This window comes from Halanaerobium saccharolyticum (genome assembly GCF_004362045.1).
GTDB lineage: Bacteria > Bacillota > Halanaerobiia > Halanaerobiales > Halanaerobiaceae > Halanaerobium > Halanaerobium saccharolyticum_C.
The window spans coordinates 115,343-210,562 of the sequence record NZ_SNWX01000003.1; the positions used below are offsets into that span (position 1 = coordinate 115,343).

The 95,220-nt window shown below is 35.2% G+C and carries 98 protein-coding genes and 1 riboswitch (1 of these 99 running past the window's edge); of the genes, 91 read left to right on the forward strand and 7 right to left on the reverse strand.

Features of this window, described 5'->3' with window-relative positions:
* The 3 genes in view from DFR79_RS03175 to DFR79_RS03185 are tightly spaced (each overlapping or abutting the next) and all read left to right on the forward strand, a layout consistent with a single transcriptional unit that may run on beyond the window.
* On the forward strand, positions 1-283 hold the 3' portion of the coding sequence (locus tag DFR79_RS03175; protein WP_133514058.1) for an ABC transporter substrate-binding protein. 926 nt of this gene lie to the left of the window's left edge; only the last 283 of its 1,209 coding nucleotides appear in the window; its start codon lies beyond the left edge, outside the window; it ends in the stop codon at positions 281-283.
* Positions 280-975, forward strand: coding sequence for a GTP-binding protein (locus DFR79_RS03180; protein WP_133514059.1), 696 nt, complete (start codon positions 280-282; stop codon positions 973-975). Before DFR79_RS03175 ends, DFR79_RS03180 begins: the two co-directional genes overlap by 4 nt.
* Positions 975-2,012 (forward strand): ATP-binding cassette domain-containing protein, encoded by a 1,038-nt coding sequence (locus tag DFR79_RS03185; protein ID WP_133514060.1) that lies wholly within the window; start codon positions 975-977, stop codon positions 2,010-2,012. The genes DFR79_RS03180 and DFR79_RS03185 overlap by 1 nt, the downstream gene beginning before the upstream one ends.
* Before the next feature lie 82 nt (positions 2,013-2,094).
* On the opposite strand, the gene DFR79_RS03190 is transcribed toward DFR79_RS03185, so the two are convergent.
* Both DFR79_RS03190 and DFR79_RS03195 read right to left on the reverse strand, forming a co-directional pair.
* Positions 2,095-2,655: a hypothetical protein gene (locus DFR79_RS03190; protein ID WP_133514061.1), complete on the reverse strand. Its 561-nt coding sequence runs from the start codon at positions 2,653-2,655 to the stop codon at positions 2,095-2,097.
* A 78-nt stretch (positions 2,656-2,733) separates the two neighbouring features.
* Positions 2,734-3,804, reverse strand: a complete 1,071-nt coding sequence (locus DFR79_RS03195) for an ArsR/SmtB family transcription factor (RefSeq protein ID WP_133514062.1) — start codon at positions 3,802-3,804, stop codon at positions 2,734-2,736.
* Between the two features lie 177 nt (positions 3,805-3,981).
* Here DFR79_RS03195 and DFR79_RS03200 point away from each other — a divergent pair, with 177 nt between their 5' ends.
* From DFR79_RS03200 to DFR79_RS03210, 3 genes are read left to right on the forward strand one after another with little or no spacing between them, the layout of a single operon-like run.
* Positions 3,982-5,784: a DAK2 domain-containing protein gene (locus DFR79_RS03200; RefSeq protein WP_133514063.1), complete on the forward strand. Its 1,803-nt coding sequence runs from the start codon at positions 3,982-3,984 to the stop codon at positions 5,782-5,784.
* Positions 5,785-5,796: 12 nt separating this feature from the next.
* Positions 5,797-6,573, forward strand: coding sequence for a DUF1295 domain-containing protein (locus DFR79_RS03205; RefSeq protein WP_133514064.1), 777 nt, complete (start codon positions 5,797-5,799; stop codon positions 6,571-6,573).
* Between the two features lie 24 nt (positions 6,574-6,597).
* The gene (locus tag DFR79_RS03210) at positions 6,598-7,572 is read left to right on the forward strand and encodes a YbgA family protein (RefSeq protein WP_133514065.1); all 975 of its coding nucleotides are present in this window, start codon (positions 6,598-6,600) and stop codon (positions 7,570-7,572) included.
* Between the two features lie 89 nt (positions 7,573-7,661).
* On the opposite strand, the gene gndA is transcribed toward DFR79_RS03210, so the two are convergent.
* The 4 genes from gndA to DFR79_RS03230 all read right to left on the reverse strand — a co-directional run bounded on the left by gndA (position 7,662) and on the right by DFR79_RS03230 (position 12,090).
* Entirely contained in the window at positions 7,662-9,059 is a 1,398-nt protein-coding gene (gndA, locus tag DFR79_RS03215) for an NADP-dependent phosphogluconate dehydrogenase (RefSeq protein ID WP_133514066.1), read from the reverse strand.
* Positions 9,060-9,130: 71 nt separating this feature from the next.
* Complete coding sequence (locus tag DFR79_RS03220; RefSeq protein ID WP_133514067.1) at positions 9,131-9,787, reverse strand: cyclase family protein; 657 nt, start codon at positions 9,785-9,787, stop codon at positions 9,131-9,133.
* A gap of 72 nt (positions 9,788-9,859) precedes the next feature.
* Positions 9,860-11,392, reverse strand: a complete 1,533-nt coding sequence (gene zwf, locus DFR79_RS03225; RefSeq protein WP_432207092.1) for a glucose-6-phosphate dehydrogenase — start codon at positions 11,390-11,392, stop codon at positions 9,860-9,862.
* Positions 11,393-11,454: 62 nt separating this feature from the next.
* Positions 11,455-12,090, reverse strand: coding sequence for a lactate utilization protein (locus DFR79_RS03230; protein ID WP_133514069.1), 636 nt, complete (start codon positions 12,088-12,090; stop codon positions 11,455-11,457).
* Between the two features lie 172 nt (positions 12,091-12,262).
* Between DFR79_RS03230 and DFR79_RS03235 the strand changes: the two genes are divergently transcribed.
* From DFR79_RS03235 to DFR79_RS03270, 8 genes are all read left to right on the forward strand, one after another.
* Entirely contained in the window at positions 12,263-12,466 is a 204-nt protein-coding gene (locus DFR79_RS03235; RefSeq protein ID WP_133514070.1) for a hypothetical protein, read from the forward strand.
* A 169-nt stretch (positions 12,467-12,635) separates the two neighbouring features.
* The gene (locus tag DFR79_RS03240) at positions 12,636-13,604 is read left to right on the forward strand and encodes a substrate-binding domain-containing protein (protein WP_133514071.1); all 969 of its coding nucleotides are present in this window, start codon (positions 12,636-12,638) and stop codon (positions 13,602-13,604) included.
* Positions 13,605-13,616: 12 nt separating this feature from the next.
* Complete coding sequence (locus DFR79_RS03245; RefSeq protein WP_133514072.1) at positions 13,617-15,371, forward strand: sensor histidine kinase; 1,755 nt, start codon at positions 13,617-13,619, stop codon at positions 15,369-15,371.
* 2 nt (positions 15,372-15,373) lie between these two features.
* Complete coding sequence (locus tag DFR79_RS03250) at positions 15,374-16,522, forward strand: response regulator (RefSeq protein WP_133514073.1); 1,149 nt, start codon at positions 15,374-15,376, stop codon at positions 16,520-16,522.
* A 324-nt stretch (positions 16,523-16,846) separates the two neighbouring features.
* Positions 16,847-17,944, forward strand: coding sequence for a sugar ABC transporter substrate-binding protein (locus tag DFR79_RS03255; protein ID WP_133514074.1), 1,098 nt, complete (start codon positions 16,847-16,849; stop codon positions 17,942-17,944).
* Positions 17,945-18,034: 90 nt separating this feature from the next.
* Positions 18,035-19,567 (forward strand): sugar ABC transporter ATP-binding protein, encoded by a 1,533-nt coding sequence (locus DFR79_RS03260; RefSeq protein ID WP_133514075.1) that lies wholly within the window; start codon positions 18,035-18,037, stop codon positions 19,565-19,567.
* A 2-nt stretch (positions 19,568-19,569) separates the two neighbouring features.
* Positions 19,570-20,682, forward strand: coding sequence for a sugar ABC transporter permease (locus DFR79_RS03265; protein WP_133514076.1), 1,113 nt, complete (start codon positions 19,570-19,572; stop codon positions 20,680-20,682).
* A gap of 134 nt (positions 20,683-20,816) precedes the next feature.
* Positions 20,817-22,169, forward strand: coding sequence for a tetratricopeptide repeat protein (locus tag DFR79_RS03270; protein WP_133514077.1), 1,353 nt, complete (start codon positions 20,817-20,819; stop codon positions 22,167-22,169).
* Between the two features lie 68 nt (positions 22,170-22,237).
* Here DFR79_RS03270 and DFR79_RS03275 read toward each other — a convergent pair whose 3' ends face one another.
* Positions 22,238-23,008, reverse strand: coding sequence for a glutaminyl-peptide cyclotransferase (locus DFR79_RS03275; protein WP_133514078.1), 771 nt, complete (start codon positions 23,006-23,008; stop codon positions 22,238-22,240).
* Positions 23,009-23,208: 200 nt separating this feature from the next.
* On the opposite strand from DFR79_RS03275, the gene DFR79_RS03280 reads away from it, so the two are divergent.
* The 77 genes from DFR79_RS03280 to smpB all read left to right on the forward strand — a co-directional run bounded on the left by DFR79_RS03280 (position 23,209) and on the right by smpB (position 94,901).
* Positions 23,209-23,478 carry a DUF6470 family protein gene (locus DFR79_RS03280; RefSeq protein ID WP_133514079.1) on the forward strand — a complete coding sequence of 90 codons (270 nt, stop codon included), beginning with the start codon at positions 23,209-23,211 and terminating at the stop codon, positions 23,476-23,478.
* Between the two features lie 36 nt (positions 23,479-23,514).
* The gene (gene fliW / locus DFR79_RS03285) at positions 23,515-23,958 is read left to right on the forward strand and encodes a flagellar assembly protein FliW (protein ID WP_133514080.1); all 444 of its coding nucleotides are present in this window, start codon (positions 23,515-23,517) and stop codon (positions 23,956-23,958) included.
* Entirely contained in the window at positions 23,958-24,185 is a 228-nt protein-coding gene (csrA, locus tag DFR79_RS03290; protein WP_133514081.1) for a carbon storage regulator CsrA, read from the forward strand. Before fliW ends, csrA begins: the two co-directional genes overlap by 1 nt.
* A 54-nt stretch (positions 24,186-24,239) precedes the next feature.
* On the forward strand, positions 24,240-24,647 hold the full coding sequence (gene fliS / locus DFR79_RS03295) for a flagellar export chaperone FliS (RefSeq protein WP_133514082.1): 408 nt from the start codon (positions 24,240-24,242) through the stop codon (positions 24,645-24,647).
* Positions 24,648-24,661: 14 nt separating this feature from the next.
* A complete protein-coding gene (locus DFR79_RS03300; protein ID WP_133514083.1) occupies positions 24,662-25,051 on the forward strand; it encodes a flagellar export chaperone FlgN in 390 nt (129 codons plus the stop codon).
* Between the two features lie 36 nt (positions 25,052-25,087).
* A complete protein-coding gene (locus DFR79_RS03305; RefSeq protein ID WP_133514084.1) occupies positions 25,088-27,073 on the forward strand; it encodes a chemotaxis protein CheA in 1,986 nt (661 codons plus the stop codon).
* 30 nt (positions 27,074-27,103) lie between these two features.
* Positions 27,104-29,095, forward strand: coding sequence for a methyl-accepting chemotaxis protein (locus DFR79_RS03310; protein ID WP_133514085.1), 1,992 nt, complete (start codon positions 27,104-27,106; stop codon positions 29,093-29,095).
* 13 nt (positions 29,096-29,108) lie between these two features.
* Positions 29,109-29,603, forward strand: a complete 495-nt coding sequence (locus DFR79_RS03315) for a chemotaxis protein CheW (protein ID WP_133514086.1) — start codon at positions 29,109-29,111, stop codon at positions 29,601-29,603.
* A 112-nt stretch (positions 29,604-29,715) separates the two neighbouring features.
* The gene (locus DFR79_RS03320; protein WP_166637957.1) at positions 29,716-30,210 is read left to right on the forward strand and encodes a chemotaxis protein CheW; all 495 of its coding nucleotides are present in this window, start codon (positions 29,716-29,718) and stop codon (positions 30,208-30,210) included.
* Between the two features lie 24 nt (positions 30,211-30,234).
* On the forward strand, positions 30,235-30,837 hold the full coding sequence (locus tag DFR79_RS03325; RefSeq protein ID WP_133514088.1) for a chemotaxis protein CheC: 603 nt from the start codon (positions 30,235-30,237) through the stop codon (positions 30,835-30,837).
* Entirely contained in the window at positions 30,821-31,324 is a 504-nt protein-coding gene (locus DFR79_RS03330; RefSeq protein ID WP_243727695.1) for a chemotaxis protein CheD, read from the forward strand. The genes DFR79_RS03325 and DFR79_RS03330 overlap by 17 nt, the downstream gene beginning before the upstream one ends.
* A 152-nt stretch (positions 31,325-31,476) precedes the next feature.
* Complete coding sequence (locus DFR79_RS03335; protein ID WP_133514090.1) at positions 31,477-31,830, forward strand: response regulator; 354 nt, start codon at positions 31,477-31,479, stop codon at positions 31,828-31,830.
* A gap of 89 nt (positions 31,831-31,919) precedes the next feature.
* Positions 31,920-32,004: riboswitch (cyclic di-GMP riboswitch) on the forward strand.
* A 57-nt stretch (positions 32,005-32,061) separates the two neighbouring features.
* Complete coding sequence (flgB, locus tag DFR79_RS03340) at positions 32,062-32,448, forward strand: flagellar basal body rod protein FlgB (protein ID WP_133514091.1); 387 nt, start codon at positions 32,062-32,064, stop codon at positions 32,446-32,448.
* A 2-nt stretch (positions 32,449-32,450) separates the two neighbouring features.
* The gene (flgC, locus tag DFR79_RS03345; RefSeq protein ID WP_133514092.1) at positions 32,451-32,879 is read left to right on the forward strand and encodes a flagellar basal body rod protein FlgC; all 429 of its coding nucleotides are present in this window, start codon (positions 32,451-32,453) and stop codon (positions 32,877-32,879) included.
* A gap of 16 nt (positions 32,880-32,895) precedes the next feature.
* Positions 32,896-33,192 (forward strand): flagellar hook-basal body complex protein FliE, encoded by a 297-nt coding sequence (gene fliE, locus DFR79_RS03350; protein WP_133514093.1) that lies wholly within the window; start codon positions 32,896-32,898, stop codon positions 33,190-33,192.
* A 60-nt stretch (positions 33,193-33,252) separates the two neighbouring features.
* The gene (gene fliF, locus DFR79_RS03355; RefSeq protein WP_133514094.1) at positions 33,253-34,791 is read left to right on the forward strand and encodes a flagellar basal-body MS-ring/collar protein FliF; all 1,539 of its coding nucleotides are present in this window, start codon (positions 33,253-33,255) and stop codon (positions 34,789-34,791) included.
* A 21-nt stretch (positions 34,792-34,812) separates the two neighbouring features.
* On the forward strand, positions 34,813-35,817 hold the full coding sequence (fliG, locus tag DFR79_RS03360; RefSeq protein WP_133514095.1) for a flagellar motor switch protein FliG: 1,005 nt from the start codon (positions 34,813-34,815) through the stop codon (positions 35,815-35,817).
* Entirely contained in the window at positions 35,810-36,559 is a 750-nt protein-coding gene (locus tag DFR79_RS03365; RefSeq protein ID WP_133514096.1) for a FliH/SctL family protein, read from the forward strand. The genes fliG and DFR79_RS03365 overlap by 8 nt, the downstream gene beginning before the upstream one ends.
* Positions 36,552-37,859 (forward strand): flagellar protein export ATPase FliI, encoded by a 1,308-nt coding sequence (fliI, locus tag DFR79_RS03370; RefSeq protein WP_133514097.1) that lies wholly within the window; start codon positions 36,552-36,554, stop codon positions 37,857-37,859. Before DFR79_RS03365 ends, fliI begins: the two co-directional genes overlap by 8 nt.
* A 25-nt stretch (positions 37,860-37,884) precedes the next feature.
* Positions 37,885-38,325 (forward strand): flagellar export protein FliJ, encoded by a 441-nt coding sequence (locus DFR79_RS03375; RefSeq protein ID WP_133514098.1) that lies wholly within the window; start codon positions 37,885-37,887, stop codon positions 38,323-38,325.
* A complete protein-coding gene (locus DFR79_RS03380; RefSeq protein WP_133514099.1) occupies positions 38,322-38,861 on the forward strand; it encodes a MotE family protein in 540 nt (179 codons plus the stop codon). Before DFR79_RS03375 ends, DFR79_RS03380 begins: the two co-directional genes overlap by 4 nt.
* 70 nt (positions 38,862-38,931) lie before the next feature.
* On the forward strand, positions 38,932-40,578 hold the full coding sequence (locus DFR79_RS03385; protein WP_133514100.1) for a flagellar hook-length control protein FliK: 1,647 nt from the start codon (positions 38,932-38,934) through the stop codon (positions 40,576-40,578).
* A gap of 13 nt (positions 40,579-40,591) precedes the next feature.
* Positions 40,592-41,023: a flagellar hook capping FlgD N-terminal domain-containing protein gene (locus DFR79_RS03390; RefSeq protein ID WP_133514101.1), complete on the forward strand. Its 432-nt coding sequence runs from the start codon at positions 40,592-40,594 to the stop codon at positions 41,021-41,023.
* A 20-nt stretch (positions 41,024-41,043) separates the two neighbouring features.
* The gene (locus DFR79_RS03395) at positions 41,044-41,439 is read left to right on the forward strand and encodes a TIGR02530 family flagellar biosynthesis protein (protein ID WP_133514102.1); all 396 of its coding nucleotides are present in this window, start codon (positions 41,044-41,046) and stop codon (positions 41,437-41,439) included.
* A 192-nt stretch (positions 41,440-41,631) separates the two neighbouring features.
* Positions 41,632-43,257 (forward strand): flagellar hook protein FlgE, encoded by a 1,626-nt coding sequence (locus tag DFR79_RS03400; RefSeq protein ID WP_133514103.1) that lies wholly within the window; start codon positions 41,632-41,634, stop codon positions 43,255-43,257.
* A 69-nt stretch (positions 43,258-43,326) separates the two neighbouring features.
* Positions 43,327-43,536: a flagellar FlbD family protein gene (locus tag DFR79_RS03405; RefSeq protein WP_111571952.1), complete on the forward strand. Its 210-nt coding sequence runs from the start codon at positions 43,327-43,329 to the stop codon at positions 43,534-43,536.
* A complete protein-coding gene (locus tag DFR79_RS03410; protein WP_133514104.1) occupies positions 43,537-44,346 on the forward strand; it encodes a motility protein A in 810 nt (269 codons plus the stop codon).
* A complete protein-coding gene (locus DFR79_RS03415; RefSeq protein WP_133514105.1) occupies positions 44,336-45,184 on the forward strand; it encodes a flagellar motor protein MotB in 849 nt (282 codons plus the stop codon). The genes DFR79_RS03410 and DFR79_RS03415 overlap by 11 nt, the downstream gene beginning before the upstream one ends.
* Entirely contained in the window at positions 45,177-45,632 is a 456-nt protein-coding gene (locus DFR79_RS03420) for a flagellar basal body-associated FliL family protein (RefSeq protein ID WP_133514106.1), read from the forward strand. The genes DFR79_RS03415 and DFR79_RS03420 overlap by 8 nt, the downstream gene beginning before the upstream one ends.
* 12 nt (positions 45,633-45,644) lie before the next feature.
* A complete protein-coding gene (fliM, locus tag DFR79_RS03425; RefSeq protein ID WP_133514107.1) occupies positions 45,645-46,652 on the forward strand; it encodes a flagellar motor switch protein FliM in 1,008 nt (335 codons plus the stop codon).
* Complete coding sequence (fliY, locus tag DFR79_RS03430; RefSeq protein ID WP_133514108.1) at positions 46,642-47,901, forward strand: flagellar motor switch phosphatase FliY; 1,260 nt, start codon at positions 46,642-46,644, stop codon at positions 47,899-47,901. Before fliM ends, fliY begins: the two co-directional genes overlap by 11 nt.
* 12 nt (positions 47,902-47,913) lie before the next feature.
* Positions 47,914-48,279, forward strand: coding sequence for a FliO/MopB family protein (locus tag DFR79_RS03435; RefSeq protein WP_133514109.1), 366 nt, complete (start codon positions 47,914-47,916; stop codon positions 48,277-48,279).
* Positions 48,272-49,036, forward strand: a complete 765-nt coding sequence (fliP, locus tag DFR79_RS03440; protein WP_133514110.1) for a flagellar type III secretion system pore protein FliP — start codon at positions 48,272-48,274, stop codon at positions 49,034-49,036. The genes DFR79_RS03435 and fliP overlap by 8 nt, the downstream gene beginning before the upstream one ends.
* A gap of 61 nt (positions 49,037-49,097) precedes the next feature.
* Complete coding sequence (gene fliQ, locus DFR79_RS03445) at positions 49,098-49,367, forward strand: flagellar biosynthesis protein FliQ (protein ID WP_133514111.1); 270 nt, start codon at positions 49,098-49,100, stop codon at positions 49,365-49,367.
* 29 nt (positions 49,368-49,396) lie between these two features.
* The gene (gene fliR, locus DFR79_RS03450; protein ID WP_243727696.1) at positions 49,397-50,167 is read left to right on the forward strand and encodes a flagellar biosynthetic protein FliR; all 771 of its coding nucleotides are present in this window, start codon (positions 49,397-49,399) and stop codon (positions 50,165-50,167) included.
* Between the two features lie 64 nt (positions 50,168-50,231).
* Entirely contained in the window at positions 50,232-51,290 is a 1,059-nt protein-coding gene (flhB, locus tag DFR79_RS03455; RefSeq protein ID WP_133514113.1) for a flagellar biosynthesis protein FlhB, read from the forward strand.
* Positions 51,291-51,403: 113 nt separating this feature from the next.
* Entirely contained in the window at positions 51,404-53,476 is a 2,073-nt protein-coding gene (gene flhA / locus DFR79_RS03460; RefSeq protein WP_133514114.1) for a flagellar biosynthesis protein FlhA, read from the forward strand.
* Positions 53,477-54,895 (forward strand): flagellar biosynthesis protein FlhF, encoded by a 1,419-nt coding sequence (gene flhF, locus DFR79_RS03465; RefSeq protein ID WP_133514115.1) that lies wholly within the window; start codon positions 53,477-53,479, stop codon positions 54,893-54,895.
* Positions 54,888-55,781 carry a MinD/ParA family protein gene (locus DFR79_RS03470; protein WP_133514153.1) on the forward strand — a complete coding sequence of 298 codons (894 nt, stop codon included), beginning with the start codon at positions 54,888-54,890 and terminating at the stop codon, positions 55,779-55,781. Before flhF ends, DFR79_RS03470 begins: the two co-directional genes overlap by 8 nt.
* A gap of 17 nt (positions 55,782-55,798) precedes the next feature.
* Positions 55,799-56,440: a flagellar brake protein gene (locus DFR79_RS03475; RefSeq protein ID WP_133514116.1), complete on the forward strand. Its 642-nt coding sequence runs from the start codon at positions 55,799-55,801 to the stop codon at positions 56,438-56,440.
* On the forward strand, positions 56,441-56,815 hold the full coding sequence (locus DFR79_RS03480) for a hypothetical protein (protein WP_133514117.1): 375 nt from the start codon (positions 56,441-56,443) through the stop codon (positions 56,813-56,815).
* A gap of 24 nt (positions 56,816-56,839) precedes the next feature.
* Positions 56,840-57,586 carry a sigma-70 family RNA polymerase sigma factor gene (locus DFR79_RS03485; protein WP_133514118.1) on the forward strand — a complete coding sequence of 249 codons (747 nt, stop codon included), beginning with the start codon at positions 56,840-56,842 and terminating at the stop codon, positions 57,584-57,586.
* Positions 57,587-57,608: 22 nt separating this feature from the next.
* Positions 57,609-59,204 carry a DUF342 domain-containing protein gene (locus DFR79_RS03490; protein ID WP_243727701.1) on the forward strand — a complete coding sequence of 532 codons (1,596 nt, stop codon included), beginning with the start codon at positions 57,609-57,611 and terminating at the stop codon, positions 59,202-59,204.
* Positions 59,205-59,234: 30 nt separating this feature from the next.
* On the forward strand, positions 59,235-59,987 hold the full coding sequence (gene flgF / locus DFR79_RS03495) for a flagellar basal-body rod protein FlgF (RefSeq protein WP_133514120.1): 753 nt from the start codon (positions 59,235-59,237) through the stop codon (positions 59,985-59,987).
* Positions 59,988-60,154: 167 nt separating this feature from the next.
* On the forward strand, positions 60,155-60,937 hold the full coding sequence (gene flgG, locus DFR79_RS03500; RefSeq protein ID WP_133514121.1) for a flagellar basal-body rod protein FlgG: 783 nt from the start codon (positions 60,155-60,157) through the stop codon (positions 60,935-60,937).
* 38 nt (positions 60,938-60,975) lie between these two features.
* On the forward strand, positions 60,976-61,947 hold the full coding sequence (gene flgA / locus DFR79_RS03505) for a flagellar basal body P-ring formation chaperone FlgA (protein ID WP_133514122.1): 972 nt from the start codon (positions 60,976-60,978) through the stop codon (positions 61,945-61,947).
* Positions 61,948-61,960: 13 nt separating this feature from the next.
* On the forward strand, positions 61,961-62,542 hold the full coding sequence (locus tag DFR79_RS03510; protein WP_133514123.1) for a flagellar basal body L-ring protein FlgH: 582 nt from the start codon (positions 61,961-61,963) through the stop codon (positions 62,540-62,542).
* Between the two features lie 21 nt (positions 62,543-62,563).
* Complete coding sequence (locus tag DFR79_RS03515; protein WP_243727697.1) at positions 62,564-63,697, forward strand: flagellar basal body P-ring protein FlgI; 1,134 nt, start codon at positions 62,564-62,566, stop codon at positions 63,695-63,697.
* A 51-nt stretch (positions 63,698-63,748) separates the two neighbouring features.
* Positions 63,749-64,075: a rod-binding protein gene (locus tag DFR79_RS03520; RefSeq protein WP_243727698.1), complete on the forward strand. Its 327-nt coding sequence runs from the start codon at positions 63,749-63,751 to the stop codon at positions 64,073-64,075.
* 153 nt (positions 64,076-64,228) lie between these two features.
* On the forward strand, positions 64,229-64,762 hold the full coding sequence (locus DFR79_RS03525) for a tryptophan transporter (RefSeq protein ID WP_243727699.1): 534 nt from the start codon (positions 64,229-64,231) through the stop codon (positions 64,760-64,762).
* A gap of 154 nt (positions 64,763-64,916) precedes the next feature.
* Entirely contained in the window at positions 64,917-65,351 is a 435-nt protein-coding gene (locus tag DFR79_RS03530) for a MarR family winged helix-turn-helix transcriptional regulator (protein WP_133514124.1), read from the forward strand.
* 43 nt (positions 65,352-65,394) lie between these two features.
* Complete coding sequence (locus tag DFR79_RS03535) at positions 65,395-68,079, forward strand: efflux RND transporter permease subunit (protein ID WP_133514125.1); 2,685 nt, start codon at positions 65,395-65,397, stop codon at positions 68,077-68,079.
* A 28-nt stretch (positions 68,080-68,107) separates the two neighbouring features.
* On the forward strand, positions 68,108-68,923 hold the full coding sequence (locus tag DFR79_RS03540; RefSeq protein WP_133514126.1) for an outer membrane lipoprotein-sorting protein: 816 nt from the start codon (positions 68,108-68,110) through the stop codon (positions 68,921-68,923).
* A 63-nt stretch (positions 68,924-68,986) separates the two neighbouring features.
* Positions 68,987-70,387 (forward strand): DUF1302 family protein, encoded by a 1,401-nt coding sequence (locus DFR79_RS03545; protein ID WP_133514127.1) that lies wholly within the window; start codon positions 68,987-68,989, stop codon positions 70,385-70,387.
* A 218-nt stretch (positions 70,388-70,605) separates the two neighbouring features.
* A complete protein-coding gene (locus DFR79_RS03550) occupies positions 70,606-70,776 on the forward strand; it encodes a DUF362 domain-containing protein (protein WP_111571979.1) in 171 nt (56 codons plus the stop codon).
* Between the two features lie 236 nt (positions 70,777-71,012).
* Complete coding sequence (gene glyA, locus DFR79_RS03555; protein ID WP_133514128.1) at positions 71,013-72,242, forward strand: serine hydroxymethyltransferase; 1,230 nt, start codon at positions 71,013-71,015, stop codon at positions 72,240-72,242.
* 76 nt (positions 72,243-72,318) lie between these two features.
* Positions 72,319-73,143 carry a Cof-type HAD-IIB family hydrolase gene (locus tag DFR79_RS03560; RefSeq protein ID WP_133514129.1) on the forward strand — a complete coding sequence of 275 codons (825 nt, stop codon included), beginning with the start codon at positions 72,319-72,321 and terminating at the stop codon, positions 73,141-73,143.
* Positions 73,144-73,241: 98 nt separating this feature from the next.
* Positions 73,242-73,904, forward strand: coding sequence for a hypothetical protein (locus DFR79_RS03565; protein WP_133514130.1), 663 nt, complete (start codon positions 73,242-73,244; stop codon positions 73,902-73,904).
* A 39-nt stretch (positions 73,905-73,943) separates the two neighbouring features.
* Positions 73,944-74,918, forward strand: coding sequence for an ROK family protein (locus tag DFR79_RS03570; protein ID WP_133514131.1), 975 nt, complete (start codon positions 73,944-73,946; stop codon positions 74,916-74,918).
* Positions 74,911-75,828 (forward strand): HPr(Ser) kinase/phosphatase, encoded by a 918-nt coding sequence (gene hprK, locus DFR79_RS03575; RefSeq protein ID WP_133514132.1) that lies wholly within the window; start codon positions 74,911-74,913, stop codon positions 75,826-75,828. The genes DFR79_RS03570 and hprK overlap by 8 nt, the downstream gene beginning before the upstream one ends.
* Positions 75,829-75,854: 26 nt before the next feature.
* Complete coding sequence (locus DFR79_RS03580; RefSeq protein WP_133514133.1) at positions 75,855-76,793, forward strand: glucodextranase DOMON-like domain-containing protein; 939 nt, start codon at positions 75,855-75,857, stop codon at positions 76,791-76,793.
* 40 nt (positions 76,794-76,833) lie between these two features.
* The gene (locus DFR79_RS03585) at positions 76,834-77,799 is read left to right on the forward strand and encodes a squalene/phytoene synthase family protein (RefSeq protein WP_133514134.1); all 966 of its coding nucleotides are present in this window, start codon (positions 76,834-76,836) and stop codon (positions 77,797-77,799) included.
* 45 nt (positions 77,800-77,844) lie between these two features.
* Positions 77,845-78,693: an RNase adapter RapZ gene (rapZ, locus tag DFR79_RS03590; protein ID WP_133514135.1), complete on the forward strand. Its 849-nt coding sequence runs from the start codon at positions 77,845-77,847 to the stop codon at positions 78,691-78,693.
* Positions 78,694-78,741: 48 nt separating this feature from the next.
* Positions 78,742-80,022, forward strand: a complete 1,281-nt coding sequence (locus DFR79_RS03595; protein WP_133514136.1) for a gluconeogenesis factor YvcK family protein — start codon at positions 78,742-78,744, stop codon at positions 80,020-80,022.
* Positions 80,023-80,090: 68 nt separating this feature from the next.
* A complete protein-coding gene (gene whiA, locus DFR79_RS03600; protein WP_133514137.1) occupies positions 80,091-81,014 on the forward strand; it encodes a DNA-binding protein WhiA in 924 nt (307 codons plus the stop codon).
* A 148-nt stretch (positions 81,015-81,162) separates the two neighbouring features.
* Positions 81,163-82,212 (forward strand): sugar-binding transcriptional regulator, encoded by a 1,050-nt coding sequence (locus tag DFR79_RS03605; RefSeq protein ID WP_133514138.1) that lies wholly within the window; start codon positions 81,163-81,165, stop codon positions 82,210-82,212.
* 91 nt (positions 82,213-82,303) lie between these two features.
* Entirely contained in the window at positions 82,304-83,296 is a 993-nt protein-coding gene (gene gap / locus DFR79_RS03610) for a type I glyceraldehyde-3-phosphate dehydrogenase (RefSeq protein ID WP_133514139.1), read from the forward strand.
* A 150-nt stretch (positions 83,297-83,446) separates the two neighbouring features.
* Complete coding sequence (locus DFR79_RS03615; protein WP_133514140.1) at positions 83,447-84,631, forward strand: phosphoglycerate kinase; 1,185 nt, start codon at positions 83,447-83,449, stop codon at positions 84,629-84,631.
* A gap of 87 nt (positions 84,632-84,718) precedes the next feature.
* A complete protein-coding gene (gene tpiA, locus DFR79_RS03620; RefSeq protein ID WP_133514141.1) occupies positions 84,719-85,483 on the forward strand; it encodes a triose-phosphate isomerase in 765 nt (254 codons plus the stop codon).
* 27 nt (positions 85,484-85,510) lie between these two features.
* The gene (gene gpmI, locus DFR79_RS03625) at positions 85,511-87,076 is read left to right on the forward strand and encodes a 2,3-bisphosphoglycerate-independent phosphoglycerate mutase (protein ID WP_133514142.1); all 1,566 of its coding nucleotides are present in this window, start codon (positions 85,511-85,513) and stop codon (positions 87,074-87,076) included.
* Between the two features lie 95 nt (positions 87,077-87,171).
* Positions 87,172-88,458: a phosphopyruvate hydratase gene (gene eno, locus DFR79_RS03630; RefSeq protein WP_133514157.1), complete on the forward strand. Its 1,287-nt coding sequence runs from the start codon at positions 87,172-87,174 to the stop codon at positions 88,456-88,458.
* 219 nt (positions 88,459-88,677) lie between these two features.
* Positions 88,678-88,899, forward strand: coding sequence for a preprotein translocase subunit SecG (gene secG / locus DFR79_RS03635; RefSeq protein ID WP_133514143.1), 222 nt, complete (start codon positions 88,678-88,680; stop codon positions 88,897-88,899).
* 192 nt (positions 88,900-89,091) lie between these two features.
* The gene (locus tag DFR79_RS03640) at positions 89,092-91,044 is read left to right on the forward strand and encodes a sodium-translocating pyrophosphatase (RefSeq protein ID WP_133514144.1); all 1,953 of its coding nucleotides are present in this window, start codon (positions 89,092-89,094) and stop codon (positions 91,042-91,044) included.
* 84 nt (positions 91,045-91,128) lie between these two features.
* Positions 91,129-91,539, forward strand: a complete 411-nt coding sequence (locus tag DFR79_RS03645; RefSeq protein WP_133514145.1) for a PaaI family thioesterase — start codon at positions 91,129-91,131, stop codon at positions 91,537-91,539.
* 68 nt (positions 91,540-91,607) lie between these two features.
* Positions 91,608-92,159, forward strand: a complete 552-nt coding sequence (locus DFR79_RS03650) for an HDIG domain-containing metalloprotein (RefSeq protein ID WP_133514146.1) — start codon at positions 91,608-91,610, stop codon at positions 92,157-92,159.
* An 87-nt stretch (positions 92,160-92,246) separates the two neighbouring features.
* Positions 92,247-94,394: a ribonuclease R gene (gene rnr, locus DFR79_RS03655; protein ID WP_133514147.1), complete on the forward strand. Its 2,148-nt coding sequence runs from the start codon at positions 92,247-92,249 to the stop codon at positions 94,392-94,394.
* A 30-nt stretch (positions 94,395-94,424) separates the two neighbouring features.
* Entirely contained in the window at positions 94,425-94,901 is a 477-nt protein-coding gene (gene smpB / locus DFR79_RS03660) for an SsrA-binding protein SmpB (RefSeq protein ID WP_133514148.1), read from the forward strand.
* Positions 94,902-95,220: the final 319 nt, after the last annotated feature.

The window sequence follows — 95,220 nt, forward strand, 5'->3', positions numbered from 1 at the left end:
TGAAGATGGAGCAATTGTTTCTCCAATCTTTATGTTAACTAAAAAAGAGAAGATAGAACAGATGCAGCCTTTAATTGACTTAATGGCTTCTAAAAAAATGGGTAAGATTCTGGCTGAACAGGGATTATTCCCGAGTGTGCTGCCAAAAGTTGATAATGGACTGCCCGAAAATGCAGATTTTATGTGGCCTGGCTGGGATTTCCTGAGAGGGGAAAATCCGGGCGAACTTTTAAGAGACTTAGATGCAGAATTTAACAAAGCTGTGGAGGTGGCTGCAGTATGAATCTAGTAACTTTTTCCGGACCACCGTCTTCCGGTAAAACTGCTGTGATTTTGAAAACTATAGAAGCGATCCAGCAGCGAGGTTTAAAAGTTGGAGTAGTTAAATTTGACTGTTTATATACAGATGATGATGAACTTTACCGTAAAGCGGGTGTGCCGGTTAAAAAAGGTTTGTCAGGTTCTCTCTGTCCGGATCACTATTTTGTCAGCAATATAGAAGAAGTTGTACAGTGGGGTAAAGAAAGAGATTTAGATCTTTTAATTACAGAAAGTGCGGGATTATGTAACCGCTGTTCTCCTTATATCAAAGATATCAAGGCAATCTGTGTGATTGATAATTTAAGTGGAATTAATACTCCTAAAAAAATTGGTCCGATGTTAAAAACAGCAGATATTGTAGTAATTACCAAAGGGGATATTGTTTCTCAGGCAGAAAGAGAAGTTTTTGCCTCCCGGGTCAGTACAGTTAATCCGGATGCTATGGTAATGAATGTTAATGGACTTACCGGTCAGGGTGCTTTTGAGTTTTCAACTCTGCTCTATGATGAAGAAGATCATATAGAGACTGTTACAGGTAAAAAGTTGAGATTTTCTATGCCTTCTGCTATGTGTTCCTACTGTCTTGGTGAAACCAGAATCGGAAAAGAACACCAATTAGGAAATGTTAGAAAAATAGAACTGGGTGATGAGTAATGATAAGTAAAGACAAATTAAAAAATTTAAGTATCAACGAAATTATAGAGAAATATCCTTATACAGAAGGTTTTTTTGAAGATCAAAAATTGGCTGTTGATGATAAAGATAAAAGCTTAAAGGAAATATTTTCAGAATTAACTATAGAAGAGATGGAAGATGTAGTATTTGATCTGGACCAGTTTGCAGGTAGTCTTACTTCTCACATTAGAAATATGCAGGAGTTTCTGGGGGAAAATGATTCGATTGTAGGAACCCTTTCCATAGTTGCCGGAAAAGACAAAGATGGTGAGTGGGAAAATTACGAAAAACTGGATATTAAGAGTGGAGAAATTATTTCTATAGTTGGACCAACTGGTTCAGGTAAAAGCCGACTGCTGGCAGATATAGAGTGGACTGCCCAGGGTGATACTCCCACTGAAAGACAGATTTTGATTAATGATGAGGTTCCTGATAAAAAATGGCGCTTTACTGGCGGTAAAAAGCTGGTTGCCCAGTTATCACAGAATATGAATTTTGTGATGGATCTTTCGGTGATGGAGTTTTTAAATCTGCATGCAGAAAGTCGTTTAATCGATAATCAGGAAGATGTTGTGGAAAGAATTTTTAAAGAAGCAAATCAGCTGGCGGGAGAACAGTTTGGCCGCGAGACTCAAATTACAAGTTTAAGTGGTGGTCAGTCTCGAGCACTGATGATAGCAGATACTGCAATTTTGAGTTCTTCCCCCATTATTTTGATTGATGAGATCGAGAATGCGGGTATTAACCGCGAAAAAGCACTAGAACTGCTGGTAGGAGAAGAAAAAATAGTCTTAATGGCTACCCATGATCCAATACTGGCTTTAATGGGAGATAAGCGGATTATAATTAATAATGGTGGAATTAAAGATATAATTGAAACTACTGGGGAAGAAAAAGAATTAATGAAGGAATTAAAAGTGTTAGACAAGGTGATGACTGATTTAAGAGATGATCTTCGTTATGGTAATAATTTATCTCGAATCAGTGATGAACTGGCTGAAATAAAAACTGCATAATTATAAATTATTTAGTACCAGGTACAAAACAGCTGTTTTGTACCTGGTATAAGATATTAATTTCACAATAATTACAGATATGTTAGATTTTTTGAAAGGTATTTATATAACCTGAAAGCAAATAATAGGCGGCTGTAACCGTAAGTGTTATAGGAATCATGGTAATTTTAATGAGATTAACTGTGCCAATTGTCAGGATAATTATAATTAATTTTTCTAAGTTATGTTGAATTATTATCTCTTTTAGTTTCTCATTTTTGTTTTTTTGATAGTAGCTGCTGTAAGCTGAGTTTAAAATTCCGTAGATTAGTGCTACACTAAAAATTAGCAGATAGAAAGCTGCTGATTCAAAACTATAATCATTGTAGATTAAAAGAGCTGCGATAAATGTAATTACTGCCAGAATAAATTTTGCAGTGATAATGGTATTTTTAAGATTTAAAATTCTAATTATTAACTCAGATTTAAGAATACTAAAAAAGAAAGTTGAGATAAAAAGGATCAGGATGAATAATAAGTTAACAAGATTAGTATTAAAGCTCAAAAAATAATTAATTACAGTACTCATAAATAGATAGATACATAGATTAATAACAAAAAGACCAGGATAGTAAAACTCAAGATTTTTTTGATTAAGAACCACTTTGGACCCTCCTTACTTGTTAAGATAAATATCTAATGACTTTGAATTCGATGGATATCTAAATTCATTCTAAAAAAATTAGATTAAATTATCAATAGACTTTAAAATTATTTTTTTAAAACTTTTTTTATTTAATTGAAAATATAGTTTATTATCTTCTTTATGAGCATTAATAATATTGTTCATTAATAATTTGCTTACATGATGAGAAATAGTGGCATTAGTAAGATTTAATTTTTCAGCTATTTCATTACCGTACATTGTTTTTTCTGCCAGAAGAGATATGATATTTAATCTTGTTTCATCTGCCAGGGCTTTAAATATTTCCAGGCTGCCTAAAATTCCTTCTTTATCTGCGGCAAAGATTTCAGGGAATCGAAATCCTATCATATAAAAATTGTCTCCGCTGTCAGAAATGCTGTTTAAAAGAGAAGTTTCATAAAAATAAGAAAAGGCAATATAGTTTTCTTCGGCATTTAGTGGTTCATCTATTAACTTTTCTAAAATATTTTCTAAGTAATTTTCACCATAGCGGTTTAAATTTTCTTCATAAGTATCATTGATTTTCTTTAATTTATTATTTATCCAGTCCAAATCTTCTTTAAATACTTCCTCATAATACCATTCGAGCAGGTCAATAAATTCACTTTTCATTTCTTCCGGATTAAAATAAAAATGAAGTAAATTCCATTTTTGATCAGAAGCTAAATTGATTTTATCATTAACAAATTTTGCAGCCCTTTTTTCATTATTTATTAGATTCTTAACTTTATCTAGATCAACCTTCTCTGAAGAAGCAGGGCCATATCCTGATTGAGTAAATCTTTTAATAAAATCTGCTGCTTCTTTTGTTTTTAAATAATTCAGATATTCTTCAATATTTGTCAGCTCAAGATATGGTATCTCGGAAACAAGGCAGAGGCCAAAATAGCTTTCCTCATTGAAATATTTAGCTATTAAATTTCTTTTTGTTTTCGGAATTTTTTTCTGTTTCTCCTCTACCCAGTTAACAATTTCTTTCTCCAGTTTTATTTCTTTTTCCAACTCTAATTTTTTTAGTTTCATTCCTTCACTATTTTCCAGACGGAAAAGGCTTAATAAAAATTCATAGATTATCGATCTATCAAGCTGATATTTCTTCATACTCATCTAAAACAACTCCTTTTTGATTAATTTCTAACTATAGTATAATTAGATAAACATCTAATGTCAAGTTAAATCTATTAATTTCTGAGAATTTATTTTCAAATAACTTTCAATTTTTTGCAATAGAGGATATAATAAAATTAACAGTAAAGATTATTGATTTAGTCAGGGGGTAACAGGATGAAAATAACTTATCTTGACGGTAAAAGACTTTATTATGCTTTCTTATCAGGAGCAAAAGAAGTTATAGCCAATAAAAGAGAATTGAATAGGATTAATCTTTTTCCAGTAGCTGATGGTGATACCGGCAGCAATCTTTCACGCACTTTAAATGTAGTTAGAAATGAAGCTGTTAAGGACAGTTCTCTGTGTGTTACTCTTGATTCTATGGGAGAGGCTGCTTTAAAAGGGGCAATAGGTAATTCGGGAATTATTTTTGCTCAATTTATAAATGGTTTAAAAAACAGTGTGGAGAGTGAAGAGTCCATAAATGTTTATAAATTTGCTCAGGCAGTGGAAAATGCTGTTAATTATACTTATCAGGGAATTAATAATCCGGTAGAAGGTACAATTTTGACTGTGATGAAAGACTGGTCTGAGGCATTAAAAAAATTAAAAAATAGGAGCAGTGACTTTGCAGAAGTAATGGAGGAGTCACTGGTGACAGCCTGTGATTCTTTAACCAACACAAAAACTCAGCTGGAAGTTCTAAAAGAAGCTGATGTTGTTGATTCTGGAGCCAGGGCTTTTGTGCTTTTTTTAGAAGGTGTTGTTGATTTTATAAAAAGTGGGGATCTTAAGGAATTAAAGGTAGAGAAAACTTTTCCAGTTGAAAGTTTATCAGAAAAAGAAATTGGACAGGAAGAGAAAATTAACTTTCGTTACTGTACTGAGGCCTATCTAGCTAATTTAAAAATAGAATTGGCTGAATTAAAAGAACAAATTTCTGATCTTGGAGATTCCTTGATTACTGCTGGTGATAAAAATAAATTAAGGGTTCATATTCATACCAATCAGCCACCAGAATTATTTCGCAGGTTAAATCAATATGCTGATATTCTGGAGCAAAAAGCTGATGACATGCAGCTGCAGCAGGCAGTTAAATACAGACGAAATCATAGTACTGCTATTTTAACTGATTCTATTGCTGATTTTCCGGCAGAGTACAGAGATCGGCATCAGATCCATATTTTGCCCTTAAATATTTTAGTTGAGGGGACTAATTATCTAGACAAGTTAACTATAGATACAGAAAACTTTTTTGATATTATTGATCAGGCAGAAGAATATCCTTCTTCAGCTCAACCCCCGGTTAAAAGAATTGAAGATAAGCTAAATTATTTAGCAGAGCATTATGATTCGATTATCGCCATTACTGTTTCCTCAAAAATGAGCGGCACCTATGATAATCTGACGAAAGCTGCAGAAAATGTTATGGCAGAAAATAGGGATAAGGAGCTTGAAATTGAAGTTATTGATTCGAAGACTAACTCCGGAGCTGAAGGATTATTTGTAATGGAAGCAGCTGAGCAGCTTGAGGCCGGCAGAAGTTTTGCTGAGACTGTTGAATATTTGAAATCTATTCGAGAAAATTTATATATTTATGTTAGTGTCAGTGATTTTAAATATATGGTTCGTGGAGGTAGAGTCAGCCCCCTTAAAGGAAAGCTGGCTGGAATTTTAAATTTAAAGCCAATAATTTCAATTGACCGGGAGGGTAAGGGTAATGCTTTTGCAACTGCCTTCAGCAAAAAAGGTAATTTCAAAAAGATAAAATCAATTTTAAAAAATCATCAAAACAAAAATGGCATTAAGCGTTTTGCTGTTGTTCACGGTGATGATTTAAAAAGAGCAGAAAGGTATAAAGAATCTTTCAGCGAATTATTATCTATAGAAGCTTATTTTTTAGAAGCGATATCTCCAATAGTGGCTATGAATGCAGGGAGAGGTAGTACAGCAGTTGCATTAATAGAAAAAAACTAAGGGGTTGTTAAAATGCTGACTTCTATTTATTTCCAGGTATTTCTTTTAGTTCTACTTTATTTTACCATATTTTTTGTAATCGCAGTTTTAAAAAAGGATAATTCTATTGTTGATATTGGCTGGGGTTTAGGGTATGTTTATACAGCTAATATGGCGCTCTACCTGACCAATAATTATAATTTGCGTTCTTTTCTGATTACTTTTATTGTAACCATCTGGGGTTTAAGATTAAGTTATCATATTTTTAAAAGAAATTTGGGTCAGGGTGAAGATTTTCGCTATGCAAAATGGAGAGAAAACTGGGACCATTTTTATCTAAAGTCTTTTTTAAGAGTATTTATGCTGCAGGGAGTACTTTTATTTATAATTTCTACACCAATTATTAAAATTATTTCTGCTCCTTACCATAGTTTAAAGATAATTGATTTTATTGGGCTTTTTATCTGGGGTCTTGGTTTTGCTTTTGAGGCAGCAGCTGATAAACAGCTTAAAGAGTTTAAAGCACTTCCTGAATCAGAAAAAGACGGTCATGTCTTAAAATCTGGAGTCTGGAAATATACCCGTCATCCTAATTATTTTGGTGATGCTTTAGTCTGGTGGGGTTATTTTGTTATTGCACTTGCAGTCAGTGGAGGCTGGAAATTTATTTTTAGTCCAATAATTATGACTTTATTGCTCCGGTTTGTTTCCGGGGTACCTTTATTAGAAAAGCGATATGCTGATGATGAAGAATACCAGAGATATGCGGAAAAAACTAATAAATTTTTTCCCTGGTTTCCTAAAAAATAAAAATAGAGGCAGGAGGAATTTATTTTGAGAGATTTTGAAAAACCTAATTTGATTTTAAGTAAATGTTTAGAGTACTGTAAGTGCCGCTATAATGGTGATAAAATCCCTGATAAATTTGTGCGGAATTTAGAGGAACATGTTAATTATATTAAGATCTGTCCAGAAGTTGAGATTGGTCTGGGGGTTCCCCGTAACTCTATTCGTCTGATTAAAAAAGATGATCAGTATAAACTGGTGGATTCAATGACTGGAGAAGACCATACAGAAAAAATGGATATTTATATTGAAAAACTAACTTCCGAATTAGAGGAAGAAAAGGTGGAAGGTTTTATTGCTAAAACCAGATCTCCTTCCTGTGGAAGCAGTGATTCTAAGGTTTATCCTGAGGCAGGAAAGGTGCCTGCACTGGGTGAAAAAAGAGCAGGTTATTTTACAGATGAGCTGGCAGAAATTTTTCCTTCTCTGGTTATAGAAAATGAGGGAAGACTCAAGAATTTTAAATTAAGGGAGAATTTCTTGATCAAAATTTTTATGCTGGCAGATCTCCGAACTGTATTAGAAAGTGGAGAGATAAAAGAACTGATTAATTTTCACAGTAATAATAAATATTTGATTATGTCCTATAACCAGAGTGGCTTAAATAAACTGGGAAGAATAGCTGCTGCTCACGAAAAAGGAAAAACTAAAGCAACAATGGATAAATATAGAGATAAATTAGTTGAAACTATCAATGTACTGCCTGATACAGGCAAAAGAGTTAATATGCTGCAGCATATTTTTGGATATGTATCATCAGATATCAGCCGGGAGGAAAGAGAGTATTTTTTAGATACTCTTAAAGATTTTCGTAATGATAAAGTTCCATTTTCACTGCCTCTTGCTTTACTTAGATCCTGGGTTATTAGATTTAAAGTGGAATATCTGATACCGCAGACAGTATTCAGTCCTTATCCAGAGGGCCTGATTGATTTGAGTGATTCAGGAAATGGTAGAATATAAAAATAGTAAAAAGATAGAAAGGTAGGTACCAGGTACAAATCGAACGATTTGTACCTGGTACCTATAATATTATTGATAACTATAAAATTTTACTCCCACTCAGTGTGGAATGTACCTTCATCATCTCGTCTCTGATAGGTGTGAGCTCCAAAGAAGTCGCGCTGGGCCTGAATTAAATTGGCAGGTAGTTCTTCCGATTTAAGGCTGTTAAAATAATCTAGAGCAGAATGAACAGCAGTCAGGGGTAGTCCTGATTGAGCTGCAGTTGTTATTAATTCAGTAATTTCTTCAGCGGCTGCATTAAGCTGAGATTTAAATTGCTGAGCTGTAATTAAAGTATTTAAATCCCTGTTATCTGAAAAAGCTTCCTGGATAGGTTCTAAAAGCCCGGAACGAATAATACAGCCATCTTCCCAGATGCGGGCAATTTCTTTGTAATTCAAGTTATAATCATATTCCTCAGAGGCAGCATTTAGAAGTTTAAAACCTTCTGCATAAGCAATTACCGAAGAAAAATAAAGTGCTGATTTGAGCAGAGGCAGCATTTCTTTTTTATTAACTACGGCTCGATTACTGCTTTTAAGTTGAGCGGCATTTTCCACTCTTTCTTCTTTAATTGCTGACATCAAACGAGCATTAACTCCGGCGTTGATGGTAGGAATTGCCGTTCCCAGGTCTAAAGCACTCTGAACACTCCATTTACCGGTACCTTTGTGTTTGGCTTTATCAAGAATTAAATCTATTAATTTTCGGCCGGTTTTAGGGTCATCTTTTTTCATGATTTTAGCAGTTATTTCGACTAAATATGACTCAAAATCCTGATTCCATTCAGCGAAAATATCTCCCATTTCTGCCGGTTTTAGCTGCAGCACTTTCCGCAGATAGTCATAGACTTCAGCCAGGACTTCCATAATACCATATTCAATCCCATTATGAACCATTTTTACATAGTGGCCTGCAGAACGGGGGCCTAAGTAACTGACACAGGCACCTTTTTCAGTTTTGGCAGCAGCATCTTCCATAATATCGGATACTTCTGAATAGGCTTTTTCGTTACCACCGGGCATAATGGAAGGTCCATGCAGGGCACCATATTCACCACCACTGATTCCGACTCCCAGATAACGAATTCCTTTCTCCTTAAGATTATTTAATCGTCTATTGGTATCTTCAAAATAAGAATTTCCCCCATCAATAATAATGTCATCTTTTTCTAAATAAGGTAGCAGGCTGTCAATAACCAGGTCAACAGGTTTACCAGCCTGAATCATCAGCATAATTTTGCGGGGCTTTTCAAGAGAAGAGACAAAGTCCTCCAGCTCATAAGCTGCTTTAACTTCCTGATTATCCACTTTGTTATTAATAAAATTTTCGGTTTTACTTGTTGTCCGATTGTAAACGGCAATGGAATGGCTGCGGGCAATATTAAGAGCCAGATTCTGACCCATTACTGAAAGTCCGAACAATCCAATCTCGTATTTTTTCATTTATAATTACCTCCTTATAGGCATTTCAAAATAAAGATAATTTCAAATCCAGTGACAGTTCCAGTGACAGTTTATTTAAATAGCTTCAGTATGGTTTCAATTTCACCCTGTTCAAATAAATAAGCTCTTCCAGGAAGGCCGTCACTGTCTGCAATTTTTAAAAGTGAAAGCAATAAAACATAATTTCCTGCGGGAACTTCATTTAGTCTCAAACCTTCCAGAATCATGATCGGTTGAGTCAGCAGTTTTTTATGAGTTGGATGCTCAGATTGAGCTCTTTCTATACCATTAGTGTCAATTCCGACTCCTTTAACACTTTTCGCAATTAGATATTCTGCACCGCTTTCAGCCAGATAAATAAATTTTTCTGGAGTTTCTTCCAGAAAACCGGGAATAGAATTTTTGGTCTTTAGAATTAAAAAAGAATTTTCTTCTATTTCATATTCTTTTAAGTCAGCAGCTGTAATTTTTTCATCCAGCTCGGTTAAATCAATTAACTGAGCCTGATAAAATGGATTTTCTGCAAAGAATAAGTTTGCACTGTCTCCGTCTTTCAGCATATGGAGTGGTGCATCAACATGGGTTCCAGTGTGGACATTCATCTGCAGTTCAGACTCGTGGGCATCCCCCTGACTGAAGTCTCTGACTGTAGAGAGACGTGGTCTAATTTCATTTTTTCCTTTATAAACTAACATATCTTTTTTGATAGTCATTGAAATATCATACATCTATATTTCCTCCTTTAAAGCTTAAATAGCTTCAGTATAAGATGGTTGTAGTATAATTTGTTTTTCCCTGGATCACTCCTTATCAAGCCAGCTGCGTCCATCGGCTTCCAGCAGTTTATCCGCTGCTTGAGGACCTTCACTTTGAGCGGGATATTGATGAAGCTTAATATTTTCTTCTGCACATTTATGCTGAATCTTATCTATAAACTTCCAGGAATAAGAAACTTCTTCCCAGCTGGTAAAGAGCGTTTTATCCCCGTGGATCATATCATAAATAAGGCCTTCATAATTCTCGGGTGAGTTAAAATACTGCTGACAGCTCTGACAGAATTCCATTTCGACCGGTATAATCTGATTATTACTTGCTGGTTTACGGGTGTTAAACCGCAGAGAAACTCCTTCTTCTGGTTGAATATTAATTAATAAGAGATTAGTATCCAAATCTTGCTTTTCCAGATAGGCAGAATGAAAATCATCTTTAAATTCAATCGCAATTGCAGCTTCTTTTTTACTTAATCTTTTACCTGATTTTAGATAAATTGGTACATCACGCCAGCGCTGATTATTTAAAAATAATTTAAGAGCCATAAAGGTTGCAGTTTCTGATTCGGGATCAATTTCTTTTTCTTCTCGATAGGCTTTCAACTTTTCTCCGTCAACGGTATTGGAATCATACTGCCCCCGGACAATATGTTTATCAATATTACTTAGATCATTATCAGCTAATTCTTTAAAAACTTCCACTTTTTTATCAGAAATTTCTTCAGCACTTAAATTTTCCGGTTCTTCCATGGCAATTAAGGATAAAACCTGGAGTATGTGATTCTGGAACATATCTTTAATTACGCCGGTATCATCATAATACTTACCGCGGTCTTTTACTCCCTCTGATTCATTTAAGTAGATCTGGATATTATCAATATGCTCTTTGTTCCAGAGAGCTCTAAAGATAGGGTTGCTTAATCTGATAACCATTATATTCTGGATCATTTCTTTTCCCAGATAATGATCTATTCTAAAGATATTTTTTTCTGAAAAAATATTACTGAGGGTGTTGTTCAATTTCTGTGCTGAATCAAAATCATGACCAAATGGTTTTTCAATTACCAGTCTGGAATCATGATTTTCAAAACCAACATTTAATAAATTGAATTCCTCCAGTTTTTCAGCAATTTCTGCAAAAAATTTAGGTGCAGTTGCCAGATAAAATATCCGGTTACTGATTTCTTCAGTTTCAGATTTTTGAGCCAGTCTTTCCCTCAGTCTTTCAAAATCATTTTCATCTTTAAAGGACAGCTGAAAATATTCAATGTGTTCTGCCAGGGACTGCCAGATTTGTTTATCTACCTCTTCCTTTTTATTCTGCAGTGTATTATAAAAAGCATCTAAATATTCCTGCTCACTATCATAGCGGCGGCCGGTAGCAAAAATTGTATATTGATCCGGCAGTATATTTTTAGCTGCTAGATTATAAAAAGCAGGTATAATTTTATTATGTGCCAGATCACCGGTTCCCCCAAATAAGATGAATTGAAAGTTTTCTTCGATATTTTTATCAACGGGACTATTGTAAAGTTTATCTAATGTTTTATTCAATTGAAACACCTCCCATAACTACTATAAAGGTAACACAATTACTCTGAGATTACTGTAAATAGATTAACATTCTAAAATCCGAGCTCTTCTGCAACTAAAATAACTTTAATTCTCCCCGTAGAGCGGGAATAACGGGTGATCACAGTCTGGCAGCAGATAGTATCTTCTACTTTGCAGCTGTGGCAGTAACCGGTCTTAACACAGGGAGTTTTTTGATCAAGTCGGATAGCATTGGCCGGAGCTGCCTGATTACGAACTCTTTTAACAGCACTTTCCTCGTCAACTGTAACTTTATTCATTCCGGCAACAATGATCACATTTTTTGGCCCATAGATCAATGCGGCCAGGCGGTTACCATTACCGTCTACATTAACCAATTTGCCCGACTGAGTAACAGCATTGGAGCTCATCAGATAATAGTCAGTACTTAAGGCCTGATGATATATTTCTTTTTTTTCTTCTGAATCTTTTGCAGCAGCTCTATCCAGAAGCCTGTAACTGCCTGATTTTAATTTATCAAAGATTTCAATCTGCTGCAGAGTTTTTGATCCACCCCAGGAAACTGTAGTATTAGCTTCAATTAATTCAAGAACTTTTTCACCTGCTGCTTCTGAATTTTCGACAAAATATCCATCAATATTTCTGCCGGCAAAGTTTTTGATTAAATTTTCAGCTTTAATTTTGTAATAATCTTTTTTTGCATTCATTAAAATTCTCCTTTCAAATTTAGTCTCTCACTAATACTAATTATACAAAAGGACTATAATTACCTGCTTTATTTAATTAATTACTCAAAATAGTGGAAAAATAAGCTAAAGTCTGCTATTATTAGAGTATATATTGAGTTTAATTAAGTGAAAATCTCAAGGGAGTGATAGAATGAGTAGTGTAAATGTCGCGATGCAGAATCAGATTGCAAGTGTGCAGCAGGCTTTGAGTATTTCCAGTATGAGGCAGGCAATGGGTCAGACTGCCGGTCAGGTTTCTAAACTTGTGGAAGGAATGGAAGAGACTTCGCAGGCAGTGCAGCAGGCTCGTGTTGCTGGCTCAGGCAGGGGACAAAATGTCAATTTAATGGCTTAGTTAGTAATATTTATATTTAATGATTAAGGGCCTTTAATTGGGTCCTTTTTTTATACATTGTTCGTAATTTTTCTAATTTTGAGATAGAAAGGTAAAATAATTGAGGTGATAAAATTTGTTCTTTTCCAAAAATAGAATTTTATTTTTTTTAATACTGAGTGTAATTTTTGTGCTGAGCTTAACTATGACTGCTGCTGCAGAAAACGATCAACAAAAAGCTAAAAGCAGCGAGGAAATAACTATAGCTTATGTGCCCAGATCGCTGGACAATCCGATTTTTCTTGATGCTTTTGAACATGCTCAGGAAAAGGCTATTGATCTGGGTATTAATATCGAGTGGGTGGCTCCTTTTGCCTATAATGCTGAGGCACAAATAAATATAATTGAAAGTTTAATTGCCAGAAATGTGGATGGGATGGTAGTTAGTGTTAATAATACTCCAGAATATATAGAGGTAATAAATAAGGCGGTAGAAAAAGGGATAGCTGTTGCAACTTTTGATGCTGATGCTCCGGACAGTAAGCGACTTTTTCATATAGGAATTGATAATTATGAGGCCGGAAAGGTCACAGCTGAAGGTTTACTTGAGGTTTTAGAATCCAAAAATATTGATTATAATTCAAAAAATAAGCAGCTTAAGACCATGATCATGACAGGTGTTAGAGGAGCATTAAATTTAGATCGCAGAATTAATGGCTTTTTAGATAAGGTTGAAAACACAAATATTGGAGTCCAGGATATTGTTGAAAATCAGGATAGTGTTAATCTCTCAGTAGAATTGCTGGAACAGTATCTACAGAAAAATCCTGACATTGACATTATATTTTTTGTAGGTGGCTGGCCTTTTTATGTTCCCGCAGAGGCTTTACCAAATTTTCAGCGCTGGGCAAAAAATGGTGGTGTGGCAGTAGGAATTGATATTTTTTATGATGCTCTGTTATTACAGGAAAGAGGTTTGCTGCATTATCTGGTCGGTCAGGATATGGCTACTATGGGATCTAAAGGACTATCAACATTATATAATTATATAAAATATGGAATTAAGCCAGATGAATATATTGAGACAGGCTTACAGATTGCTAATGAAAAAAATTTACAGCGTCTTTTGCAGACTCATCGACCCTGGAGAGTTAAATAAGGTGGGAAGTTAATGTTTAATAATCTTATAAAAAAATTATTTAATAGAATAGAGATTCATACGATTAGAACTAAACTTATTATTTCTTTTCTGGTAATTGGTCTGCTGCCAATTTTATTATTTGGTCTGCTTTCTTTTAATATTTATCGGGGTGCAATTAATGATCGGATCAGTGATTATTCTCAGGAAATGGTAAACAGGATGGAAAGAGATCTGGAAGATTATATTAGTGAGATAGAAAGATTTTTAAGTAGAGAACAGGATTTTTATATCAATCAGTTTATTAAGCTAACCCAGGCTAATGATTTTCGCAATAATAGAAAGTATGCTTTTAGAATTTGGGAGGACTTCAATAATCTAAAGCAGATGAAACCGGGTCTGGAAGATATAGCTATCACTTTTCAGGATGGACGCAGAATCAGCAGCTACGGGACTTTTAACATTGATCTAGAAGCTTTCAAAGCTAAAATGTATCCCAATTTAAGTGGAGATATATATATTACACCACCATATAAAAGCTACTTTCAGCAGGAAGTTATAACCATTGTAAGCTCCTATTATCCGGAGATAGCAGAGGAAAATGTTTTGATTTCTGCAGATATTGATCTGGATGTACTGGCAAACCTGACAGATTTCAATCTTGGGAAAAAGAGCTATTTTTTAATTGCTGATCAAAATGGGGATATTATTTATCACCCGGAAAAGGAGAAGATTGGAGAAAGAAGTCTTTTATATAATGATGGTTTTCCCGATCGAAAAATTAGCTTGAATGGAGAACAGTATTTATTGACTTCCACTTTTTCTAAATCAACAGGCTGGTATATAATTAGTATGGCTTCTGCTGATGAGGTAGAAGCAGAACTTAATTATATTACAGAACTTACAATCTATATGACAGGAACTATTCTCTTATTAATTATTTTACTTGCTCTTTATTTGTCCTCTTCTTTGTCCAGGCCAATCCAGAAGCTGCAGGAATTAACTCATCGTGCTTCCGAAAATGACCTGTCAGTTAAAATTGATATCAGTGGTGATGATGAAATTGCAGAATTAGGTCAGAGTTTTAATAAAATGATCAGGCGAATAAATAAATTGATGGAGCAGAATGTTAAAGAACAAAAACTTTTAAGACAGCTGGAAATGCAGAGCCTTGATAATCAGATTAAACCTCACTTTATTTATAACACTCTTGACTTAATTATTGGTCTTTTAGAAAATAAGGATTTTGACCGGGCAACTCATATGGTTGAAGCATTAGGTAAGTTTTTTCGACTCAGCTTAAGCCACGGTAAGGAAATGGTATTAATTAGAAATGAGATTAAACATGTAAAAAATTATCTCTTTATTCAGCAGTTCAGGCACGGAGAAGAATATGAATATATTATTGATATAGAAGATTTGGAAATAATGGATAAACACATTCCCAAGTTAATACTGCAGCCGATTGTTGAAAATTCAATTTATCATGGTCTGCTGCCGACTGAAAAAAAGGGTTTGATCATTGTTAAAGGTTACAGAGAAGATAAGAATATATATTTTAAAATTGTAGATAATGGAGCTGGAATCTCAGCTGCAAAAGTTAAAGAAATTAATAAAATTTTGACTGGTGAGCTGGAAACCAATGATCAGCAGAAATACTTTGGCCTGCGCAATGTGGATCAGCGTTTAAAATTGATGTATGGTGGAAGTTCTGGACTAACAGTTGAAAGTATTAAAGGAGAAAAAACAGTTGTTACTATCAGAATTGATCAGAGAGGGGGAAGGTAACTTTGAGTTTTAATTTACTGCTTGTTGATGATGAAAAGCCAATTCGAGAAAAATTGATTAATAATACAGACTGGGAAAAAGAGGGCTATCAAATCTTTGCTGCTGCCAATGGAGAACAGGCTTTAAAAATTATAAAAGAAAAGGGAATAGATATTCTGGTGACTGATATCCAGATGCCCAAATTGAGTGGGATGAATTTAATAGAAAAAGCCAGAAAAAGTGGTGACCATCTCAAGGTGATTGTAATTTCTGGTTTTGCAGAATTTGAATATGCACAAAAATCAATTCGCTTTGGGGTCAATGATTATCTATTAAAACCCTTTCGTTCAAAAAAACTGCTGCAGGTTGTTAATAAAGCCAGAGATGAACTGATTAAAGAGAAAAACAATGAACAGCGGCTTGCTGTTTTAAGAGGTGAAATATCCAGTTATATTAATCAAAATAAGCTTAATACAATATATAACTGGTTAATAGATGACCAGTTTTTTCAGCATCAATCTTTAATTATGGATAGGATTGACTTAAATGCAGTTTTAAAAAGAGGTAGTAAAGAAGACATTTTAAACACAGTAAATAAAATTATTGTAGAATTACAAGGTGTAGATTTAAATAAAGAAAAGTTATATGTTGTTTTAAATAATTTGATTTTAGAAAGTTTTAAAATCATCAAGGATTTAGATTATGAAGCTGAAGATTTAATGAAAATTATTGATAAAGATAGGATAGAGAAGATCAATCATGATGACTTAAAAGAAATAGGAATCATCCTGAAGGAGTTTTTGCTCAGACTACATGATTTAATTTCTTTTAATCCTGGTGATAAAAACGCAGAAATTATTAGTGAGATGAAAGAATATGTAGCTGCAAATTATCAGGATGGAATTACTTTAAGTGAGATGGCCCGCAAATTTAATTTAAGTGCCGGTCATTTAAGCAATCTCTTCCATGAAGAAAGTGGTGAAAGCTTCAGTGAGTATCTTAATATGATTAGATTAAACAAAGCTAAAGAACTTTTGAAAACAACAGATGATAAAATTTATCAGATTGCAGACCAGCTTGGATTTAATGATGCCTATTATTTTAGCTCCTGGTTTAAAAAACTGGTCGGAGCCTCTCCCACGACTTATAGAGATAATATAAACCTTCTTTAATTGTTGTTATGGCCTTACTGAAAAATATAATATAAAGATATCCAGAATCCTCAGCTGAAATTTAAGGCTGGGGATTTTTTTATGATAATCAGTGGAGCAGGACGCGGAGTGAACAACAAGGTAAAAAAGATAACAGCTTTGAAAAACTTATATAATGGTCTAAATTCATTAATACCAAAAATATTCAAGGGTTTAAAAAAATATTCTATGGTTAATCCGCTAATTATTGTATACAATCTTAATAGATCAAATAACTCTTTGAGGATTATAAGTAATTATAAGTTAATAATGGTTCACATTGAGAAAACTATTAGGGGGTTAATTATGAAAAAATTAAGTATTTTGTTGGTAGTAATTTTATTAGTTTCCTCAATCTCAATGGCGGCTTTTGCACAGGATGGTGGCGGTTGGTTAGACAATCTTCTTGGTAATAATCAAAAAGAAGATGATGGTCTGGTCAAAGTTGGATTTCTGCTAAAGACAATGCAGGAAGAAAGATATATTAAAGATAGAGATGCTTTTATTGAAAAAGCAGAAGAATTAGGTGCTGATGAAGTAATTTTTGATTCAGCTAACAATGACGAAAATCTTCAGCTTTCTAAGTTTGAAAATATGTTAACTCAGGGTGCTGATGTAATAGTACTCCAGCCTGTAAATACAGGTACAGCAAGCAACATGGTTAAAATGGCACATGAATCTGGTGTTGCTGTAGTAAATTATGATTCATTAATCATGAACAGTGCTGTAGATGTATTCTTAACTCAAAATAGTTGGGCTGTTGGTGAACTGCAGGGTCAGGCCATGGTAAAATGGTTTAAAGAAAACCGTGGAGAAGTAAAAGGTAATGTAGTTTTATTAAGAGGACAGCCTGGTGACTCCAATGCAAATGCATTTTCTCAGGGTGTTTTAGATACTGTTGCAAAATATGAAGGACTAAACTTAGTAGTAGATCAGAGCCATGAAGGCTGGTCACCAAATCTAGCAATGGCAACAGTTGAAAACGCTCTAACAAAATATGACAATAATATTGATGCTGTTGTGGCGAATAATAGTGGTATGGCTTCCGGTGCGGTAAGAGCTTTAGAAGCTCAGGGTATGGCAGATAGTGATGAGGTATTTGTTGCCGGTTCTGATGCTGATTTAATTAATATTAGATATATTGCTCAGGGTAAGCAGACTGTTGAAATCTTTAAAAAGATTAAACCCTTAGCTTATAAAGCTGCAGAAGTAGCAGTTACCTTAGCAAAGAACCCAGATAAGCCAATCGACGAAATTGTAAAGATCGACCGTTATGTTGATAATGGTCAGAAGGAAGTTCCAACTGTAATTACAGAAATCGTTGTTGTTAATCAGGACAATATTATGGATACTGTAGTTGCTGATGGATTTCACGAAGCAACAGAGATTTTTAAAGAAGAGTAAATATAAGTCTATAAGATCAAATAGTATAGCAGTCCCATCCAATTGTGGATGGGACTGCTTTGTAAATAATCAATTCTGGAGGTAAAATAGATGGCTGAAGAAATTCTGGAAATGAAAAGTATAATTAAAGACTTTCCTGGTGTAAGAGCTCTGGATCATGTAAATTTCACTCTGGAAAAAGGAGAAATTTTAGCTCTGGTTGGAGAAAATGGTGCCGGTAAATCAACTTTAATGAAAGTTTTAAGTGGTGTCTGGCCCTATCCTACCTATGAAGGGGATATTTATCTTGATGATCAACTTGTTCGTTTTGATAACACAAGAGAAGCAGAAGAAGCCGGGATTGGGATTATTCATCAGGAATTAAATTTGCTGCCTGACCTATCTGTTGCTGAAAATATATTTTTAGATCGACATCCTTTAAATAAATTTGGTGGAATAAAATGGGAACAGCTGTATGATAATGCTGCAAAAATGCTGTCTCGACTTAACATGAATATTGATCCCAGAATAGAACTTGGAGATTTAACAGTTGGGAAACAGCAGATGGTTGAGATTGCAAAAGCACTTTCTTTAGATACCAGAATTTTAGTTTTTGATGAACCTACTTCTGCTCTTACTGAATCGGAGATTAATGAACTTTTTACTGTAATCAATGAGTTAAGGGCCAGTGGAGTTTCAATAATTTATATTTCTCATAAAATGGAAGAAATTAAGGAAATAGCAGACTCAGTTGTGGTGTTAAGAGATGGTTCAACAATTGGAGATAAGATTAAGATTGACCAGGTTACCCTAGATGAGATTATAACCAGAATGGTCGGACGAGATATTAATGATCTTTTTCCAAATCATGATTTTGATAGAGGTGAAAAGACTCTAGAAGTGAAAAATATATCAGTTCCAGATCCATTTAATCCTGAGAAAAAGCTGGTAGATGATGTTTCCTTTTCAGCTTACAAAGGTGAAATCCTTGGTATATCTGGTTTGATGGGTGCTGGAAGAACTGAGTTAGTTAATGCGATTTTTGGAGTTTATGGTAAAAAAAGCGAAGGCGAAGTTTATCTTAATGGTGAAAAGCTGAAGATTAAAGCTCCGGCAGATGCAATTAATAATGGTATTGCTCTAGTTACTGAAGATAGAAAAGAATTGGGTCTTCTCCTAGATAAAAATCTGGTAATGAATATGACCCTACCCTCAATTAAAAAATTCAGTTCAAAGTTAGCGATGGATAATCATGCAGAAAGAGCTGTAACTGAAAAATATGTTAATGAATTAAACATTAAAACTCCTGGTCTGGATGTTTTTGTAGAAAAATTAAGTGGGGGTAATCAGCAGAAGGTAGTTATTGGTAAATGGTTGATTACTGACTCTGATGTCTTAATTTTAGATGAGCCGACACGGGGGATTGATGTTGGGGCTAAAACTGAAGTTTATCGATTGATGAATCAGCTGGTTAAACAGGGAGTTACAGTGATTATGATTTCTTCCGAATTACCAGAAATCATGGGCATGAGTGATCGAATTGTTGTAATGTCAGAGGGAAAGAAAACCGCTGAATTAGATCGTTCTGAAGCGGATCAGGAAACAATAATGAAATATGCTACTGGTAATAAAGGAGTTGAATAAATTTGAAGAAATTCATCAAAAATAATGGTACATTTATTGCATTAATTTTTTTAATTATTATTTTAAGTTTTTTATCCCCTTCATTTTTAAGTTCCAGAAACCTGACTAACCTGGTGCGCCAGGTAACTATTAATGGAATAATTGCTGTTGGGATGACAATGGTAATTCTGCTGGCAGGGATTGATCTTTCGGTTGGTTCTGTTGTTGGTTTATCGGCAGTAACCGTTACTTTACTGATGCAGGCAGGATTTGGAATGTGGCTTGCAATTTTAATTACTTTAGTCGGAATTGGTGGAATTATAGGATTTTTTAATGGGTTTATGAGTGCCAAGTTTGATATTCACCCCTTTATTATTACTCTGGGGGTAATGACAATTGCAAGGGGACTAAGCCTTGTTTTAACCCAGGGAGTGTCAGTTCCGGTAACCAATAGTACATTTGCCAGTATCGGTAGTGGTTATATTGCTAAACTACCTTCTTTGATTATTCTTGTGGTAGCTCTTGCTTTGGGAATCTGGGCTGTTTTTAAAACCAGTATTGAGATTAAGAATGGAGAAAAAGTTAGGAATAAGGCTAAATTAACAGGTGGAATTATTCTTAGTTTAGTTGGATTTGTTTCTGGATTTTTGATTTTCATTGGTTATCAGGGAATTCCAATTCCTGTAGCTATCTTTGTCGTAATTGTAATGATTGGAATTTATACTTTACAAAAAACACGTTTTGGTCGTAAATTATATGCTATTGGGGGCAACGAAAAAGTAGCCTGGCTTTCTGGAATTAATATTTTAAAATCAAAAACAATGGTTTTTGTAATCACAGGTGTCTTAAGTGCTGCCTCAGGTATTTTATTAGCTTCCCGTTTAAATGGAGCTTCCCCAAATCTTGGTGATGGCTTTGAGTTAGATGCTATTGCTTCTGTAATCATTGGGGGAACCAGTTTTATGGGTGGTGTAGGTACAATTACTGGTACAGTCATTGGTGCCATTATCATTGGAGTTATCAATAATGGAATGAGTCTTTTAGGAATTAATACATTTTATCAGATGATCGTTAAAGGTTTTATTATAATCTTAGCTGTAATGATTGATGTCTTAAATAGAAGAGAAACTGCATAATTTTATATTTCAAAATAACAAATATCACAGGGACAGCTGGAGGCTAAATTTTCAGCTGTCTTTTTTTTCTTTTCAGATTGCTTTTTATGTGATAAAATAAGAATGGAGATATTATATCTGGAAAGGTTGTTATAATGAAAAAAAATAGTGCTAATTACAAAGATGCTATGAATTCTATAAAAAATAATAATGTTTCAGATGCAGTTGATGAATTAAAATTATGTTTAAAATTTAATTCTAAAAGTGTGTCTGCACTTAATTTGCTGGGACTTGCTTATTATTTAAAATGTAGATTTGATAAAGCGGAAAAAACCTGGCGTAAAAGTCTTTCGCTGCAGAGAGATAATAATAAAGCCCGGGACTATCTGGAATTAATTACAAAACAGGATTTTAAAGAAATTAGAAAAGAATATAAAGATATTTTATTTAATGATGAAGCAAACCGGAATGAAAAGATACAGTTTTTAAAAAAGTTGACAGCAGAATATGATGAATTGATTGAGCCCTATGTTATTCTGGGGCTTTTGTATAAGAAAGATGAAAATTATGAAAAAGCACTGGAATATTTTTATCAGGCTTATGATCTAGATTCCGGAAACCAGAATATTAAAAATTATATTATGGAGTGTGAAGAAGAGGATAAAAATAGTAATGCCTTTAATTTTAAATCAGAGACAAATAAAAAGAGTGCACTAATTGCGGGTGTAATTGCAGTATCTTTATTTGCTGTATTTTTGAATATAAGTGGTTTCAGTCCATTTAAGTGGATTGAGAAGAATATCCAGGGTTTTGAATTTGCCCGATCTGAGACTGAAAAAAATATGAGACAGCAGGGAGCTTCCTCGAACACAGAGAACAATTCTCTTTCTGCTGATAAAGAAATACCTGCTTCAGAGTCAGGCTCTGAAAATAAGAGTAATTTTTCAGAAATGAAAGCAGATAACAGTGAGAGTAAAAGTAGGAAACAAAACTCAGGCAGTCTGGATTTCTTGAATCGTTCTGATTTGCTTCAGTATAAAAATGATAATTCATTAATATCTTTTGATAGCATCCAGGAATTAATAAAAAAAGAAGAGCAGAAGCAAGAATTGGCAGAAGCCAGCACTTTTTTAGAGGAAGGTACAGAACAGGAGCTATTTAATCTTGGAATGGAATATTTTTCAAATCAAGATTATCAGAATGCCGCAGATATATTTAACAGTATTTATAACTTAACAGAAACTGATTATTTGAGAAGAGAAAGCCTATTTTTGCTGGCTCGATCTCATGAGAAAATGGATAATTATCAGTCAGCTGAACATTTTTATCGAATCTACTTAAATGAATATGATGATACAAATTATTATGATGAAGCTCTGTATAATCTTGGTTTAATGCTCAATGAAGCAGGAAAAGCGGAAAAAAGCAGGGAAATTTTAAAGAGGTTAAGGAGAGAGAATCCTTATAGTGAGTATAATAATTCACAGGTTTATGAAATTTTAAATTAATAATAATTTATTCGCCCCTTATATCAAAAATTCAGGACTTTGTTTTTTGATATAAGGGTTTTTTTGGTTTATTTTATTATTTTTATTCTATAAATTTTAGGCCATAATTTTCCTGTAATTAAGAAATTATCTTTTTCAGGATCATAGGCAATTCCGTTCAGGACATCTATTTCACCAGTATAATCTGTTTTTAAAATACCACTTAAATTCAGATAAGCGAGGACCTTTCCAGTTTGAGCATTGATTTTAATAATATAATCTGTCTGCCAGATATTTGCATAAATAAAGCCATTATGGTATTCCAATTCATTGATGTTTTTCATATTTTGATCACCATTTTTAACCTCAATTTTTTTAATTGATTCAAATGTTTCTGGATCTCTAAAGGTGATAAATTCACTGCCATTACTCATTATTAAATGCTGACCATTATTGGTCAGACCCCAGCCCTGCCCCTGGTAATTAAAGGTTTTAATTAAATTTAAATTAAGGTCATAAACAAAAGCGGTATTTTTTTTCCAGGTTAATTGATAAATTTTATCATTTAAAATAGTGATACCTTCTCCAAAATATTCTTGATTTAAATTTATTTGTTTTAAGACCTGACCACTTTCAATTTTTACTTTTCTTAATGAAGATCTACCATAAAGGCCTGTCCCTTCATAGAGGTAGTTATTGTAAATTTCCAGGCCCTGAGTAAAGGCCTGGGGATCATGTTGATAACTTTCTAATATTTGATAATTCAGTTTGTTTATTTCTCCTGCCTTAAGAATCGGAGAACTAAATATAGTAAAAATTAAAATTAAAATAATTGTTATATAATTAAATTTATTTTTCATTATTTTTCACCTCAATATTTTTAAATCCATATATCTGTATATTCGTTATTAATTAGCTAAAACCTTCTTTAGTCAATGATAATGGGGAGTAAATGGAAGCAAAAGTTTCTTAAGCGCTTTTTATGATGCTTAAAAGGCTGTAATTAGATTTAATTAATCAAGACAATCTACGATAATGATTTATGAGAGGAAGTGACTGGATGCTGCAGAAATTGGAATTAAATATCGACAGCTATCCCTCCCGGAAAGCCATGGGATTTTATAAGCTATCAGATAGTACTCAAAAATTTGCTAAAAAAGGGATTGAGGCTGCTCAGAAGGCAGCTGCTTTTTATGCCTCGACAGGTGATAAGCTGAGTGATTTTAAAAACTATAAAATTGCAGATCTGGGAGCAGAAATAATGTACAGTGAGCAGCGGGAATTAGTTGTAGCATATAAACCGGGACCAAATATTGATTTTAAGGCATAAAAGAAGAGATAACAATATTAATTTGGAGGGATTTAAATGGAAATAATGACCCGTGATTTTGGTAAAATAGAAATCGATAAATCAGATATCATTTCTTTTAATTCGGGACTGCCGGGATTTGAAAAACTAGAAGAATTTATTTTATTACCACTGGCAGAGGAATCACCATTTATTATAATGCAGTCAGTGGAAGATCCGGATATAGCTTTTGTAACAGTGGAGCCGGGAAATTTGATTCAGAATTATGAATTTGAAATTAGTGACAAAACAGAAAAAAAGCTAAAGATAGAGAGTGTATCAAATTTATTAATTTTAAATATTATCACCATAAAAGATGATTTTAAAAATAGTACCGCTAATCTTTCGGCTCCCATAGTAATTAATTTGGAAGAAAAACTTGGCCAGCAGGTAATACTTGATGATCAGCGTTATCAGGTGCGGTATAAAATTTTTGCAGCTGCAGAAGAGGTGGCAGAATAATGCTGGTATTGAGCAGAAAATTAAATGAGAAAATAATAATTGATGACCAGATAGAGATAACTGTGGTAGGAATTGAAAATGGAAAGGTCCAGCTGGGTATTGAGGCACCAAAAGAGATAGAAATTATGAGAAAAGAACTTTTAGAAGACGTTAAAAAGGAAAATCAAAAAGCAGTAAAAAACAAAAAATTGCTGGATCAATTAAATAATATTAAATTTAATCTTTAGTTTTATTGCTATTTTGAGTAAAAAATTATAAAATATGTTTAGGAGGTTATTATTATGCAGGGAAGAAGTGCTGATCAATACAAGCAGATGCAGATCAAAACAGCAAGTCCAGGTAAGCTTTTATTGATGCTTTATCAGGGTGCAGTTAAATTTATGAAATTAGCAAAAAACAACATAAAAGAAGGAAAAATAGAAGAAAGCCATAAGAATATAATTAAGGCACAAAATATTATTTTAGAGCTGCAGAGTACATTAAACAAAGAACAGGGTGGAGAAATTGCTGTCCAGCTGGAAAGTCTCTATGATTTTATTTATAGAGAGCTTATCCAGGCTAATTTAAATAAAAACACCAGACATCTTGATAATGTTATACCTCTGGTAGAAGAATTATTTGTTACTTATAAAGAAATTGTAATCACCCAAAATTCTGGGGAACAGAAAAAAGTAAATATTGGTGTTTAAGTGGAGGTTTATTTATGAAAGACCTGTTTAAATTATATCAAAATTTAAAGTCCCTTACTAAAGCAGAGTCAGATCTGATTGAAGAGGGGGACTTTGATAATTTAAAAGAGAAATTAGAAGAGAAAAACAGCCTGATTTCTGAGATTGATAAAATTGAACCAAAAGATTATTTTGCCCATCTTGCTTTTTCTTTATCTAGAGAGGAACTGCAGAAAAAAAGAGACGCTTTATATCAATTAATGCAGGAAATTAGTAAGCTGCAGTCTCAGAATATGCAGGCTCTGGAGAAGAAAAAGAATGCAAACAAGGAAAAAATGATTTCCCTGTACAGCAGGGAAAAAAGTATTAAAGGATATCTTAATTCCGATAAATACGAAGCTAAATTTTTTGATGAAAAAAGCTAGTAATTTTAGCAATAATTAAACTTAGGGGGGAAGTTAATGCAGGACAATGGTTATTTAGATATGTTTTTTGATGAAGCAAAGGAATATGTTGAAACCCTGAACAATGGGATCTTAACCCTCGAAAATAATCCAGGGGATAAAGAAACAATTGATGCAGTTTTTAGAGCGGCTCATTCACTTAAGGGAATGGCTGCAACAATGGGGTTTCAAAACTTAACAGAACTAACTCATAAAATGGAAAATATGTTAGATAGAGTTAGAGAAGGTAAACTTGAGGTGAACACAGAGTTTATTGATCTTTTATTACAGGGGCTGGATAATATCCAGTTTCTGGTCGAAAAGATTAGGGAAAATGAGGGTGCAGAACCTGAAGGCATTAATTTAGAAGGGTTTATCCAGGAACTGGCTAATTATGGTCAGCAGGCTGCTGATTCTGAAGCCAGTGAGCAAAATAGTTCCGGGGAAACAGCTGATGATTTCAGCTTTAATCTGACTCAGGTAGAAAAGAAAGAATTGGTGAAAGTAAAAAAGGATAAGGAAAGAATTTATCATTTAAAAGTTGTCTTAGATGAACAGGATTTTCAGAGTGTGAGAGCTTTTATGGTTCTTAAAAAAATTGAAGAAGTTGCCCAGCTGTTTAAATCTACACCAGCTAAAGATGAAATTGAAGAATCAGAAGCAGCCGTTTCTGAACTAGATGTTTATGCTCTGAGCTGGCTGCCAGCAGGTGAATTTAAAGAAGAACTGGCAGAGATTTCTGGAGCAGAGATTACAAACTTCACTGAAATCGAATCTCTGGAGATGGAAAAACAAAATCAGGAAAGTGACAGCAAAAGTCTTCATGCTGAACATAAGGTTAATTCTTTCCAGAGTAGTTCAACTGTTAGAGTTGATATCTCCAAACTGGATACTTTAATGAATATGGTAGGAGAATTATTAATCAATAAAACTCGCCTGCAGTCTCTGGATATTCAGAAATCTAAATTTAATGAGATTATTCCTCAGTTAGATAGAGTGACCATGGAATTACATCACATTGTGATGCAGATTAGAATGGTGCCGGTGGGAGTAATGTTTAGTAGATTTCCGAGAATGATTAGAGATCTTTCTAATAAAATGAATAAAGAGATTGACTTTGTCATGGAAGGTCAGGAAACCGAACTGGACCGTTCAATTATTGATGAATTATCTGATCCGTTAACTCATCTTTTGAGAAATGCTATTGATCACGGTATTGAAAAGCCGGAAGAAAGAAAGGCTAAAGGAAAAGATGAAGAAGGACGGATAGAACTTAAAGCTTACCAGAAGGGTAGTGAAATCATCATTGAAGTTACAGATGATGGTGCTGGTATTGATTCTGATATTATAGGTCGTAAAGCGGTAGAAAAGGGGATAGTTGGAGAAGAAGAGCTGGATCAATTAGAAAGAAGAGAAATACTTGATTTTGTCTTTCACCCTGGTTTCAGTACAGCTGCTGAAGTTACAGATGTATCCGGACGTGGTGTGGGAATGGATATAGTCCGCAATGTAGTTAAAAAACTTGATGGTCAGATTAGTATTGATTCTGAACTGGGAAAAGGAAGTACTTTTACTATTTCTCTGCCGCTGACTCTGGCAATTACTCAGGCTTTAATGATTACAGTTGATGGTGATACATTTGCTATTCCACTAAATGCTGTCAGCGAAACTCTGACAATTAGTCCTGAAAATATCAAAAAAGTTAGAGGCAAGGATGTAATTGTCTTAAGGGAAAATACTATACCACTTGTTTCTGCTTCTGAAATATTTGGTAATAAGAATCTGGATTCATTCAAAAAATCTGATTCTGATTTATCAGTTGTAATTTTAAAGAGCGGTGACCGTTATATTGGTTTAATAGTAGAAGAACTGCTGAATCAGCAGGAAATTGTTATAAAATCTCTCGGTAATTACCTGCAGGATACTGAATATATCAGTGGTGCTACAATTATCGGTGATGGGGATGTTGCTTTAATTATTGATGTAAGAGATATTGTTGCATAAATATAAAACTTAAATAGGAGAGATTAAATAATGGACCTCAGCATTGACAAAATAAACTGGCAGAGTATTAGAACCAAATTAGTAATTATTATTAGTGTTTTAGTTTTAGCTTTAATTTTACTTTCTTCAGTCTTTACATATTTTCAATCAAGCAGTATCCTGGAAGAAAGTATTTATCAGGCAGCTTTAGATAAGGTTCAAAATAATGCAAAACAATTGGATATGGTTATAAATCAGAGTGTTAGTTCAGTTAAAAATCTTGACCACACCTGGTTTGACAGCCGTACAACTTTAGATACGGAATTAGCAAGACAGCTTTACTTTAATATGGGGAACAACGAACATTTTGCAACAATAGTAGAGGAGCATCCTTATCTGTCTTCACTTTTTTTAATTGATTTAAATGGTCAGATGAGTACAACACTATCCTCTGAAGAAATAGATGTCTCTGAAATGGGCTTTTTTAAGCGAGCTTTAGAGAGTAAAGAAGTTTTCATCAGTGATCCTGTACAGACACCAGGAGCAGAGGAAGAGTCTGTTTTAATAGTTGAACCTTATTATATAGCTGAAAAATTAAATATGATTTTTGGGGGATCAATTCCTCTTTCCGAATTTAATGAAATGATCGCTTCAATGAATATTAATGGAGAAGGCTCAGGGTTTGTTATTAATCAAAATAATTATGTGATAGCTCACGAAAATCCTGAGTATCAGGGAAATAAATCACTGCTAAAAGAAGGCGGAGAAGAAATCAAAGCGCTTTTTCAGCAAATGCAGTCAGATGCCAGTAAAATTGAATTCTATCATTTTCTGGGAGCCGAACGTGGTGTAGCTTTTGCCCCTTTAAAGTCTGCTAATTGGTCGCTTGCGATTCAGGCAAAAAATTCAAATGTTATGGCTCCAATTACTTCTATGAGATATATGAGTATTTTAATTGGTCTAATTGCTGTCATAATTGGAATGGTAGTTGCATATTATATTGCCGGCTATATCGCAAAACCAATTTTGAAATTGAGAGACTCGGCCAATGTTATTGCTGGGGGAGATTTAACAGAAAAGGTAGACATTGAAAATAATGATGAAATTGGGGAGCTTGCTGATGCTTTTAATAAGATGGTAGATAATATTAAAAAGCTGGTTGTTAATATTAAGGATTCTGCCGTCAGAACTGATCAAACTGGGGAAGAATTAAAACATACAGCGGCAGAGACTTCAACATCTATCGATAATGTTGCTGCTTCAGTAGAAGAATTTTCTGCCTCAATTGAAGAGGTTGCAGCATCTGCAGAAGAATTTGCCTCTTCCAGTACAGAAATTAACGAAAATGTTCAGGGAATTACTAACTATACAGATCAGGTTAATGTACTGGCAGAAAGTGGTCTGGAGGAAATGCAGAAAACAGAAAGAGAAATGGAAGAAGTAATGGAAGTTTCTGCAAAGTCAATTGATAAGATTAATAATTTAAATGAATCTGCCGGTAAGATAAATGGTATTGTTAATATGATTTCTTCAATTGCAGAACAGACAAACCTGCTGGCTTTGAATGCGGCTATTGAGGCTGCCAGAGCTGGAGATGCAGGACGTGGATTTGCAGTAGTGGCAGATGAGATTAGAGAATTAGCAGAAGAAACAAAAGGATCTACTGATGAAATTAAGAGTCTGGTAGATAACCTGCAGGATGAAATTGGAGCCACAGTTGGAGTTATTAATAATACAAATGATCAGATCAAAACTGGTGCAAGCTCTGTTTCTGAAACAGGTAAGACCTTTAATAATATTACTGATAAAATTAAAGATGTGGTGGCACAGGTTAGAGAAACAGCAGCTTCGGTTAATGAACTTTCTAAAGGAAGCCAGGATATATCCAGGGTTACCGAAGAACAGGCAGTAAACAGTGATCAGATTTCCGAGTCGGTCCAGAAACAATCTGAATCAATGGAAAATCTGAATCAGGCAGTTGATAGTTTGACTGAAATGACAGTTGAATTAAAAGAATTGGTAGGAGAATTCAAAATTTCATAAATGGGGTGTGATTATGGAGACAGCTCAGGAGCGCTTGGATTTAGAAAAAGCTAAAAATCAAAATAATAAGAAAAGCGGTCAGGCTCAATATGTAGTTTTTAATATTGGAGAAGAAGAATACGGGATAGAGATAGAGTATACCAGAGAGATTATTAAATCTGCTCAAATTACTAATGTACCAAATACTGAGGAGCATGTGGTTGGTGTTATTAATTTAAGAGGTATTATTGTTCCGGTAGTTGATCTGCACAGCCGCTTTGAAATTGACCAGGATAGTGGAGATTTTGAAGAAGATGAGCAGAGGACTATTACAGTTGAAGTAAATGAAATGCTTTTAGGAATTCAGGTAGATCATATTGAAGGAATTGTCTGGCTGGAAGAGGATAGTATTACTCCTGCGCCAGATGTGGAGAGTAATTTACGACAGGATTATTTACGCGGCGTTTGTGCCCGGGATGAAGATCATCTTTTAATTCTACTTGACTTAGAAAAAACGCTTTTTACTTAATAAATTATTAATAACTTTCCCCATTATAAAGTTATTATTTCTTAATAATTTTTAATGGGGAAAACTGTTTTATAAGATTAATCTAATAAAATTTAAGCTGGAGGTGGTTATTTTGCAGATTAAAGAGATCAGCCAGGATAAAAAACAGTATGTTATTTTTTATTTAGCAGATAAGAAATTTGGAGTTAACATTAATCAGACAAAAGAAATTTTGTCTAATACTGAGATGACTTTTGTTCCAGACAGCCCTGAGTTTATCAGTGGAATAATAAACTTGCGGGGATCTGTGGTACCTGTAGTTAACTTAAAACTACGACTTAATATTAAGGGTAATAAAGAAGATAAAGAAGAAAAAATCATTATTGTAGAGCTTGATGGTTTGACTGCAGGGATGATGGTAGATGATGTTAAAGAAATTGAGCCTTTAACAAAAGAAAACATTGTTAATTTACCTGATTTAGCCAAAAAAGTTGATAGTGACTATATCGAAGGTGTGGGCAGAGCAGATAAAGATGATGAACTGCTTTTGCTGCTTAATCTTAAAAATGTTCTGAGCAATCATGAGATTGAAGAACTAAAAAATGTTGATGGAGGAATCGACAGCTAAACAATAATATCGGGAGGTATGTTTATGGATTTAGATCAGGGTAAAAAGGATATTCTAAAAGAAGTGGCGAATATTGGTGCAGGTAATGCAGCTACTGCTTTTTCCGGTATGATTGGACAGGAAATCAATATGACAGTTCCCAAGGTAGAACTGATTGATATTCAGGATCTACCATCAATTACCGGTGATGAAGAGGAATATATTGCCTGTATTATGATTAATTTTTCTGGAGAAATATCAGGTAAGATCTTACTGGTTGTGGATATGGAAAATGTAGAGAGGATGTTAAAGCTAATTTTTTCTACTGACGAATTACCAGAAAAGTCAATGCAGCATTCTGCCCTCAATGAGCTGGGAAATATTTTAAGTGGAGCCTATTTAAAAGCAATCAATGATTTTACTGATCTAGATCTAGATCAGAGTGTACCTGCAATGGCTTATGATATGGCTGGCGCTGTTTTAAGCTCTTCTGTTATTGATTACAGCCAGACAGAAGATTTTATTTTGCTTTTAGAAACAGAGTTTATTGCCGGTGAAGAAAAACTAGAGTTATTTTATTTCTTTATTCCCGAAAAGGACTCCCTTGATTTTCTATTTGAAAAGCTGGTAGGTGGTAATTTTGCCTAGTTCGGATCAGGTAGCAGAAAAATTAGTTGTCAAAATGGCAGACCATGCAGTAGGTGATGAAAATACAGTTCTGGCTACCCTGGGACTTGGATCCTGTATTGGAATTGCTCTTTATGATAAGTTTTCTAAAGTTGGTGGTCTGGTTCATATTATGCTGCCGGAAAATCCAGGTGGCAAAAAAATTGTAAAATATGCTGATACAGGGATTCCATTTTTGATAGAAGAATTGGAGAGTCTGGGGGCTCAAAAAAGACGACTCTCAGCTAAAATTGTCGGTGGAGCCGGGATGTTTAAATCTGAAAGTGGAGATTCCGTGATGAAAATTGGAGCCAGAAATATTGAAGCAGTAAAAGACACATTAAAAAATATTGGCATAAAAATAATTGGCAGTGATGTTGGGAAAGATTATGGTCGTTCAATGTATTTTTATCTTGATGATGGTCGGGTTGAGGTAAAATCTTTCAGCAGGGACTTGAAAACAATTTAAAAATAATATATAGTAATAAAAGGAATAAGTTCATAATAAAAGAAAAAAGTTCTATTATTTTTGTAAATGGGCTTTTTACTATTGTAAATAAAAATCATTTCTGTTATTATAGTAGTTAATAGTGGATATTATTTAGAGGAGGTAATTTTTAAATGCCTAGGGTGTTAATTGTGGATGATGCAGCATTTATGAGATTAAACTTAAAAAATATATTAAAAGACGATTTTGAAGTAGCAGGGGAAGCAGAAAATGGAAAAGAAGCGGTGGAATTATATCAGGAATTAAAACCTGATATAGTAACAATGGATATAACAATGCCGGTAATGGATGGTTTAGAAGCCATAAAGGCCATTCAGGATATTGATCCAGATGCTCAAATTGTAGTCTGTAGTGCTATGGGACAGCAAAAAATTGTAATTCAGGCCATTGAGATGGGGGCCAAAGATTTTATTGTTAAGCCTTTTAAAAAAGATAGAGTTATGGAATCTTTAAAAAAGCTGTTATAAAGAATTTAAATTTGAAAAATCTCTGATTTGTACTATATTTAACATATAGTGCAATAAATATAATATATAGTACAATATTACACAATTGTATTAAATATTAGCAAAATTAGTGAAAGCTAATGACGCAAAGTTATGGGTCTAAGATATTTTTATTATGACCGCCAGGCTGCACATTCGAAAATCTATGGTTACAGACTATAGATTTTTTTGAGTTCAAAGGAGGAATAGAATATGGATAATTTGGAAGTCATAACCAGAGCGCTTGCTGGTTCTGCCAGACGGGGAGATTTGATTGCTAATAATTTGGCGAATATCAGTACCCCCGGCTATAAACGGCAGGATATTAATTTTAAGTCTGCTCTGAAAAAGGAAATGGGCTCAGCTAGCTCTATAAATTTAGAAACTACAAGAAGTGATCATATTCCTTTCAGTAAACAATATGCTTCTGTTGAGGTCAGTCAGAATAATAGAAACTATAGAAATGACGAAAACAGTGTTGATGTTGAGGTAGAGATGGCTGAATTGGCCAAAAATACGATCTATTATAATGTGATGTCCAAACGAGCTGCCGGACATTTCTCTATCTTAAATCAGGTTATTCAGCAGGGAGGTAAGTAATTATGTTTAAAGGTATAGATATTAGTGCATCTGGTTTAACAGCCCAGCGTCTGAGGATGGATACAATTTCTTCTAATATTGCTAATGCAGAAACGACAAGAGATGAAGACGGTAATACATATCGAAGGAAAGTGCCAATTTTTAAACAGAAACTGGACAGAGAGATGGAAGCAGGATCGGGGAATATCAGTGGTGTTAATTCAGCCGGAGTCGAAGTTGCGAAAATTGCCGAAGATCAGTCTCCATTTCGTTTAGAATACCGTCCTGACCATCCGGATGCGAATGAAGAGGGTTATGTTGAACTGCCCAATGTAAGTGTGATGACAGAAATGGTAAATATGATAGATGCCAGTCGTGCTTATGAAGCAAATATCCAGGCCATTTCTAATTATAAGAGTATGGCAAATAGTGCTTTAAATATCAGCACTTAATTAAGGAGGAGGAAGTATGGAAATAAACCCAATTAAATTTCAGACTGGATTTGAAAACTTTGCAATTGAAAAAGAAAATAAGAACACCAAAACACAGGCTTTTTCCGATTTGTTCAGGGAAAAGCTAAATCAGGTTAATGAACTTCAAAAAGATTCGCAGGCAGTGACAGCCAGTTTTGCTGTCGGTGAAACAGATAACATACATGATGTTATGATTGCAGCAGAAAAGGCAAAAGTTGCTATTAATTTAACAACTGCTGTGCAGACAAAGGTGATAGATGCTTATAATGAAATTATGCGTTTACAGGTATAGGAGCAGATATAGGATTACGGACAATATTGATCAAAGAGTATTTACGGAAGAGGTATAGTGATGGCCGAAATTTTCGCAAAATACAGAGAAGAACTACAGAATACATGGCAAAAACTAAATAAAGGTGTACAAATTCTAATTATTATTCTCACGCTAATTATGGCTGGTGTTTTCGGCTATCTTATTTTTAGAGGAGCTTCTAATAATTATCAACCTCTTTTTACCAATTTATCTACAGAGGATACTGCAGCAATTGTAGAACGGTTGGATGAAAATAATGTTAATTATCAACTTGGAGGTAATGGCAATACAATTTTAGTTCCAGAAAGTGAGATTTATAGACTGAGATTAGATATGGCTTCAGCCGGTCTTCCGGATCAGGGAGTGGTTGGATTTGAAATTTTTAACAGCAGTGACTTTGGAACAACCGAGTTTGAGAGAAGAGTTAATTATTATCGAGCACTCGGGGGCGAATTAAGCCGCTCGATTCAATCAATTTCCGGGATAGAATTTGCTAGAGTTCAGATTACTCCGCCTGAAGAAAGTCTTTTTCTGGCAGAGGAAAAATCTGCTACTGCTTCAGTAATGGTAAAACTAAATCCTGGCTTTAATATGAGTTCAGAACAGGTTAGTGCTGTCCAAAATTTAGTTGCCAGCGGAGTTCAGGATTTACCCTTAGATGAGGTTACAATAGTTGATACTAATGGTAATCTTTTATCTAAGCCTTCCAATACCGGAGACAATAACTGGTCTAACCCTCAAAATTTTGCTCTGCAGCAGAAGTTTGAGACTTCTTTAAAAAACGATTTAACCGCCTTACTAACAAAAGTTGTGGGGCCAAACAATTTTGCTGTTCAGGTTAATGCAAATCTCAATTTTGATCAGAGACAGGCAGAAAGCAAAACCTATACTCCAGTGGTTGATGACAGCGGTATTGTCCGCAGTCAGGAAGTAAACACGGAAACTCGGGAGAATGGAGTAACAGGTGGTGCACCTGGGGTAGATGCAAACATTCCCCAATATCAGGGGGCAGATGCTGCAGAAACCAGCAGTTATGAACGCGAAAATACAATTACAAATTATGAAATAAACGAAAGAATAGAAAAACATATTTATGCTCCGGGAGAGGTAGAGCGTTTATCTGTGTCGGTAATGATTGATCAGAACACTGAGGAAGAAACAGTTGAGCAGATTAGAAATGCTGTGGGAGCGGCAATTGGTTATAATGAAGCAAGAGGCGATGTCTTAAATATTAGTTCCATTGCCTTTGATGATTCTTTAGAAACTGCGGCTCAGGAAGCAATGCAGGCTCAGCAGGCAGCAGAAAAGCGTCAGATGTATATTTATGGTGGTCTTATCTTATTAGTATTAATCTTAACTTCTGCTTTAATTATCTACTTATATCGTAAAAAACCTGCAGCAGATAGAGGCGGCAGACTTGATGTAGCGGTGGAAGAAGATGAAGAAGAAATTGATTTATTTGAACCAGATGCAGACCAGAGAAAAAGAGCTAAACTTAAAAATGAACTAGAGAATGTCATTCATTCTGATCCCGAAAATGCAGCTAAGTTAATTCGAAGTTGGTTAGTTGATGAATAAAATGTCGAAGGAGTTTTTGTTATGAGAGATGAGTTGTCAGGTAAAGAAAAAGCAGCCATATTGTTAATTTCACTGGGACCTGATGTGTCTTCAGATGTTTTTAAACATTTAGATGATGAAGAAGTAGAGAAATTAACTTTAGAAATTGCAAATCAAAATAAAATTGATCCTGAAATGAAAAGAAAGATTCAGGAAGAATTTCTGCAGCTTCAGAAAGCAAATGATTACATTAATTCCGGCGGAATTAATTATGCTAAAAAAATACTGGAAAAATCTTTTGGTAAAGATAAGACACGCAGCATTATTAATCGTTTAACGGCTACTCTGCAGGTTCGTCCTTTTGATTCAATACGCAAATCAGACCCAACCCAACTTCTAAATTTCATTCAGGGAGAACACCCCCAGACAATTGCTCTGATTCTTTCGTATATTGATGCAGCTCAAGCTTCTCAGGTTTTATCCTCACTTTCACCAGATATCCAGAGTGAAGTAGCTAAAAGAATAGCTGTTATGGATAGAACATCTCCAGAAATTATTAAAGAAGTTGAATCTGTACTGGAAAAGAAACTTTCCTCAGTTGCTGCCAATGAATATGCCAGCGCTGGAGGTATTGAATCAATAGTTGATGTTTTAAATCAGGTAGATCGCGGGACAGAAAAAAATATTTTAGATAAACTGGAAGAAGATGATCCGGAATTAGTTGAGGAAATCAAAAAAAGAATGTTTGTTTTCGAAGATGTTGTACTTTTATCTGATAGAGCAGTACAGCTTGTACTGCGTCAGGTTGAAACTCATGATCTTGCTTTAGCATTAAAAACTGCCAGTGATGAAGTGGAGAATATTATAACAGGTAATATGTCCCAGCGTGCTGCAGAAATGCTGTCAGAAGATATGGAGTTTATGGGACCCGTCAGAATTAGAGAGGTAGAAGATGCACAGCAGCGAATTGTTAATGTGATTAGAGAATTAGAAGAAAGTGGAGAAATCGTCATTGCCAGAGGTGGGGAGAGTGAAGTAATTGTCTAAAGTTATTAAGGCCTCGAAGGTTACAGGAGAATATATAATAAATCAAAATCCTAAAACTCTTTCTTTTAATGACAATAATTCTGAATCTGATTCGGGCACCGGTGGAAATAGAAAAGCAAAAAAACAGCAGCAGGTTATTAGTCAGGCTGAACAGGAAGCTCAGGAAATTATTGAAAATGCAGAAGCAGAAGCAGAAAAAATAATTGATGCTGCTAAAAAAGAAAAAGAAGAGATCCTGGCTGAAAAGGATCAAATTTATAATGAGCTTAAATCTAAAGCTGAAGCTGAAGGTTTAGAAAATGCCGAAGCGGAAATAGACCGCTTAAAAGAAGAATTGGCTTCTCTGATCTCTGGTTTTGAAGAAGAGTTTAGTCGGGAAAAAGATAGAATCAGAACAGAAATTATTGAACTGGCTGTTAAAATTGCCAGTATTGTAATTGATGTTAAATTAGAGACCGAACATGAGATGATTAATAATATTATTTCTGACATGTTGAGCAAAATAGATGACAATCACCGGGACATTGTGGTTAGAGTTAATCCACAACTGCTTCCCTATATTGAGGAAAATAGATTTTATGAGCATATAAATCAGAAAAACATTGAATTTGTTTCAGATCCTGAACTAAAAAAAGGGGACTGTGTAGTGGAAACCAGCCTTGGTGGTAAAGAAGGAAGTCTAGTGCACAAACTTGATCAAATTAGAACTGAGTTATTAAAAGAGGTAGAACAGCATGATTAATCTGGATATGTCAAAATTAGAAAATAAGCTTAAGGACATTAATATGACTCGAAATTTTGGCCATATTAATCGTGTAATTGGACTTGTTATTGAGTCAATTGGGCCTCAGGCTTCACTCGGAGAACTATGCTTAATCAAAGGTGAACACGAAGATATTAAAGCTGAAGTAGTTGGCTTTGATGATAATAAAGTTTTGATGATGCCGATTGGTGAAATGGAAGGGATCAAACCTGGAGCCAGAGTTGTGGCAACTGATCAGAAATTAAAGGTTAAAGTTGGGAGAGAACTGCTGGGTAAAATAATTGACGGCAGTGGGAATGTGATTAATGATGATAATCTAAGTGGTTTAAGTGAGGTTCCGGTCAATCGCAAGCCGCCAAATCCCTTAACTCGGGAAAGAATTAAAGATCCTTTATCTTTAGGGGTTCGCTGTATTGATGGTTTTTTAACCTGTGGTAAAGGTCAGCGCCTGGGTATTTTTGCCGGAAGTGGTGTTGGTAAGTCAACTTTACTCGGAATGGCCGCCCGGAATACCAATGCTGATATTAATGTAATTGGTCTGGTTGGTGAGCGCGGCCGTGAGGTTAGGGACTTTATAGAAAAGGATCTTGGTCCAGAAGGTTTAGAACGCTCAATTGTGGTAGTTGCTACCTCAGATCAACCGGCACTGTTAAGGGTTAAAGCAGCGAATATTGCAACAGCAATTGCTGAATATTTTAGAGATCAGGGTGAAGATGTACTGCTGATGATGGACTCTGTTACCAGGGTTGCGATGGCTTTAAGAGAAGTTGGACTTGCTATTGGCGAACCTCCAGCAACACGAGGTTATCCACCTTCTGTATTTGCTGAACTGCCGAAGTTATTAGAAAGAACTGGAACCAATGATCTGGGTTCAATTACTGCCTTATACACTGTATTAGTGGAAGGTGATGATTTTAATGAACCTGTTTCCGACACCGTTCGAGGTATTTTAGATGGACATATTTCTTTATCCAGAGAGCTTGCAGAATCCAGCCATTATCCTGCTGTTGATGTTCTAAGCAGTGTCAGCAGAATTATGGAAGATATAGTAAGTGAAGAACACGGTCAGGCAGCAGCCAGACTGCAGAAATTGATTGCAACCTATAATCAATCAGAAGATTTAATAAATATTGGTGCCTATGAGAAGGGCTCCAACCCGGAAGTAGATAAAGCTATTGATAAAATTGATGAAATTAATGATTTTTTAACTCAGGGAATTAACGAAGAAACCAATTATGAGGATACTGTTCAGCGCTTAATCAAAATAGCTAATAATTAGTCTAAGAAATAAAGGTGGCTGAAAGATGAAGGGATATAAATTTAAGTTTGAAAAAATCTTAAATTTGAGAATCAGACAGGAAGAACAGGAAGAAGACAAATATTTATTTTTAAAAAAAGAGTTAAATGATATTAAAAATAAGATTAAGACTATAAAATCAGAAAAAGAAGATGTTTTTGAACATCTGCGGGATCAGGAAAATGATCTCACTTTAAATATCAGCCTCAGACGATATTTAAAAGAATTAAAAGCTAGAGAAGCGGCTGCCCAGAAGAAGAAGGAAGAAAAAAAAGAAGCAATAAAGGAGCAGCTTAAGGTTTTAATGGAAAAGAAAAAGGAACGCAAAACTATGGAAAAATTAAAAGAACAGGAAATCGAAAAATTTGTCAAAGAATTTTTGGAAGATGAACAAAAAGAACTTGATGAAATAGGCAGACATTATTCTATGGGTGGTCGATTAACTTGATAAAAAAGATTTTATTTTTTTTAGTATTATTTTTAATATTATTTGTAATGTTATCCTGGTCATTTAATGCACTGGGGATAATCGATATAAAAGCTACAGTAAGTAATCTAGCTAACAGCACACCAGTTGTTCAAGATTATATAATTACCCGGCAGGAGTTAGATTCTTTAGAGGAAGAAAATGCTTCCCTGAAGAACACTATAAGTAAAAAAGACAGTCAAATAGCAGAACTGGAAGCTCAAATAGAGAATTTAAAGGAAGAACTTGCTCAACGGGATAAGCTGATTGCAGATTTAGAATCAGATTATGAAGCCCTAAATACGGAGGAGCAGAATCGAGAAGCAAGATTGGAAAAAATCGCAAATATCTATCGTCAGATGGAGCCAGAAGCTGCAGCAGCTGTAATTCAAGAATTAGAAAACAATCTGGCTGTTGAAGTTTTAAGCAGGTTAGATGATGAACAGGCAGCTTCAATTTTAGAGTCTATGCCCCAGCAGCAGGCTGCACAATTTATCAGTCGGCTGGGTTTAGAATAAATAATGGATATATTTCCTTATCCAGGTTTATTAATTTTATGATTAATAATCAAAGAAAGGAGGTGAATAAATGACAGAAGCGTTATTAAATAATATTCTTCAGGTCAGCAAAAACGATTTTTCGCCGGCTAAGAGAAAGCAAATCCCCGGGAACAGCAGCAGAAGTTTTTCAGAGACGATGCAGGAGATTAATCAGCGGAATCAAAGCAGTCAAAAGAGTAATCTAGAAAATGATGACTCTGTTAAAGATAAATCTTCTTCACTCAGTGATCAGGAGTTTCTAAGTAAACTAAAAAAAATCCTTAGTAAAAACAATAAAGAAGTTCCTGCAGAATTACTGGCTCTGCTTCAGGGTGTTAGTTTGAGCAGTCAGCAGAAAGCAATGTTAGAACAGCTGATGCTTAATTTGCAAAATAATAATCTGGATGTTTCAGATCTCAAATCATTACTGGCAAAAAATAGTAATGATCAAAACACAGTCAGTGCTGAGGAGACTCATCTTTTTAATCAGGATGGGAAGAGCGAAAATCCAGAATCTATGACTCTTAATCCTGGTCGCCTGGAAAAGCTGGCTTCATTATTAGAAACTGGAGACCAGAAGTTAACTGGAGTAGAGAATTCTAAATTGAAAGCAGAACTTGATCAACTTGCTAAAATGCTGATCAACTCAAATTCTGGCAAGTTTAAAAATCCAGAAGCTAAGCTTCAGCAGATTTTAGGTACTGAAAATCTGCCAAAAAAGTTAACAGAACTAGCTTCTCTTTTTAAGAAAAGTGATCTTAGTTTAGAAGATTTAACTGCAGTTTCTGAGCAGAAGGATTTAAAACTCCCTCTGTTAAGTCAGGCTCTTGCGTCAGAAAATCTAAACTTTAGTGAATTAGGAGAAACTTTCAATCTGGAAGATAAATCTTCAATTTTGGCAGAGCTTAGTGCTCAGTTAAAAGAAATGCTGGCTGCAGAAAAGAATAAAGTTAGTAATCAGAAGACAGCTGTTAATGTTGAGTTTAGTGATACTAATATTTTCACTTTAAACAGTGATTCTACCCTAAATTTCAGTTCAGGTGGAGAATTAGAGAGTAAAAATCAAAATAACTTTTTTGATTTAAAAAATTCTAATTTTGTGTTTGACTTTGATCCAGAAAATCAGAGTCTGGCTAATAATTTAAATTCAGGAAACATCAGTCTGAATAATACTGCTAATTTAGCTGAAAATGCTAATTTGAGATCTCAGGTTGTCGAACAGTTTAGAGGTCAATATTCTCCAGAAACAAAAGAGATGCAGATTCAGTTAAAACCGGAATCACTCGGTAAAATTGATATCAGCCTTGCCTATGATAATCAAAAGTTAACAGGGAAAATGCTGGTTGAGAGTGAGCTTGTTCGAGCTCAACTGGAAAACAGCCTCAAAGGGTTAAAGTCAGACCTACTAAAACAGGGAATTAATATCGAGCAGTTTAAAATAGAAGTTGCCAAAAAAGCACCCCAGCAGGTAAGTAAACAGGATGAGTTTGCTTTTGATGATCAGGATGCTGCTTTTAGTGATGGAGAAACCGGTCAGAATCAGGAATATGAACAGCGCCAGTTTTTTCAGGGACAGTACTATGTTCAAAGAAATACTGGCAATTCAAATCTAGATAGTGAAAACATAATTATGAGACAGCAGGAAATAATAAACAGAGCAGCTTTTTCTAACGAAAATCTTAATCTGCTTGCATAAAGGAGGTAATTAAATGCCAGATATTACGGGTGTAGCAGCATCTCAAAACACTCAATATGAACAGGAAACACAGAGAGAGAGTCTTGAGGGCAATAATGGTTTAGGTCAGGATGCATTTTTTAAGCTCTTAATTACTCAGCTTCAAAATCAGGATCCACTGAACCCTATGAAAGACAGAGAGTTTATTTCTCAGATGGCAGAATTTAGTTCCCTTGAGAAAACTGAAAAACTCTATTCTTTATTGGAAGACAAATTAAGTTCTAATCGGGTGATTGATAACAGTAATTTAATTGGAAGAGAAATTACTGCCAATGTTGAAGGTGTTGAGCTTAAGGGAATTGTGGAAGCGGTTAAATCTTCCAATGATAAAGTATTAGCAGTACTGGATACAGGATCAGAGATTGAAATCAAGAATATTACTCAGGTTAAGAATGTCGAAGCTTAAAGCAAAAAGAGGTGTTAAATATGGATAATAGATTACAGATCAAGCAGCCAATACAGCCTCTTCGTAAAACACAACAGCAGAATAAGCCTGCTCAGGAAAACAAAAAATCTGATTCTCCTTCTTTTAAAGATATACTGGGAGAAAAGTTAAATGGAAAAGAAAAATTATCATTTTCCAAACATGCACAGAAAAGAATCGACTCTCGTTCTATTCCGGTTTCTAAAACTGAAATTGATAAGCTAAATAGTGGAGTAGAAAAAGCTAGAGACAAAGGTGCAAGAGATTCGCTGGTAATGGTTAATAAGGTGGCTTATATTGTTAGTGTGGAAAACAACACAGTCGTAACAGCTGTAGATGAGGATAGTATGGACGATAATGTATTTACCAATATTGATAGTGCTGTGTTTATGAAATAAAGATGTTTATCAAGCAATTAACTAATCATAAAAAGCAGAATAGAAGAAAATAGAGAATATGAGCAAGACTTTAAGCTGAAAAATTATAACATTTAGCTTAAAATCGGATATGAGCTGGACCTTTTTCAGGAAGCTCTGTTCTGCTGTCGATAACAGTGGAACTCCGATAAATACTGAAGGAGGAAAAATTATATGTTAAGATCGATGTATGCCGGTGTGTCAGGTTTGAACGCTCACCAGCAGATGATGGATGTAACAGGTAACAATATTTCTAATGTAAATACAATTGGATTTAAAAGCAGCCGTGTTACTTTTAAGGAAATGTTAAGTCAGACTATTCAGGGTGCTTCTGCACCACAGGATAATCGTGCTGGTACTAACCCACAGCAGGTTGGACTTGGTGTTGGGGTAGGAAGTATTGATAGTGATATGTCTTCTGGTAACCTGCAGTCAACTGGAAAAACATCTGATGTTGCAATTCAGGGTGATGGATTCTTTGTCTTGAGAGATGGCAACAATCAGGTTTATTCTCGAGCAGGAAACTTAAACTTTGATGAACAGGGTAGATTATATTCTTCCAGTACCGGAATGTTAGTTCAGGGCTGGATGGCAGATGCTAATGGTGATTATGGTGATTTTAATGCCCAGACTATTGATGATGTTACTTTAAAGCAGGAAATTAATGCTCAGGAAACTGACAGTGTTAGTTTTGGCAAAAATCTGGATGCTGATGCGACAAATACTCTGGATATACTGGAGCAGAATTTAGACTTGAGTGCAGGTGGTAATTCTGATACTCTGGAATTTTCATTAACACCTGTTGAAGGTCAGCATAATGTCTGGGATTTTACACTTTCAGGTGCAGAAATTACAACAAATATTGCTGGTTCAGGCTCAAATAAAATTTCTGGAACTTTAATTACGGATAATGATGGTGAAGTAGTAACTTTTGAAACTAGTAGTGGTACAGACTTAACTTCTGGTTTTAATGTTAATTTAAATGGTTCATCAGTTACGATGGATGCATTAGTTGATTCTTCAGGGAGTTCAATTACAAATATCAATGATGGCTTTTTGATTGCTCAAAATGGAGACACAACTAAAAATGCTAATCTTGCTTTTGATCAAACAGCAGTCAGAAACATTGCTGTTGATGTTTTTGACAGTCAGGGAGCAAAACACACAGTTAACCTTGAGTTAGAAAAAACTGCCAATAATGAATGGACAATTAATGAAAATGAAGTGGAAATTAACAATAATACGGTTACTAACGTTTTAGGTGGAAGTGACCATGTAATTTCTTTTGATAGTAATGGAAATATCGATGGTGGAGAAACTGTAGACTTGACTTTTACTCCTCCAGGACCAGGAACTTCACAGACTGTGGAACTTAATTTCAGTGACATGACTCAATTCGCCGGTGATATGACCGCTAACTTTACCAATGTTAATGGTTATGCCTCTGGTGCTTTAGAGTCCTTTTCCTTTACTGAAACTGGAGATGTGGTTGGTTCTTACAGTAATGGTTTAACTCAGACTCTGGCTAAATTAGGATTAGCAAACTTTTCTAACCCTTCTGGTCTGCTGAGGCAGGAAGGAGTTTTCCAGACAACAAGTAACTCTGGAGATCCGGAATTAGGTGCTGCGGCTCAAGGTGGTTTTGGTTCCCTGGCTCCAGCAACCCTGGAAATGTCAAATGCTAACCTTTCACAGGAGTTTACAAATATGATCACAGCTCAGAGAGGTTTTCAGGCTAACTCAAAGCTGATTACAACCTCAGATGAAATGCTGCAGACATTGGTTAATCTAAAAAGATAACTTGATCTAAATTGTCAGGCTGAAGTCTATTTTAGATTTCGGCCTGACAGATAATAAAGGAAGTGTATGATGATTAAATTGACCAGGACAAGTGGAAAAGAATTTGTATTAAATGCTGACTTGATAGTAGAGGTGCAGGAAACTCCAGACACCGTCATTACTCTGACTAATGGCAAGAAACTGCTTGTCAAAGATACAGCAGATGATATAATTAATAAAGTAGTTAATTTTAGACAGGAAATAATGGCTGGAATTTCTAGAACAGGGGAGAGATCTTAAATGGATTTAGCGACAATAGTTGGATTAGTAGCAGGAGCAATAATATTTTCACTGGTAGCTATACTGGGTGGTAATGTAGTAATCTTTGTTAGTATGCAGTCTGCCCTGGTAGTTCTCGGTGGTACCCTGGCCGGTGTAATGATCAGTTATACTTTCCAAGATTTAAAAAATATACCCAATCTTTTAAGAGTTTCACTGCAGGATGACAAAATGGAGTCAGAACATGTAATCGAAAATTTAGTTAATTTTGCCGAAAAAGCGAGAAGAGAAGGGCTTTTAGCCTTAGAGGATGACGCAGCCGAAATGAATGATGAATTTTTACAAAAAGGAATTCAGCTGGTGGTTGATGGTACAGATCCAGAATTAGTTAAAAATATTCTGGAGACCAAACTAACTTTTTTAGCAGAAAGACATGCAAAAGGTAGAGGTATTTTTGCAACAATGGGTCAGCTGGCACCTGCTTTTGGGATGATCGGTACCCTAATTGGATTGGTTCAGATGTTAAGTCAGCTTGATGATCCAAATCAGCTTGGTTCAGGGATGGCTGTAGCTTTGATTACCACTTTATATGGTGCACTGCTTGCAAACTGGATATTTATCCCGCTTGCTAAAAACTTAGAAACTCAGAGTAATCATGAAATCCACGTTAAAGAAGTTATTATCGAAGGTATTCTATCAATACAGGCCGGTGAAAACCCGAGAATTGTAAGAGAAAAACTACATGCTTTCCTCTCAGAAGAAGAAAAAGAGGTAGTAGAAGCCAGAATTAACGAAACCGGAGAGGTGGGTGCTGTAGAAAATGCCTCGTAAAAATAGGAATAATAATAGTGGAGGCGATGATGGAGGTGGTTCCCCTGCCTGGATGACCACCTTTGGTGACATGATGACCTTACTCTTAGTGTTTTTTGTACTCCTTTATTCTTTTTCTTCAATGGATGTAGAAAAATTCCAGGGTTTTATTTCAGCCCTGCAGAGTCAGCTTGGTATTTTAGATAGTGGTAAGACCATTACTGAAAATCCAAATATTGATGCAGGAACACTGGGACAGGACTATGCTCAGGCTCCTCAAAATATTCAGCAGATCATGAGAGAATTAAATAATTATATACAAAGAAATAATTTGAGTGATCGAGTGAATGTTGAAAATAAAAGAAAAGGCCTTGTAATTAGCCTGACCGGAGAAATATTATATCAACAGGGTAGGGCTGAGATAAGAGAACAGGGAAGAGAAGTTCTGGCTATGATTTCTGATATTCTAAAAGATATTCCCAATGATATTATGATTGAAGGTCATACAGACAATGTGCCGATTAGAACTAATGAATTTCCTTCTAACTGGGAATTATCAACTGCAAGAGCTGTAAATGTAATTAAATTTTTGATTGAAGAGAGAAACTTTGATCCGGCCCGTCTTTCAGCTGCTGGCTACTCTGAATATAGACCTGTTGCAGATAATAGCACAGCTGCAGGAAGGGCAGAAAACAGAAGGGTCGAGGTGGTGGTCTTAAATTCCCAGTACACTCTAAATAGTGGGGCTAATGCAGAAGTGAATAATGCGGCAGATGAAGCAGAAACAAATAATCAAATTAATACTGAAAATGTTGACAGCACTGATAATGCTGGGGAAGGAGGAAATAGAGATGGCTGAAGAAGGACAGATGAACTATAAAATGCTGGCCTTAATTGTAGTATTAGTTATTATTATAACTGGGGTGGCAAGTTTTACATTTTTTACTTATTTTTCTGTTTCCAGTGATGATAAAAATAACGAAAAGGAAATTACCAGTATAGAAGATATCAGACCAACCTATAATGCTGGAGATTATACTGTGAATATTTCCAATAATAATCAAATAAATTTTGTTAGAGCCAGTATTGTTTTTGAACTTGAAAGTACAGAGATGGTAAAAGAACTGGATAAACGTTCAGCTCAAATTAGAGACAGAATCATTTCTACCTTAAGAGCACAGAACGAAGAAATTTTAAAAGAACCCGGTGCAAATACAATTAAAAAAATCGTAAAAGATAAAGTAAATGAAATCTTAATTTCCGGAAAAATTACAAATGTCTGGTTTACAGAACTGGTTGTCCAGTAGGGAGGATAAAAGATGGCTGATGTACTAAATCAAAACGAAATAGACTCTCTGCTTTCTGCAATTAGTGATGGTAGTCTTGATGTAGAGGAAGCTAAAGAACAATCAGAAGAAAAAGAGATCAAAGATTATGATTTTAGAAGACCTGATAAGCTTTCTAAAGAGCAGATGCGTACTTTACAGATGATCCACGAAAATTTATCTAGATTATTTACGACCACTTTATCCACTAAACTTCGCAGTATGGTTAATTTCGAAGTAGCCTCAATTGAACAGCTTTCGTATTCTGAGTTTATTCATTCCTTACCTGAACCAACAATTATTGGTATCAGTAATTTAGAACCTCTGGAAGGACAATTTATTTTTGAGATCAATCCCGAAATTGGTTTTGCAGTGATAGACCGACTTTTTGGTGGTTTTGGTAATCCGATTGATGATGTTCGTTCATTTACAGATATTGAACAGGTAGTAATTAAAAGAGTTATGAACTGGCTTTTAGAAGGTTTTAGTGAAGCCTGGGAAAATATTTCAGATTTAAAACCAAAGCTGCTTGAACTAGAATCAAATCCTCAGTTTACCCAGATTGTTCCTGATAGTGATATGACAATTATTATTACTCTTTCAGCGCGAATTGGTGGTAGTGAAGGGTTGATGAACATCTGCTTACCATATATTATGTTGGAGCCAATTGTAAGTAATTTGAATGCTCAATACTGGTTTTCAAGTACAAGAGAAAAACAGACTCCAGAACATATAGCAAAATTGCGTAAAAGATTAAATGAGGCTCTGGTTGAAGTTGATGCAGTTTTAGGCAGTACGGAAATCACAGTCGAAGATTTTCTTTATCTTCAAGCTGGAGATGTAATTCGTCTTGATAAAAAGGTTGAAGAAAATGCTGAACTTAAAATTGGCAGCAGAAGAAAATACGAAGCAGTTGTAGGTAATAAAAACAAACATAAAGCAGTACAAATAATTGGTGTAGCGGAAAACTTGTTAGAGGAGAGTGAAGACGATGACGAATGATGGTAACTTTTTATCACAGGACGAAATAGACGCATTGATGAATGATGAGGATGAAGAATCTGCAGCAGAAAACGAAGCTGCTGATAATGAAGCAGATTTGTTTGATTTAAGTTCAGAAGAAATTGATGTTATTGGAGAAGTAAATAATATTGCTATGGGCTCTTCAGCTACAGCGCTCTCCACATTACTTGACGAAAAAGTAGATATTACAACTCCGGAGGTTGAAGTTCAAACTTTTAAGCAGTTAATTGAAGAATATGATCGGCCCTGTGTTTTAGTTAAGGTAGAATATGTAGAAGGAATTGAAGGTTTAAGTTTGCTTGTTATTGATACAGAAGATGCTGCAGTAATTGCAGATTTAATGATGGGTGGAGATGGTCTGGAAGGTATGGACCAGGAAATGCTAAATGAAATTTCCATTAGTGCTGTTGGAGAAGCCATGAATCAGATGATGGGTGCTGCTTCTACGGCAATGTCTAATATTTTAGATGAACTGGTGAATATTTCTCCTCCCACAGCAGAATATATTGATCTGGATGATGTGATTGAAGAAGGTAGAGATTGGTTTGATCCGGAAGAAAAAATTGTTGTTACTTCTTTTAAATTAAAGGTTGGAGATGTAATTGACAGCAGCTTTAAACAGATTTCATCCTATAATTTTGTCAAAAATCTGGCGGAATCACTTTTACATGCAGGTACAGGTTTAATGGATAATACGATAGATGAAGCGGAAATTGAGGAAGAAGTAAAAGAGGAAGTTGATACCTCAGTCAAAGAGGAATATCAGGAGGAGACTGCAGCAGGACCACAGAAATCTGCGGCTTTAAATACAGCTCAAGCTTCTTCTCGCGAGTCTCAGTCTAGTTCCAGACAGCAGCAGGCACCACAGCAGCGCAGACAGCCTCAAAATAGAAATATTGAACGCGAGGAAAAAGTTGATGTTCAGTCAGCACAGTTCCCCGAATTTGATGAAGCTTCTACTCAACCGCTGCCAAACAATATGGAATTAATTAAAGATGTTCCCCTGGAAGTTACAGTACGCCTGGGTAAAACAGTAATGAAAATCAGGGATATCCTGGATCTGGGAGATGGTTCAATCATCGAACTGGATAAACTTGCAGGAGAACCAGTAGATTTACTGGTTAATGGTAAACTGGTAGCTAAGGGAGAGGTTGTTGTTATTGATGAGAACTTTGGTTTTAGAGTCAAGGATATTATTAGTCCCGCTGAACGCTTATCAAAGATATAGGTTGGTGATATAATGAATTACCTCTGGGAAACATTTAAAATAAGCTTTTATCTTGTTTTAGTAATTGCCTTTATTTTAGCAATTTATTATTTGATAAAAAATAGATTTAATTTAAATAACTCCAGACAGATGGAAATAATTGATACTATGAGACTTGCCAATGGAGAAACTATTTATCTGGTCAAAGTTTTTGGCGAAATTGTAATGCTCGGCGGCAGCAAAGAAGAGTTGAATTATTTAAAAAGCTGGCCGATAGAAGAGATTGATCTTGATTTTAAGAAATTAGAAAAAAATACAAATAAATCTGATTTCAAGAAAAAACTTAAAAACATTCTGGCTAAAGATAACAATTCTAACAGCAGTGATCAGGATGCTTAAGAAATTATTTTTACTGGTCTTAATCGGGTTATTGTTATTTGGTTTAACCTTTTCTGCTTCTGCTCAGGATTTTAATATTCCTAATATTTCTTTTGAAATTGGAGATGGAACAGCTGAAAATCAGGGTGATGATCTTGTATTATCACTTCAAATTTTACTGCTGTTAACAATTTTATCTTTAGCTCCAGCAATCATAATTCTCTTTACTTCTTTTACCAGAATCATAATTGTTTTTTCAATTTTAAAAAGAGCTCTGGCTCTAAATAATATGCCTCCCAATCAGGTTTTAATCGGAATTGCAATCTTTTTGACCGTTTTTATCATGGCACCGGTCTGGCAGGGAGTCAATCAGGATGCCCTCCAGCCTTATTTAGCGGAAGAAATATCTTTAGAAGAGGCCTATCAAAACACAGTTGATCCGGTCAGAGAATTTATGTTTAACCAGGTTGATGAGCGTTCTTTAGCTTTATTTACTAATATTGCTGAGATTGAGCGACCGGAGACCAGGGCGGATCTTCCCACTTATATTCTGATACCCGCTTTTTTGATCAATGAAATTAAAATTGCCTTTCAGATAGGATTTTTATTATATATACCATTTTTAATGATCGATATGATTGTAGCCAGTATTTTAATGTCCATGGGGATGATGATGTTACCACCTGTAATTATCTCATTACCATTTAAAATTTTACTATTTGTGCTGGCTGATGGTTGGCACTTATTAATTGGATCACTTGTAGAGACTTTTTCATAATGAATTTTGGAAATATATAATTTAAAAGCTGTGAAGTTTACTAATTTAGGAGTTGAAAATAATGGGAGAAGCAGTAATTTTAGATATTGGACGGGGAGCTTTATATACAGTAATAATTGTTGTGCTGCCAGTTCTGGGAGCAGGATTAGTTACCGGCTTATTAGTTGCTATTTTTCAGGCGACTACTCAAATTCAGGAGCAGACTCTGGCCTTTGTACCCAAAATATTTGCTGTTTTAGGATCAATTGCTTTTTTTGGTCCCTGGATTATGACAACAGTAGTAGAATTTGTACAGCAGCTTTTTGAGAATATCCCTACCTATATTGGATAAGGTGTTGATTTAAATTGATTGAGGGATTAATGATTAATGAATATATATACTTATTTTTTCTGATTTTAAGCCGCTATATTGGGATGATGCTTTTGACCCCTATATTTAGCAGTCAGGTAATTATGTATCAGGCCAAGATTTTAGTAGCTGTTACTTTAGCTGTTTTTACTTTCCCCCTTGTTTATGGGATGTATCAGCCGGTTTATCCGGAAAACAATCTTCTGGTGATTGTAGAGATTATTAGTGAGGCCAGTATTGGTCTATTTATGGGGCTAACTGTTTTCCTGGTTTTTGCTGCAGTTCAATTAGGGGGGCAGATAATTGATATGAGGATGGGATTTAGAATTGCCAATGTAGTTGACCCTTTTAGTGGTGTTAATTCTCCTGTTATTGGTCAGCTGAAAAATATCTTTGTTACTTTAATTTTTCTGGCTTTAAATGGACATTTGTTATTAGTGAGACATCTCTACGAATCTTTTCAGATTATTCCCCCCGGACGGGTTAATTTTTCTAATCAAATCTGGCAGTATTTTTTCCGCAGAAGTGCTGATATGTTTGTTTTAGGAGTTAAAATTGCCCTACCTATTGCTGGTGCAATCTTTTTTATAGATATTATTCTTGCTTTTTTAGCCAGATCAGTTCCCCAGATGAATTTATTTGTGATTGGTCTTCCCATTAAAATAATGGCAGGTTTAATTTTACTCTTTATTTTAATGCCTGTTTTAAATAGTTACTATTCTGAGATACTGATGAATGTGATTAATGAAATTCCGGCAATGTTTAGATTAATTGCCCCTTAATAAAATTTTATATCTAATATTTTTATAATTTTAAGTTTAATTAGAGAATAAAGGAGTTAAGAGTATGCCTGATGGTGGAACTGGAGAAAAAACTGAACAACCCACGTCGAAACGAAAAAGAGAAGCTAAAGAAGAAGGTAATGTAGCTAAAGGAAAAGAAATTGGACAGGCTGTTACTTTACTGGCGAGTTTTATGTTTCTTTATTTTTTGATGCAGCAGATATTTCTGGGACTTCTGGATCAAATTCAGTATTATTTTAAGAATTTTATTATTGAACCATTTACAATTAATATGAGCTTTAATATTTTATATAATGCTTTTTTTTCTGTGGTTGAAACAATTTATCCGATTATGATTGTTACTGCAGCTGCCGGAGTTCTTGTCAATTTTCTTCAAATTGGAGCACTTTTCACCACCAAACCACTGGTGCCGGATTTAAAAAAAGTTGATCCAATCAAAGGTGCTAAGAATATATTTTCACTTAAAGGTTTTGTAGAATTACTAAAATCTTTATTTAAACTGGCTGTAATTGCTGTTATTGCTTATAGATTTTTAATGGGTAATCTTGAGATATTCGAAAAGAGTATTCATCAGGGTTTAAATGAATCACTGGTGGCAATAGCCGGCTTAATATCCCGGATGGCTTTTGCCATAATTGCTGCCTTAATAGTTCTGGGAATTGCAGATTTAATCTATCAGCGCTGGCAGCATAATAAGGATCTAAAAATGTCTAAATATGAAGTTAAACAGGAAAGAAAAGAGATGGAAGGAGATCCAATGATACAGCAGCAGCGTAAGCAGAGACAGCGCGAGATGAGTATGAACAGGATGATGTCTTCTGTTAAAGATGCGGATGTTGTTATCACTAACCCGACTCATATTGCCGTTGCTCTAGAATATGATTTAGATGAAATGGAAGCTCCGGTAGTGGTGGCAAAGGGTGAAGATTTTATTGCCCAGAAGATTAAAGAAAAAGCAAGAGAAGCAGAGGTCAAGATAATCGAAAACAAACCTCTTGCTCGTTCATTGAATAAAATGACTGAAATTGGAGATCAGGTTCCGGTAGAACTTTATCAGGCAGTTGCCGAGATACTGGCAAAAATATTTCAAAATAGAAATTAGCAAGGTTACTGTATTAATTCCAGTTTATTGTTTTAATTTCTCCTGATTGTTGATATAATAGGTATGACTTATGTATTTACTTTTGTTTTAAATGATGGAGGTTAATTTTATTAGTGGATAATAGTGCAGTTTTTACAAATATAACAAAAAATATGGATGTTGTTTTTGCTTTAATGGTAGTTGGAATTATAGTAATGTTTATTATTCCACTTCCAACAATCCTTTTAGATATGCTGCTGGCTGCAAATATAACCTTTTCAATGGTTGTTATTCTGGTGAGTATTTACACAACTGAACCGCTTGATCTTTCAGTTTTCCCTTCGCTTTTGCTATTTGCCACTTTATTCAGGCTGGGACTTAATGTTTCTACCACCAGGCTGATTTTAGGTCAGGCATATGCAGGGGAAATCATTTTGAGTTTTGGTGAATTTGTTGTTGGTGGTAACTATGTTGTTGGTTTGATTATCTTTTTAATCCTGGTAATTATTCAATTTGTGGTAATTACAAAGGGTGCAGAAAGAGTTGCAGAAGTAGCAGCACGTTTTACTCTGGACGCGATGCCCGGTAAGCAGATGAGTATTGATGCTGACTTAAATGCCGGTATTATTGATGAACATGAAGCTAAAAGAGAACGAGAAAAGATTCGTCAGGAAGCAGATTTTTATGGAGCAATGGATGGTGCCAGTAAATTTGTTAAAGGTGATGCTATTGCAGGGATTATTATAACCTTTATTAATATTATTGCAGGTCTGGTAATTGGTATGCTGCAGCAGGGAATGACTTTTGCTCAGGCAGCCGAAACATATATACTCTTAACTGTTGGTGATGGTCTGGTATCTCAGATCCCAGCCCTCTTAATTGCTACAGCAACAGGTATGGTTGTAACCAGAGCCGCATCTGACAATAATATGGGTAATGAAATGACAGAACAGCTTTTAAAACAGCCGAAAGCACTTTTTATAGCTGCATCTGTTTTAACGATACTTGGTTTTGTACCCGGTCTACCAACGATTCCTTTTTTGGTGCTGGCAGTATTTATTGCTACTATGGGTTATTTAATTGTTAGAATAGCAGAAGTTGAGACTCCTAAAGAAAAAGCAAAACAGAAAAGACCTGAGTTAAGTCCGGAAGAAAAACAGGAAATGAAAGAGCAGGAAATTAAGCAGTTAATTAAAGTTGATAAATTAGAGATTGAAGTGGGATATAATTTAATTTCTCTGGTCCTTCCCGAACAGGGGGGAGATTTTTTAGATAGAGTAGCCAATATTAGAAAACAGATTGCCATGGATTTAGGAATAATTTTACCACCGGTCCGGATTGTAGATAATTTACAGCTGCAGCCAAACACCTATAAAATCAAATTACAGGGAGTTGAGATCAGCGAATATCAACTTTTTGCTGATAAGTTTCTGGCTATGGATCCCGGTGATACTTTTGAAGATATTGAGGGTATAGAAACTGAAGAGCCTGCTTTTGGAACTCCCGCTATCTGGATTGAAGCTGAACAGAGGGAGAGAGCTGAAATGGCTAACTACACTGTAGTAGATCCTGGTTCGGTGATGGCAACTCATTTAACAGAAATCATTAAGTCTCATGCCTTCGAATTACTGGGTAGAGAGGAAGTTAAGAAGTTAGTTGATAATGTTAAAGAAGAGAATCAGGCAGTTGTAGATGAGTTAATGCCTGACTTAATGAACTTAGGAGAAATTCAAAAAATATTACAGAATTTATTATGGGAGAATATTCCGATCAAAAATTTAGTCTTAATTTTAGAAACTCTTGCTGATCATGCAGGTCGAACAAAAGATCAGACAATATTGACGGAATATGTTCGTCAGGGATTATCCAGACAGATCAGCAATCAGTTTACCGATGAAGCTAATAACTTAAATGTCTTTACTATAGATCCCCAAAAAGAAGAAAAACTTGCAAATTCCTTAGAACAATCAGATCAGGGGAATTATCTATCATTACAGCCAGCTGAAGCTCAAAATCTAATTAATAATATTGTTCAGCAGGCTAAACAGTTATTAGAGCAGGGTAAAGAACCAATTTTATTAACTTCACCAATGATCAGAAGACCGATTAAAGAGATGGTACACCGTACTTTCTCCGATCTGACAGTACTCTCTTTTAATGAACTGGAATCTGATGTTGAACTACAGGTTCAGGGGGTTGTTAAGTAAATGAAGGTAAAAAAATATACAGGCGAAACAATGCAGGATGTAATTTTTCAGGTGAAAGCTGATCTGGGGCCAGAAGCTGTTATTGTAAACAAGAGAAAGTTTAAAAAAGGAGGGCTTTTTGGTTTTTTTGGCAGAGAAATGTTTGAAGTTGTTGCTGCTTTAGAAGCTAAAAGCGCTGACTCAATAGCTGAACTCTCAGACAGTAAAGGTGAAGAAGCAGATGATATTGTAGAAATATCAAATTACGGCAGAAATTCTAAAAAAATTGAAAGAACTAAAATTCAGAAAACAGCGAGTAAGGATCCTGAAAACAAAAATGCTATCAAAGAATTTATTACTGATTTAAAAACTGCTGCCGATTCTGCTGCAGAAAAAAAGAATCGTAAGGACCAGCTGGATAAAGAAGAGATTAAGGTTGGTTTAAGCGAAAAGTCGAATAAACAGCAGAGTAATCATCATAAAAATAGTCAGCAGTATGAAGAAAATCAGCAGCAGAATAATAAAAAACAAGATTTTAATAACAGGCAAAAAGTAGAGCCGCAAAAAGTTGAAAATGAAGAGAGTCAATTAACGGCTGCTCAGAAATTGCAAAATAAATTTCAGAATAAAAGTTCTGGCAGCAGTGATCAGAGCAAAAAGTTAAATAACAGCAATCAATTATATAATTATTTACTGGATCAGGGTGTAGACAGCAGAAATGTAAATCTATTTTTAAAACAGATGGATTCTCAAATTGATGGTGATGATTCTGATTTTGAAAATCAATTAAAAGAATTTTTAGCCGTTTATTTTGCAGATAATGGCGAAATAAATCTGACTGCAGACCAAAAAATAATTTCTTTTATTGGCCCCACTGGTGTTGGTAAAACAACAACAATGGCCAAAATTGCAGCTCATTTTGCAGTTGATAAAAATAAAAAAGTTGGTTTGATTACTGCAGACACTTATAGAATTGCTGCAGTGGAACAGCTGCAGACTTACAGTAAAATTATCGATATTCCTTTTGCAGTCTGTTACAGCAGTTCCAGGCTGGAAGAAATGATTAGAGGCCAGTTTAGAAATTGTGATTTAATTTTAATTGACACACCGGGCAGCAGCTGGAAGGATCAGCTGCAGCTGGGAAGATTAAAAGGATATGTAGATCACAGTTTTGTGGATCAAGTTCATCTTCTGTTGAGTTTAAACACAAAAAGCAGTGATTTAAGGAGTATTGTTTCTAAATTCTCTGAGCTGGAGCCGGATAGGGTTCTGCTGACCAAACTGGATGAAACCAGCAGTTATGGGGATATTATTAATATTAAAGAAAATTATAATTTGCCTCTTTCTTATTTGACTTTTGGACAGGATGTTCCCGAAGATCTTGAGGCAGCAACAGCTGACCAGATTTATAAATATTTATTTGGTGATTTTTATGCGTAGTCAGGCGGCAAAGCTTAAAGAAATAATGCAGAAAAAAAGGGAAGAAACTGAAGTCCAGGAATTTAATACTTCTTCTACCAGAACCATAGCAATTGCAAGTGGAAAGGGTGGGGTTGGTAAGTCAACCTTTACTGTTAATTTTGCCTATAATTTACGCAAGCTGGACAAAGAAGTGCTGATTATTGATAGTGATATTGGGATGGCAAACCTTGACATAATGCTCGGAGTACAGCCCAATTATGATATGGGACATCTTCTGCGGGGAGAATGCAGTCTGGAAGATGCAGTGATAGAAGGTCCCGCCGGAATTAAACTTTTAAGTGGTATTACCGGTGATGACAGTTTTATTGATATCCAGAATGATGCGATGCAGAAATTAATTGAACTGGGTGATCAGATAGAAAAAAATTATGATTATCTGTTGATTGATCTGGGAGCTGGTGCAGCTAAAAGTATTGTAAATACTATCCTGGCTGCAGAAGAATTGATTTTATTATTGACTACAGAACCGACTTCAGTTATGGATAGTTACAGTCTGATTAAGATTCTGGCAAATCATGAATATCATAAGTCTATTAAACTGGTTATAAACCAGACTGAAGACGAAAAAGATGCACAGAAAACAGCAAATCGAATCATTAAAACTGTAAAAAAATATCTGAATTTGGATTTAACTTTAATTGGTAGTATAGCTCATGATCGTAAAATTAGTGCTGCTCTACGAAAACAGAAACCCTATGCAGAAATATTTTCAAATCGAAAAGCAGCCAGAGATTTTGAAAAAGTAGCCAGAAAAATAAGTGGTGAAGAAAAAGAACAGCAGGCAAAGGGTGTAAAAAGTTATTTTCACAAAATGGTTGGTTTTTTTAATAAACATGTTAAATAGTTGATGGAGTTGAGAATATGAAGGAGTTAGAAATAAACCAAAAAGTTGAAGTCGAGGTTTTAACAGGCACCTATCAGGGAAACTATTTGAGTAAAGTTGCTGATTTTGTGGAAGCAGGAGTTATTATTACCGGTCTTTATCGGGAAGGCTCCCCCCTCCCAATTAGACTTAATCAGCCAGTTAATGTTTATTATACTACTGATCGGGCGGCCTATAAATTTGAGTCCAAAATTTTAAAAAGAACCAATAAACCGATACCATTACTTTTAATCGAGGGATCTGATTCAGTAACTCGAATTCAGCGGCGTGATTATTTCAGACTGGATGTTACCGGGACAGTTGATGTTTATAAAATGATTGAGGATAAAAACTACCCCAAAAAAGTTGCTGAAGCACGTCTGCTGGATATAAGTGGTGGTGGAATTAAGATTCAGTTGAAAAAGAAATTTGAAAAAGGCGAAGAAATATTAATTAACTTAAAGAACATCTTAAAACCAAAAGAGTTTATTAAATCAAAGGTAGTGAGAATTGGCAGGGAAAATAATGAGCTCTATAATTATGGAATTGAATTTCTGGAAATAGAAGAAGAACAGAGAGAAGAGATTATTCAGTGGATTTTTGCCTATCAGCGAAAAAGCAGAAAAAAAGGTTTGAGATAGATGTTAGCAAATTCGCTTATTATAGGGCTAATTACATATACAGCTGCAGTAGTTTATAATTTGCTGGTCCGGAAAAGCCTGGAAACTGTATTTTACTTGGGATTAAGATTTCTTGTCTATACAACTTTAATGGCTTTATTTCTTCAATTAAGTTTTTATCTTATTAAAAATTATCATGCTAAAGATAACCCGGAAGCCGAAAACGATTCTGAGGCAGAAATGACTGATTTAACTGCAGAAGCCGAAGCTAATCCGGAGACAGCTGAGTTCGAAAATCAGGAATTTGAAGAATCTGCAGTTGATAATGAATTTGAAAGTGAAGGTTTTTCAGCACTTAATACAGAGGATTTTGATTATCAGCAAAACAACAATTAATATTTTTACTAAAGGAAGATTATTATGGCTTTAGATAAATCACTGTGGAAAAACTACAAAGTTAATGATAATCAACAGGCCAGAGAAGAGATTATATTAAAACACCTGGGACTGGTAAGATATGCTGTAGGAAGGATAATTATTATGCTCCCAGATCATATTGAGGCTGAAGATTTAGAAAGTTATGGGATTATTGGTTTGATTGAGGCTTTAGAAAAATTTGACTATCAAAGAGGAGTTGAATTTTCTACTTTTGCCTTACCCAGGATTAAGGGAGAAATTTATGATTATTTAAGGAGTAAAGACTGGCTGCCTGATAATATGCGCCGGGAACTCAAACAGGTAAAAGAGGAAAGAGAAAATTTTAAAGCAGAAACAGGCAGAGAACCAGGACAATCTGAACTTGCCAAGCGGGCAGGAATCAAAGAAGATAGATTGAATACTATAGAAAGACACAGTCAGCTGGCCAACTGGATTTCGCTTTCCCATGAATTTGAAGGTGTTGAATTAATGGAATTAATTGCTGCTGACTTAGATCAGGCGGTTGATAAGCTGACAGACGAAGAAGCAGTAAGTTTACTGACAAAAAAAATTGATATGCTTTCCGAAAATGAAAAACTGGTTTTAACTTTATATTACTACGAAGAATTAACTCAGGTCGAAATAGCAGAAGTTATGGAACTGTCAGCTGCAAGGGTCTCTCAGATCCACAGCCAGGCAATCCGGCGCTTAAGGGGAATGTTAAGTAGATCTAAAGAATATTTTTTCTAATGAGAGGTAGGTAATCAAAGTGATGGAAGAGCAGGTTGATCGAAAAGACAAAAATTGTCTGCTTAAGTTTACTGAAGATGAGGTTTTAATAAAGTTAAGGTTAGAAAATAATCCCGATTTAATGGAAATAGAAGATTTTTTAAAAAAAAATAGCATAATGGAAGCAGATTATGATAAAATAAAAGATAAGCTGAATAACCAGGACGAAAACTGGTTTAAAGCAGCTGAAAATATTAATTTACCTTCAGAAGATGATAAAGTAAGTATTGAAACTGCAAAAGATGGATTAAAAGTTCTGCTTGATTTTACTCCCGGCCGAGACGGCAGAGAACTTACATATGATGATTTAAAAGAGCTTCTGGCTGAAAAGAATATTTGCTATGGGGTAAATGAGAATAAAATAAAGAGGGTCTTAAAAAGACGTCAGCCGGTCAGTAAAGAAGTAATTGCCGAAGGAGAAGCAGCCAGGCCGGGAGAAGATGGATATTTAGTCTATCATTTTGAAGAAAGGGAAAAGAAAGTTGGTACAATGCGGGAAGATGGCACAATGGATTTCCACTCCAAGAATTTAATTAATAATGTTCGTCGGGGTGAAAAAATTGTAACCCTGATTGATCCGACTGAGGGTGAAGCTGGAACAGATGTTTTTGGTGAAGTAATAGAACCACCTACCCCAAAAACAGCTAAACTCCCCCGGGCTAAAAATACTGTCAGTAAGGATAATAGCGTTTATGCTGCTAAAGATGGGCAGATAATTAGAGATGGACAGAAAATATCAATTGATCCTGTTTACCAGGTCAGAGGTGATGTAGATCTGGAAGAGGGAAATATAGATTTTGTAGGTAGTGTTAAAATCAACGGCAATGTTCGAGAAGGATTTATAGTTAAAGCTTCCGGGGATATTGAAGTTGGCGGCAATGTTGCTGCTGCAGAAATCGAAAGCGGAGGCAGTGTTCTAATCAAAAAAGGTTTTTTAGGTAGAAACAAGGGGAAAATTACGGCTAAAGGTGACGTAAATGCCCGTTTTGTAGAAAATGCAGAAATTAAAGCTAATAATGTACGCGTTCATGAGGCAATAATGCACAGTCATGTAACTGCTAAGGACAGCATTATAGTCAATGGTGGCAAGGGTTTAATTGTTGGCGGCCGGGTAATGGCTCAAAATGTAATCGAAGCCAATATAATTGGTTCCAGTCTGGCTACAAAAACATATGTAGAAATTGGTCTTGAACCAGAGTTAAGAAAGAATTTTAAAGCTGCAAAAGATGAACTGGAAACAGTGGAAGATAACCTGGATAAAGTAATTAAGAGTGTTGATTTACTCAGGACCATGAAAGAAAAAGGTATTAAATTACCACCCAATAAAAAAGAAATGTTTGCTAAACTAAAGACCACAAAGGATGAGCTGGAAACTAGAAAAGTAGAACTGAAGGAAGAAATTGAAGAGTTAGAAGAACAGCTGACCGCTTCTGATGAAGCAGTTATTAAAGTTAATAACTGTATCTTTCCCGGGGTACAGCTTTTGAGCAGTAAAGATAAAATGATTATTCGAAACAAAATATCAAAATGTGCCTTTACAGAGGTAAATAAAGAATTAAGACAAAAAACTAATGCATAAAAGCAATCAGAAATAAAAGGAGGTGTTAAAATGATTAGAGGTTTATATACAGCTGCTTCTTCGATGAATGTTCTGGCGAAAAAGACAAATATTCGCTCCAATAATCTGGCCAATGTTAATACAACGGGATTCAAAAAATCAGAGGGCATAACCCGCTCATTTCCGGAAATGCTTTTAAGTCGGATTGAAGCCGGTAAACCAGATCAGGAAATTGGAGAATTATCAACCGGAGCCTATCTGGAAAATTCTTTTAAGGATATGTCTCAGGGAATGCTCAAACAAACTGGAAACAATCTTGATTTTGCAGTTGAAGGAGAAGGTTTTTTTGTAATTGAAACTGAAGCAGGTCAGAGATACAGCCGGGATGGTAATTTTACCATTAATGCAGATTCTGAACTTGTAACTCAGAGTGGAAATTATGTCCTGGATACTGCAGGTGAGAGGATTCAATTAATTCCGGGTCAGGATTTTAGAGTCAGTACAGATGGCCAGATTACTTTTAATAATGGTCTGCAGGGAGCTCAGATTGATCTGGTTAATTTTCAAGATGAGGCAGATCTGATCCAGCAAGGTGATAATCTCTATGCAGCTCAGGAAGGAGCAGAACAAATAGAAAGTCAGGCTGCTGTAGTACAGGGATATCTGGAGGGCTCAAATGTTAAGATTGTAGAAGAAATGGCAAAGATGATCAAGACTACACGTCATTATGAGTCAAATCAAAAGATAATTAGCAGTATTGATGAGTCACTAAATAAGATAATTAATGAAGTAGGTAAGGCTTAATAATTTTAAATTAAAAGCTGGACCTGTAAAGGGGGCTTTTCTGCTGTTGACTGAGTGATACAGCAGAGTTATAATTCAATTTTAAGCATTACTACTTCAATTTAAATCTGATCAAGATTTAAAACTTAGAATGAATAATTTATAAAATTTAAATTGGAGTGATTAAAATGATAAGTGCTTTATGGACATCAGCCACAGGAATGAATGCACAACAAACTAATATAAATGTTATTTCAAACAATCTTGCCAACGTAAATACAGGTGGTTTTAAAAAGTCTAAAATTAATTTTGCTGACTTAATTTATACAACTATGAGAGAACCTGGTACTCCAAATGCTCAGGGAGCAGAAATACCAACAGGAATTGAAATTGGTCATGGGTCAAAAGTCAACAGCACACAAAAAATATTTACTCAGGGAAATATTAAGAATACAGATAGTCCGCTGGATATGGTAATTGAGGGTGATGGTTTTTTTAGAATTCAACTTCCAGATGGTAATTTTGCTTATTCTAGAGATGGATCATTTAAACAGGACAGTAATGGAAATATAGTAACCTCAGATGGGTATCAATTAGTTCCTCCTATTCAAATTAACCCGGAGGCAACTGAAATTTCTATTACTTCCGATGGTATGGTTAACCTTAAGGTTAATGGGGAAAATCAGCAGGTTGGACAAATTGAATTGTATCGTTTCTCAAATCCTGCCGGATTATCAAGTGAAGGACGCAATTTATACACAGAAACTGTAGCTTCTGGAGCTGCAATGGCAGGTATACCTGGGGAAAGTGGTTTTGGTACAATTACTCAGGGATTTTTAGAAATGTCAAATGTTAAAGTCGTTGAAGAAATGGTAAATATGATTGCAGCCCAGAGAGCTTATGAGACTAATTCTAAATCAATCCAGGCAGCCGATGAGATGCTGCAGACTGCAAATCAGTTAAAGAGATAATCAATTATCAATAAAGCAGTAGTAAGAGGTGTTAAATTTTGAAAAAGTTAATTATTATTCTGACAGTTTTAATATTTATAATTACAACTTTTAGTGCTGCTGCTTTCGAGATAAAAATAGAAGAAGAAGTAGAGGTTAGTGCCTCGGAGATTACTCTGGGACAGATTGCAGAAATTAGGGCTCCAGAACTTTCTGCTGCAGCAGTAGAAGAATTAAAAAAAATAAGTTTTAAAGTTTCTCCTAATCCCGGTTATCAAAAAAGATTAAGTCGGGTGCTGGTAGATTTAACTATTCAAAATCTGGGTTATAAAAAGGATCAATTTAAGCTGCAGATGCCGGGGATGGTAATTGTCAGCCGCAAAAGCTCTCTGATAACTGAAGCAGAAATTTTTGCTCTGGTTGAGGATTATTTAAAATCTAACCTTGATTTTGAAGCTGAACAGTTGATCATTGAAAGTAGATCTTCTCTTAATCAGGTTAAAATTGCAGCTGGAGATTATGAGCTTAAAGTCGCCGAAAATCAAAATCTATCACTGCCTAATACAAATTTAAAACTGGAAGTCTGGCAGAATGAAGAAAAAGTTCACAGCTTTTATTATCCAGTTAAAATAAATTTACTGCTCAAAGTTTTAACTGCAGATAAGAATTTAAATATTAACTCCAGGCTAAGAAAATCAGATTTTGAAGTAAAAAAACAGGTTATTTCTGGTGATCCAGAAGAGTTGATTAGTGACTGGTCAGAAATAGATATAAATAATGTGCAGCTTTCACGTCCTATAAGAAAAGGTGAGGTGTTAAGGTCCAGTTATTTAAAAATTCCCTATGCAGTAAAATGGGGACAGAAATTGAGTCTGCAGGTTAGAGTTAATAATATCCATGTTTCTACATTTGTAGAAGCTAAAGAAAGAGGAAAAATTGGTGAAATTATAACTGTTGAGAATCTTAATAGTGGTTATCAATTTCAGGTTAAGGTGGTTTCGCCAACTGAGGTTAAAATGATCTCTGATTAAGTGAGGTGCAAAAATGAGTTTAAAGAAATTAAAAATAACAAGTATTATACTATTAATTGTATTTTTAGCTGTTTCTTCTGCAGCTGCTAAATCACTCTGGAGTGATAATTCTAAAGATTTATATCAGGATTATCCAGATTATGAAATGGGTGATATTATCACTGTGGTTATTGAAGAAGATGCAAGTGCTATTCAGAGTGCTAATTCTGATACCAGTCAGGGCAGCGAATATAATGCTGAAGGTGGTGGATTGTTAGATTTTATTCCATTTCTTGATTTTAGTTACTCTGATTCTGAATCAGCAGATGGACAGACTCAGAGAAGTGGGACTCTGGAGGCAGATATTACTACTGAGGTAGTTGAGCTAAGAGATAACGGAAATTTAAAGATTAAGGGAAAAAAAAGAGTCAAAATAAATGGAGAAATTCAGACTATTATTTTAGAAGGTGTAATCAGACCTCAGGATATAAATTTTGATAATGAGGTTTCTTCAAAAAGAGTGAGTAATGCCAATATAGAATATGAAGGTAAGGGTGTTGTTGGAGATAAGCAGGATCCAGGAGTTTTAACCAGAGTATTCAATTTTATTTTTTAAGTATTTGAAAGAAGGGATAGTTTGTTTATTTTAAAAAAGAGAGATACTTCAATTATTTTTTTAATTATAATAATTTCGGCCTGTATATTGTTCGGTACTGCAGCTGCAGCTAATAATCCGGTAGTGGAAATTGGTAATATCACCAGAATCAAAGGACAGCGTGTAAATCAGTTGATTGGCTATGGTATTGTAGTTGGTCTTAATGGGAGTGGAGACTCCAATCGAAGTCAGGCTACAGTGCAGAGTGTTGCCAATATGCTGCAGAATTTCGGGGTTAATGTTACTGATAGTCAGGTTGCAAGTCAGAATATAGCTGCAGTTATGGTGACAGCAGAGCTTCCAGCTGTTGCTCATAATGGTGATCCTCTGGACATTACAGTGAGTTCGATTGGTGACGCGGATAGTTTAATGGGGGGGACTTTACTTTTGACCCCACTGCAGGCTCCTAATGGAGAAATTTATGCTTCTGCCCAGGGACCAATTTCAGTTGGTGGATATAGTGTTGGAGGTGGTGGTAATTCTGAACAGATGAACCACCCTACTGTGGGTAAGATTCCAGGAGGAGCTCTGGTTGAAAAGGAAATTAGTTCTACCCTTAATGGAAAAAATCTGACCTATGTACTTTCCAATCCTAATTTTGAAACAGCAAGCAAGATTGCAACAACAATCAACAGTAATTTTGGTGATGGTACAGCCCGGGCGACAAATGCTTCTACAATCAATATTTCCATGCCTGATAATTTTAATTATGGTATGGTTGATTTTATTGCTGAGGTCAACGGTTTACAAGTAACACCTGCTATTGAAGCCCGAGTAGTTATTGATGAGAGAACTGGTACTGTAGTTTTCAGTCATAATGTTCGTATTTCAACAGTTGCAGTAGCACATGGTAATTTATCTGTAAGTATTACAACTGAGGAACAGGTTTCTCAGCCACCTGCATTTAGTGAAGGAGAAACTACAGTGACTGAAGATGTTCAGATTGATGTTGAACAGGGACAGGAAAGTAATATGCTAATTGTCAGTCAGGAAAATACTATTGAAGACCTTGTAACCGCTTTAAATGCAATTGGAGCCACACCACGAGATATTATTTCGATTATCCAGAAAATTGATGCAGCTGGCGCCCTGCATGCAGAACTAGAAATACAATAGCAGCTGTTATCTGCTATAGTCACTACTATTTTCGAAAAAGAAGGTGGTAAAATGATAGAGTTAAACAATAATTATCATCAGATTGCTCAATATAAATTAAATAATCAGCAGCAAATCCAGGCTCAAAATAAAATAAATTCTTCTAAAAAAAGCGAAGAAAAACTGGAAAAAGTTGCTGAGGAGTTCAGTTCAATATTTATTGAAAAGATGTTTTCAGCCATGAAAAAAACCCTCTCAGATGAAAAAATGATTGATGGTGGCTATGCAGAGGATGTCTTTTCTGATATGCTGTATAGAGAATACAGTCAGATGGCCGGAAAACAGGGAATGCTGACTGAACTTAATCAGGCTCTGGTTGAGCAGTTAAAAAATTCCTGATTTATTATAAACATAGTGTAAAAGTTAGTGTAAAATAATATTTTGACAATATAATCTAACTGATGTATAATGATATACAATTAGAAAAGCTAATAGAGATTAGCTTAGAAATTAGATGAGACTAGTAAAAACAAAAAGGAGAGATGAGTTGAGATGAGAATTAGTACAAAAGATCTAGCACAGGCGGCTTTGTTGGTAGCGATAGGATTTATTTTACATGCCTTTTTCCCACCAATTGTAATGGGGATGAAACCTGATTTTGCTTTAGCGATGATGTTTATTTTATTGATCATTAAACAGGATTTTAAATTAGGTTTTCTTGTAGCAGTATCTACTGGAATTTTTACTGCTCTTACTACAGGTTTTCCTGGAGGACAGGTGGCAAATATGGTTGATAAACTATTAACTTTTCTGATAGTTTATCCTTTGATTCCAATTATAGTTAAACTGCCATCCAGAAGATTATCTACAGGAATTATAACAGCATTTGGTACAATGTTAAGTGGAGGAATCTTCCTCGGAACAGCTGCTTTGTTAGTTGGTTTACCCGGACCATTTACTGTTTTATTTTCTACAGTAGTAATCCCGGCAGCAGTTGTTAATACCATAACAGCAGTTATAGTCTTTAGTGTAGTTGATTTTGCAATGGATGTGGAAGTAGAAGGTACTGAAAACGAAGCTGTATAATTTTGATTTTATTTAACCTCTCATTTTTTGGGAGGTTATTTTTTTGTCTTTTTAATGAAATTTTAATCAGATTTTAGTTGCATACTCAACTAAAATCTGATATTATGTTACCAAGATAGTTGAGTCTGCAACTAAATTTCAGAGAGGTGAAAGAATGAGAATTGATGCTCCAATTGGAAAATGGATTGCTAAATTGTATAAAGATCATGATCAATTTGTTGATAATTTGCTGGCGGATTATAATTTAAATCACAGTGAAGGAAATTTACTTGTTTATTTATACAAAGATGGAGATGGGATTAGTCAAAACAAACTAAAGGAAAATTTAGCAGTAGACAAAGCTACAATTTCGAGGGCCATCTATTCACTAATTGAAAAAGATTATTTAAAGAAAAGAAAATCTCCAGAAGACGGTAGAGTTAATTTAATTTATTTAAGTGAAAAAGCAGAGGCTGTCAAAGAAGAAATAAATGATATTTATCAGCAGTGGTTTCAAATTTTTATTGATAAAATAGGAGAAAAAGAAGCTAAAAGAGTACTTGATAATTTAAAAAAGATGTATCAGATTGTTAAAAATAGAGACAATTAGTTATCATTAATTTCGGGTACTGCAAAAATTGGAGGATAATAAAATGGAAAAGATATTAAAACACAATAAATTAATAATCACTGTAATTTTTTTAATAACCTTATTTTTTTTATTTCAGCTGCCTGATCTAGAAATAAATAATGATATTGAAGTTTTTCTGCCTGATAATAATCCGGTTAAAATGAGTAATAATCAGTTAAAAGATATTTTTGGAGCAAGTGAAGGGCTGGTAACCGCAGTTAAGTTTGATCAGGGATCAATATTTGAAACTAAAAACCTTAAAGTTATTAAAAATTTAACAGCAGAAATCGAAAAGCTAAAAAATGTTGAGGAAGTTCGTTCTCTCACTAATGTAGATTATATTGAAGGTACAGCGGAAGGAATGATTGTTGAACCACTGGTTAAAGATTTACCCCGGAGTGAAAGTGAAATAATCAATTTAAAAGAAAAAGTTTTAAGTTGGGATCTTTATCAGAACAATCTTTATTCTAAAGATTTTAAGTCAACACAGCTTTTAATAACTCTCAGTAAAAAATTAAGTGCAGATGAAGAAAGCAGAGTGTTTTATCAGGTAAAAAAAATTGTAGATAGTTATCAGGATCAGGGAGTTGAAACTTATATTTCTGGGTCTACAGCAGTGAATGTCTTAATGGGAGATCATATGATTCAGGATATACGATTTTTGATCCCAATTATAACATTTGTTTTAATTTTGACCTTATATCTATTTTTTCAAAAAATATTACCTGTCTTATTGGTTATGTTAACAGTAAGTATCAGCACCATCTGGGCTGTTGGGTTAATGGCCTATCTTGGTATAAATTTGACTCTTGTTTCGACAGTGATCCCGGTTCTTTTACTGGCGGTTGGCAGTGCTTATGGAATTCATATTTTAAGTCACTATTATGATGGTCTGGCAGAATTAGATAAGGATTTTACAGCGGAAAAAAATAAAGAAATTATTATTTCCACAATTAATCATCTGGGAAAACCAGTTTTTTTAGCTGCCCTAACTACTTTTGTTGGTTTTGGTTCTCTTGCTTCCAGCAAGATAGTTCCAATCAAAACTTTTGGTATCTTTACGGCAATTGGTATTATAGCTGCTTTTTTAATGGCTCTATTTTTAATCCCATCTTTACTGATGCTAAATAGATTATCTAAAAAAAATAATAATTTCAATAAATTGAATCATTTTGAATCATTAATTTTTAGTCTTCATAATTTTTATAGTAAAAGACGAATTACAATTATTATAACTGCTGTATTAATTGTTATAATTTCTGTTATGGGTTTTAATAAAATAGTTGTTGATACACCTTTGATTGAAATGTTTAAAGAAAGTAGTGAAATAAGACAGGCAGATAATTTTATTAATAATAATTTTGCTGGCACAAATATTATGAAGGTTTTAATAGAAGGAGAAGAGAGAGGGAGTCTAAATAATCCGAAAATTTTAACTGAAATGGATAACTTACAGCAAAATTTAGAAAGTGATTTTGTTTCAGTAGGGAAGGCTACATCTATTAGTGATTATATTAAAAGAATGAACCAGGTGCTGCATTATCCAGCAGCCAATACAAAATCGCAGACCGGAAATAAGGGCAGTACAAATGATGATACTGCTGAGGACACTTCATCCTTTTACCAGGGTGACAGCTCCGAAGATAATGAGGATAATAATGAAAAGACAACTTCTTCTTTTTATAAAAGCTCAGACTCAAGTTCGAAAGCAGGTTCAAGTTTTTATCAGGAAAATGAAGAAGAAAGTCAGAATCAAATTCAAAAACAAATAATTGAAGGGCCTGATAAAGAGAAAAAGATTTCTGAATTAAAATTTATAAAACTATTAAGCAGTGCTATTGCAAGAGGGGAGAAGTTAAACTTAACAGCTGCCGAAATGGTTGAACTTTTAAAAGTAGAAATGAATTATAATGGGGCAGCATATTATGAAATTCCAAATGATTTAAAAAAATATGGAGCTGAATCAATGGAGGATTTAAGCAATTTAATTTCCCAATATTTACTTCTTTATTCCGGGAGTGTTGATGATTTAATCAATAATCAGTTGGAACCAGATAAAGCACAGATGCTGGTTCAAATTAAAGATCCCAGTAATATAACAGCTTTTAAAATAAAAAAGAAAATAGATAATTACAGCAGCCAGAACTTTCCTGAAGGCTATAAAACAACTGTTTCCGGATATGCAACAATGGCTCTGGAAGCAAATAGATTAATTGTAGGCAGTCAGATAAGAAGTATTGCAATTTCCTTTTTGATAGTATTTATTATCGTAGCTTTATCATTTAAATCAATTATTGCTGGTATATATGGAATTATACCGCTGGCATTTTCCCTGATTATCAATTTTGGTTTAATGGGTCACTTTGGAATTAAATTAGATGTTGGAACAGCAATGGTTGCTTCAATCGCAATCGGGATTGGGGTAGACTATACTATTCATTTTCTGCACAGTTATCATCAAAATAGATTGAAAAATGAGGACTTACATCAGGTAACAAGAGATACTTTAGCTTCTACAGGTAAGGCAATTATCTTTAATGCAATTTCTGTAGCAGCAGGGTTTTTGGTGCTTTTATTTTCGAACTTTTATCCTCTTGTTTATCTGGGATTATTAGTAGCAGTAACTATGTTTACATCTTCACTTGCTTCAATGACAATTTTACCACTATTATTAAATCTATTTAAACCAAAGTTTATTAAAAAATAAAGTTAAATAATAAGAGGAGGAATTAAAAATGAGAAAAATATTAGATTATCGATACACCTTAGTTTTATTAACTGTTTTGATGGTTTTTACAGTTTCATTCTCAGCTACAGCCATTAATGGGCGTGAGGTAATGGAGAGAGTAGAAGATAGAAAGAGTGGAGAAACTCAGCATGCTCTGCTCGGGATGGATCTCATTGATCAGGAAGGTAATGTCAGAGCAAGAGTTGTAGAAATCTGGTCTCAGGAAAATAAAAATAATTTAAGGGAAAGTGTAATGGTTTTTCATGAGCCAGCGTCCATTGAAGGGACTCGTTTTTTACAGATAGAAAATAAAAATTCAGATGATGATCAGTGGATCTATTTACCTGATTTAGGAAGAGTTCGAAGGATTGCTGGGGGTCAGGGTAGTGATTCCTTTATGGGAACAGATTTTACCTATGATGATTTAAAATCTAGAGATATTAATGATTTTAAATATGAATTGCTGCGGGAAGAAAAATTTAATGGTTACCAGACCTATGTAGTAGAGGCAGTACCAAAAAACCCAGCAGCTGAACAGTATGCAAAAACAATTTCCTGGGTCACAAAAAAACATTATATTCCAATTAAATTGGAAATGTATGATAAAGAAAGCCAGAAACTGTATAAAGTGATGACAGTTAATAGTGAGATCCAAAAAATTGATGGGATCTGGACTGCATTTTCTGCCACAATGGAAAATTTAGAAACAGGTCACAGTACGCGCTTATATATTCAGCAGCGCGGTGGTAATTATCTGCTGGAATATAATAAGAATATTGATGACAGCAGGTTTACTCAACAGTTCCTTAGAACGGGAAGATAAATTTCGGTCTCATCAGTTAAACAAAGAAAGAGATAAAATACTATCTAATAGGGAAGTGATATAATGTTAAAAAATAAAGCTAAGTTGATTATATTAGCAGCCGCAGTTGTCCTTTTAATTGGCAGTGCTTCTGCTGCTGCCCAGGGAGGTATGAGTTTTTATGAGAAGCAGGAAGAAACTGAAACAGAAATTAGTGGTGAACTTAATCCCCAGTTTCGAATATTTTCGGAGGGAGAGATCAATGAAAACTTAGACGGCAATCTTGATATTTCCTATCCCGGTCAGACTCATGCTTTTAAGTCCTTATTGGATTTTCAACCCGGGGCTGTTAAGGAAATAGAATTTAAAGAACTCTATTATAAGTATTATGGAGCTAAATATAATTTTTTGATTGGTAAAAATATTGTTATCTGGGGTAAAGGAGATCAGCTGCATGTTGTTGATAATTTGAATGCAGAAGATCTGAGTGATTTTATAAATCCTGATTACAAAGAGCGACAAATTGGAGAAGAAATGATTAAAATTGATCGTTACTTCCGGGGAGGAAACGCAAATTTAGAGTTTGTTTATACACCTGATTTTACTCCCAATCGTCTGCCAGAAGATCCAGATAGTCCTTTAGGCAGCTGGATTATTAATCCATTTTCCAGACAAATGAGTCTGCCCGAGTTAGAAAGAGCTACTGGTTTAAGTACAACTGAGATTATTAATCAGGTAAAGGAATCTGCAGCAGATGAGGAAAACCAATTTGCTCTCCGCTATACTGGCACCCGGGGTGGAACCGATTATGGTTTTAGTTATTATAATGGATATTTACGAGAGCCCAGTTATGATAAAGCAGCTCTTATGGCAGAATTTAAAGACTTTAAGGCAGGTAGTTCCAGTTTTGACTCTGTTTTAGAAGCTGCTGATCTGCAGTATAATGAAGTTGGTGTTTTTGGTTTTGAGCTGGCTCGAGTAATTGCTGATATTAACAGCCGGTTTGAACTGGCTTACTACAGAACCGATGATACTGAGGGCAGTGATCCAGCAGTTAGGAATAACAAAATAGCCTGGGTAATTGGTGGTGATCGCGATCTTCCTATCAGCAACCTTAATTTAAATCTGCAGTTTATAGGAGAGAAAATACTGGATGATGATCAGATAGGAAATAATATAGCCTCTATAAATGGAAAGCGAACTAATATTGATCTGCAGTATAATGAAGATGGAGATTATACTACAAATAGAGCTGTCCTGAAATTAGAAGATAGTTATCAAAACAAAAAGATTATTCCCCAGCTCACCTGGGTTTATAACTTAAGTGAACACGATTATACTCTGGAAGCAGCAGTTGATTATGAGCTAAAACAGGATTTAGTTCTAACAGTATCTCATAAAATTTTTAGCGGTGATCGAGATACTACTTTTGGTCAATTTGAAGACAATGACTATTCAGCTTTTACTTTAAGTTATAGTTTTTAACGATGAGGCTTAGCCATTATAAAATATAAGGTTAGGCTAAAATTTATCCTTAGGCAGAGGAATTTTAGCCTAACAGGATTTAATCAACAAACATTATTAATAAAGCAATTTTCAAAATTGTAAAGCAGTTGACATTTTAGTACTCTCTGGATATAATAGTTTTGTGAACTTTTTACAAATAATTTTTAGGAAGCTGAATAGCAGGAGGTGAACAATAAATGGCTCATGTAATTTCCGATGGTTGTATTATGTGTGGCGCCTGTGCGCCAGAATGCCCTGTAGATTGTATCAGTGAAGGAGATACCCAGTATGAAATCGATGCTGATGACTGCATCGATTGTGCAGCTTGTGTATCAGTTTGTCCGGTAGATGTTATCAGCCAGGCATAAGTTTATAAATTTTTGAAAAAACCGGGGTATTTTCTCCGGTCTTTTTCATTTTAAAATGTCAGATTTTTAAATTTTATTCAAAAAAGAAGCTAGAAATTAAGCAGGATTTAAAGTTATTTTAGAGAAGTATATTTATATTAAGAGAAGTATAATTAATATCAATCAATTAAAGTGTTAACCATTATTGTTAATACATAAATAAGTCTTTATCACTAAATTAAGGAGATGAGCTTTGAATGCAGGAACTTAAAAAAATTGATCCGGAAATAGCAGCTATTATTGCAGAAGAAGAAAAAAGACAGGCTCAAAACATTGAATTAATCGCTTCAGAAAACTTTGTTAGTTCTGCTGTAATGGAGGCAGCTGGTTCAGCCCTGACCAACAAATATGCAGAAGGTTATCCTCACAAAAGATATTATGGAGGCTGTGAGGTGGTTGATAAGGCAGAAGAACTGGCCATTAAAAGGGCCAAAGAATTATTTGGTGCTGAACATGCTAATGTCCAGCCCCATTCTGGTTCCCAGGCAAATCAGGCGGTTTATTTTTCTCAGGTACCCCAGGGAGGAACGATTTTGGCAATGGATTTAACTCATGGGGGCCATTTAACTCACGGCAGCCCGGTTAATATGTCAGGTACATATTATAATTTTGTCCATTATGGAGTAACTAAAGAAAAAGAAATTATTGACTATGATCAGGTAAGAGCCCTGGCCGAAGAACACCAGCCGGATTTGATTGTTGCTGGAGCCAGTGCCTATCCGAGGGTAATCAACTTTAAAACATTTAAAGAAATTGCTGATTCGGTTGGAGCTTTATTTATGGTAGATATGGCCCATATTGCCGGTCTGGTAGCCGCTGATTTACATCCTAATCCTGTTGAAGCAGCAGATTTTGTGACAACAACAACTCATAAAACATTAAGAGGAACCAGAGGTGGAATGATTCTCTGCAAAGAAAAATATGCCAGAGCTATTGATAAGGCCATTTTCCCGGGGCTGCAGGGAGGACCACTAATGCATATTATTGCTGCCAAAGCTGTTTCATTTAAAGAAGCTCTAACAGATGAATTTATGGAATATCAGCAGCAGATTATTGATAATGCTTATACTCTGGCCGAGGCATTAAAAAGTTATGGTATGCGGCTTGTGTCTGGGGGAACGGATAATCATATGATGCTTGTTGATTTAAATAATATGGAGATAACTGGGAAGGAAGCAGAGGAAGCTCTAGATAAAGTGGGAATTACAGTTAATAAAAACACAATTCCTTTTGAGACTAAAAGCCCGTTTGTAACAAGTGGGATTAGAATTGGAACACCAGCTGTTACCACAAGAGGGATGAAAGAAAAAGACATGAAAAAAATTGCTGAGTTTATTTTTGAAGCCTTAAAGAATCTTGAAAATGAAGCAGCACTTAAAGAAATGAAAAATGAGGTTCATGCTTTTTCTGCTCAGTTTATGGAGTAAATTTTAGATAGGCTAATATTTAATTGGGCCGGGGGAACCCGGCTATTTTTTTAGAATATAAGAAAAAGGTGATATAATGGATGTTAAAATGATTGTCTTTGACCTGGATGGAACTTTATTGGATGCAGAACATCAGCTGCAGGAAAAAACTATTGAGGCAGTTAAAATGATAAGAGAAAAAGGAATTAGAACCCTGGTAGCAACAGGTAGAATGTACTGTTCTGCTAAACCTCATACTGATCAACTGGGGATTGTGGATCCCATAATAACCTATAATGGTGCTCTGGTAGTTGACCCCAAAAATCAAGAGCAGATTTTTCATGCTCCTATTCCTTTAGAGATTGCTAAAAAAATTACAAAAATGGTAGTTAAGAATGACTATCATCTGCAGCTTTATATTGATGATCAGTTATATGTAGCTGAAGAAAATGAATTTACTGACAGGTATGAAGAAATTTCTGGAATCAAAGCTAATGCCGTGGGTAATCTGGATCAATTTTTGAGTGCTGAACCAACAAAGATGCTGATAATTGAAGAGGATAAAGATAAGCAGCTTGAAATTAATCACTTTTTAGAAAATAATTTCAAAAATGAAATTGAACTTTCTTCTTCCTATCCCTCTTTTATTGAAATTACAAAAAAGGATATGTCTAAGGCAGTACCAATTAAAAAATTAGCAGCAGATTTCAATATTAAACCAGAAGAAGTTATGATTTTTGGAGATGGTTTAAATGATCTGACAATGATTGAATGGGCAGGTCGGGGTATTGCAATGCAGAATGCTCACCCGGAACTGCTGGAACAGGCTGATGATACAGCCTCCAATCATGATGATCTTGGTATAGCTAGATATTTAAAAAAATATTTTGACCTTGATCTCGATCTGGATAATTTAAAATAGCTGAGAAAGCACTCAGAATTATGCATTTATAAGCTATTTATGTTATAATCAAAGATAGTGGTTGAGTTAAATATTTAATGAAAATTGGAGGGGTTGACTTGGAAATTTTTTCGATTTTAAAATCTACATTTAAAGATTTCTATGAAGATTTATTTAAACTTGTGCTGCTCAGTGTAGCCTGGTTTGTTATTAGTTCTGTTTTATTATTTGCTGTTTTTATTGGCTTACAGAGCGGCTGGTATTTAATTATTTTATTACCACTTATCTTTTTAGGTCCGGTATTTTTAACATCACTGTATGGTGTTAATGAGATTTTGGAAGAAGGAAGGGTTGCTTTTAAATCACTCTTTGCTTATTTTAAAAATAATTTCTGGCGTGGGTTTTTAGTTTTCTTGATTTCAGTTATTTTATATATAATTTTTGTAGTAGATTTGCGTTTCTTTTTATTAAAGGGACAGGAGAACATCTGGCTTTTAGCCTTTGCTTTTTTATTTGCCTATTTATTAATTTATTTTTCAATTTATCAGGCTTATTTGTGGGGACTGTTGATTATTCAGGGAGATAGACCGCTTAAGGATATCTTTAAAAATGCAGTTATTCTCAGTCTGGATAATATAATATTTTCTCTGCTCTGGTTTCTGGCAATTTTCCTGTTAACTGTGATTTTAATTGTGATTGGTATTGGTCTTCCGGCTGGATTTATTGGGATCATTGGCTTATTGATTATTCAGGGTACTAAAGAAGTGCTGGAAAAATATTAAAATATAATTATCTATAAATTTTGTGAAAGGGGAATAGTAATGAAAGAATATTATTTAGGACTGGATCTTGGTGGAACAAAAATTTTAACCGGTCTTGCCGATAGTGAGGGAAAGATTATTACAAGAGCTCGCAGAGATACTGAAGCTAATCTGGGAGAAGATAAAATAATAGAAAACATGATAGCAACAATAGAAGCTGTACTTAAAAAAGCAGATGTTGACCGAGATGAGGTTAGAACACTGGGGATTGGCAGTCCGGGACCACTTGATGCCAAAAAGGGAATTATCATCGAGAATGCTAATTTACCCTGGAAAAATGTTCCTTTAGTTGAGAAAATTGAGTCAGCTCTGGGAATTAAAACTCTCTTAAAAAATGATGCTAATGCGGCTGCACTGGGGGAAAAATGGTTTGGTGCCGGTAAAAGTGTTGATAATATGGTTTACATAACTATTTCCACTGGTATTGGTGGTGGAGCAATTATTAACAGGGAACTGTTTAGCGGGATTAATGATAATGCCTGTGAGGTAGGTCATACAGTAATTGATCCTGATGGTCCACTCTGTGGTTGTGGAAATCACGGCTGTCTGGAGGCTTTTTCTTCCGGGACTTCTATTGGTAAGAGAGCGCGAGAGGCTGCAGCAGCTGGGCAGAGTAAAGAAATGCTGGAGCTGGCAGATAATATTATTGAGGATATAGATGCAGTTATCTGTGCCCAGGCTGCCTATCAGGGTGATCAGGCAGCTAAGGAAATTTTTGAAAATGCCGGTTATCACCTGGGTATTGGTTTAGGTAATGTTGTAAATACTTTTAATACTGAGATGATAATTCTTGGTGGGGGAGTAATGAAGGCTTCAGATCTATTTTTAGAGACGGCGATTAAAACTATGGAAGATATAGCGCTGGCTGGCTCTTTAGAAATGGTTACAGTAAAAGAAGCTGAGCTTGGTTCTGATATTGGTTTAATGGGTGCTATAGCTGTGGCAATGGAAGACAGGTTGAAAAAAAATGATTGATGAAGATAAAGTATTAGTGCTTGATATTTTCAACCGCTTTGATCTGGAAATTAAAGCCGGTCGTTCTGGTATTAAAAGAGAGGTTAAAGTAAGCGATATTAAGAGACCGGGGATTGAACTGGCCGGTTTCTGGAAGCACTTTGTACCGGAGCGGGTTAATTTAATTGGAAGAACCGAGCTTTCTTTTCTACGGGGACTTGATGAGCAGATCCTGCAGGAAAGAATCGAAGAGTATGTAGACTACAATCCAGTCTGCATCATAGTTGCCCGGGGAGAACATATTCCTGATTATCTGCTGGAAAGAGCAAATCAGAAAGGGATTCCTGTTCTTTCGACAGAAATTTCTACAACCAGATTTAGCAGTATGCTTTTAAACTATCTGGAAGAAAAATTGGCGCCGGTCAAGGTTATTCATGGAGTTCTGGTAGATATCTATGGAATAGGAGTCTTAATTAAAGGCCAGAGTGGAATCGGTAAAAGTGAGACAGCAATAGAGCTGGTTAAAAGAGGCCACCGTCTGGTTGCTGATGATATAATTGAAATCAAAAAAATAGGTGAGCTGCGTTTAAGTGGTACAGCACCTAACAATTCTCGTTATTTTCTGGAGATGCGCGGTATTGGCATAATTAATGTTAAAACTTTATTTGGAGCCGGGGCAGTAAAACACGAATCTCCAATTAATCTTGCAATTAAATTGGAAAGATGGAAAGATGGAGAAGAATATGAAAGACTTGGTATTGACAGCCGTAAAACAGCAATTATGGATTTAGAAATTGATGAAATTGTAATTCCAGTAAAACCAGGTAGAAATCTGGCTTTAGTGTTGGAAGTGGCAGCCATGAATTATAGAATGAAAACAATGGGCTATAATGCTGCAGTTGATTTTACAGAGAATATAATGAATAGATAGAGAATGATTTTAGTAGAGGTGTGAAAATGGCTTTAAAAAAAATAAAAAACAAAAGGCAAAAACTAGTGATTCTATTTATTATCTGTCTTTTTATTTTACCTGCAGCTGCCAGTGCAAAAAATTATAGAGTGATTTTTAATCACCTTGATGGAATTGGTGACGATTATGGGCCTGGAAATTATGATTATCCCCAGTATCATATCTTCCAGAATAAAGGACATTTATTTGATCTGAGGTCGATGACGATCTATGAAGCTGAAGCTGAATATAAAATTCGCTTTGCATTTACTAATTTAACTGATCCCTGGGGAGCTAAGTATGGATTTTCATTACCTTTAATCGAAATTTATATTGATCATCAAAATGGTGGCAGTAGTCAACTTTTTCAGGAGGGAGCTAATGTCAGATTTAAAGAAGATTTTAAGTGGAATAAATTAATAAAAATAAGCGGCTGGTGGGTCAGGTTATTTAATCCGGACAGTAAACAGGAAAATTTATTGAATATTAACGAGTTATCACTCAGTAATCCGGTTTCAAATGGAGATCTTAGTCTGCGGAGAAAAGATAATAATCTATTTTTAAAAATACCGAAAAGTGTGATTGATTCTCTGCAGCAAAGTAAAATCATTGTAATGGTAGGCAGTTTTGATCCTTTTGGCTATGATCATTTTCGTTCAATATCCAAAAGCAGAAGCTCCTGGCAGGTATATTCGAAAAGCAATATTTCAAATTCAAAGTCTACCAGAGTTCTGGATCTTTTGGTCCCTGGAGGTCGAAGTCAAAAAAAAATATTGAGGGGTGAGTTACCAGCCCTGCCGTATTTAAAAATTGGAAATGAACGGCCCGCCAGACAGCCGACTCTTGTAGATCAGCTGCAGCCATTAAATAAAATTTCTTTATCAATACTTTTTCTTTACATATTGATTCTAATTTTTGTGCTTTATAAATTTAATTATAATAAATAACTTTGAACTTTTAAATTTGAACTTTTAAAGAGGTGAGATAATGACAGCAGAGCCAATGAAATATGCCAGAGAGATATTAAAAAAAGTATCCCGCAGTTTTGCTCTGACAATTCCAATGTTAGATGACGAGATTAAAGATGAAATTCTTCTGACCTATCTCCAGGATAGAATTTTAGATAATTTTGAGGATGAAATTCATCCACCTGATCTTAAACTGCAGCAGGAAATGATGGACCGAGTCAGCAGAATCTTTTCTACCGCAGAATATGATCGCAGTTCTGATTTTGCAATTATTAAAGAAAAGAGCAGCTTAATAGAAAAAGATTCACTGCGGGAATTAACTGAGAATATTGATTTGATCTACAGGAGTTATCAAAGTTTTGAACCTGAGATTCAGGATATTTCTCATAAATGGCTGCAGGAAATGAATCAGGGTATGCAGAAATATTTAAGCAAAAAGGTAGAAACTTTTTCAGAACTGGATGAATACTGTTATTATGTTGCCGGTACAGTCGGAGGATTTTTGACTGAAACTATTATTTATAAATTTGAAATTGAAGCTCAGAATAAAAAAAGATTAATGGATAATTTTAACCAGGCAGGTTTATTTTTACAGAAAGTTAATTTGATTAGAGATATTAGAGAAGATTTAGAGAGCAGAGATAAACATTTCTGGCCTTTAAAAGATTTAGGAATTAGTGAAAAAGAACTTATTGATCCCAGTTATAAAAAGCAGGCTCTTGCTGCTTTAGAAAAAATGCTGGCCGATTTAAAAACTCATATTCCAGCTTTAAGGAAATATTATCAGGCTCTGCCGGCTGAACTTAAAGGTTATAAAAAGTTTTTTGCTGTTAATAATGCTCTGGGACTGGCTACTATGGAGAAGCTGAAAAACAATCCTGATGTATTTTATGGGAACAAACCGGTCAAAACCTCTAAATTAACATTTTTAAATATAATAAGGGCTCCGGAAAAATATTTACTGGAGCAGATAAATAAATATTAAATTTATAAAGTAGAGATTTTCTTTTAGAAAGGAGAATAATTTCAGATGGATTTTTTACTTATTACGGGCATGTCAGGAGCAGGAAAGTCTCTGGCCTTAAATTATTTTGAAGATAGAGGTTATTTTTGTGTGGATAATTTACCGCCGGCTTTAATTTCAAAGTTTGCAGAATTATGTCTCCAGTCAGATTTAGATAAAATTGCTCTGGTCAGTGATATTAGGGGACGAGAGTTTTTTAATGAACTTTTTGAGGAACTTGCAAAAATAGAAAAAATGAACTTAAATTACAATATTCTTTTTCTGGAAGCTTCAGATGATGTTTTAATCAGAAGATATAAGGAGAGTAGAAGACGCCATCCACTTGATGAAGAGGGAAGAATATTGGATGCTATTGAGCGAGAAAGAAAATTATTAGAAGAACTGCGGGGAAGGGCAACTAAAATTATTGACACGGGAGAATTAAAAATTTCAGAGCTGCAGCAAGAACTAAATCAATCTTTTTTTGCGGAAGAGGATAAAAATTTACTGCATTTAAGTTTGATTTCCTTTGGCTTTAAGTATGGTATACCCCGGGATGCTGATTTAGTAATGGATGTTCGTTTTTTACCAAACCCTCATTATGTAGAATCTTTAAGAGAAAAAACAGGCAATGACCAGGTAGTTCAAGATTATGTATTGAAGTGGCCGATAACTGATAAATTTTATGATAAATTTTTTGATTTAATAGATTTCTTACTGCCTGAATATAAAAAAGAAGGTAAGAGTCATTTATCTATTGCTATTGGCTGTACTGGTGGTAAGCACCGCTCAGTTACAACGGTCAATAAGCTGGCAGAATTTTTATCAGACAAAGAATTTAACATTAATCTGGAACACCGAGATATCGAAAAGTAAAAGTTTTATATGAGTATTAAAAAGCAATTACTAGAAGGAAGTGTAATTATGAACCTGCCAAAATGGTTTTTTCCAGGTTTGGGTGTTAAAAGATGGTTTTTGGTAATGATATTTGCCTTTATTTTAATTAGTCTGGGAATTACCCCTTTGTTTGGTTTTGATTTGAGTGTTTATGTAGCTAATAATTTATTAGCTATCTTGAGCAATATCTTTGGAAATCAGGCAGGATTTATTCTCAAATTTACTGCGGTGATAATGATTTTAAGTGGTATTACTTTAACTTATTATTCTTTAGTCAAGATCAGGTTAGAGTTTAATACCCATATTACTCCACATGGAGAAATACTTGATCTATTATATGAAAAAAGAAGATCTAACAGAGGTCCGGAAATAGTGGCTTTTGGTGGTGGAACAGGTCTCTCGAATCTTCTGCGGGGCCTAAAAACAAATAGTGATAATCTGACAGCAGTCGTCACAGTGGCGGATGATGGCGGCAGTTCAGGTCGGTTGAGAGATGAAATGGGGATTTTACCTCCCGGTGATATTCGAAACTGTCTGGTAGCTCTTGCTGACAGAGAACCGCTAATGGAAAAACTATTTCAGCACCGCTTTGAAGCAGAAGGGGGACTGGAAGGTCACAGCTTTGGCAATTTATATATTGCAGCGATGACTGAAGTGCTGGGTGATTTTGAAGAAGCTGTTAGAGCTTCCAGCAAAGTGCTGGCAATTAGGGGTAAAGTTTTACCAGCTACAAATGAAGATATCAAACTGGGAGCAGTTTATCATGATCAGGAAGAAAGAATAGGGGAATCGGCTATCCCGGTTTATAATAAGGAGATCAATAGAGTCTTTCTGTATCCGGAAAATGCGAGTACTACCCCTGAAGTAAGAGAATCCATCAAAAAAGCAGATGTAATTGTTATTGGTCCCGGCAGTCTTTATACCAGTATTTTACCGAATCTGCTGGTTAAAGGAATTGCAGCAGAAATCAAAAAAAGTGAGGCTCTGAAACTATATATATGTAATGTTATGACCCAGCCAGGAGAAACAGATGGCTATACTGCTGCTGATCATGCTCAGGCAATAATAGACCACTGTGGTAGTGGAGTTTTTGATTACATTATTGTTAATAATCGACAGGGAACTGAAGAACTGCGCCAGAAATATGAGGCTGAAGGAGCTTATTCGGTTCAAATAGATCATCAGCGTTTACAGGATCTGGATCTTAAAATAATTGAAGCAGATCTTTTAAAAAAAGACAGCTATTTACGTCATGATCCTCAGGCACTGGCAGAGTTGATTTATGATTTAAATAAAAAATATAACTAAAATAGATTAATAATATAAAAACAATTTTTAAGTTTAAACAACAATTATAGATTTTAAAGGTGATAAAAATGTCTTTTACTGATCAGGTCAAAGAAGAGTTAACACATAAAGATAAATTTGATTATCAGGAACAGCTGGCTGAACTTTCCGCCTTAATTAGAATAGATGGTTCAATTCAGATTTCAAATAAACATCTGGCTGTTAAAGTAACACTTTACCATGGAAATCTGGCCCGCAGAATTTATTCCTTAATAAAGGAGCGTTTTGGCTTTAGTATTGAAATCAGGGTTAGACAGGATAGAAGATTCAACTTAAGCCACAGCTATGATATTATTGTAACTCCTCAGCCGGGTGTTAGAGAATTTTTGCTTGAGCTCGGGTTTTTAACTCCAGATAATAATCTGGTTTTTCATATTAAAGAAGAATATTTAGCTTCCCGCAAATTATCTCAGGCATATTTACGGGGCTTATTTTTAGGAGGTGGATCTGTTAACAGTCCTCAGAGCGAATATCATTTAGAATTTCGCTGTGAACGGGAGAGTGTGGCGGAAGATTTAAAAGTTTTACTTGCTAAATTTGACTTAGAAGCTCATCAAACTGAGCATAAGGGTTATCAGGTGATTTACTTTAAGAGTTATGCTGAAGTAGTCAAAGTACTGAACATTATTGGAGCCCATCAGGCAATGCTAAAAATGGAAAATGATCATATTGTCAAGGAGCTAAAAAATGATGTTAACCGTCGGGTTAATTTTGAGACAGCAAATCTGGAAAAATCAGTTTCAGCTGCTATGGATCAGCTGGAATATATAGATATTATAGAAAGAAAAGAAGGACTGGAAACATTAAGTCCCGGACTGCAGGAAATAGCGGAACTTCGCAGAGCCAATCCTTATGCATCATTAAAGGAATTGGGAGATATTCTGGACCTCAGCAAATCAGGGGTAAATCATCGTCTGCGAAGAATTAAAAAGATTGCTGAAGATTTAACTTGAAATTATTTCAAAAGATGATATAATATAATTTGGAAGTTGACAAAAATATATCAAACTTGCTGCTGATTTAAAGATCAGCTTTGTTTTTGGCTGTATCGGGACAATTTTGTTCCATTTGGACAAAAACGTTCCAGCTCGGAGGTTAAACATGAATAAACTGTTTAAAATTCAGCAAAAAATTGTACCGGAAATTGTTAAGACAGCCCAGCAAAGATACAACATTTTACGTGGTATTTATTACAATCAGCCTATTGGCAGAAGAGCTCTGGCCAGGATACTTGGTCTCAGCGAAAGAACGATCCGCAATGATCTGGAGTTTTTTGAGAAAAATGCTTTGATAACTATTACCCCTGCAGGTACTCAGATAACTAGAATTGGAGAGGAATTTCTGATAGAATTAGATGAGTATATAAAAGAGTTAAGAGATATCAGTCATCTGGAAAAAAGGCTGGAGAATATTCTGGGGATAGAAAAAGTAAAACTGGTTAACGGGGCTGTTCCGGCCGGAGATTTAAAAGCAGAAATTGGACGTATGGCTTCACAGCTTTTACAGCAGGAGATAAAAAATGGAGATATACTTGCTGTTACAGGAGGGACGACTCTGGCCCAGGTGGCAGCTGAGATGAGCTACAGTGCAGAATCTCGAGATGTAACAGTAGTTCCTGGACGAGGTGGTCTGAGTGAAGATGTCGAAATTCAGGCCAATACAATTGCTGCCAAGATTGCTAAAAAACTTGGAGGCAGTTATCATCTGCTGCATATTCCGGACAATATGGCTGAAGAAAATATTTATCATATAACAAAAGAACCAACAATTAAGAAAACTTTAGAAATTTTAAAAAGAGCCAATATTTTAATCCACGGAGTTGGAACTGCTGCAGATATGGCAGGACGCCGGGGAATGGATGAGCAGGAGATAGAAGATCTCATTAAGGCAGGAGCAGTTGGAGAAGCCTTTGGCTTTTATTTCAACTCTCAGGGTGAGATAATTTATTCTACTACAAGTGTTGGCTTAAACCTGGATGACCTGCAGGCAATAAATAAAGTGATTGTGGTTGCAGGTGGAGAAAATAAAGCAGAAGCAATAATTTCTGCAGTGTCTCCTAAATACCAGGATATTTTAATTACTGATGAAATTACAGCCCGAAAAATTATCTCTCTTAAAGGAGGTGAGGCCGAAGACAGGCTGGCAAATTAAAATCAGCAGGTTATAAACTTTCAAATTTTTTAAGTCTTTGTTTAATAAATTAATTTGTAAATGATTCATCAATTATAAGGAGGAATTAATAATGAAAAAAGTAGCAATTAATGGTTTTGGAAGAATTGGTAGAGGTTACTTAAGATTAGTAGAAAAAAGAGGAGAAGACATTGAAATCGTTGCAATTAATGATTTAGTAGATGTTGAAAACTTAGCTTACTTATTAAAGTATGATTCTGTACACGGCCGTTTTGATGGTACAGTAGAAATAGAAGCTGGTAACTTAGTAGTTAATGGTAAAACAATTAAAGTATCTGCCATTAAAGATCCTAAAGAATTACCATGGGGCGAGTATGATATTGATGTTGTAATCGAATCAACAGGTGTATTCCGCAAAAAAGATCAGTTAATGCAGCATATTGAAGCTGGTGCGAAGAAAGTTCTTTTAACTGTACCTGCTAAAGATAAAATTGATAACACTATTGTACTTGGTGTTAATGATGATGATCTTTCCGATGATGACTTAATTGTTTCCAATGCATCCTGTACAACAAACTGTCTGGCACCTTTAGCTAAGGCCTTAAATGATGAGTTTGGAATTGAAAAAGGTCTAATCACTACAGTTCACGGTTATACTACAAGTCAGGCTATCCTGGATATGCCAGCTGGGAAAACAAGAAGAGGTAGAGCTGCTGCTGAGAATATTATTCCTACAACTACAGGTGCTGCTATTGCAACAACTAAAGTACTGCCTGAGTTAGATGGTAAAATTGACGGAATGGCTATTCGTGTTCCAGTACCTGATGGATCCTGTGTAGATGGAGTATTTACTCTAGAAAAAGACGTAACAGTTGAAGAAGTAAATGCAATGTTTAAAGAAAAAGCAGAAGGAGACATGAAGGGGATTATTGGTTATACAGAAGATGAATTAGTTTCCAGAGACATTATGGGCCAGTTCGAATCTTCTATGATTGATGCTCAATCTACTATGGTTATTAACGGTAACATGGTTAAAGTTATCTCCTGGTATGACAATGAGTTAAGTTATGCAAATAGAGTTGTAGATTTATCATTAAAGCTGTAATTTAAATATAAAATTATTTCAGGGTAGGGCTTATTAGCCTGCCCTGAAATTTTCTCAATAAATTTTTAACTTATTTTTAGAGATAGATATTTAGCTTTAAGCTTATTTTCAAAAAATTAGTAATAGCTAATTAATAACGGAGGTATAAAAATGAAAAAAACACTTAAAGATATGGACTTTAAAGGAAAGAAAGTCCTGGTAAGAGTTGATTTTAATGTTCCTCTTAAAGATGGTGTTGTTGGTGATAAAACAAGAATTAGAGCTGCTCTACCAACAATTGAATACTTAATCAAAGAAGATGCAAAAGTGCTGCTGATTTCTCATCTTGGTCGTCCAGGTGGAGAGCCTAAAGATGATTTAAAAATGGATCCAGTTGCTAAAGCACTGGCTAACTTATTAAACAAAGAAGTAAAAAAAGCTGATGACTGTATCGGTGAAGAAGTAAAAAAAGCTGCTGACAGTTTAGAAAATGGAGAGGTAATGTTATTAGAAAACAGTCGTTTCCATGCTGGAGAAAAGAAAAATGATCCAGAATTTGCAAAAGAATTAGCTTCACTTGCTGATCTTTATGTAAATGATGCCTTTGGTGCTGCCCATCGAGCTCATGCAACAACAGTTGGTGTCACAGATTATTTGCCAGCTGCTGCAGGTTTCTTAATGCAGAGAGAATTAAATGCCTTAGGTGAAGTTATGGAAAATCCCGAAAGTCCTTTTGTGGCAATTATGGGTGGAGCCAAGGTTTCTGATAAAATTGATGTAATTAAAAACTTAATCACCAAAGTTGATAAACTAATTGTTGCCGGTGGAATTGCCAATACCTTCCTGCTTGCCAAAGGTTATGAAGTTGGAGATTCTCTGGTAGAAGCTGACAAAGTTGATCTGGCTAAAGAATTAATGACAGAAGCAGAAGAAAAGGGAGTTGAGATTGTACTTCCGATTGATGTTGTAATTGCTGATGATTTTTCCAATGATGCAAATACAAAAACTGTTTCTGTTGAAGAAGTTCCTGCTGGCTGGCAGATTTTAGACTGCGGCGGCCCTCAGAGCTTAGAAAAATATAAAGAAATTATTAAAAATGCTAAAACAGTTATCTGGAATGGGCCATTAGGAGTCTTCGAAATGGAGAAATTTGCTAAGGGAACTGTTGAATTAGCAAAGGCATTAGCTGAATCAGATGCACATTCTGTAATCGGTGGTGGAGATTCTGCTGCAGCAATTAATGAGGCTGGTGTAGCTGATAAGATGAGTCATATTTCTACCGGTGGTGGAGCTTCCCTGATGTTCTTTGAAGGTAAAGAGCTTCCCGGTGTAGCTGCACTTGACGATGTTGAATAATTTCAAATTCAATCATTACTTAATTTATATTGAATAAATTCGAATCTAAATTTTTGTTGTTCAGGCAAAATTTGAGGAGGAATATTAATGCGTAAACCATTTATCTGTGGAAACTGGAAAATGAATAAAAATGTTAAAGAAGCGGAAGCAATGATTACTGCTTTAAAACCTAAAGTTACAAATGTAGATAATGTCGAAATGGGTATCTGTCCAACAGCTCTCTGTCTAACAACAGTTAAGGAAGCTGCTCAGGATAGTGACCTTGTGACAGGTGCTGAAAATATTTACTGGAAAGATTCCGGTGCTTATACCGGCGAAATTTCTGCTAAGATGCTGGCTGATAGTGATATAGAATATACTATCGTCGGCCATTCAGAAAGAAGAGAAATTTTCGGTGAAAGTGATTATGAGGTAAATAAAAAAGTTTTATCTGCCCTGGAACATGGTGTGAAGCCAATTGTCTGTGTAGGTGAAACTTTAGAAGAAAGAAAAGCTGAACAAATAGAAGCAAAGGTTAACTTCCAGGTTGATTCTGCTCTGGCAGGATTAAGTGAGGAAGAAGCTGCAGCTGTAGTAATTGCTTATGAACCTATCTGGGCAATTGGTACAGGTGAGACTGCTTCTGCTGAGGAAGCTAATCGTGTAATTGGAATTATTAGAGACAATATCAGAAAAAAATATCCTGAGGCTGCTGATAAGATCAGGATTCAATATGGCGGTAGTGTTAAACCTCATAATGTAGAAGAAATTATGGCTCAGCCAGAAATTGATGGTGCTTTAGTTGGTGGAGCCAGCTTAGAAGCAGATTCTTTTTCTGAGATTATTTTAAAAACTGCCGAAATCTATAAGTAAATAAGTAAGACTATAAGGAGGATTATTATGGCAAGACCTAAACCCCTGGCCCTGATTATTGCAGATGGGCTGGGAATAAACGAAAACGCAGAGGGAAATGCTGTCTATCAGGCAGATACTCCTTTTCTGGATAAATTAAATAAAGAATATCCACATTCAATTTTGAAACCTTCAGGAGAGGCTGTTGGTCTCCCGGAAGGTCAGATGGGTAACTCTGAGGTTGGACACTTAAATATTGGTGCCGGCCGCATAGTTTATCAGGATTTTACAAGAATTAATAAAGCGGTAGAAGAAAAACATCTGCTGGACAATGAGGCACTTAAAAAAGCAGTAGATCATGCTAAAGAAAATGATGGCGCCCTGCACTTAATCGGACTTTTATCTGATGGTGGTGTCCACAGCCATATTAAACATCTTTTTGGTTTAATCGAGATGGCTGATCGAGCTGGCCTGGAAAAAGTATATATCCATCCAATCTTAGATGGTCGAGATACTCCACCTACCAGCGGTACAGGTTATTTAAAAGAACTTCAGGAAGAGCTGGATAGAGTTGGTACCGGCAGGATTGCAACTGTCAGCGGTCGTTATTATACCATGGATCGTGATAACCGCTGGGAGAGAACTAAAAAATCATATGATATGTTAGTTCTGGGAGAAGGAAATAAAGCAGAAAATGCTGTCAAAGCTGTAGAAGCTTCTTATAAAGAGGATGTGGAAGATGAATTTGTTGTACCCACAGTTATCACCGAAAATGGAGAACCTGTAGGTCCAATGAATGATCATGATTCCGTAATTTTCTTCAATTTTAGAGCGGATAGAGCCCGTCAGATCACCAAGGCTTTAACTATTGACGGTTTTGAGGGCTTTGAGCGGGAGCCAGAACATCCCGAAGATCTTTACTATGTGACAATGACAGAGTATGATGAAGAATTCGATTTACCTGTTGCCTTTGAGCCAGTAGAAATCGAAGATGGACTGGGAGATGTTCTAAGCCGGGAAGGTTTAAAACAGCTGCGAATTGCTGAAACAGAAAAATATGCTCATGTTACTTTCTTCTTTAATGGAGGAGTTGAAGAACCAAATGAAGGTGAAGATCGTATTTTAATTCCTTCCCCTCAGGTTGCAACATATGAGATGCAGCCGGAAATGAGTGCTTATGAGGTAACTGATAGGCTCTTAGAAAAAATTGAAGCAGAAGAGTATGATGTAATTATCTTAAACTATGCTAATATAGATATGGTTGGACATACAGGCTATATGGACGCAGCTATTGAAGCTGTAGAAACAGTAGATGAATGTCTTTCAAAAATTGTTCCCGCTATTTTAGATAAAGGCGGCCAGGCTTTGATTACCTCTGATCATGGTAATGGAGAAAAAATGAAAGAAGAAAAAGATGGTTCTCCATTTACAGCTCATACTGCTAATATTGTTCCACTCTATTATGTAGGTGGACCGGAGAATAAAGCAATTGCTTCTGGTAAACTGGCTGATTTGGCTCCCACAATGTTAGAGATACTGGGAATCGAGCAGCCGGAAAAAATGACAGGAGAATCACTGCTAATAGATATTGAAAAAGAAAAGAAAAATCGTTAAAAATTAATTAATAAACAGAGACAGTTTCTGCTGTCTCTGTCCAAACATAACTTAAAAATAGTTTCACTGTAAAATTATAAGGAGGTCAATTAATGATGTTAAGTACAACAATTGTAGAAGTATATGCTCGCGAAATTTTAGATTCACGTGGTAACCCAACTGTAGAGGTAGAGGTAGTATTAGAAGATGGTACCTTTGGTAGAGCGGCTGTTCCATCTGGAGCTTCGACTGGAGAATACGAAGCAGTAGAATTAAGAGATGGTGGCGACCGCTACCTGGGTAAAGGTGTTTTAGATGCAATTGAAAATGTAAATGAAGTTATTGCACCTGAATTACTAGGTTTAGATGTTAGAGATCAGGTTGATATTGATAACTTAATGCGCGAATTAGATGGAACTGAAAACAAAGGTAAACTAGGTGCCAATGCTATTTTAGGTGTTTCAATGGCAGTTGCTAAAGCAGCAGCTAATGCTACCGGAACTGAACTCTACAATTATATTGGCGGCATGAATGCTAAAACTCTGCCCGTACCAATGATGAACATTTTAAATGGTGGAGAGCATGCTGATAATAATGTAGACCTGCAGGAATTTATGATTATGCCTGTTGGTGCAGTAAGCTTCCGTGAAGCTCTGCAGATGGGTGCAGAAGTATATCATAACTTAAAGAAAGTACTGCAGGAAAAAAATCTGGGTACAGGTGTTGGTGATGAAGGTGGATTTGCACCTGATTTAGGATCCAATGAAGAAGCGCTGCAGGTAATTGTAGAAGCTATTGAAGCTGCCGGTTATGAAGCTGGCGAAGATTTCTATCTGGCTATTGATGCAGCAGCATCTGAAATTTATAAAGATGGCAAGTATGACCTGGCCGGAGAAGGTGTCAAAAAGACTTCTGAAGAAATGGTAGATTTCTATGCAGAGTTAATTGACAAGTATCCAATTATCTCACTTGAAGATGGTCTTGACGAAGATGACTGGGAAGGTTGGGCTCAGTTAACAGAACGTTTAGGTGATCGTCTGCAGATCGTGGGAGATGATCTTTTTGTGACTAATGTTGAAAGATTGAGCAGAGGTATTGAGGAAGATTCTGCTAACTCAATCTTAATTAAGGTTAACCAGATTGGTTCCTTAACTGAGACTTTAGATACAATTAAAATGGCTACAAGAGCAGGATTTACTTCTGTAGTCTCACACCGTTCCGGTGAAACAGAAGATGTAACAATTGCTGATCTTGTTGTAGCAATGAATACCGGCCAGATCAAAACTGGTGCTCCTGCACGTTCCGAAAGAGTTGCTAAGTATAACCAGCTGCTAAGAATTGAAGAAAGCTTAGGAGAAGCAGCTCAATATGCAGGTAAAGAAGCATTCTTTAACCTTAAGTAAAGTTCTTTAAATCTAAAAGACAGTAATCAAGGGACTGGGCAGAGATTTTTTCTGCCTGGTCTTTTATAGTCTTATCTACTGAAACTGTTTTCCAGGCTCTTAAAAGTCTTTTTATCCTCTAAGTTATTGTTTTTTTGTCTTTAATATGTTAAAATTAAAACTGTGTTGAATTATGGATATCTAGTATTATTTACTTAACTTACTGGAGGTGAGATTTAGATGTTTGCACTTAAGGTTTTACATTTTATTATAGCGATTGCAGTAATTGTTGGTGTTTTACTTCAGTCTGGTAAAAGTGCCGGTCTATCTGGAGCAATTGATGGTGGTGCTACAACTTTTTTTGGTAAATCAGGAAAGAAGATGGAAGATAAAATAAGTAAGGCAACAACTGTTGCAGCAGTATTATTTATGATTAACTCTCTGATTTTAGCTATCTTTTAATTTTTGATATTTAGTGTCATAATTAAGTAATGAATAGTTAATTATAAAACAGGAGATTAAGTATTTTTTAATAAAAAAACATCTAATATTGTTTCAGGGAAAATTTTAAAGTTTTGAATGCAATATATACCAGATAAGATGCTAAATATTAGCATATAAAAAGAAAATATTAATTAATAAGGAGGTTGGTGCATGAATTTTTATACACCTTTAGCAGGAATAATTGCCTTAATTTTCGCCTTTATTCTTGCTGGAAAAGTTAAAAAAGAAAGTATGGGAACAGAGAGAATGGCCGAGCTATCAGATGCAATCAATGAGGGGGCAATGGCATTTTTAGGTCGTGAGTATAAAATGCTTTCAGTATTTGTTGCAGTTGTAGCTGTAATAATGGCTGTTGTACCCAGTCTGGGCTGGCAGTATGCTCTATCATTTATTTTAGGTGCATTTTTCTCTGCTTTAGCTGGATTTATAGGAATGCAGATTGCAACTCAGTCAAATGCCAGAACAACACATGCTGCCAGAACAGGTTTAAACGCTGCTCTAAAGGTTGCGTTTTCTGGAGGAACTGTAATGGGGATGTCTGTTGTAGGTTTAGGGACCCTGGGACTTGGAATTTTATATATGTTCTTTTCTCATGATGTAGAGTTTATAAGAGGTTTTGCTTTTGGAGCCAGTTCTATTGCTCTATTTGCCCGTGTCGGTGGCGGTATTTACACTAAAGCTGCTGATGTTGGTGCTGATTTAGTTGGTAAAGTAGAAGCTGGAATTCCAGAAGATGACCCCCGTAACCCTGCTGTTATTGCTGACAATGTTGGTGATAATGTTGGTGATGTGGCAGGAATGGGAGCAGACTTATTCGAATCATATGTTGGTTCAATTGTAGCTGCTATGACCTTAGGAGTTGCTTTAAGTGTAGATCATGTTTTACTGCCGATGTTAATTGCAGCTTTAGGGATTATTGCTTCTATAATTGGTACTCGTTTTGTAAAAGCTAAAGAGGGTGGAAATCCTGCCAAAGCTTTAGAAAGAGGAACCCTGACTGCTGCCGGAATTACAATTATTGGAGCTTACTTTTTAGTGACTTCTTTAACAGGAGAAATCGGTATTTTTGTAGCAATTATTGCCGGCTTAGTTGCTGGAACCCTAATTGGTAGAATTACTGAATATTATACTTCTGAGCATTATGGGCCTGTTAAACATATTGCCCGTCAGTCACAGACTGGTACCGCAACTAACATAATCAGTGGTTTATCTGTTGGTATGAGAAGTACAGCACTTCCAATTTTAGTTATTGCAGCTGCTATTTATTTAGCATATAATTTTGCCGGTCTTTATGGTATTGCAATGGCTGCAGTTGGTATGCTTTCTACAACAGGTATTACACTTTCAGTTGATGCTTATGGACCTATCGCTGATAATGCCGGTGGAATTGCCGAAATGGCAGAATTGGACTCCTCAGTTAGAGACATTACTGATAAATTAGACTCTGTTGGTAATACAACAGCTGCTATGGGTAAAGGTTTTGCAATTGGTTCAGCTGCTTTAACAGCTTTATCATTATTTGCAGCTTTCTCACAGGCAGTTGGCTTAGAGTCTATTTCGCTGACCAATCCACAGGTTATTATCGGACTCTTCCTGGGAGCTATGCTTCCTTTCCTATTCTCCGCAATTACTATGGAGGCTGTAGGTAAGGCCGCAGGAGAAATGATCGAAGAGGTAAGAAGACAGTTTAAAGAAATGCCAGGTATTATGGAAGGTACTCAAAAACCTGACCACAGAAAATGTGTTGATATCAGTACAACAGCTGCTCTAAAAGAAATGATTTTACCAGGTCTTTTAGCTGTAGTTGTGCCAGTAGTAGTTGGACTCTGGGATGTACAGGCACTGGGTGGTCTTTTAGGTGGAGCTCTTTCTTCCGGTGTGCTCTTAGCAATTATGATGGCTAATGCCGGTGGAGCCTGGGATAATGCTAAAAAATATATTGAATCAGGAGCATTTGGTGGTAAGGGTACAGATACCCATGCTGCTTCTGTTGTCGGTGATACAGTAGGAGATCCCTTTAAGGATACATCCGGACCATCCTTAAATATCTTAATCAAATTGATGACTATTGTTTCACTTGTATTTGCTCCATTATTCATGTAAAATTAATATAGTAGTAAAGGAATGATTACCCTCCTTGTAGTTGATGCTGCTGGGAGGGTTTTTTGATAGAAGGGTAGTGATTTAATGCCGGATGTTGATGATCAAATGTGTTTTGCCTGTGGAGAGGAAAATCCGATTTCTCTGGCCTTGAAATTTGAAAAAATTACTAAAAATAGGGTGAGAGCAGAATTTATTCCCGGAGAATATCATCAGGGCTATAATGGAATAATTCATGGTGGTTTAACAGCTACTTTACTGGATGAGGCAATGGCATATGTAATTGGTTTTAAGGGAATTAAAGCATTTACTGCCGAGCTGAACATAAGGTACAGAAAGGCAATAGAGATTGGGGAAAAGTTAGAAATAATTGGAGAATATAAAGGATCTAAAGAAAGTTCTATTGCAAATGTTTATTATGCTCAGGCAGAAATTTTTGCTGAAGATGGTAATTTAAAGGCTCAGGCAGAAGCTAAATTTATTGAAGCTGATAACTAAAGTTTTATTTTACAGTTAAGCAGTTTCATTTTTCAAAAAGACCATAATATTTTAAGGGAGGAATTTTAATGCAGAGAAAAGAAGCACTCAAACTGATGGAAGAAAATATCAAGCAGAAAAATTTGCGCAAACATTGTCTTGCAGTAGAGGCAGTAATGGCAGAGCTGGCCGACTATTTTGATAAAGATGAGCAAAAATGGCGTCTGGCAGGTCTACTCCACGATATTGATTATGAGCAGACTGCAGATCAACCGGAAAAACACAGTCAACTTGGTGCAGATAAGCTTGCTGAAATGGGAATGGAAGCGAAGATTGTAGATGCTGTTAGATCTCACAATGGAATGCATCAACTGCCCCGTAAAACCTTAATGGCTAAGGCTTTATATGCAGCTGATCCTTTAACTGGTTTAATTGTTGCTTCAGCATTGATTCATCCTGAAAAAAAATTAGACGCCCTGGACACAGAATTTGTTTTAAACCGTTATGGAGATAGTTCTTTTGCTAAAGGAGCAGATAGAGATGTGATTGCTTCCTGTAAGGAGCTGGATCTGGAGTTAAAAGAATTTGTTGCTCTTTCTTTAGCCGCTATGCAGAATATTTCTGACGATTTAGGACTTTAAATTTTAGCTCTAAAAACAGAAAATAGATTGATTGATCAAGAATACAATTTAAGAATAGAATCACCAAAAGATTGGGGATGATTATTAATGAGTGCCAGAAGTGAATTATTAAAAAAATTAAGAGAAGATGTACACCGCCCACTCAGCAAAGAAGAAATTTTCGAAAAATTTGAGATAGATAAAAGTCAGCAGCAGATGTTTTCCGATCTCCTTGATGATTTGATCAAGACAGGTCAGATTTTCAAAAACTCACAGGGTCTGTATGGAGTTCCGGAAAAATTTAATTTAATCGGGGGTAGAATTGAAAAAATAGCTTCCGGAAATGCTTTTTTAATTCCGGATGATCCCGAAAAAGAAGATGTTTATATTTCTTCAGCCAATATGAATGGAGCAATGCACAATGATAAGGTGTTTGTGCGTCCTGTTCCTTCTGATCGCGGTAAAAGCCAGGCAGGAGAGGTTGCAGAAATCATTGAGAGAGTCAACAAAGAAGTTGTTGGTAATTTAGAAAAATATAAAAATTATGGATTTTTAATTCCGGATAACAAAAGAATCTGTAATGATATCTTTATTCCACCAGAAGCATTAAATGATGCAGAAAATGGTCAAAAAGTTGTGGCAAAAATAAATCGCTGGCCGGAGAAAAACAGGAATCCAGAAGGAGAAATTATAGAAATACTGGGTGATAAAGATGATGCCGGGGTTGATATTGAAGCTATAATTCGTCAGCTCAACTTACCGGGTAAATTTTCAGATAAAGTTTTAAAGCAGACGGAGAATATTCCAGATCAGGTAAGTGAAGATACAATTACCAAAGATGATCAGCGTCAGGATTTAAGAGATTTAAAACTGGTAACTATTGATGGACCGGATGCTAAAGATTTTGATGATGCTGTTTCCATAGAAAAACTGAGTGATGATGTTTATAGATTGGGAGTTCATATTGCTGATGTCAGTCATTATGTAACAGAGGACAGCCCCCTTGATGAGGAAGCTTTTTCTCGAGCGACCAGTATTTATTTAGTCGACCGGGTAATTCCAATGCTGCCCGAAAAGCTGTCTAATGGAATCTGCAGCCTGAATCCTCAGGTGGATAGACTGACCATGACTGTATTTATAGACTATAGATATCACGGAAAAAAGGGAATAGAAATTATAGATCATGATATTACAAAATCAGTAATTAATTCCAACCACCGGATGACTTATGGTGAAGCTCAGGATATTCTGGAGGATAATGATCAGGCTAAAAAAGATGAATATAGTGATTTTATAGAAGAACTAAAAATGATGAACGAACTTCGCAGAAGACTGCGCCAAAATCGTTTTGAAGAAGGAAGTATGGACTTTAACTTTCCAGAGGTTAAAGTAGAACTTGACGAAGATGGTCATCCTGTTAACTTAAAGAAAAGAAAACATCGGGAAGCAGAACAGTTAATTGAGGAATTTATGATTGCTGCTAACCGAATTGTTGCAGCAGAGATGTCCTGGCGGGAAATGCCCTTTATTTATCGGGTCCATGAAGAACCGGATCTGGATAGAATGCAGCAGTTTAACGAATTTATTCATAATTTTGGTTATCGCTTAAAAGGAGTCAAAAACGGGGTTCACCCCAGGGCACTGCAGGAAATCTTGGAGGATGTAAGAGGAACCAAAGAAGAAAAAATAATCGAAACAGTAATGCTGCGCTCACTCAAAAAAGCAGTTTATTCTGAAAAAAATGTGGGTCACTTTGGACTGGGTATTACTCATTACAGCCATTTTACTTCTCCAATCAGACGTTATCCTGATCTGACTGCTCATCGAATCATTAAGGAAACTGTAACAGAAGGTTATCTAAGTCAGAAACGTCAGGATGAACTGGATATAGAACTACCCAAAATAGCCGATCACTGTTCACTCCAGGAAAGAAGAGCAATGGAGGCAGAACGAGATTCTGTGGACTTAAAGAAAATTGAATTTATGGAAGATAAGATTGGTGAGGAATTTGAGGGAATTATCAGTGGGATTACCGGTTTTGGTATGTTTGTGGAGTTAGAAAATACAGTAGAAGGTTTAGTCCATATTAAAAATCTTCGTGATGATTATTATCATTATGATGAGGAAAAATATCATTTAATTGGAGAAAGAACTAAAAAGATTTACAGAATTGGTGATGAGGTTAAAGTTAAAGTTACCAAGGTTAATAGAGATGAAAGAGAATTAGATTTTGAATTACTGGAAAAAATTGATTAAGATAAATTAAAGATTAAGGATGTGATAGTCATGGCTAAAGATAAAGATATAGAAATTATCGCAAAAAATAAAAAAGCCAGACATGATTTTTATATAGAAGAAACTTATGAGGCGGGGATAAAACTTAAAGGTACAGAGATTAAATCGATCAGAAATCATCGAGTTAACTTAAAAGATAGCTTCGCTCTGGTACAAAATGGAGAAGTTTATCTGCATAATATGCATATTAGCTCCTATAAAGAGGGAAATCGTTTTAACCACGAGCCGGAAAGAAAAAGAAAGCTTCTGCTTCATAAAAATGAGATCAGAAAACTGATCGGTTATACAACTCAAAAAGGTTATACTCTGGTACCTCTGACCCTGTATTTGAAAAAAAATCTCTGCAAGGTGGAACTGGCAGTAGCAAAAGGTAAACAGCAGCATGATAAGAGAAGAGATATTGCCAAGAAAACAGCCAAACGTGAGATGGAAAAAGCCTTTAGACGCCGCCAAAAGGGAGATATATAATAAAATAGTCCAATTAAGAAACCTTATAGTTGGGATGAAAATAATTTTTATTTAAATCCCAACTAATAAAGGATAAATACCGCAAATCAAAATATAATAAAAACATAGTTAAGGCAGCTAACAATAGGAATAACTCTTATTATCTTAATTTGACAGAATTATTTGAAAATGGTATAATTCAGATGTGTTAATTGGGTTGGTTATTAAACTTTTCAACTTTAATTGATAACGTCAAATAAAATATGATAGTTACCATAAAATGTAAGTAAATAGTAATAGATCACCACTAATTTTAATTATAATAAAAATATTCAAAATG

Bases quoted from the DNA above. Each gene is read 5' to 3' on its own strand.
- DFR79_RS03185 (WP_133514060.1), top strand. From the start codon at position 975: ATGATAAGTAAAGACAAATTAAAAAATTTAAGTATCAACGAAATTATA.
- fliM (WP_133514107.1), top strand. From the start codon at position 45,645: ATGGCTGATGTACTAAATCAAAACGAAATAGACTCTCTGCTTTCTGCA.
- DFR79_RS03230 (WP_133514069.1), bottom strand. From the start codon at position 12,090: ATGAATGCAAAAAAAGATTATTACAAAATTAAAGCTGAAAATTTAATC.
- DFR79_RS03390 (WP_133514101.1), top strand. From the start codon at position 40,592: ATGCCAGATATTACGGGTGTAGCAGCATCTCAAAACACTCAATATGAA.
- DFR79_RS03650 (WP_133514146.1), top strand. From the start codon at position 91,608: ATGCAGAGAAAAGAAGCACTCAAACTGATGGAAGAAAATATCAAGCAG.
- DFR79_RS03195 (WP_133514062.1), bottom strand. From the start codon at position 3,804: ATGAGTATGAAGAAATATCAGCTTGATAGATCGATAATCTATGAATTT.
- flhF (WP_133514115.1), top strand. From the start codon at position 53,477: ATGAAGGTAAAAAAATATACAGGCGAAACAATGCAGGATGTAATTTTT.
- gpmI (WP_133514142.1), top strand. From the start codon at position 85,511: ATGGCAAGACCTAAACCCCTGGCCCTGATTATTGCAGATGGGCTGGGA.
- gndA (WP_133514066.1), bottom strand. From the start codon at position 9,059: ATGAAAAAATACGAGATTGGATTGTTCGGACTTTCAGTAATGGGTCAG.
- flgG (WP_133514121.1), top strand. From the start codon at position 60,155: ATGATAAGTGCTTTATGGACATCAGCCACAGGAATGAATGCACAACAA.
- flgF (WP_133514120.1), top strand. From the start codon at position 59,235: ATGATTAGAGGTTTATATACAGCTGCTTCTTCGATGAATGTTCTGGCG.
- DFR79_RS03245 (WP_133514072.1), top strand. From the start codon at position 13,617: ATGTTTAATAATCTTATAAAAAAATTATTTAATAGAATAGAGATTCAT.
- DFR79_RS03205 (WP_133514064.1), top strand. From the start codon at position 5,797: ATGCTGACTTCTATTTATTTCCAGGTATTTCTTTTAGTTCTACTTTAT.
- DFR79_RS03315 (WP_133514086.1), top strand. From the start codon at position 29,109: ATGGAGACAGCTCAGGAGCGCTTGGATTTAGAAAAAGCTAAAAATCAA.
- rnr (WP_133514147.1), top strand. From the start codon at position 92,247: ATGAGTGCCAGAAGTGAATTATTAAAAAAATTAAGAGAAGATGTACAC.
- gap (WP_133514139.1), top strand. From the start codon at position 82,304: ATGAAAAAAGTAGCAATTAATGGTTTTGGAAGAATTGGTAGAGGTTAC.
- DFR79_RS03405 (WP_111571952.1), top strand. From the start codon at position 43,327: ATGATTAAATTGACCAGGACAAGTGGAAAAGAATTTGTATTAAATGCT.
- DFR79_RS03180 (WP_133514059.1), top strand. From the start codon at position 280: ATGAATCTAGTAACTTTTTCCGGACCACCGTCTTCCGGTAAAACTGCT.
- tpiA (WP_133514141.1), top strand. From the start codon at position 84,719: ATGCGTAAACCATTTATCTGTGGAAACTGGAAAATGAATAAAAATGTT.
- DFR79_RS03385 (WP_133514100.1), top strand. From the start codon at position 38,932: ATGACAGAAGCGTTATTAAATAATATTCTTCAGGTCAGCAAAAACGAT.
- DFR79_RS03580 (WP_133514133.1), top strand. From the start codon at position 75,855: ATGGCTTTAAAAAAAATAAAAAACAAAAGGCAAAAACTAGTGATTCTA.
- DFR79_RS03640 (WP_133514144.1), top strand. From the start codon at position 89,092: ATGAATTTTTATACACCTTTAGCAGGAATAATTGCCTTAATTTTCGCC.
- DFR79_RS03480 (WP_133514117.1), top strand. From the start codon at position 56,441: ATGTTAGCAAATTCGCTTATTATAGGGCTAATTACATATACAGCTGCA.
- DFR79_RS03310 (WP_133514085.1), top strand. From the start codon at position 27,104: ATGGACCTCAGCATTGACAAAATAAACTGGCAGAGTATTAGAACCAAA.
- eno (WP_133514157.1), top strand. From the start codon at position 87,172: ATGTTAAGTACAACAATTGTAGAAGTATATGCTCGCGAAATTTTAGAT.
- fliW (WP_133514080.1), top strand. From the start codon at position 23,515: ATGGAAATAATGACCCGTGATTTTGGTAAAATAGAAATCGATAAATCA.
- DFR79_RS03605 (WP_133514138.1), top strand. From the start codon at position 81,163: ATGAATAAACTGTTTAAAATTCAGCAAAAAATTGTACCGGAAATTGTT.
- DFR79_RS03540 (WP_133514126.1), top strand. From the start codon at position 68,108: ATGAGAAAAATATTAGATTATCGATACACCTTAGTTTTATTAACTGTT.
- DFR79_RS03325 (WP_133514088.1), top strand. From the start codon at position 30,235: ATGGATTTAGATCAGGGTAAAAAGGATATTCTAAAAGAAGTGGCGAAT.
- DFR79_RS03485 (WP_133514118.1), top strand. From the start codon at position 56,840: ATGGCTTTAGATAAATCACTGTGGAAAAACTACAAAGTTAATGATAAT.
- secG (WP_133514143.1), top strand. From the start codon at position 88,678: ATGTTTGCACTTAAGGTTTTACATTTTATTATAGCGATTGCAGTAATT.
- DFR79_RS03275 (WP_133514078.1), bottom strand. From the start codon at position 23,008: ATGAAAAATAAATTTAATTATATAACAATTATTTTAATTTTAATTTTT.
- smpB (WP_133514148.1), top strand. From the start codon at position 94,425: ATGGCTAAAGATAAAGATATAGAAATTATCGCAAAAAATAAAAAAGCC.
- DFR79_RS03335 (WP_133514090.1), top strand. From the start codon at position 31,477: ATGCCTAGGGTGTTAATTGTGGATGATGCAGCATTTATGAGATTAAAC.
- DFR79_RS03550 (WP_111571979.1), top strand. From the start codon at position 70,606: ATGGCTCATGTAATTTCCGATGGTTGTATTATGTGTGGCGCCTGTGCG.
- DFR79_RS03490 (WP_243727701.1), top strand. From the start codon at position 57,609: ATGGAAGAGCAGGTTGATCGAAAAGACAAAAATTGTCTGCTTAAGTTT.
- DFR79_RS03235 (WP_133514070.1), top strand. From the start codon at position 12,263: ATGAGTAGTGTAAATGTCGCGATGCAGAATCAGATTGCAAGTGTGCAG.
- fliF (WP_133514094.1), top strand. From the start codon at position 33,253: ATGGCCGAAATTTTCGCAAAATACAGAGAAGAACTACAGAATACATGG.
- DFR79_RS03410 (WP_133514104.1), top strand. From the start codon at position 43,537: ATGGATTTAGCGACAATAGTTGGATTAGTAGCAGGAGCAATAATATTT.
- DFR79_RS03645 (WP_133514145.1), top strand. From the start codon at position 91,129: ATGCCGGATGTTGATGATCAAATGTGTTTTGCCTGTGGAGAGGAAAAT.
- DFR79_RS03220 (WP_133514067.1), bottom strand. From the start codon at position 9,787: ATGTATGATATTTCAATGACTATCAAAAAAGATATGTTAGTTTATAAA.
- DFR79_RS03535 (WP_133514125.1), top strand. From the start codon at position 65,395: ATGGAAAAGATATTAAAACACAATAAATTAATAATCACTGTAATTTTT.
- DFR79_RS03475 (WP_133514116.1), top strand. From the start codon at position 55,799: ATGAAGGAGTTAGAAATAAACCAAAAAGTTGAAGTCGAGGTTTTAACA.
- whiA (WP_133514137.1), top strand. From the start codon at position 80,091: ATGTCTTTTACTGATCAGGTCAAAGAAGAGTTAACACATAAAGATAAA.
- DFR79_RS03375 (WP_133514098.1), top strand. From the start codon at position 37,885: ATGAAGGGATATAAATTTAAGTTTGAAAAAATCTTAAATTTGAGAATC.
- DFR79_RS03420 (WP_133514106.1), top strand. From the start codon at position 45,177: ATGGCTGAAGAAGGACAGATGAACTATAAAATGCTGGCCTTAATTGTA.
- flhB (WP_133514113.1), top strand. From the start codon at position 50,232: ATGCCTGATGGTGGAACTGGAGAAAAAACTGAACAACCCACGTCGAAA.
- DFR79_RS03270 (WP_133514077.1), top strand. From the start codon at position 20,817: ATGAAAAAAAATAGTGCTAATTACAAAGATGCTATGAATTCTATAAAA.
- DFR79_RS03400 (WP_133514103.1), top strand. From the start codon at position 41,632: ATGTTAAGATCGATGTATGCCGGTGTGTCAGGTTTGAACGCTCACCAG.
- DFR79_RS03435 (WP_133514109.1), top strand. From the start codon at position 47,914: ATGAATTACCTCTGGGAAACATTTAAAATAAGCTTTTATCTTGTTTTA.
- glyA (WP_133514128.1), top strand. From the start codon at position 71,013: ATGCAGGAACTTAAAAAAATTGATCCGGAAATAGCAGCTATTATTGCA.
- csrA (WP_133514081.1), top strand. From the start codon at position 23,958: ATGCTGGTATTGAGCAGAAAATTAAATGAGAAAATAATAATTGATGAC.
- DFR79_RS03305 (WP_133514084.1), top strand. From the start codon at position 25,088: ATGCAGGACAATGGTTATTTAGATATGTTTTTTGATGAAGCAAAGGAA.
- DFR79_RS03300 (WP_133514083.1), top strand. From the start codon at position 24,662: ATGAAAGACCTGTTTAAATTATATCAAAATTTAAAGTCCCTTACTAAA.
- DFR79_RS03520 (WP_243727698.1), top strand. From the start codon at position 63,749: ATGATAGAGTTAAACAATAATTATCATCAGATTGCTCAATATAAATTA.
- fliY (WP_133514108.1), top strand. From the start codon at position 46,642: ATGACGAATGATGGTAACTTTTTATCACAGGACGAAATAGACGCATTG.
- DFR79_RS03260 (WP_133514075.1), top strand. From the start codon at position 18,035: ATGGCTGAAGAAATTCTGGAAATGAAAAGTATAATTAAAGACTTTCCT.
- DFR79_RS03545 (WP_133514127.1), top strand. From the start codon at position 68,987: ATGTTAAAAAATAAAGCTAAGTTGATTATATTAGCAGCCGCAGTTGTC.
- DFR79_RS03510 (WP_133514123.1), top strand. From the start codon at position 61,961: ATGAGTTTAAAGAAATTAAAAATAACAAGTATTATACTATTAATTGTA.
- DFR79_RS03470 (WP_133514153.1), top strand. From the start codon at position 54,888: ATGCGTAGTCAGGCGGCAAAGCTTAAAGAAATAATGCAGAAAAAAAGG.
- fliQ (WP_133514111.1), top strand. From the start codon at position 49,098: ATGGGAGAAGCAGTAATTTTAGATATTGGACGGGGAGCTTTATATACA.
- DFR79_RS03395 (WP_133514102.1), top strand. From the start codon at position 41,044: ATGGATAATAGATTACAGATCAAGCAGCCAATACAGCCTCTTCGTAAA.
- DFR79_RS03200 (WP_133514063.1), top strand. From the start codon at position 3,982: ATGAAAATAACTTATCTTGACGGTAAAAGACTTTATTATGCTTTCTTA.
- fliE (WP_133514093.1), top strand. From the start codon at position 32,896: ATGGAAATAAACCCAATTAAATTTCAGACTGGATTTGAAAACTTTGCA.
- fliS (WP_133514082.1), top strand. From the start codon at position 24,240: ATGCAGGGAAGAAGTGCTGATCAATACAAGCAGATGCAGATCAAAACA.
- DFR79_RS03570 (WP_133514131.1), top strand. From the start codon at position 73,944: ATGAAAGAATATTATTTAGGACTGGATCTTGGTGGAACAAAAATTTTA.
- flgB (WP_133514091.1), top strand. From the start codon at position 32,062: ATGGATAATTTGGAAGTCATAACCAGAGCGCTTGCTGGTTCTGCCAGA.
- DFR79_RS03530 (WP_133514124.1), top strand. From the start codon at position 64,917: ATGAGAATTGATGCTCCAATTGGAAAATGGATTGCTAAATTGTATAAA.
- rapZ (WP_133514135.1), top strand. From the start codon at position 77,845: ATGGATTTTTTACTTATTACGGGCATGTCAGGAGCAGGAAAGTCTCTG.
- fliG (WP_133514095.1), top strand. From the start codon at position 34,813: ATGAGAGATGAGTTGTCAGGTAAAGAAAAAGCAGCCATATTGTTAATT.
- flgC (WP_133514092.1), top strand. From the start codon at position 32,451: ATGTTTAAAGGTATAGATATTAGTGCATCTGGTTTAACAGCCCAGCGT.
- DFR79_RS03560 (WP_133514129.1), top strand. From the start codon at position 72,319: ATGGATGTTAAAATGATTGTCTTTGACCTGGATGGAACTTTATTGGAT.
- DFR79_RS03525 (WP_243727699.1), top strand. From the start codon at position 64,229: ATGAGAATTAGTACAAAAGATCTAGCACAGGCGGCTTTGTTGGTAGCG.
- DFR79_RS03415 (WP_133514105.1), top strand. From the start codon at position 44,336: ATGCCTCGTAAAAATAGGAATAATAATAGTGGAGGCGATGATGGAGGT.
- fliR (WP_243727696.1), top strand. From the start codon at position 49,397: ATGATTAATGAATATATATACTTATTTTTTCTGATTTTAAGCCGCTAT.
- fliP (WP_133514110.1), top strand. From the start codon at position 48,272: ATGCTTAAGAAATTATTTTTACTGGTCTTAATCGGGTTATTGTTATTT.
- hprK (WP_133514132.1), top strand. From the start codon at position 74,911: ATGATTGATGAAGATAAAGTATTAGTGCTTGATATTTTCAACCGCTTT.
- fliI (WP_133514097.1), top strand. From the start codon at position 36,552: ATGATTAATCTGGATATGTCAAAATTAGAAAATAAGCTTAAGGACATT.
- DFR79_RS03280 (WP_133514079.1), top strand. From the start codon at position 23,209: ATGCTGCAGAAATTGGAATTAAATATCGACAGCTATCCCTCCCGGAAA.
- DFR79_RS03595 (WP_133514136.1), top strand. From the start codon at position 78,742: ATGAACCTGCCAAAATGGTTTTTTCCAGGTTTGGGTGTTAAAAGATGG.
- DFR79_RS03255 (WP_133514074.1), top strand. From the start codon at position 16,847: ATGAAAAAATTAAGTATTTTGTTGGTAGTAATTTTATTAGTTTCCTCA.
- DFR79_RS03585 (WP_133514134.1), top strand. From the start codon at position 76,834: ATGACAGCAGAGCCAATGAAATATGCCAGAGAGATATTAAAAAAAGTA.
- DFR79_RS03615 (WP_133514140.1), top strand. From the start codon at position 83,447: ATGAAAAAAACACTTAAAGATATGGACTTTAAAGGAAAGAAAGTCCTG.